This is a genomic window from Pseudomonas azotoformans, from assembly GCF_900103345.1.
Taxonomy (GTDB): Bacteria; Pseudomonadota; Gammaproteobacteria; order Pseudomonadales; family Pseudomonadaceae; genus Aquipseudomonas; species Aquipseudomonas azotoformans.
Genome location: NZ_LT629702.1, coordinates 1,263,787 through 1,379,129, shown reverse-complemented (window position 1 = coordinate 1,379,129; position 115,343 = coordinate 1,263,787). Strand labels below are relative to the sequence as shown.

General features: G+C 58.3%; 76 protein-coding genes and 6 pseudogenes (2 of these 82 only partly in view). 34 read left to right on the top strand and 48 right to left on the bottom strand.

From position 1 onward, the window contains the following. The 10 genes from BLR69_RS05725 to BLR69_RS05680 all read right to left on the bottom strand — a co-directional run. Positions 1–1,401, bottom strand: the 5' portion of a protein-coding gene (locus BLR69_RS05725; protein WP_071495670.1) for a polyurethane esterase. Its footprint begins 30 nt before the window's first position; the window shows 1,401 of its 1,431 coding nt (coding positions 1–1,401); it begins with the start codon at positions 1,399–1,401; its stop codon lies off the left edge, out of view. Between the two features lie 87 nt (positions 1,402–1,488). Then, positions 1,489–4,599 (bottom strand): autotransporter serine protease, encoded by a 3,111-nt coding sequence (locus BLR69_RS05720; protein ID WP_071495671.1) that lies wholly within the window; start codon positions 4,597–4,599, stop codon positions 1,489–1,491. A gap of 43 nt (positions 4,600–4,642) precedes the next feature. After that, a complete protein-coding gene (gene eprS, locus BLR69_RS05715; protein WP_071495672.1) occupies positions 4,643–7,600 on the bottom strand; it encodes an autotransporter serine peptidase EprS in 2,958 nt (985 codons plus the stop codon). A gap of 30 nt (positions 7,601–7,630) precedes the next feature. Beyond that, on the bottom strand, positions 7,631–8,965 hold the full coding sequence (locus tag BLR69_RS05710) for a TolC family outer membrane protein (protein ID WP_071495673.1): 1,335 nt from the start codon (positions 8,963–8,965) through the stop codon (positions 7,631–7,633). A 2-nt stretch (positions 8,966–8,967) separates the two neighbouring features. Beyond that, on the bottom strand, positions 8,968–10,281 hold the full coding sequence (locus BLR69_RS05705; RefSeq protein WP_071495674.1) for an HlyD family type I secretion periplasmic adaptor subunit: 1,314 nt from the start codon (positions 10,279–10,281) through the stop codon (positions 8,968–8,970). Then, positions 10,278–12,029 (bottom strand): type I secretion system permease/ATPase, encoded by a 1,752-nt coding sequence (locus BLR69_RS05700; protein WP_071495675.1) that lies wholly within the window; start codon positions 12,027–12,029, stop codon positions 10,278–10,280. The genes BLR69_RS05705 and BLR69_RS05700 overlap by 4 nt, the downstream gene beginning before the upstream one ends. A gap of 103 nt (positions 12,030–12,132) precedes the next feature. Continuing rightward, positions 12,133–12,501 carry a protease inhibitor Inh/omp19 family protein gene (locus tag BLR69_RS05695; protein ID WP_071495676.1) on the bottom strand — a complete coding sequence of 123 codons (369 nt, stop codon included), beginning with the start codon at positions 12,499–12,501 and terminating at the stop codon, positions 12,133–12,135. A 49-nt stretch (positions 12,502–12,550) separates the two neighbouring features. Beyond that, on the bottom strand, positions 12,551–13,984 hold the full coding sequence (locus BLR69_RS05690; RefSeq protein WP_071495677.1) for a serralysin family metalloprotease: 1,434 nt from the start codon (positions 13,982–13,984) through the stop codon (positions 12,551–12,553). 363 nt (positions 13,985–14,347) lie between these two features. Then, positions 14,348–15,454, bottom strand: a complete 1,107-nt coding sequence (locus BLR69_RS05685) for a DmpA family aminopeptidase (protein WP_071495678.1) — start codon at positions 15,452–15,454, stop codon at positions 14,348–14,350. A 9-nt stretch (positions 15,455–15,463) separates the two neighbouring features. After that, positions 15,464–16,828: an APC family permease gene (locus BLR69_RS05680; RefSeq protein WP_071495679.1), complete on the bottom strand. Its 1,365-nt coding sequence runs from the start codon at positions 16,826–16,828 to the stop codon at positions 15,464–15,466. 201 nt (positions 16,829–17,029) lie between these two features. Here BLR69_RS05680 and BLR69_RS05675 point away from each other — a divergent pair, with 201 nt between their 5' ends. After that, positions 17,030–17,815, top strand: a complete 786-nt coding sequence (locus BLR69_RS05675) for a helix-turn-helix transcriptional regulator (protein ID WP_071495680.1) — start codon at positions 17,030–17,032, stop codon at positions 17,813–17,815. 78 nt (positions 17,816–17,893) lie between these two features. On the opposite strand, the gene BLR69_RS05670 is transcribed toward BLR69_RS05675, so the two are convergent. From BLR69_RS05670 to BLR69_RS05650, 5 genes are all read right to left on the bottom strand, one after another. Continuing rightward, positions 17,894–18,310 carry a hypothetical protein gene (locus BLR69_RS05670; protein ID WP_071495681.1) on the bottom strand — a complete coding sequence of 139 codons (417 nt, stop codon included), beginning with the start codon at positions 18,308–18,310 and terminating at the stop codon, positions 17,894–17,896. A gap of 235 nt (positions 18,311–18,545) precedes the next feature. Further along, positions 18,546–19,625 carry a polyamine ABC transporter substrate-binding protein gene (locus BLR69_RS05665; RefSeq protein WP_071495682.1) on the bottom strand — a complete coding sequence of 360 codons (1,080 nt, stop codon included), beginning with the start codon at positions 19,623–19,625 and terminating at the stop codon, positions 18,546–18,548. 60 nt (positions 19,626–19,685) lie between these two features. Then, complete coding sequence (locus BLR69_RS05660; RefSeq protein WP_071495683.1) at positions 19,686–20,027, bottom strand: cupin domain-containing protein; 342 nt, start codon at positions 20,025–20,027, stop codon at positions 19,686–19,688. Positions 20,028–20,053: 26 nt separating this feature from the next. Beyond that, positions 20,054–21,460, bottom strand: a complete 1,407-nt coding sequence (locus tag BLR69_RS05655; protein WP_071495684.1) for an NAD(P)/FAD-dependent oxidoreductase — start codon at positions 21,458–21,460, stop codon at positions 20,054–20,056. Between the two features lie 49 nt (positions 21,461–21,509). Next, entirely contained in the window at positions 21,510–22,319 is an 810-nt protein-coding gene (locus BLR69_RS05650) for a helix-turn-helix transcriptional regulator (RefSeq protein WP_071495685.1), read from the bottom strand. Positions 22,320–22,576: 257 nt separating this feature from the next. Here BLR69_RS05650 and BLR69_RS05645 point away from each other — a divergent pair, with 257 nt between their 5' ends. Continuing rightward, on the top strand, positions 22,577–22,849 hold the full coding sequence (locus BLR69_RS05645; protein WP_071495686.1) for a DUF1652 domain-containing protein: 273 nt from the start codon (positions 22,577–22,579) through the stop codon (positions 22,847–22,849). An 11-nt stretch (positions 22,850–22,860) separates the two neighbouring features. Here the strand turns inward: BLR69_RS05645 and BLR69_RS05640 are convergent, their stop codons facing one another. Further along, the gene (locus BLR69_RS05640) at positions 22,861–25,308 is read right to left on the bottom strand and encodes a UvrD-helicase domain-containing protein (RefSeq protein ID WP_071495687.1); all 2,448 of its coding nucleotides are present in this window, start codon (positions 25,306–25,308) and stop codon (positions 22,861–22,863) included. A gap of 218 nt (positions 25,309–25,526) precedes the next feature. Between BLR69_RS05640 and BLR69_RS05635 the strand changes: the two genes are divergently transcribed. Then, positions 25,527–26,222: a pirin family protein gene (locus tag BLR69_RS05635; protein ID WP_071495688.1), complete on the top strand. Its 696-nt coding sequence runs from the start codon at positions 25,527–25,529 to the stop codon at positions 26,220–26,222. A 114-nt stretch (positions 26,223–26,336) separates the two neighbouring features. Here BLR69_RS05635 and pgm read toward each other — a convergent pair whose 3' ends face one another. From pgm to BLR69_RS05615, 4 genes are all read right to left on the bottom strand, one after another. After that, positions 26,337–27,980, bottom strand: a complete 1,644-nt coding sequence (gene pgm / locus BLR69_RS05630) for a phosphoglucomutase (alpha-D-glucose-1,6-bisphosphate-dependent) (RefSeq protein ID WP_071495689.1) — start codon at positions 27,978–27,980, stop codon at positions 26,337–26,339. Between the two features lie 105 nt (positions 27,981–28,085). Further along, positions 28,086–29,492 carry an aminotransferase-like domain-containing protein gene (locus BLR69_RS05625; RefSeq protein ID WP_071495690.1) on the bottom strand — a complete coding sequence of 469 codons (1,407 nt, stop codon included), beginning with the start codon at positions 29,490–29,492 and terminating at the stop codon, positions 28,086–28,088. Continuing rightward, positions 29,489–30,913, bottom strand: a complete 1,425-nt coding sequence (locus tag BLR69_RS05620) for a hypothetical protein (RefSeq protein WP_071495691.1) — start codon at positions 30,911–30,913, stop codon at positions 29,489–29,491. Before BLR69_RS05620 ends, BLR69_RS05625 begins: the two co-directional genes overlap by 4 nt. 705 nt (positions 30,914–31,618) lie before the next feature. Then, positions 31,619–32,641: a zinc-dependent alcohol dehydrogenase family protein gene (locus BLR69_RS05615; RefSeq protein WP_071495692.1), complete on the bottom strand. Its 1,023-nt coding sequence runs from the start codon at positions 32,639–32,641 to the stop codon at positions 31,619–31,621. A 247-nt stretch (positions 32,642–32,888) separates the two neighbouring features. On the opposite strand from BLR69_RS05615, the gene BLR69_RS05610 reads away from it, so the two are divergent. Continuing rightward, on the top strand, positions 32,889–33,803 hold the full coding sequence (locus BLR69_RS05610) for a LysR substrate-binding domain-containing protein (protein ID WP_003230110.1): 915 nt from the start codon (positions 32,889–32,891) through the stop codon (positions 33,801–33,803). 363 nt (positions 33,804–34,166) lie between these two features. Here the strand turns inward: BLR69_RS05610 and BLR69_RS05605 are convergent, their stop codons facing one another. Next, positions 34,167–35,102, bottom strand: a complete 936-nt coding sequence (locus BLR69_RS05605; RefSeq protein ID WP_071495693.1) for an AraC-like ligand-binding domain-containing protein — start codon at positions 35,100–35,102, stop codon at positions 34,167–34,169. A 559-nt stretch (positions 35,103–35,661) separates the two neighbouring features. On the opposite strand from BLR69_RS05605, the gene oxdA reads away from it, so the two are divergent. From oxdA to BLR69_RS05550, 12 genes and pseudogenes are all read left to right on the top strand, one after another. Then, on the top strand, positions 35,662–36,720 hold the full coding sequence (oxdA, locus tag BLR69_RS05600; RefSeq protein ID WP_071495694.1) for an aliphatic aldoxime dehydratase: 1,059 nt from the start codon (positions 35,662–35,664) through the stop codon (positions 36,718–36,720). 87 nt (positions 36,721–36,807) lie between these two features. Further along, complete coding sequence (locus tag BLR69_RS05595) at positions 36,808–37,674, top strand: transporter (RefSeq protein ID WP_071495695.1); 867 nt, start codon at positions 36,808–36,810, stop codon at positions 37,672–37,674. A gap of 123 nt (positions 37,675–37,797) precedes the next feature. Then, positions 37,798–38,322, top strand: coding sequence for a group I truncated hemoglobin (locus BLR69_RS05590; RefSeq protein WP_058426053.1), 525 nt, complete (start codon positions 37,798–37,800; stop codon positions 38,320–38,322). A gap of 234 nt (positions 38,323–38,556) precedes the next feature. Then, complete coding sequence (locus BLR69_RS05585) at positions 38,557–40,071, top strand: amidase (protein ID WP_071495696.1); 1,515 nt, start codon at positions 38,557–38,559, stop codon at positions 40,069–40,071. Positions 40,072–40,152: 81 nt separating this feature from the next. Further along, the gene (nthA, locus tag BLR69_RS05580) at positions 40,153–40,755 is read left to right on the top strand and encodes a nitrile hydratase subunit alpha (protein WP_071495697.1); all 603 of its coding nucleotides are present in this window, start codon (positions 40,153–40,155) and stop codon (positions 40,753–40,755) included. A gap of 41 nt (positions 40,756–40,796) precedes the next feature. Further along, complete coding sequence (gene nthB / locus BLR69_RS05575; protein WP_058426056.1) at positions 40,797–41,459, top strand: nitrile hydratase subunit beta; 663 nt, start codon at positions 40,797–40,799, stop codon at positions 41,457–41,459. Then, positions 41,456–42,700, top strand: a complete 1,245-nt coding sequence (locus BLR69_RS05570) for a GTP-binding protein (protein WP_134434913.1) — start codon at positions 41,456–41,458, stop codon at positions 42,698–42,700. Before nthB ends, BLR69_RS05570 begins: the two co-directional genes overlap by 4 nt. A 17-nt stretch (positions 42,701–42,717) precedes the next feature. Continuing rightward, a pseudogene (locus BLR69_RS31300) lies at positions 42,718–43,716 on the top strand (PAS domain-containing protein); the annotation flags it as partial. Beyond that, positions 43,717–44,001 (top strand): annotated as a pseudogene (locus BLR69_RS31470) (methyl-accepting chemotaxis protein); the annotation flags it as partial. It abuts the pseudogene before it with no gap. A gap of 77 nt (positions 44,002–44,078) precedes the next feature. Next, entirely contained in the window at positions 44,079–45,719 is a 1,641-nt protein-coding gene (locus BLR69_RS05560) for an AMP-binding protein (RefSeq protein ID WP_071495700.1), read from the top strand. Positions 45,720–45,741: 22 nt separating this feature from the next. Beyond that, positions 45,742–46,062: pseudogene (locus BLR69_RS05555) on the top strand (TetR/AcrR family transcriptional regulator); the annotation flags it as partial. A 591-nt stretch (positions 46,063–46,653) separates the two neighbouring features. After that, positions 46,654–47,637 (top strand): LLM class oxidoreductase, encoded by a 984-nt coding sequence (locus tag BLR69_RS05550; RefSeq protein WP_071495701.1) that lies wholly within the window; start codon positions 46,654–46,656, stop codon positions 47,635–47,637. Between the two features lie 38 nt (positions 47,638–47,675). On the opposite strand, the pseudogene BLR69_RS31075 reads toward BLR69_RS05550, so the two are convergent. From BLR69_RS31075 to BLR69_RS05520, 6 genes and pseudogenes are all read right to left on the bottom strand, one after another. Then, positions 47,676–47,858 (bottom strand): annotated as a pseudogene (locus BLR69_RS31075) (monovalent cation:proton antiporter-2 (CPA2) family protein); the annotation flags it as partial. A 194-nt stretch (positions 47,859–48,052) separates the two neighbouring features. Continuing rightward, positions 48,053–48,355 (bottom strand): putative quinol monooxygenase, encoded by a 303-nt coding sequence (locus BLR69_RS05540; protein WP_071495702.1) that lies wholly within the window; start codon positions 48,353–48,355, stop codon positions 48,053–48,055. Between the two features lie 226 nt (positions 48,356–48,581). Further along, complete coding sequence (locus BLR69_RS05535; RefSeq protein WP_071495703.1) at positions 48,582–49,682, bottom strand: low temperature requirement protein A; 1,101 nt, start codon at positions 49,680–49,682, stop codon at positions 48,582–48,584. 98 nt (positions 49,683–49,780) lie between these two features. Next, on the bottom strand, positions 49,781–50,320 hold the full coding sequence (locus BLR69_RS05530; protein ID WP_071495704.1) for a DsbA family protein: 540 nt from the start codon (positions 50,318–50,320) through the stop codon (positions 49,781–49,783). Positions 50,321–50,331: 11 nt separating this feature from the next. After that, positions 50,332–50,874: a redoxin domain-containing protein gene (locus tag BLR69_RS05525; protein WP_071495705.1), complete on the bottom strand. Its 543-nt coding sequence runs from the start codon at positions 50,872–50,874 to the stop codon at positions 50,332–50,334. Between the two features lie 514 nt (positions 50,875–51,388). Continuing rightward, the gene (locus BLR69_RS05520) at positions 51,389–53,629 is read right to left on the bottom strand and encodes a putative bifunctional diguanylate cyclase/phosphodiesterase (protein WP_071495706.1); all 2,241 of its coding nucleotides are present in this window, start codon (positions 53,627–53,629) and stop codon (positions 51,389–51,391) included. Between the two features lie 764 nt (positions 53,630–54,393). Between BLR69_RS05520 and BLR69_RS05515 the strand changes: the two genes are divergently transcribed. The 5 genes and pseudogenes from BLR69_RS05515 (at position 54,394) to BLR69_RS05495 (ending at position 59,814) form a co-directional block, all read left to right on the top strand. Then, the gene (locus BLR69_RS05515) at positions 54,394–54,954 is read left to right on the top strand and encodes an ATP phosphoribosyltransferase regulatory subunit (RefSeq protein ID WP_076955250.1); all 561 of its coding nucleotides are present in this window, start codon (positions 54,394–54,396) and stop codon (positions 54,952–54,954) included. 101 nt (positions 54,955–55,055) lie between these two features. Further along, positions 55,056–56,492: an IS1182 family transposase gene (locus BLR69_RS05510; protein WP_071495708.1), complete on the top strand. Its 1,437-nt coding sequence runs from the start codon at positions 55,056–55,058 to the stop codon at positions 56,490–56,492. A 679-nt stretch (positions 56,493–57,171) separates the two neighbouring features. Continuing rightward, a pseudogene (locus tag BLR69_RS30700) lies at positions 57,172–57,383 on the top strand (IS5/IS1182 family transposase); the annotation flags it as partial. Between the two features lie 260 nt (positions 57,384–57,643). Beyond that, complete coding sequence (locus BLR69_RS05500; protein WP_076955251.1) at positions 57,644–58,207, top strand: LysR substrate-binding domain-containing protein; 564 nt, start codon at positions 57,644–57,646, stop codon at positions 58,205–58,207. A 596-nt stretch (positions 58,208–58,803) separates the two neighbouring features. Beyond that, complete coding sequence (locus BLR69_RS05495) at positions 58,804–59,814, top strand: fimbrial protein (RefSeq protein ID WP_083365777.1); 1,011 nt, start codon at positions 58,804–58,806, stop codon at positions 59,812–59,814. A gap of 465 nt (positions 59,815–60,279) precedes the next feature. Here BLR69_RS05495 and BLR69_RS05490 read toward each other — a convergent pair. Then, positions 60,280–60,561 (bottom strand): annotated as a pseudogene (locus BLR69_RS05490) (transposase); the annotation flags it as partial. A gap of 723 nt (positions 60,562–61,284) precedes the next feature. Here BLR69_RS05490 and BLR69_RS05485 point away from each other — a divergent pair. Next, a complete protein-coding gene (locus tag BLR69_RS05485) occupies positions 61,285–62,139 on the top strand; it encodes a fimbrial protein (protein ID WP_166794301.1) in 855 nt (284 codons plus the stop codon). 559 nt (positions 62,140–62,698) lie between these two features. On the opposite strand, the gene BLR69_RS05480 is transcribed toward BLR69_RS05485, so the two are convergent. Together BLR69_RS05480 and BLR69_RS05475 are read right to left on the bottom strand one after the other, a co-directional pair. Further along, positions 62,699–63,799 carry a polyamine ABC transporter substrate-binding protein gene (locus BLR69_RS05480; RefSeq protein WP_071495712.1) on the bottom strand — a complete coding sequence of 367 codons (1,101 nt, stop codon included), beginning with the start codon at positions 63,797–63,799 and terminating at the stop codon, positions 62,699–62,701. A gap of 62 nt (positions 63,800–63,861) precedes the next feature. After that, positions 63,862–64,677, bottom strand: a complete 816-nt coding sequence (locus BLR69_RS05475; RefSeq protein WP_071495713.1) for a carbon-nitrogen hydrolase family protein — start codon at positions 64,675–64,677, stop codon at positions 63,862–63,864. A gap of 124 nt (positions 64,678–64,801) precedes the next feature. Here BLR69_RS05475 and BLR69_RS05470 point away from each other — a divergent pair, with 124 nt between their 5' ends. Then, positions 64,802–65,584, top strand: coding sequence for a helix-turn-helix transcriptional regulator (locus BLR69_RS05470; RefSeq protein WP_071495714.1), 783 nt, complete (start codon positions 64,802–64,804; stop codon positions 65,582–65,584). Between the two features lie 207 nt (positions 65,585–65,791). Here the strand turns inward: BLR69_RS05470 and BLR69_RS05465 are convergent, their stop codons facing one another. Together BLR69_RS05465 and BLR69_RS05460 are read right to left on the bottom strand one after the other, a co-directional pair. Then, positions 65,792–66,820 (bottom strand): fimbrial protein, encoded by a 1,029-nt coding sequence (locus tag BLR69_RS05465; RefSeq protein WP_134434914.1) that lies wholly within the window; start codon positions 66,818–66,820, stop codon positions 65,792–65,794. A 251-nt stretch (positions 66,821–67,071) separates the two neighbouring features. After that, entirely contained in the window at positions 67,072–68,175 is a 1,104-nt protein-coding gene (locus BLR69_RS05460; RefSeq protein ID WP_071495715.1) for a DmpA family aminopeptidase, read from the bottom strand. A 276-nt stretch (positions 68,176–68,451) separates the two neighbouring features. On the opposite strand from BLR69_RS05460, the gene BLR69_RS05455 reads away from it, so the two are divergent. The 7 genes from BLR69_RS05455 to BLR69_RS05425 all read left to right on the top strand — a co-directional run bounded on the left by BLR69_RS05455 (position 68,452) and on the right by BLR69_RS05425 (position 79,904). Then, entirely contained in the window at positions 68,452–70,104 is a 1,653-nt protein-coding gene (locus BLR69_RS05455) for a ShlB/FhaC/HecB family hemolysin secretion/activation protein (protein ID WP_166794303.1), read from the top strand. A 174-nt stretch (positions 70,105–70,278) separates the two neighbouring features. After that, positions 70,279–71,532, top strand: coding sequence for a filamentous hemagglutinin N-terminal domain-containing protein (locus BLR69_RS05450; RefSeq protein ID WP_071495717.1), 1,254 nt, complete (start codon positions 70,279–70,281; stop codon positions 71,530–71,532). A gap of 207 nt (positions 71,533–71,739) precedes the next feature. Further along, complete coding sequence (locus tag BLR69_RS05445; protein WP_071495718.1) at positions 71,740–72,957, top strand: MFS transporter; 1,218 nt, start codon at positions 71,740–71,742, stop codon at positions 72,955–72,957. Positions 72,958–73,019: 62 nt separating this feature from the next. Next, positions 73,020–74,147 carry an efflux RND transporter periplasmic adaptor subunit gene (locus BLR69_RS05440; RefSeq protein ID WP_071495719.1) on the top strand — a complete coding sequence of 376 codons (1,128 nt, stop codon included), beginning with the start codon at positions 73,020–73,022 and terminating at the stop codon, positions 74,145–74,147. 17 nt (positions 74,148–74,164) lie between these two features. After that, complete coding sequence (locus BLR69_RS05435) at positions 74,165–77,266, top strand: MexW/MexI family multidrug efflux RND transporter permease subunit (protein WP_071495720.1); 3,102 nt, start codon at positions 74,165–74,167, stop codon at positions 77,264–77,266. Between the two features lie 10 nt (positions 77,267–77,276). Then, a complete protein-coding gene (locus tag BLR69_RS05430; protein WP_071495721.1) occupies positions 77,277–78,710 on the top strand; it encodes an efflux transporter outer membrane subunit in 1,434 nt (477 codons plus the stop codon). A gap of 207 nt (positions 78,711–78,917) precedes the next feature. Beyond that, positions 78,918–79,904 (top strand): fimbrial protein, encoded by a 987-nt coding sequence (locus BLR69_RS05425; RefSeq protein ID WP_134434915.1) that lies wholly within the window; start codon positions 78,918–78,920, stop codon positions 79,902–79,904. A 72-nt stretch (positions 79,905–79,976) separates the two neighbouring features. Here BLR69_RS05425 and BLR69_RS05420 read toward each other — a convergent pair whose 3' ends face one another. Next, positions 79,977–83,204, bottom strand: coding sequence for a hybrid sensor histidine kinase/response regulator (locus tag BLR69_RS05420; RefSeq protein WP_083365772.1), 3,228 nt, complete (start codon positions 83,202–83,204; stop codon positions 79,977–79,979). A gap of 207 nt (positions 83,205–83,411) precedes the next feature. Here BLR69_RS05420 and BLR69_RS05415 point away from each other — a divergent pair, with 207 nt between their 5' ends. Both BLR69_RS05415 and BLR69_RS05410 read left to right on the top strand, forming a co-directional pair. After that, positions 83,412–84,266, top strand: coding sequence for an EAL domain-containing protein (locus tag BLR69_RS05415; RefSeq protein ID WP_071495724.1), 855 nt, complete (start codon positions 83,412–83,414; stop codon positions 84,264–84,266). A gap of 94 nt (positions 84,267–84,360) precedes the next feature. Next, positions 84,361–87,999, top strand: a complete 3,639-nt coding sequence (locus tag BLR69_RS05410) for a transporter substrate-binding domain-containing protein (protein WP_071495725.1) — start codon at positions 84,361–84,363, stop codon at positions 87,997–87,999. A gap of 1 nt (position 88,000) precedes the next feature. Here the strand turns inward: BLR69_RS05410 and BLR69_RS05405 are convergent, their stop codons facing one another. The 6 genes from BLR69_RS05405 to BLR69_RS05385 all read right to left on the bottom strand — a co-directional run bounded on the left by BLR69_RS05405 (position 88,001) and on the right by BLR69_RS05385 (position 95,164). After that, positions 88,001–88,630 carry a response regulator transcription factor gene (locus BLR69_RS05405; protein WP_071495726.1) on the bottom strand — a complete coding sequence of 210 codons (630 nt, stop codon included), beginning with the start codon at positions 88,628–88,630 and terminating at the stop codon, positions 88,001–88,003. Positions 88,631–88,752: 122 nt separating this feature from the next. Then, positions 88,753–89,022: a hypothetical protein gene (locus BLR69_RS30695; RefSeq protein WP_134434916.1), complete on the bottom strand. Its 270-nt coding sequence runs from the start codon at positions 89,020–89,022 to the stop codon at positions 88,753–88,755. 306 nt (positions 89,023–89,328) lie between these two features. After that, on the bottom strand, positions 89,329–91,833 hold the full coding sequence (locus BLR69_RS05400; protein WP_071495727.1) for a fimbria/pilus outer membrane usher protein: 2,505 nt from the start codon (positions 91,831–91,833) through the stop codon (positions 89,329–89,331). A gap of 81 nt (positions 91,834–91,914) precedes the next feature. Next, on the bottom strand, positions 91,915–92,637 hold the full coding sequence (locus tag BLR69_RS05395; protein ID WP_232000956.1) for a fimbrial biogenesis chaperone: 723 nt from the start codon (positions 92,635–92,637) through the stop codon (positions 91,915–91,917). A gap of 55 nt (positions 92,638–92,692) precedes the next feature. Continuing rightward, positions 92,693–93,283: a fimbrial protein gene (locus BLR69_RS05390; protein WP_071495729.1), complete on the bottom strand. Its 591-nt coding sequence runs from the start codon at positions 93,281–93,283 to the stop codon at positions 92,693–92,695. A 405-nt stretch (positions 93,284–93,688) separates the two neighbouring features. Beyond that, complete coding sequence (locus BLR69_RS05385; RefSeq protein ID WP_071495730.1) at positions 93,689–95,164, bottom strand: aldehyde dehydrogenase family protein; 1,476 nt, start codon at positions 95,162–95,164, stop codon at positions 93,689–93,691. 87 nt (positions 95,165–95,251) lie between these two features. On the opposite strand from BLR69_RS05385, the gene BLR69_RS05380 reads away from it, so the two are divergent. Then, on the top strand, positions 95,252–96,220 hold the full coding sequence (locus BLR69_RS05380; protein ID WP_071495731.1) for an AraC family transcriptional regulator: 969 nt from the start codon (positions 95,252–95,254) through the stop codon (positions 96,218–96,220). Here BLR69_RS05380 and BLR69_RS05375 read toward each other — a convergent pair. The 4 genes from BLR69_RS05375 to BLR69_RS05360 all read right to left on the bottom strand — a co-directional run bounded on the left by BLR69_RS05375 (position 96,161) and on the right by BLR69_RS05360 (position 100,494). Further along, positions 96,161–96,910, bottom strand: a complete 750-nt coding sequence (locus tag BLR69_RS05375; protein ID WP_071495732.1) for an SDR family NAD(P)-dependent oxidoreductase — start codon at positions 96,908–96,910, stop codon at positions 96,161–96,163. The two genes, BLR69_RS05380 and BLR69_RS05375, sit on opposite strands and share 60 nt — an antisense overlap. Before the next feature lie 110 nt (positions 96,911–97,020). Further along, positions 97,021–98,835 carry a Gldg family protein gene (locus BLR69_RS05370; RefSeq protein ID WP_071495733.1) on the bottom strand — a complete coding sequence of 605 codons (1,815 nt, stop codon included), beginning with the start codon at positions 98,833–98,835 and terminating at the stop codon, positions 97,021–97,023. Between the two features lie 4 nt (positions 98,836–98,839). Further along, complete coding sequence (locus BLR69_RS05365) at positions 98,840–99,574, bottom strand: heme exporter protein CcmB (protein WP_071495734.1); 735 nt, start codon at positions 99,572–99,574, stop codon at positions 98,840–98,842. After that, positions 99,571–100,494, bottom strand: coding sequence for an ABC transporter ATP-binding protein (locus BLR69_RS05360; protein WP_071495735.1), 924 nt, complete (start codon positions 100,492–100,494; stop codon positions 99,571–99,573). Before BLR69_RS05360 ends, BLR69_RS05365 begins: the two co-directional genes overlap by 4 nt. Before the next feature lie 237 nt (positions 100,495–100,731). Here BLR69_RS05360 and BLR69_RS05355 point away from each other — a divergent pair, with 237 nt between their 5' ends. Continuing rightward, positions 100,732–101,580, top strand: a complete 849-nt coding sequence (locus tag BLR69_RS05355) for a hypothetical protein (RefSeq protein ID WP_071495736.1) — start codon at positions 100,732–100,734, stop codon at positions 101,578–101,580. Positions 101,581–101,894: 314 nt separating this feature from the next. Here BLR69_RS05355 and BLR69_RS05350 read toward each other — a convergent pair whose 3' ends face one another. The 5 genes from BLR69_RS05350 to BLR69_RS05330 form a co-directional block, all read right to left on the bottom strand. Further along, complete coding sequence (locus tag BLR69_RS05350; protein ID WP_071495843.1) at positions 101,895–102,506, bottom strand: hypothetical protein; 612 nt, start codon at positions 102,504–102,506, stop codon at positions 101,895–101,897. Positions 102,507–102,627: 121 nt separating this feature from the next. Further along, positions 102,628–103,113, bottom strand: coding sequence for a hypothetical protein (locus BLR69_RS05345; protein WP_071495737.1), 486 nt, complete (start codon positions 103,111–103,113; stop codon positions 102,628–102,630). 306 nt (positions 103,114–103,419) lie between these two features. Then, positions 103,420–103,866 (bottom strand): hypothetical protein, encoded by a 447-nt coding sequence (locus tag BLR69_RS05340; RefSeq protein WP_071495738.1) that lies wholly within the window; start codon positions 103,864–103,866, stop codon positions 103,420–103,422. A 10-nt stretch (positions 103,867–103,876) separates the two neighbouring features. Beyond that, a complete protein-coding gene (locus BLR69_RS05335) occupies positions 103,877–114,211 on the bottom strand; it encodes a two-partner secretion domain-containing protein (RefSeq protein ID WP_083365771.1) in 10,335 nt (3,444 codons plus the stop codon). A gap of 33 nt (positions 114,212–114,244) precedes the next feature. Beyond that, positions 114,245–115,343, bottom strand: the 3' portion of a protein-coding gene (locus tag BLR69_RS05330; RefSeq protein ID WP_071495739.1) for a ShlB/FhaC/HecB family hemolysin secretion/activation protein. Its footprint extends 623 nt past the window's final position; the window shows 1,099 of its 1,722 coding nt (coding positions 624–1,722); its start codon lies beyond the right edge, outside the window; it ends in the stop codon at positions 114,245–114,247.

Here is a 115,343-nt window from a genome sequence, read left to right as displayed (position 1 = left end):
GCCGCCATGCCCGATGCCGACCAGGGTCACCGAGTCGGCGCCAAAGGTGAGCACCGTATCCGCGCCGACCACTTTTGCATGGTCACGCAGGTCGGTGCTGCCCTCCACGTCCTTGAACACCAGCTTGTCCGTGGGTTGATAGCCGATCACCCGATCGCTGCCGAAGTGGCCGCTGAACAGAAAGGTGTTGTGCCCACTGTTATCGCGGATCGTGTCATTGCCCCTCCCCCCCTCGATAAAGTCCGCACCCTTGCCGCCCTGGATCAGGTCATTGCCGTCGCTGCCGATGATGAAGGTATTGCCTTTGTGCGGTTCGGCATTACGGTTGAGGTCCTGCACCCAGGTGTTGGCCCGCGCCGGGTCGGACAGGTTGGCGACGATCACCGTGGAATCGCGGGTCATCTGCTCGTAGAAGCCCGATTCGAGGATACGCGTCATGCCATCGCCATAGCCGGTGGGCAGGTGCGAGATCCAGGTCGGCAGGTTGACGATGGAAAACGGCATCACATTCCATAGCGTCGACGCATAGTGGTCGTTGAAGCTGACGATATTGTCGGTGGTCGACTCATGGGGTTTGTCGTGCACGCCCAGGGACGACAGGTTGAAGGAAGAGCCATCCAGCGCCCGGAATACCGGGTCGTTTTCGTAGCCGATATTGAGCACCTTGTCGCCGGCACTCTGGGTCGGCGAGGCATAGGCCACGTAGTTGGCATCCTTGTAGAACCCGGCCCATTGGTTGTTGCTCAGGTCGGCCATGCTGTTGACGGCCAAGCCGCCCAGGCTATGCCCACTGACCACCACATCCTTGCCGCTCAGGCCATGGGCGCTGGCGTAGTCGGCGACATTCTTAAGCAAGCCGCCGAAGGCTTCGCCGGCGTAGTTCTTCGCGTAATCCTTTGGCCCCAGGGCTGCGAGCAAGTCGCTGACCAGGTCGCCGATGGAATCGCTGATCAAGGTTTCCCGTGGGCCGGAGGTGCCGCGAAAACCGATGCCGATTTCCAGCAGCTTGCCGGCGTCATCGTACTTGCCCAGCACCTCGACCTGGGCCGTGGTGTAGCCGGCCTTTTCGCCGAAGAACGTACCTCGCGCATCGACCTTGCCACCGTAGCCCAGGGCGCTGGCGCTGATCGGCGTCCAACCGGCCTTTTGCACTGCTTCCAGGGCGGCTTTTTCCGAATCCGGGTTCCACGGAATGCCGGGGATAACGCCTTGTGAATCGGTGCTGCCGAGCAACGCCCCGACCAGCGTGGCCGGTAGGCCCAGCCCCAGGCCGTTGTGCTGGTAACCCACGGCAAAGCCGTTATCCAGGTTGTGATAGGTGTACAACGTGATCGCCATCGCATCGGCGAACAACGCCTTGGAGCCCTCGGTGCCGAGGTTTTTATAGTCAAAGATACCCATGGGAAGTGCCTCTCTGTTGTTGGAGTTGTCGAGAAAGCCAAACCTGCGGGTGCCGGTGTGCCGGCGCCCGCAAAGGTCGCTAAACCATCAGAATGCCCAGTCCAGGCTCAAGCCCACGCCATGGACTTTTTCTTTGCTGGCCAGCAGGCCGTTGTAGTCAAGGTTCACTCGCGCCTCCTTGCTCAGCGCCAGGCTCACCCGCGCCCCGACCAGCGCCGCATCACGCACCACCGGCGCACTTTCCACCGCAAACGCCGGACCGCCCGAGGCAAACGCCAGGCGTTGCTCGGAGTCGCTGCTGCTGAGGTTGTGCTGCCAGCCCAGGGTGCCGGACACCGCCAGTTGCTGGTGGTCATTCACATTGAAGGTTTTCAAGGCACGCATACCCAAGGTGCTCAGCACCAGGTCACGGCTGTCGTCGCGACTTTTCAGCGCGGCCGCGTCACCTTTTTCGGTAACGCCATCGCTGTCCAGGTGCACGTAGGCCAGGTTGGCGAACGGCTCCAGGGCCAGCGGTTGCAGGTTGAGCCGGTAGGCCGCTTCGGTGAACACCTGGGTGCTGCGGGCATCAACCTTGGCCTTCTGCTTGCCTGAAACCTCGCCGTATTGCAGGTCACGTTTCACGTCTGCGCGGTGCCAGCTGTAGGCCGCACCGCCGCTCAGGCGCCAGGCGCCGATCTCATGCCCGGCATAGGCGCCGAAATGGTAGCTGTCGACCGAAGCACGGGAATGCGTGCCGCTGCCCATGTTGAGTGACGTGTCGCTGTAACCCGCGACCAGACCGATGCGTGTGGACTCGTCGAGTGCACCGTCGACCCCGGCGAGCATGCCGCCGATGGACGTGGTGTAGCCGGCCGTATCGCTGCGGCTGTCGGTCTTGCCCCAGGCGCCCAGGGCCTTCACCCACACGTTGCCACGGCTGTCGAGCGTCTCGCTGGGCGCGCCCATCTCGCCATTGCGCAAGCGCTCGCCCACGGCTTCACGCACATAGCGGCTGTCATTGACCAAGGCCGTTTCCAGGGCCGGGTAGATTTCCCCCGACAGCTGCTGGAAAGCTCCTTGCGCCGATGCCGCGTTCGGCGCCAACAGCAGGCTTTCATACACGGCGTTGCCCGCGCCCAATTGCTCAGCGGCGCCGGCCACGGCGCGCTGGTTGTCCGTGGCGCCCACGCTGGCAAAACTGTTGGCGTTACGCGCCACGTCCAGTTGCACGCCGTTGGCCGCGTAGTTCAGGTTGCCGCCAAGGAACAGGTAGTTGGGCAGCACCGCGCCAAAACTGCCGGTAATGCCACCGGCGGCTTGCAGGATGTTGTACTGGCGCCCGATCAGGCTTTGCGCCTGGGCACCGCTGAGCAGTGTCGGGCTGTTTTCCAGCGCGAGGGTCACCGTGCCGCCGTTCAAGGTGGCAGTGCCTCCCGCCACAATGCGATCGCTGTTGGTGGGCGACAGCTCCACGGCATAGGTCGACCCGGGCTCAAAGGTGACGTCCCCGGCTACGTTCAGCGTGCCGATGGAATTGCCCGGCGCTACGGTGCCGCCGTTTTTCGCCAACAGCGAACCGATGCGCCCGCTCCCGCCAACCACCCCGCTCTGGCTGACGGTGACGTTCGAAATGACCGAGCCGTTGATGGCCAGCAGGCCCTGGTTGACCAGCGTCGGGCCGCTGTAGGTGCTGGAGCCGGTGAGCACCAAGGTGCCAACACCTTGTTTGGTCAAGCCGCCGTGTCCGCCGATGTCATTGCTCCACACATCCAGCCCGCAATGCACATCGTTGCACAGCCGCTGCGTCGGCTTGCCGGCATCGACCACCGCACCCACGCCCGGCAAATCCGCGACAAACTGGCCGCTGCCATAGGCGCCGTCGATGCGAAACTCGGCCGGGATGTCCTCGGCCGTGACAAACATGCCCGGGCCATTGATCGCCTTGCCCAGGTTGATCATGCCCCAGCCGTACAGCGCGTCGATGCCCGGTGCGCCGAGGTCGGTGGCGGTGGTTTTGAGCAGCGTCGAGATCTGGTCGCCGCTCATGTACGCAAAACGCTGCATCAGCACGGCCGCGCTACCGGCCACATGGGGCGCAGCCATGGAGGTGCCGTTGAAGTTGGCGTAGTCGGTGGTGAGGTTGTCCAGGTTGGTGCCATTGATGACGGAACTGTAGATCCGGGTGCCGGGGGCCGACACGCAGAAGCTCGCCGCGTAGCCGCAACGCGAGGAAAACGTACTGATCACATACGGGTCGGCGCTGGCAGTGTCCGGGTTCTGTTGCAAGGCCGCGACGGACAGCCAGTTGGGCGCAATCTCGGGCACAAAGTACGCCAGCCCGGAAATCGCGTCCGGGTTGTTGCGGTTGTAGTCGTTGCCGGCGGCAAAGATCGTCAGCACGCCGCTGCGCGCCGCGTCGATCGCGCCCTGGTAGGCGCCCCCGGCGAGCGTACCGAGGATCGGCCGGATGTTATTGAACTGCGCCTGCGCTTCATTGACCGTGAAATTCGGGAACGCCGGGTCGCGTCCGCCCTGGGCGTATGGGTCGCCGATGCCGATGCCCCAACTGTTGTTGATGATCCGCGCGCCGCTGGCGACCAACGCGTCCCAACCGGCTTTGTACACTGCACCGTCGTTACCGAGGATGATGCCGTCTTCCGGGCCCGGGTCGCCGTTCTCGGCGCTGATGATTTGCGCATCGAAGGCCACGCCATGCATCGGCCCGCCATCGCGATTGCCCGCGGCGATACCGCCGACATGGGTGCCGTGGTTGCCCAGCTTGCCGTTGGAGCCCAGCGACGGCGTGCCGTCATAACGAAACGCATCGCCGGCCTTCACCGGGATATACGGGTCGGTGTACTGGCGGATGCCCTCAGTGACAATCGTCACCACTTTGCCGGGGCTGGCGAACTCCGGGTGCTGGGCGTACACCGGCTGGTCGAAGATCCCCAGCTTGACGCCCTTGCCGGTGTAGCCCGCGGCATACGCGGCGTCGGCATGTACGGCGCCCAGGCCCCAGTCGGCCTTGAATTCAGTGCTGCGCCAGCTGGCGGCGTCGCCCAGCTTGCCGGTTTCCACATAGGGTGCGGCCTGAGCGGTTCCCAGGCTTGCCAGGCAGCACAGCAACGCACCGTATGGCGCGCTGCGGGTGGCGTTGAGCGGGTAGCCCAAGGCGGTGTGGATGGCGGTTGTTAACCCTGACTTGCGTTTGTTCACGCTGACCTTCCTTAGTTTTCTTATTGGACGTGTGTAAGTCGCTTCAGAACTGCCAGTTGAGGCTCAGCCCCACCCCCTGGGTGTTCTCCCGTCCACCCAATTGGCCGTTGTAATCAAGGTTGACCCGCATGGCAGGGCTCAGCGCCAGGCTGGCCTGCACGCCGACCAGCGCGGCGTCGCGCAGCAACGGCGAACTGTCCACCGCAAATGACGGCCCACCGGCGACAAACGCCAGGTGTTCTGCGGATTCGACGGCGGTGAGGCTGTGTTGCCAGCCCAGCGAAGCGGAAAGCTGCAGTGGCTGGTGGTCGTTGAGGGCAATGGTTTTCAGTGCGCGCATGCCAAGCGTGCCGAGCACGGCGTCTCGCCGATCACGGCCACGCTCAAGGGCGGCGGCGTCGCCTTTTTCATGGAAGCCGTCACTGTCCAGGTGCACATAGGCCAGGTTGGCGAACGGCTCCAGGGCCAAGGGGTGCAGGTTGATCCGGTAGGCTGCTTCGGAGAACAGTTGCGCCGTGCGTGCCTCCAGCTTGGTTTTCTGTTTGCCGCTGACGGCGCCGTATTGCAGGTCGCGCTTCACGTCACCGCGATGCCAGCTGTAGGCGCCACCGGCACTGATGCGCCATTCATCCAGCTCGCGCCCGACATACGCACCGAGGTGATAACTGTCGATGGACGCCGAGGCCTGCGTGCCGCTGCCCATGTTCAATGAACTGTCGCTGTAACCTGCGACCAGGCCCACGCGGGTCTGCTCGTCCAGTGCACCATCGACCCCGCCCAGCAGGCCGCCGAGGGACGTGGTGGACCCCGCCGTTTCGTTGCGGCTGTCGCGCTTGCCCCAGGCACCGAGTGCCTTGAGCCACAGGTTGCTTTCAGCAGTGACCGGTATATTGCGCAAGCGCTCGCCCACGGCGTCGCGCACTTGCAGGCTGTCGTTGATCAGCAAGCTGCCGATCGCCGGGTAAATTTCACCGGACAGTTGCTGCAAGCCGTGTTGTGCGACCGCGAGCGAGTCCGACTGCAGGACGCTTTCATATACCGGGTTGCCCGCGCCCAATTGCTCGGCGGCGGTCGCCACATTGCGTTGGTTGCGGGTCGCGGCGACGCTGGCAAACGTGGCGGCGCTGCGGACCACGTCCAATTGCACGCCATTGGCGGCGTAACCCAGGGTGCCACCGAGGAACAGGTAGTCGGGCAACACCTGGCCAAATTGCCCCTGAATGCCACCCGCCGCCTGGAGGATGGTGTACTGGCGGCCGATCAGGCTCTGCACCTGTGCGCCGCTGAGCAGGCTCGGGCTGTTTTCCAACGCCAGGGTGACATTGCCGCCGCCCAGGATCGCCTTGCCGCCGGCGACGATGCGGTCGCTGCTGGTGGGCGTGAGCTCCACCGCATAGGTGGAGCCTGCGCCGAGGTTCACGTCACCCGCCACCTGTAAGGTGCCCACCGAATTGCCCGGTGCCACGCGGCCACCCTGGGTGACCGACAACGCGCCGATCCGTCCGGAACCGCCCAATGTACCGCTGTCATTGACGGTCACCGCAGACGTCAGTGAACCGTTGACTGCCAGCAGCCCGCCGTTGACGGTGGTCGCACCGCGATAGGTGCTGTCGCCGTCGAGTACCAGCGTGCCCGCGCCAGACTTGATCAGGCTGCCTTGATAAATCCGTGTCGCAGCCGCTTGGTCACGTGCTGTGCCGACCGCGTAATCGGTCTGGTCCTGCTGGCTGGCAGCGGCGCCCACCCCGTTTTGCCAGCCCTTGTCGATCAGGGTCTGTTGCCAGGCGCTGTGCTCGGCAGCGTCTTGCGCCTGGCGCTGCAGCAAGGCCTGGTCGGAAATGCCATTGCTCCAGACATCGCCCTGTCCGGCCGCGAGGCTCACGTTCATCGGCCCGAGTAACTGCCCCGGCCCGTGCATCGCCCGGCCCAGGTCCGGCACGCCCCACCCCACCGTCGTGTTGGGCGCCTGGGTGATCGAACCATCGAGCTGCGTGGCGGTGGTCAGAAGCACCTGCAACGCCTGTTCGTTGGTCATGTAGGGATAGCGTTCCATCACCAGCGCCAACGCACCCGTGGCATGCGGTGCCGACATCGAGGTGCCGGATTTCACGCCGTAGCCGCCGCCCGGAACGGTACTGTTGATCAGCGCGCCAGGCGTGGAAATGCACCAGTACTGGGCGATGCCACATTGGTTGTATTTCTGGTTATTGGCTTTATCCAGCCCCGACACCGCCAGCCAGTGCCCTTCCAGTTCCGGCTGGAAATACGGCAGCGCCGAACGCACGCTGGCATTCGCGTAACCGCTGTTGCCGGCACTGAAGACATTGATGACACCGGCCTTGGCCACATCCGCCGCCGCGTCCAGCCAGGTGCCCTGGTGGTAATGCTGGGCGTAGGCAGCGTGCAGGTCGCCCAGGGTCTGGTAGCTGACGTCCTTGGGTTGGCTGCCCCAACTGTTGTTGATCGCACGCACACCGGAATCCACCAGGGCGCTGTACACCGCCTTGAAGTACTTTGGGTCCGGGGTCGGGCCGAACAGGAAGCTGTCGCTGGCGTTGGTATTGCCCACGAAGACCTGCGCGTTATAGGCCAAGCCGTGCATACCGACGCCATCGCGGGCGGCGCCCAGGGTGCCGGTGACATGGGTGCCGTGGGAGTCATTGTTGAGGTTGAGTGCGCCGGTGGTGCTGAAGGGGCGGCCATCCACGTAACGGCCATTGGCGGTGACGGCGTGATAGCGATCCTTGGCGGCTTCCGGGTGGTCGGGATCGAAACCTGAGTCCAGCGCACCGATCTTCACCCCGCTGCCGGTGATGCCGGCGGCGTAGGCTTCATCCGCCTTCATGCGGCCCAGCCCCCAGTCGCTCTGGTACTCGGCGGAACGCCAACTGGCGGCGTTCCCCGGTTGACCGGCCTCGGTATAGGCCGCCTGCGCCGCAACGGACACCAGCAGCAGGGAACCGGCGGCAAGCGGTTTGAAACGGGGTAAGTCGCAGATCATTGAAACCCTCCTTGTTATTGTTATGGCGGCTTATTTCATCGGGCCGAACGCCTCATCCACTTTGGCCAAATCGGTATCGCGCAGGTTGCCCGCGTAGTAATGCAACTTGGTCCAGGCCATCAGGTAGTCATACCGTGCCTGGGCCAGATCGCGCCGGGTGCTGTAGAGCTGCTGCTCGGCGTTAAGCGCGTCGAGGTTGACCCGCTCGCCGCCGAGAATGCTTTGCCTGGTCGACACCACCAGCGCCTCAGCCGACACCAGGGCCTTCTGGTACGCGCGCAATTTGCTCACCCCCGACAGGCAGGCGCTGAACTGCCGGCGCAGTTCGATCAGGGTTTCGCGGGTCTTGCCCTCAAGCTCGTACTCGGCCTGCTCCATGGCGCGGCTGGCCTGGCGGGTGGAGGCCGAGATGCCGCCACCGGCATACAGCGGCAGGCTGACTTCGACGCCGATGGTGTTGGTGTCGTAGCGCTGGTTGTAGGTGTTGCCGCTGTCGGACTCCTGTTGACGCGAACTGGCATAGGCCGTGACCTTGGGCAGATGCCCGGCGCGGTTGCGCTCCACCTCATAACGCGCCACTTCCAGGGCCTGGCGCTGGGAGGCCAGCGAGGGGTTGTTGCTGATCGCCAGCTCATGCCAGGTGTCGTAGTTGGCCGGGGTCAGGGTGAACGCGGCAAAGCCCTGGTTGAGCGGCGCCAGGTCGTGGATGTCGACGCTCTGTACGCCGATCAAGGCGCCCAGTTCACGCAAGGACGCGTCCTGTTCATCCAGCGCCTGGATCTCTTCGGCGGTGGCCAGTTCATAGCGCGATTCGGCTTCCAGAATGTCGGTACGAGTGCCCTCGCCTTGCTGGAACAAATGCCGGTTCTGCTGGAACTGCTGTTCGAAGGCCTTCTTCTTGGCGCGGGCGATGTCGATCTGGTCCTGGGCGAACAAGGCCTGGGTGTAGTAGGTCAGCACCCGTACCAGCAGCGCCTGGCTCTTGTCACGAAAGCTTTCGTCGGCAAACAGCGCCTGGGCCACGCCCTTGCGGTAGTTGGCGTAGGCCTCGTAGTCGAACAGCGGTTGTTGCAGGCTGAAGGTGGAGCCGTAGCTGTTGTAGTTGCGGTCGTCGTGATAGTTGCCACCGCGCCCGTCCGGCAAGGTGGCCTGGGAGTTGTTGCGGCCTTTGTTGTAGTTGTACGACAGCTTGGGCAGCAGCCCGGCGCGGCCGATGGCGCGGTTTTCCAGGCCGGCGTCGCGCTCCTTGATGGCGCCGAGAAACACCGGATCGTTACGCAGGGCCTGCTCGTACACATCGAACGGCCCCATGGCCGCCTGGGCACTGGCGCAGGTCAACAGCAAGGCAATAAACACCGGTTTCATGTTCATTCCTCGGTCAACGCCGAGCCGGCGCGGTCGAGCAGCGGCTTGAACAGGTAATTGAGCAACGAACGCTCGCCGGTGCGCACGAACATCTCGGCGGGCATGCCCGGCTTGATCACCAGCCCGTGGAGTTTTTCCAAAGCCGCGTCGCTGACCGTGGTGCGCAGCACGTAGTAAGGCGCGCCGGTCTTTTCATCGAGCATCTGGTCGGCGGAAATCAGGCTGACCTCCCCCGGCACCCGGGGCGTACGGCTTTGGTTGAAGGCGGTGAACAGGATGTCCACCGGCAGGTGCGTGCCAACCTTGTCCACCAGGTGCACCGGCAGGTGCCCTTCCACTTCCAGGCGCGTACCCTGGGGCACGATTTCCAGCAGGGTTTCACCGGCGCGGACCACGGCGCCTTCGGTGTGCACGCTGAGATTGACCGCGATGCCATCCGCCGGGGCGTTGATTTCGCTGTGTTGCAGGTCGAACCCGGCCGAAGTGAGTTGCTGTTCCAGGGTCAGGCTGCGCAGTTGCGCATCCGCCAGCTGGCTGCGTACTTCTTTTTGATACTCCTCACTGTGTTGTTGCAGCTTGAGGCGCGACTCGAGAATGCCCTGCTCCACACGACCACTTTCGCCAGTGTTCTGCGCCAGGTCCTGTTGCACCTGGGACAACTGCCGCTGGTACTCCATCAGCCGGTTGCGCGGGATGTAGCCGTTGTCGGCCAGGGGTTGCAGGTTGCTCAGTTGGTCACGCAGGGATTGCGCCTGGGCGGTCAGGTCAGTGCGCGCACGGCGCATACCGCCCAGTTGTGCGCTCGCGCCCTCGATATTGGCGCGAATGCCGGCCTGCTCGCGGGCAAAGGCTTCGCGGCGGCTGCTGAACAACTGGCGCTGGCCTTCCAGCACCAACGCCAGGGCCGGGTCGGGATTGGCACTGAGTTCGGCGGGAAAGGCGATGCTGGCGAGGTTGTCGCGCTCGCTCTGCCAGCGCGCCACGCTGGCCCAGGCCATGCGGTATTGGGCTTGCAGGGACTGCACGTCGGCCTGGTGCTGGGTCTGGTCGAGACGGAACAGCGCCTGACCCTGTTTCACATGCTCGCCCTCCTTCACCAGGATCCGGCTGACGACGCCTGGGCTGAGGGTTTGCACGGCCTTGCGCTTGCCCGACACCACCACCGTACCCTGTACCGGAATGCCCTGGTCCAAGGGCGCGAGGCTGGCCCACAGGAAAAACCCGCCGGCGCCGACCACGGTCAGCAACCAACCCATGCGCGTGAAAAACCTGGCGTCGTGCTCTTTGAAGCGTGGTTCAACCGTGATGCTGCTCATGCGCCTGGATTCCTTGTGGCCTGGTACTGACGACTGAAACTCACGCCCGGTTTGTCCTTGGGCGTTTCCGGCTGGCCCGACAATGCGCGCAGCACCTCATGGCTCGGCCCGAACGCTTGCAAATGACCGTCGCTGAGCACCAGCAACTTGTCGGCCTGGGCCAGCGCCGACGAACGATGGGTCACCAGCACCACGCTGCTGCCCTGGGCTTTCATCTGCACGATGGCACTGGCCAGGGCGGCTTCGCCCACGGTATCGAGGTTGGAGTTGGGCTCATCCAGTACGATCAGACGCGGCCCGCCGTACAGGGCGCGGGCCAGGGCCACCCGTTGCTTCTGGCCGCCAGACAGGCCGCCGCCGTTGTCCCCCAGCACCGTGTCGTAGCCCTGGGGCAAACGCAGGATCAATTCGTGCACACCGGCCTGCTGCGCAGCACGCACCACCTGCTCGGGGTTGGCCTCGCGAAAGCGGGCGATGTTGTCGGCGATGCTGCCGCTGAACAGCTCGATGTCCTGGGGCAGGTAGCCGATGTGCGGACCAAGGTCGTCGCGGTCCCAGCGATGAATGTCGGCGCCATCCAGGCGCACGCTGCCCGCCAGTGTCGGCCATACGCCCACCAGCACACGGGCCAGGGTGGATTTGCCGGAGCCCGACGCCCCGAGTACACCGAGCACTTCGCCGGCGCCGAGGTTGAAGCTGACCTGGTGCAGGGTCGCCATACGCCGCCCGGGCGGGCCGGCGCTGACCTGTTCGAAGCTGACCTGGCCCTTGGGCGCCGGCAGCTTCATCTGCTCGACCTGCGGGGGGAACTCGCGCAGCAAGTCGTCCAGGCGCTGATAGGCCAGCTTGGCCGCACTCCATTGCTTCCACACCGCGATCAACTGGTCGATGGGGCTGAGCACCCGGCCCATCAGGATGGAGCCGGCGATCATCATCCCGGCGGTCATATCGCCCTTGATCACCAGCAACGCCCCCAGGCCGAGCACCAGCGATTGCAGGCACAGGCGCAGGGATTTGCTCAGGGAGGTGATCACCGAACCGGTGTCACTGGCCTTGTTCTGCAAGCCGAGAAACTGCGAATGCAGCGCAAACCAGCGGGTGCGCAGTGCGCCGAGCATGCCCATGGCCTGGATGGTCTCGGCATTGTGCAAGTGGCTGGTGGCCAGTTGCGTGGATTGCTGGGAGTAGCCGCTGGCTTCGCCCAAGGGCTTTTTGGTCAGGTATTCATTCAGGCATGCCAGGCCGATCAGCAGCACGGCGCCGGCCGTAGCGAGTACGCCCAACCAGACGTTGAACAGGAAAATTACAAACAGGTAGATGGGAAACCACGGCGCATCGAAAAATGCGAACAGCGCCGGCCCCGTGATGAATTGGCGGATGTGGGTCAAATCGCCCAGGGATTGTCCGGCGTGCCCCTGGCCGCGTTGCAGGTTGCGTTCGAATGCAGCCTTGTACACGCGCAAGTTGAAACGCCGCTCCAGTTGGCTGCCGATGCGGATCACGATAAAACTGCGGATTACCTCCAGCAGGCCAATAAAGGCAAAGAAGCCCACGACCATCAGCGTCAGCATCACCAGGGTGGTTTCATTCTGGGAGGACAGCACGCGGTCATACACTTGCAGCATATAAATCGACGGCACCAGCATCAGCAGGTTAATCAATGCCGTGAAACAGCCAATGCTGATCAAAATACTCTTGTACTCACCCAGCGCCTTGAATAACGGCGCGACGGCATGGGACTTTGCCATGGTGTCTGATCTTCCTTGAACCAAATTGCGCGCAATAGTTTCCCCAGCCCCGGTTAACGGAGCGGTCAACTAATGAAATCAAGTTATTTGCTTATAACGGCAACTAAGGTGTGCGTTGCAGTACAACTTCGAGGCCTGTTGGCGTGCGACCTTTATATTCGCCTTCTTTCTGCCGGTTGAGGTGAGTAATGCCACTGCCTTCGGCATTCATCAGCCAGATACCGTCCGGCGTTGGCGTCCAGGTCAGGGGTTTGTCGCCCAACCAGTTGGCGACACACGCCACATCGCCGCCCAAGGCATTGGCCTGCTCCAGCAGGTCCAGCGCGCAGACCTGGTCCTGCTGGTGCAACTGCCAATGCCCGGCCAACTGGGCGGAGGTTGGTAATACGAGACTGCTCGCCATTGCGTGGGCTCCTGCCGACACGAAGATCACCTGCAACACGCAGGCGATCACATTAATCATACGCTGCATCTTCACGCCCCATCCGTAAGGCGCGGCGCCGAAACGCCGCGCCCGTGCTTCACGCCACGATGTCGCTGACTGCCGCCTGGCCAACGGTGGTGACGAGGAAGTCCGCCACGCCGTGCCCGGAGAAGTCCACAGCCAGGGTGCCCAGGTTGGTACCTGCGGCGTAGGTGAGGACCGCATCGCCGGCATGCCCGGTGAAGGCATTGACGAAGGTCAGGCCTGCACCTTTGGTGATGCCGGACAGGTCGATCTTGTCGGACCCGGAAGTAAAGTCAAAGATCTTGTCCGCCGCACCCGGCTTGGAATCCGAGCTGGCACCGAACACAAAGGTGTCGTTGCCCGCGCCGCCCCACAGCTGGTCCGCCCCGCCGCCGCCGTAGATGATGTCGTTGCCGGCACCGCCCTTGATCACGTTGGCCGCGTTGTTGCCGATGATCAAATCGTTACCGGCACCGCCAAAGGCGTTCTCGACGGTCACGCCCTTGGCGATGGACACGTTGCCCACCAGGCCGCCCACGTCGGAGAACGAGGCTTCATTGAGGTTGATCTTCTGGTTCTGGGTGAAGCCGGAGAAGTCCAGGGTGTCGTTGCCACCACCGTCCCACACCGAGAACACCAGCTTGTCGGCATTGGAGGTGGCGCTGTAGAAGTCACGCCCGGTGTTGGAGTTGAAGCCGTAGGTGGTGTCGCCGGCACGGGTGTTGTAGTTGGCGCCGTAGAGCTTCTGGATCGCTGCGATGTCGTCGATCAGTGGAGCAGACGCGTACGCCTCGACCCCACCCTTGCTGAAGTTCTGGTTGGTGTTGCTCTCGCTCCAGTAGCTCATCAGGCTGTAGCCGCGCGTGTCCTGTCCATAGGTCGCGTCGTTGTAGGTCGGGTTGCCGTTCCCGGCGTTGTAGTCGCCAGGGTGGGCCAGGCCCAGGGTGTGGCCGATTTCGTGGGTCAGGGTCTGCCGGCCGTAGTTGTTCAGGTCCGGGGTCTTGTTCGGCGTGTAGCTGTTGTTGGTCAGGTACCACGACGTGCCGTCGTAGCCTGCGCCGGTGCCGGGCAGGTAGGCGAAGGCGGCCGCGCCGTCCTGGCCGCTGCTGTAGTTGCCGAAAGTCATGTGGCCGTCACCGCCGGTGGCTTTCTCGGTGAAGGTGACGTTGGCCACGTCCGCCCAGGATTGCATGGCCAGTACGGCCTGTGCTTTCTGCTGGGCGTTGAACTGGCTGAAACCCGCGATGCCATGTTTGTTCATGGTGCTCGAGGAGGCCGAGGTCAGGAAGGTGTAGGTCAGGTCGATCTTGCCGTTGCCGTCAAAGTCCCGGTACGCGGCACCGTCGCGCAGCAGCTGGGTGGCCGCCTGGTCAACGGAGTAGGAGGGTTTGCCATTGATCGTGAGGTTGCCGCCACGGTCATACAGATGGCTGAAGCTATCGATTTGCGAGTAAGCGGTGCTGGCTTGCGCCGCCGACACGATAGCCTTGTCTTTTACTTTTGACATAAACGTACTTCCTTGTTTGCAAGTGCATCAGTCTTTGATCGATAGGAACCCCGCGGGCGAGATCGTCCTATCACTCGCCTCTTTTGAAGGCGTAAGAAAACTGACACAACTTGAAATCTTTCGTCTACATCTTTTCCAGCACTAAAAAACCCCAGGCAAACACTCCGTGTAAGTTCCGCTCCCTGTTTATTGGGGAGTACCGCTGTTGTCCGACAAAAAACACCGCAATGGTATTTAAATATTAAATAGCACTAATGCCGCTCAAGTTGAGCGGCATTCGCTATTAATGGATCCAATATATTGCCACGGTGCCATTGGCAACATTAAACAGCCACTACTTATACTAATAAGTTAGTGTGTCCCCTATTTCCGGGACACACTCCAGCCGGTGTCGTGCAATGCCGCCAACAGCGTGTCGGCGTCCAGGCCCGGCACGCGCACACCTTGATCGGTGAGCATGGCCTCCCCGGCCAGCATCGCATTGATGATCGCCTCTTCCACGGCCTCCGCCGCCGCGCTGAACAGCGGCGAAATATGGTCGTTGTTGACCATCTGCAATGCACTGCTGAACGGCAGGCCCTTGCGCCCGTAATCCGCCGGCGGCAAATCCTGGTTACCCGTGGCAAAGGCCAGGAACAGGTCGCCGCTGGAATCCTCGGTGCCGCCACCGGTACGGGCGATGCCGATGGATGCTCGTTGTGCCAGGCGCTGGCACTGGTGCGGCAGCAACGGCGCGTCCGTGGCGATGATCACCACAATCGAACCCATACCCGGCGTGCCTTGCTCGGCGAACGGCGACGCAATGTCCATCAGGCGGCGCCCCACCGGGTAGCCATCCACCCGCAGTTCCTGGCGCTTGCCGTGGTTGGCCTGCACCAGCACGCCAACGGTCCAGCCGCCCTGCTCCGCCGGCAGGCGCCGCGAGGATGTACCGATGCCGCCCTTGAACTCGTGGCAGATCATCCCGGTGCCTCCGCCGACAGCGCCCTCCTGCACCGGGCCGGTTTCGGCGTTGTCCACGGCTTCGCGCACATGCTCGGGCCCCAAGTGCTGGCCCCAGATATCGTTGAGCAGGCCGTCATAGGTTTCCATCACCACCGGCATGCACCAATACACCGCCGGGTCCGCCAGGCGTTCGCGCTCCAGGGCAATCAGGCTGTCACGCACAATGCCGATGCTGTGGGTGTTGGTGATCGCCAGCGGCGTGGTCAGCAGCCCCGCTTCGCTGACCCATTCCAGGCCGGTGGCGTCACCGTTGCCATTGAGCACGTGGTACCCGGCAAAGCACGGTTGCAGGCGAGCCTCCCCCGCGCGCGGCTGGATCACGCTGACGCCGGTGCGCACCTGCTTGCCATCGATACGGGTCTTGAGCGTGCTGTGCCCGACCCGTACCCCCGGCACATCGGTGATGGCGTTCCACTCACCGGGCGTGCCCAGCCCCAACGTGATGCCCAATTGACGTGCGCGCATAACCACTCCTTACAATTTCTGGAAGACCGGACTCAACCGGCCACTGATGCAATACAGGATCACCGACAGGGCCAGCAGGCCGAGGATGATCAGGATGTCGCGGACCGAGGCCGCCACGATCAAGGTCATTAACAGATAGCCCGCACCCAGCACCGCCACCAACGCCGGCAGCGGCCACAACGGCATGCGGTAGGGATGCTCGCGGTCACGCAGCAGCACCCGGCTCATCAACGCACTCAGCGCCACCACCAGGTACACCAGCATGATCAGCAATACGCTGAACGAGGTCAGGTCGGCCAGGTTGGAGCTGAAACTCAGCAGCGCCGATGGGATCGCCAGGAACAGCGTAGCCAACCATGGCGAATCCCAGCGCGGGTGAATGCGCGTGAACAGCTTGTTGATGCCCGGTGTCCACAGCGCATCGCGCCCGCTGCTGAACACCACGCGACCGATCTGGATCACGATGGCGACAATGGCGTTGAACACCGACAGGAAGATCCCGGCGCTGACCAGGCGCGACAGGGTTTCATTGCCATGGCTGGTCAGCAGGTAGCCGATGGGGTCCGGGCTGCTGATCATCGCGCTCAGGGACGGCGCGCCGATCAACAGGGCGGTGATCGGCACCAACTCGATGATCACCACCAACCCCAGCGACCACAGCACCGCCTTGTGCACGCCTTTGCCGCCGCATTTCATGTCTTCGGCGAGCAACACCGCCGGGCCGTAGCCGTTGTAGGAAAACAGGCCGATGCCTACCGCGCCGATCACCAAGGCCCAGGGCGCCAGGTGCAATACGCCGTTTTCGACGATCTGCGGCTGGAACAGCACGCTGGCCGGTTGCACCGGGTTGCCGAAGCCGATCACCACGATCACCAGCAGCGCTGCGACTTCCAGCAACAGGCAGGTGCCGGTGATCCAGGCATTGAGCTTGATATTCAGGATGCCCAGGGCGTAGCTGCATACCACGATCACCAGGGCCACCGTCTGCGAATCAAACTGCGTGCCCAGGGCGTTATTCAGATACGTTGCCGCGCCCGTAGCCAGTACCGGTGGGATAAACAGCAACATCACCAGTACGGTCAGGAACGTCGCATAGCCCGCCATGCCGCCGAACACGCGCTTGGCGTATACATATTCGCCACCGGCGCTGTTGTGGGCACGGCCCAGTTCGGCGTAGCAAAACGCAAACATCAGCGCGAGCAGACCGGCCATCACGAACGCCAGGAACACTCCGCTGCCGGCCTGCTGGATGGCAAATGGTGCGATCACAAACACGGAACTGGCCGGCGTCACCGCTGATACGGTGATGGCGACCACATCGAACACGCTCAAGGTGGGTTTCAGCACGCCATCGGGCGTGGGGGAAATGCTCATATCGTTATCCTCTGTCGTTGTTCTTGGTATGAGGCAGAAACGAAAAATCTGATGCATCACGGGATATGTTTCCCGCTGAATGATGCTGACGTTAAAGCTTGAGGGCATGTCAGCCAATTCCCCTATTGGCGTACTCCCCTTGACGCCACCCGGCAAAAGCCGAACCCTTGGCCGATCTTTTTGCCAGCGGGAGCCTGTCACATGAGCCTGTTTCGCGAGGTTGGGATGCACGCCGGCCTGGGCCGCACCGTTGAGCACATCGGCACTGAGCGCTTCTGGAAGCAGTTGGTGCTGTTGCTGCACCAATGCCTGCCCTTCGATAACGCCCTGGCGATCTTCTATCCCTTGGAAGGGCCGCCCCAGGCCCTGGAAGAATACGACGCCCAGCCCAGCAGCAAGCCGGCGTCGATGCTGGTGTATCTCAACGGCTTGTATTTGCTCGACCCGTTCTTCCAGGCCTGTCGCGAGGGGTATGCCAGCGGCGTGTACCGCCTGGAGGAAGTGGCGCCGGATCATTTTCGCCAGAGTGAGTACTTCCTCAACTACTTCCACGACAACGTGCTGGAAGACGAGGTGCAGTTCATCCTGCAACTACCGGGCGCGGGGACCTTATCGCTGTCGCTGGGCATGCAACGGCGCTTCAGCTTTGAGGAGACCGGATTGATGACAACCGTGGCGGCCTGGGTATTGCCGTTGATGCAGCAGCATTGGCAGCAGAGTACCCAGCGTACGCCGGCGATGGGTAGCCAGATCCGGGACGCGCTGAGTCAATTCGGCTGTGGTGTGCTCTCGGACCGCGAACTGGAAATCGCTCGCCTGGTGCTGCGCGGGTTCTCGTCCAAGGCCATGGCCGAACGCCTGAACATCTCGCCGGACACGGTAAAGGTGCACCGTCGACACTTGTACGCCAAGCTGGATATCTCGTCACAACCGGAGCTGTTTTCTTTGTTTATCCAGTCGTTGGGGCATGATCTGGAGAATCCGTGAATGCCGGATATCACTACCCGGTAAAGAGCGGCGATCTGAAGTCGACTTCAGAAAACCGCCCTGTCGGTTTCAAGCCTTTCAACCCATTCCGAAGATAGAGTACACAACGTCTATCACATCACCCTGCGGGGTTTCAGCCTCCACACGTCCGCGAATCCACTCAATCGGACCGGAGCGAATAAACAGCACCTCGGCACTGACTGCAAGGCGGCCCGCAGTTGAGCCATGCGGGACGTAAATAACCCTCAAGACTTTGTCCGCTAATGTGTAAGTACCGCTTGGCGTGTCACGATCCTTAATCTCGACTTGGATGATTGCTGGCGCTAGCGGATCTGAACCTTCCATTCGGCCAAAAAATCGAATATTTCCACCTTGTTCATCGCGATAGACCGATGTCGCTATGAAAATACTCGGCACACCGCCATTGGTTACCGCACCCACCATGCTACCGAACGGGTTGATTTTCGGCAGGACGATATCAGGGACGTTTGGCATAAAAACTCCTTTTTCCATTTGATGACTAGTAGGCATCAGGAGCTTAAGTCATTTGTCCAAACATAAAACCTGTCAGAAATGACAGTCTAAGAAATCGGTTTTAATCGCTATAAACTCTATGGACCGCGCCTGCCGTGAAGAACGGGTCCATAGGCGGCCTGCCACACCTACCGAGGTGCTGGAATTAGGGCCGCTTCGCAGCCCAGCGCGGGACAAGCCCGCTCACCACGGAATTTCAGCGGCCGGTACGGACGGTGTTCCACACCCGCGTACGCACCCGGTCGATGTTCAGCGGCATCGCTTCCAGCGCAAACAATTTGCCCATCATTGCCGGGCTTGGGTACACCTTGGTATCGGCCTTGATCGCCGGGTCCACCAGGCTGTCGGCGGCCTGGTTGCCATTGGCGTAGTGCACGTAGTTGGTGATGCTGGCCATCACGTCCGGACGCAGCAGGTAGTTCATGAACGCGTAGCCGGCTTTTTCATCCGGCGCATCGGCGGGCATGGCGACCATATCGAACCAGATGGCGGCGCCTTCCTTGGGGATGTTGTAGCCGATGTTCACGCCGTTCTTGGCCTCTTTGGCGCGGCTTTCGGCTTGCAGGATGTCGCCGGAGAAGCCGACGGCCACGCAGATATCGCCATTGGCCAGGTCGGCGGTGTATTTCGAGGAGTGGAAGTACGCCACGTAAGGTCGCACTTTCATCAGCAGGTCTTCAGCCTTCTTGTAGTCCTCGGGTTTCTTGCTGTGGTGCGGCAAGCCCAGGTAGTTGAGCGCGGCCGGCAGCAATTCCGGGCCGTTGTCGAGGATCGCCACCCCGCATTTCTGCAGCTTGGCCATGTTTTCCGGTTTGAAGATCAGGTCCCAGGAATCCACCGGCGCGTTGTCGCCCAGTACGGCCTTGACCTTGTCGATGTTGTAGCCAATGCCGGTGCTGCCCCACAGGTACGGGAAACCATGGGCATTGCCCGGGTCGTTGTTTTCCAGGGCCTTGAGCAGCACCGGGTTGAGGTTCTTCCAGTTGGGCAACTGGCTCTTGTCGAGCTTTTTCAGGGCCCCGCCCTGGATCTGCCGGGCCATGAAATGGTTGGACGGGAACACCACGTCGTAGCCGGATTTACCGGTCATCAATTTGCCGTCGAGGGTTTCATTGCTGTCGTACACGTCGTAGGTGAAACCGATGCCGGTTTCTTTCTGGAAGTTCTTGGTGGTGTCCGGCGCGATGTAGTCCGACCAGTTGTAGATTTTCACCGTCTCGGCGGCCTGGCTGACAGAGGCCACCAACATCAAGGGCAACAGGGCAATGACTTTCATGGTTCGATTTCCTGGCGGTTTTAGGGCTGTTTTTATGGCAGGCGATCAAGGATCAAAGCGTTACAGGATCAATACATAGGTCTTGCGCACGGTCTCCTGGATATCCCAGATGCCAGTGCTGTTGGCCGGCAACATCAGTGCATCACCGGCTTGTATATGAACGACTTCACCGTTATCCGGGGTGAAGGTGCAGCGACCCTGGATAAAGTGGCAGAACTCCTGGGATTTGATCTGCCGACGCCAGCGGCCTGGGGTGCACTCCCAGATGCCGGTCTCGACGCCGTCGTTGCGCTCGACGCTCAGGGTTGACGCAACGGCGATGGGTTCGCCCAAGGGCACGGCGACGGGGGACGAGTCCGGCAGGTGGGCGTTCAGCGTGTCTTTGAATTGAGTGATGCTCATGGGCTTTTCCGTGTGGATGAAACGACTTAGTGCATGAAACCTTCCATGAACCCGGCCACGCCGGTCGCCAGCTTGCGGCGCCAAGGGGCGGTGTTGGGGTTGGCCAGTACCTGGTCTTCATGGACGAAACTGCGAATGATCGCGTTGTAGCCCAGCCAGCGGCAGGGTTCGGGTTCCCAGGGTTTGAGCGCGTCCAGGCCGCGTTCGCGGATGACCCAGGGCTGATAGGTCAACAACGTGTCGCGGCCCAGGATCAGGTCGGCCAGGGTGCGGCCGCCCAGGTTGGTCGCGCCAACACCCTCCCCGCCGTAACCGCCGGACAGCGCGATGCCGGTCTTGTGATCGCAGAGCATGTGCGGACGGAAATTGCGCGACATGCCCAGGTTGCCGCCCCAGGAATGGGTAATCCTGGCGTTCTTGAGCTGTGGGAACAGCTCGCCGAACAGGTAGCGACGCAGCTCCACTTCGCTGTCGGTCAAATCGAAGTTGTGGCGTAGCTTCCCGGCGAATTGATAACCGCCGCGCGCGCCGAACACCAGCCGGTTATCCGCCGAACGCTGACCGTAGGTGACCTGGCGACTGCTTTCGCCAAAGGCCTGGCCTTGGCTCAGGCCGATTTCATCCCAGGTGCTGGCGGGCAACGGCTCGGTGGCGACGATCAGGCTTTGCACCGGCAGTTGATAACGGCCCAGCGGCGGCAATGTAGTGGCATAGCCCTCCACCGCCGGCACCACCCAGGCCGCCCGTACACCGGCCTTTGCGGTACGCAGGCTGCCGGATTGCCAGTGGGTGACCGGGCTGTTTTCGTAGATCGTCACGCCCATGCTCTCGACCACCCGCGCAAGGCCGCGCACCAGTTTGGCAGGGTTGATGGTCGCGACATGGGGCGCATAAATACCGCCATAGGGCTTGGCGATGCGGATTTGTTCGGCCAGTTGCTGCGGGCCGAGCCAGCGGTAGTCGGCTTCAGTCAGGCCTTGGGCGTAGAGCTTGTCCAAATAGCGGCGCAGGCTGCCTTCCTGCTCCGGGTAACGGGCGGCGCAGTACAGTACACCGCCCTTGCGGTAGTCGCAGTCGATGCCTTCATGTGCCAGCACCTGGGCTACTTCGTCGGGGATGGCATGCAGAAGGTCAAACGAAGCGCGACGTTGTTCGGGGTTCAGGCCGGCGAGCAAGCGGTCCTCACCCAGCAGATTACCCATCAGCCAGCCGCCATTACGGCCAGAGGCGCCGAAACCGGCCGTTTGCGCTTCGATGATGGCGATTTTCAGCTCGGGAGCCTGGCGCTTCAGGTAATACGCGGTCCACAGCCCGGTGTAACCGGCGCCGATAATGGCCACGTTGACGTCCAGGTCATGCTCCAGTGTCGGCCGCGCTTGCAGCGGGTCGTCCAACTGGTCCATCCATAAACTGATGTTGCGCCATGCCGGCATGCCAGGTTCCCCTACCTCGTTTCGATAGGGTTGATCCTAGAGCGCCGTGTTATGGGCTGTCTTGCGCGCGTGCACGCACAGAAATTTGTTTGACGTAGGCCTTGGGCGACTGGCCCGTATGCTGACGGAACGCGCTGTAGAACGCCGACAACGAATTGAAACCGGCGGCAAACGCCAGGTCATCGACTTTGATCGGCGGCATGGCCTGATCCAGCGCGGCCAGTAAATGCTGAAGCCTTGCCTGGTTGACGTAGCGATAGAAGCTTTGCCCCAACACTTGGTTCAGCAGGTAGGAAATCTGATTGCGGCTGTAGCCACACTCCTTGGCCACCCGTTGCAGGTCCAGTTCCGGGTCCAGGTAAGGTTGCTTGCGCTCGAAATACTGCTGCAGGTCGTTGGCCATGTGCCCCAATTGCTGGGGCGACAGGCCCAGGCGGCTGACCGAGGGCCGTACGGCCTGGGCCGGCTGTTCGTGCACCAGGGACGCGTATTCGTTGACCCGCCAGATCAGCCCGTCGCGCACCGTAATGGCTTCGCTGGTGCGGAATGACACCAGCCCCTGGCCGCCACGCAGGGTGATGCGGTACTGGATGAACGCCGTGTCGCCGTCGGCGCGGATACGGTCGGAGTGTTCGATCGCTTCGTCAGCCTCACGGGGCATGCTCGCTTGCAGGTAATCGCGCAAGTCGGCGAAACCGACGACACGGTTCTGGAAAAAGTCGTGGTATTGGATGTCCGGGTGGTAGTAGGACATCACGCCTTCCAGGTCCCGGTGGCGCCAGCAGAGGTGATGGCGCAGCACCAACTCTCGCGTGGCGTGGGATTGCTGGCATTCATCGTCTGCAGCGATGTCGGGCATGGAAGGCTCTGCGGCGGGTAAACCTTGGAGAGTGCCGAATTTCTGCGAGCGCTTCAATGGCCAATTGGCACTTCTGACTAATGGCCTATTGCCCAATCACAAGTAGGACATGATCCACATCAACCTTATGGAAAACAACCGCCGAACGGGGCCGAAAAAGTCACCTTGCGGTGACGAACGAATGCTATTTTTAAGCTCTACAATGCCACGACCAGTGAAGGTCATGGCCCCCTGCCGCGAGCTAAAGGAAGCGCTCAATGAACAAGGTGGGCAACATGAACAAAGTGACGTTCCCCAACGCCTGCCAGCTGATGCGCTGGCATTTTCATCCGATGGGCTTCGAGGGCAGCATGGACGCGCCCGGCAGCATGATCGCCCGCCTGTTCGACCGCGTCAGCGGCGAGACGTTGATCGCCATCGCCGGCATCCCTTGTGCCACGGTGATGAATGCCGCGGATGTGGAGCGGATCATCGAGGCGGTGGAGGACGAGTTGGAGTCGTTTGTGCCGCCGCAGTCCCTGCGGGCCTGAGTGATCAGCGCCTAAAAGCGCTGATCATCAAAAAATGCTTTCCTGCCATCTACCCGCTCCGACGCCTTGGGCACATTCACCGCCTGGCCTTCGGGCTTTTCCACGTACCAGTAGCAATGACTCACCGCCCGGGTGATGCCCACATACGCCAGGCGCAAGATCTCGTCCTTCTGCGCGTTGTCGTACGGCTTGCTGTCCCCGTCCTTGCCCAGGCCCGCCATGCGGTACACCTGGTTTTTATACGGGGAATGGGTGACATGCTGGCAATCCCCAAGCAGGAATACCGCATCGGCCTGCAGCCCCTTGGCGCTGTGGTAGGTCAATTGTTTTAGCCTGCGGGCCAGTGGCGGCAAGCTAGAATCCACATTAACTACAGAATGAATATTCTGTTGAATCAGTAACTTATCGCTACTTTTTCGATAAAGCATTAACACTGATTCGCCGCGCTGGTAATGCTCCAGCAACTGCCGCCCCATTGCCGCATCGTCCCGCTCCAGCACCATCACCGGCACCAAAGCCTTGGGGGCCCCGCTGGCCTTGGCCTTCTTGCCGGGGATGGCGGGTGCGGCGCGCACGATATGCTCGGCCGCGTCGATGATGTGTTGGTGACTGCGGTAGTTCTCGCCCAGCATCACTCGGGTGGTGGCAGGCGATGGGAACTCCGTGTTGAATTCCATGAAGTACTTGGGCGAACTCCCACGCCAGCCGTAGATCGACTGCCAGTCATCTCCCACACACAACAGTGATGAATGCTGGGCGCCACGCCCGACGTGCATGGCCGGGCCACGGCTGCGGATCTCGCGCAGGCTGGCGCGGATCCACGAGACGATCTGGGGCGAAACGTCCTGGAACTCGTCGATCATCAGGTGCGACAGCGGCCGTAACAGTGGGTCGCTGAGCAGCTTGAGGTTTTCCGGGGTGTTCTCGCCGAACAGCGAGAACATGCGGTTGTAGGTCATGATCGGCGGCGACTGGTCCAGCAGGTGATCTTCCAGGGCCTTCCAGAAAATGCTCAGGGCTTCGAAGAAGAAGCGGTCCGGATCATCCTTGGCGAAGCTCATCTGCCCAACCGCAGTGGGCACATCCAGCCCAAGGTTCTCGATAAATCCGGCCGCCATCACGAAACTGTCCAGCAACGGCGCCGAAGCCAGCTCGCCTTGGACCTTGTAATCGAAGCCTGGCCCTGCAGCGGCATCACCGGCCAAGCTACTCAAAAGGCGCTTTGACGATTCGTAGCTATCCATCCATATCAATGGTTTACGACAGAAAGCTTGAAACAAGGTGCGCTTTACCGCCCATTCTGCGCGCACCGACAGTTTCGCGTTGGGCCGGCTGAGCTGGGCATTTTCCCGTGAGTCGAAGCCCAGTACGACCCAGGCGTCCAGTTCAGGGATATAGCCATGGCAGTGGAATTGCGCGCCATTGATCTCCACGGTCTGGCGACTGGGCTCGATGCCCTTGATCGGCCAGGCACCTGCGCGAAACCACAGGTCCTCGATCACATCACACAGCTCTTCATCACGCTTGGCTGCCAGTTCGGTCACCGCTACGCGCTTTTGCACGTCAGGATGATCACGCTCCAGTTCCTTGAGCTGCAGGCCATGGCGCGCCAGCGGCGCAATCAGGTCGCGAAAGCGTGGGTGCCGCCCGTGCAGGTGGTGATAACAGGCATTCATCTGCTGGCGCTGGGCATCGTTGATACGCAAGTCAAAGGGGTTGCTGTCGGCATCTTCAAAGCCCGAGCGGAGGTTTTCGAACGCTTGCAGGCGTTCAAAGCCCGGCAGGCTGCGCACCATCGGCAGAATGCGCGAATGAAAGGTACGCACCACGGCCTGCGCTTCTTTCATACCAAGGGGTTGGCCCCACAGGTTGAGAATTTCCATGAGCTTGTTGATGAAGTCTTTGCGCGACTCGCGGGTAAAGGTCACCACCGTCATGGAGCTCAGCTCAAAGCCCAGGTAATGGGTAAGCAACAGGATACGCAGCACCAGCGAGGTGGATTTACCCGCACCAGCCCCGGCAATCACCGAGGTTGAAGGTGTATCGCTGAAAATCATCTTCCATTGCGCCGCGCTGGGCTGGGCATGGGCCGGTAGCAATCGCGCGACATCGGCCTTGATGCGCTTCTTCAACTCGGCGGTGAGTGGCAGGCGCCAATCATCGAACAGGCTGTCGTCCACGCTCGGCGCACGGTGCTCATCGGGGCGGAAGTCACGAATCAGCAGGACCTGCCGGCCTTCCTCGATGCCATCGGCCTTGCCTTCGCGGTAACCGTACTCCACGCCCGCCTCGTGCCCACTGCGAAAACCGTCGGCCTGCCCGTGCAACCAGGAAAACCGATGCTGGGCGCGCAAGCGGGTCAGGCCATGGCCAAATAGGCGCGCGGCCAAGCGTTTCAATAGCGGCATTTCAGCCAAGGGGCGCAGTTCGGGAGGAAGATCAGGCTTTTGTTGCGACACGCGGACTCCTGCGTTGAGCTGGGTTGTGACAAGTGCGCCATGGTCGCTGGAATCGACGCTCAGTTCCAGCCAATTGCTTTGCGGTCATGCAGTTAGGCGATGAACTGAAAGTCCAAACCCCACTAAACAATCTATGAAATCGATAGGAATCAGGCATTTTTTACGCTTTTTATCGATCATGGGATGCAGGATCATAGGGCCATCCACAGGAGACGATCATGCTTGAACTTCGACCTTTCAATTCCCTGGGCGGCGCCCACCATGGCTGGCTTGACGCCCATCACCACTTTTCATTCGCCGAGTACCACGACCCCAAGCGTATGCACTGGGGCAACCTGCGGGTGTGGAACGACGACATCATCGCGCCCGGCACCGGCTTCCCGCAGCACCCGCACCGCGACATGGAGATCATCACTTATGTTCGTGAAGGTGCAATCAGCCATGCCGACAACCTCGGCAACAAAGGCCGCACCGAGGCCGGTGATGTACAGGTGATGAGCGCGGGCACCGGGATCGCTCACAGCGAGTACAACCTGGAAGATGCGCCGACGAAGATTTTCCAGATCTGGATTATTCCGAATGAAGCCGGTTTGCCGCCTTCGTGGGGCGCCAAGCCGTTTCCGAAAGGCGACCGCGAGGGGTTTGTGACACTGGCCAGTGGCAAGGCCGGGGACAATGAAAGCCTGCGTATTCGTGCGGATGCGCGACTGGTGGCAGCGAACCTGAAAGCCGGGGAAACTGTCGAGTACCGGCTGGACGGTGGGCGTCGTGCGTATCTAGTGCCGGCGACGGGCGTGATTGAAGTCAATGGCTTGCGTGCACAAGCGCGAGACGGTGTTGCGGTAGAGAATGAACAGGTTTTGCGGGTAACCGCGATCGAGGACAGCGAAATCGTCCTGGTAGACCTGGCCTGACCTCAATCAACTGTGGGAGGGGGCTTGCCCCCGATGGATGTGTTTCAGAAAAAGAGATGCAAACTGACACGCCGCTATCGGGGGCAAGCCCCCTCCCACATTGATATTGCAGCGTTAGTCGGAGATGGCGCCGTCCACCAACACCTGCGCCTCTTCCACCAACTGCTTGAGGTGATCGTCACCGACAAAGCTCTCGGCGTAGATCTTGTAGATATCCTCGGTGCCCGATGGCCGTGCGGCAAACCAGCCGTTTTCGGTCATCACTTTCAAGCCGCCGATCGCCTGGTTATTGCCCGGCGCGTGGCTGAGGATCTGCTGGATGCGTTCGCCGGCCAGCTCGGTCGAGGTCACCTGATCGGGCGACAGCTTGCCCAGCAAGGCTTTCTGCGCCGGCGTGGCCTTGGCGTCCACGCGAATCGCAAACGGCTCACCCAGGGCATCGGTCAGGCCACGGTAGATCTGGCTCGGGTCCTGGCCTTTGCGCGAGGTCATTTCCGCTGCCAGCAACGCCGGGATCAGGCCATCCTTGTCGGTACTCCAGACCGTGCCGTCCTTGCGCAGGAACGAGGCGCCCGCGCTCTCTTCGCCGCCAAAGCCCAGCGAGCCTTCGAACAGGCCATCGGCAAACCACTTGAAGCCGACCGGCACTTCGTACAAGCGACGGCCGATGCGGGCCGCCACGCGATCGATCAAGCCGCTGCTGACCACGGTCTTGCCCACCGCCGCGTCTGCGCGCCAGTCAGGACGGTTCTGGAACAGGTAGTCGATGGACACGGCCAGGTAGTTGTTCGGCGCCAGCAGGCCGCCGGACGGGGTGACGATGCCGTGACGGTCATGGTCCGGGTCGCAGGCGAAGGCCACGTCGAACCGTTCCTTGAGACCGATCAGGCCTTGCATGGCGTAGCTGGAGGAAGGGTCCATGCGAATCTGGCCGTCCCAGTCGACGCTCATGAAGCGGAACGTTGCGTCAACTTCGGTGTTCACTACGTCGAGGTTCAGGCGGTAGTGCTCGGCAATCGCCGACCAGTAGCGCACCCCTGCTCCGCCCAGCGGGTCTACGCCCAGGCGCAGGTCGGCGCTGCGGATGGCGTCCATGTCGATCACGTTGACAAGATCGGCCACGTAGCTGTTGAGGTAATCGTGGCGATGAGTGGTATCCGCCTTGAGTGCCTGCGCATGGGTAATGCGCTTGACCCCGGCCAGTTTATTGGCCAGCAGTTCATTGGCCTTGGCTTCGATCCACTTGGTCACGTGGGTGTCGGCCGGGCCGCCGTTGGGCGGGTTGTACTTGTAGCCGCCACTCTGTGGCGGGTTGTGCGACGGCGTGATGACGATGCCGTCAGCCAGCCCGCTGGTGCGACCACGGTTGTAGCAGATGATGGCGTGGGAAATGGCCGGGGTCGGTGTGTACTCATCACCTTCGGCCAACATCACGTGCACGCCGTTGGCAGCCAGCACTTCCAGGGCACTGGCACCGGCAGGCGTCGACAATGCATGGGTGTCCAGGCCGACAAACAGCGGGCCGTTGATGCCCTGGGCTTCGCGATACAGGCAGATCGCCTGGCTGATGGCGAGCACATGCCACTCGTTGAAGCTCAGTTCGAACGAGCTGCCGCGGTGCCCGGACGTACCGAACGCCACGCGCTGAGTGGAGATTGCTGCATCAGGCTGGCCAGTGTAATAGGCCGTAACCAGTCGCGGGATATCCACCAGCAACTGGGCTGGCGCCGGCTTGCCCGCAAAAGGACTGATTGTCATGCATAAACCTCGGAAAGAAGGATTCGGAAAAAATGGCAGTTTACTGAGAGTTGGACTGCCGCGCGACGGTATCGATCCTACAACAGCAAGAGAAACTTCACGCAATCATCCCACTTGAGCCTGACGCAGGGCCTCGCTTATGGCAGCCAAGGCGATCTCTAGGTTGGGCTGCCCATGAAAGGTATGGCTCACGCGCAAGTGCTGATGATGCAGGCCGCTGACACTGAACAGCTCACCCGGTGCAATCACGACCTGCTGGGCAAGCAGGCGCTTGAAGACCTGGCGCATGTCGACGGCCTGGGTGGAGCCCAGCCAGAACGCCGCCCCGGCAGCCGGCATGCGATAACTCACCTGCTGCCCCAGATGCTGCTCAAGGCGCCCACTCATTTCAGCCGCTTGCCCCTGCAATAAATGGCGTAACGCCCGCAAGTGCGGGTCTATTCGCCCGCTCTGATAAAGTCGGGCGATGGCACGCTGGCGGATTGACGATAAGCGGAATGAGCGCAGCAAAAACTGGCGCTGTAGTTCACTGCTCATGCGCCGAGACAACAGATAGCCGTAGGGCGCTTCCGATCCGAGTACTTTCTCGAACGAAGAAAATACCATCAGCCGTTCTGGGTTCACCCACTCGCGCAGGGCCGCCTGGGGCTCCTTGAAACCCAGCTCGCCAAAGGTGTCGTTTTCCAGTAGCCAGCAACCGTACCGGTCCAGCATCTGTGCCACGCTGAGACGGTCGTGGGCAGGCAGGGCATTGCCGGATGGCAGGCTGACCTTTGACGACAGCAATACCAGGTGCACCGGTTCATCGCGCAACAGTTGATCGAGGGTCGCCAGGTCCAGGCGCCCCTCAGGGGTCCAGGGCAACTCGATGATGCGCACCGCGCAATCCTGGAAAAGGCGCAAAATCAGCCAGTCACAGGGGGATTCAACAATCACCGTGGTCCCCCGCAGCCCCAGCACCTCAATCAGGATATCCAGCACCCCGCGCAGGTCGGCACCGATGTAGATGTCGTCGGCGTGCCAGCAACGCGTGGGCGACGAGGTGTACCGCGCCGCCAGTGCCGCACGCAGTTCCCATACGCCACACGGCTGTGACCAGGGTTGCAGATGACGCGGGTACTGGCGCACCAGCTCACGCTCCAGGCGCAACAGGGTCCCATCCAGCGAAGCCAGCAACGCCGGCTCATCGCCGCTGAACACCGCCATGCATGGGCTGCGCGCCGCCGCGTAGAGACGATCGAGCAGATCGCCGCTGGCCCCTGCCACGGTGGTCGCCGAAAGCGGCCAGGCGTAATAACCCGACTTGGCCACCGAGTAGACCCTGCCCTCCTTCTCAAGCAGCGAATAGGCGTATTGGATCGTCGAGATCGATACGTTCAGGCGCCCCGCCAATTGCCGCAGTGATGGCAGCTTTACACGGGTATCGGTGCTGACTTCATTGATCAGGTTGATCATGTAGCGGTAGACCGCCTGATACGCGAAGTCCGCTTGTCGCTCGCCACGTAGCGTCATCGGCCGGACAATTGGCAGGTCGGGATATTGCCATGGGCAATGACACCTGCGCTGCGCGATTTGCCACTCTCGTTGGGTACCGGACGTTTGCGGTAGAGATGCTGTAACAAGGACATCGGCAGGCCACTGGTGTCGGTGACCCACTGTTGCAACATATCGGCCGATTGCTTGCCCTGGAGGACCTTGTGCAGCTCAGGCAAGGCCACCAGCATGCCAGGGTGGCACTGGCGCAAATAGCTTTCCAGGCGCGCGCCATGGTGGATAAACGGAGAGAACAGCAGGCACACCAGCTGTATTTCATCCAGCCCGAAGAATCGCTGTGCATCGCTACTCGGCAGCGCTGCCTCTTCATGGCTGCCGAACTGGGCCATTAATTCCTCGGGAAGCTGTTGGTGACGCATGAACTGAGAAGCCTGGCGGATAAAACCTTGTACCCCCTCTTCATACTCGAGGTCTCGCAGGTTTTGAGCCTGTAACCCACGCAGGTGCGCCATCATCAGGGGGTTGGAGTAACTGGGATGGCTGAAATGAAAGCCCAGTGGATCAGGCGAAAAAGCCATGAATTCGGTCAGTATGGGTGATACTCGCGTATCTATGTCCTCCAGCAGGTCGGCGATGCCGATGTAGGCCAGGTGACGATAGCCAGCCTTGCAGGGGTTGGCACTTGCGACATAATGCTCGCCGTAGACCTCGCGGTAATAGCCCGCGCTCCATTCGTCCATGCGCGCGAACAACCCTGTTAGCGACAGCGGCCAGGTGCTGGCGATCGGAACGCCGGCGCTCTGGGCGGTTTTCTTCAGCCAGGCCAGAAACTGGCCTTGCTTGCGCGGGGAATCGCCACTGACCAGAGCATGCACCCCGCCATTCCAAGTGGTCACACGCTGGTAGAAATTCCCAAGTGCCAGATAGGTGTCGCTGCACAAGGTGGCCCGGCAATCACCGGAGCTCAGGTGGCCGATCATCAGCATGTTGCGCTGGCTGATTTCTCGCCCCACAGCAGAGACCGGCCGTTGATGGTTGAAGGGCAGCACTTCCTGATTCTCCACCATCAGCAGTTCAACCCTCGGATCATCGTGCAGGAACAAGCGCCCGTAACCCTGATTGAGACTGTCGAGCCTGCTCTCGGTCATACCCGAATGGCGCAACGTCGCCACCCGCAGCTTGAAGGTTCGTGGCGCGCGCCCGGCGATGGTCAACTGTGCGGCACGTAGCAATGCCAGGGTGCAGCTGCTGACTTCACCCCCACCGTGGGCCATCAACACCTTGTACTCTCCCACCTGTTCCATGCCACCTGCGGCCACGACAATTCGCTGGACCAACAACTGAAGCGCTGTTCGCTCTGCACGATTAAAGTGCCCGACCAAACGCTGCAGAACTTGCTGGTAAACATAATTCATAGCCTGTTCGTGAATAGTACTCATCATTCTACTACCTGAGTTGAAATGTCAGTTTCGAACAACTACTGAGCGTAGTTGCCCGATCTATTACGCGCATGGATAGTTCCGCATCACTTCGTGCAACGCCAAATAAACAGTAGCACCGCGCAACAAAACGATACGGACACTCCCGGATATAGTCCAAGCCCTGAACCCCTCCACCCTTTGATTTAACTGGGCTAAAACAAGGTCAGGCTGGAAGCCCTAGGAATATTCCGACAATCGCCTACGCACTTTTAACCAAGCATTCAAAGACGTATCCGACACATTAAATGACCCACTTTCCCATTTATTGGATTGTGGATCGTCATGGATATAACGACTTCCCTGTTTCCACACGAATGCTGCGATTGTTGCCTGGGGCACTCGCGATTGCAGTGTTTGATATTCAATCATTGCTCAGTCCTTGAGATGAATGTGAAGGCGCAATTATCAGCGCTGGAATAATGATTAATAGATACAGAACCCGGCCGAAAACCAGTGCAGATAAATCACCAGCGCCTGCTTTAATTACACGCACACAAAGACGCCGCGCTGGATTTCAGGGCGGCGTCAAAGAGAAAGGCCGGATTCATGGGCTAAAGCGCCAGCTGGATACCTGACGGGCTGTGCAGGTTCAGCCTTGTCAAATGGCGCATTTGCCTCATGCGGCGGGTGGTAGGAAGGCTGGTTTAAGAATCTTCCTACGCCCTAAACAGCTTCAACCTGCAACGCAACGCGTTCGCGGCACGGGCATTCGTCCATGTAGCGGTGCGCTTCCACGAACTGGCTGAAGGGAAACACCGTGGTCTTCAGCGGCACCAACACGCGGTCGGCGGTCAGTTGGTTGATATCCCGCAAGGCGCGCTGCAAGGCCACCTGGTCCTGGATGATGCCCAGTTCGGGTTTGCCGGTGAAGTTACCAATGCAGTGCACAAAGAACTGAATGTTCTTCTGGAACGCCGCACACGCCGGGAATGGCGTCTGGTTACCGCCTTGCAAGCCATACAGCACCAGGCTGCCACGCGGTGCCAGCACATCGCCGAGCAACGACATCTGCGGGCCGCCCAAGCCATCGAACACCACGTCGACACCGCGGTTGTCGGTGAATTTGTTGATTTGCATGAGCAGGTCCTGCTCTTCGGTGACGATGACCTTTTCCGCACCAAGGGACAACAGGTACTCACGCTCCGCGCTGTCCTTGGTCGCGGCAATCACCCGCACACCCAGGGCCTTGCCCAGTTGCACAAAGGACGGGCCGGCACAATGACTGGCATCCGTCACCAGGGCAAACTGCCCAGGCTTGACCCGGGCCAGATCCACATAAGCAAAATACGCAATCAACAGCGGCGTGTAGTGCACACTGGCTTCGATCGGGCTCAAGACATCCGGATAGCGGGTCAAGGCCGAACGGGGCAGGACGATCTGCTCGCCATACACCGGGTAATCATTGGGGCTTTCCGCCGGAAAGCTGGCGACTTTGTCGCCCACGGCCAAATCATCCACGCCGTCGCCGACGGCGACCACCACCCCGGCCATCTCATGGCCAAGGCCGGACGGCAAGCGTGCGTGGGAAGACGCCAGGTTCTGGCGCCACAGAATGTCATACCAGCTGATGCCGATCGCTTCGACACGCACCTGCACTTCGCCCGGTGCGGGCTGCGCGGCTGCATGCTCTTCGCATTTGAGCACCTCGGCCGGACCAAACTTGTGAAAACGGATCGTGCGGGACATCGCAAACCTCGTCAAAGTAACCTCTAATGCCATGAACTCTATCTGGGCTTTCCGGGTAAGACCACCGGTCGCCATTAATAGTCAACATGCCTATCATTGATTCCGCATCTGCGGAATAGACCTCAAGTATCGTAGGAAAACTCAATTTTCCTGTGCAGAGTAACAGCCTTTCCCCGTAAGATTCATGCCGGTCATTGTTTACATGTGGCCGCTCTCGTCAAGTTTGCTGACTCTTCCAGGACACAAGATGAACCGTAACGACCTGCGTCGTGTCGACCTTAACCTCTTGATCGTATTCGAAACCTTGATGCATGAGCGCAGCGTGACCCGCGCTGCCGAGAAACTGTTCCTTGGCCAGCCGGCCATCAGTGCGGCGTTGTCACGCCTGCGTGGGCTGTTTGATGATCCGCTGTTTGTGCGCACCGGTCGCAGCATGGAGCCGTCGGCCCGGGCGGTGGAAATCTTCGCCCTGCTCTCCCCGGCCCTGGACTCGATTTCCACCGCCGTCAGCCGTGCCGCCGAGTTCGACCCGGCCACCAGCACGGCGGTATTCCGCATCGGCCTGTCCGACGACGTTGAATTCGCCCTGCTGCCCCAACTGCTCAAACGCCTGCGCGCCGAAGCCCCCGGCATCGTGCTGGTGGTGCGCCGCGTCAACTATATCCTGATGCCGGGCCTGCTGGCCTCCGGCGAAATCTCCATCGGCGTCAGCTACACCGCCGACCTCCCGGCCAACGCCAAGCGCAAAGTGCTGCGCCGCAGCCTGCCGAAACTGCTGCGTGCCGACAGCGTGCCAGGCTCCTTGAGCCTGGACGACTTCTGCTCGCGCCCCCACGCGCTGGTGTCGTTTGCCGGCGACCTGAGTGGGTTTATTGACGAAGAACTGGAGAAGCTCGACCGCAAACGTCACGTGGTCTTGGCGGTGCCGCAGTTCAACGGGCTGGGGACGTTGTTGGCGGGTACTGACATCCTGGCGACCGTGCCGGATTATGCGGCAGAGGCATTGACGTCGGCGGGTGGATTGCGGGCGGAGGATCCGCCGTTGCCGGTGCGTTCGTTTGAACTGCATATGGCGTGGCGCGGGTCGCAGGATAACGACCCGGGAGAGCGGTGGTTGCGGTCGCGGATTCAGATGTTTTTTGGCGACCCTGAGAGTCTTTAGGCGTAGCCGGGCAGGCTGTTTATCTGATCATTTCTGCCTTTCCACAAACCATGGAGCTCCATTCACTTCCAGTGGATTGCCACACCAGGGGCATATCCGAGGGTATGCATGGATAGTTTGAAAAGGATGCCCCCAATGGCCTGCCAAGTACTGCGTCGGATCCTAGACTGAGCAGAATAGAGGCCAAGGTAGCCGCAGCAGCATGCATGCGCCTGCGGAAAAGGGTACCGACGGCATCCAGCAAGCCAGGGCAGAACCGGCAATGAAGAATGTGAGAAGGAAGGAGAATTACATTTCGGGTACTTCGGCATGCCCATCCCCATGAACGCCCATCTTCACGTCGACTTTATAAACCCGGTAGTTTCAATTGCGCCGTAAAAGCGTATTCGGCGCCACACCAAACGCCTTGCGAAACGCATGGCTGAAATGCGAGAAGTCAGAAAACCCGAAGTCCAGCGCGGCCTGCGAGACACTGCGCACCTGGCCACGCTCGATCGCTTCCCGGCTGGCATTCAGCCGTTCTCTCCAGATCTCTGCCGCAGGGGTTTTCTGGTAGCGCGCAAAGGCACGCGTAACGGTGCGGGTAGACACATTGTGGGCTTGGGCGATGACCTCGATCGACAGGTCCGGCTCGGCCAGATGGCGTTGGATGTACTGCATGATGCGGCCGTAGAGGTCCAGCTCCTGGTGAACGGCCTTCAGGTCCTGAAGTTCCAGGCTGATCACCAGCAGGTCGAGCAACGCCTCTGAATAACGACTGGAGATGCCTTCATCCTGGAATGCAGCAGGCGTATTGGCCGCGTGGCGCAGCATTTCACGCAAGGGGATCACGCCAGGCCGTCGATCATCGAGGACCATCGCGGTGTAATCCGCAATACGCGGCAGGCGTTCACTGAGCAGGGCTCGCGGGATGCGCACCAGGTGGTTTTCGGTACCACCGAGGCTGAATCGGAACGCTTGCGTTGCGTCATAAAGAAACAAATTACCGGTTGCCAGGCTGGCTTTCCTGCCGCCCTGTTCAATCTGGCCATGACCGTTTCGGGCAAACCCCAACCATAAATCGTCGGCCGGACCGCTGCGCAGATGCTGCTCGGAACGCTCCCAGTAATGCAGTGGCGATGACAGCGAACAGATGTCCAGAGCGCCTAACGCATTGACCGCGAGCGCGCCATCGAAACTGCTCTGGGACAGGGGTTTGCTGTCGGCCGCCAGGCAATGGCGACAGACCACTTCTTTCCAGTATTCAAAGCGACGGGGTGCGGCGACAGCGAGGGTCGAATACTGAGTACTTGGATTCATGACACTGACCTCGGTACAGCAATGCAGTAAGAGCTGGAAAAGGTGTTACCGGCTTTTCAGCGCTAGCAATTAACAGGCCAGGCGCCTTCACGGGCGCAGGTGAGTGATCGACACGCGTCTGTCACCGACATTGTCTCCCCTCGCCCGTATGCCGGGTGACGACCTCGCCCTACCCATTAAGAGGCACGGCCCCGTGTGTTTACAGCGGTGGTGCACCAACCTCGATCATGCCCGCGCGCGCCTGCTTACGCTGTCTTTTCCAACCAAACGGTTGTCTCGACGAACCAAGCGGCTGCTCGTCGTCACGCCTAATTTCCACCTCACAGCAACTCAACCCCCGCTGATGAGGCTCGCCATGCATCGACCCTGTTCACCCCCCTTGGCTGACACCTCCTGGCTCCTGCAGAGGCGCGACCTCGTGCCTGAAGAGTCGGCGTATTGGTTGATCGAGTGGGGGGCGATGAAGCTGCTGCACCGACGACAGGCCGCCAAGCGCGGCCAGCCGCCCAAGTACTGATGCCCAACCGTAGGCCTGAACCAAAATAACGAGGAGCTCAACATGGAATCTGCAATCGACACACATCTCAAATGCCCGCGCACCCTGTCTCGCCGCGTGCCCGATGAGTACCAGCCGCCCTTTGCAATGTGGGTGGCACGCGCCGACGAGCATTTGGAACAGGTGGTGATGGCTTACTTCGGCGTGCAGTATCGCGGCGAAGCGCAGCGCGCAGCCGCGCTGCAGGCGATGCGTCATATCGTCGAAAGTTTCAGCCTGGCCGATGGCCCGCAGACTCATGACTTGACCCACCACACCGACAACAGCGGCTTCGATAACCTGATTGTGGTCGGCTACTGGAAAGACCCGGCGGCTCACTGCCGCTGGCTGCGCTCGGCGCCGGTCAACGCCTGGTGGGCATCAGAGGACAGGCTCAACGACGGCCTTGGCTATTTTCGCGAGATCAGCGCACCACGCGCCGAGCAATTCGAGACGCTGTACGCCTTCCAGGACAACCTACCCGGTGTCGGCGCGGTCATGGATCGCATCAGCGGCGAAATCGAAGAGCACGGTTATTGGGGCTCGATGCGCGACCGCTTCCCCATCTCGCAGACGGACTGGATGAAGCCGACGAGCGAGCTGCAAGTGATCGCCGGTGACCCGGCCAAAGGTGGGCGCGTGGTGGTGCTGGGGCATGACAACCTCACGCTGATCCGTTCCGGCCAGGACTGGGCGGATGCCGAGGCTGAAGAGCGCTCGCTGTACCTCGACGAAATCCTGCCGACCTTGCAGGACGGCATGGACTTCCTGCGAGACAACGGCCAACCGCTGGGCTGCTACAGCAACCGGTTCGTGCGCAATATCGACCTGGACGGCAACTTTCTCGACGTCAGCTACAACATCGGTCACTGGCGCTCGGTGGAGAAACTCGAACGCTGGGCCGAATCCCACCCGACCCACCTGCGTATTTTCGTGACCTTCTTTCGCGTGGCCGCGGGCTTGAAGAAGTTGCGGCTGTACCACGAAGTATCGGTATCGGACGCCAAGAGCCAGATCTTCGGGTACATCAACTGCCACCCGCAGACCGGCATGTTGCGCGACGCGCAAGTATCGCCCGCCTGACGCCAGCCCTGACTCCACTTTTAGCCCTGCGCTTTGCCTGACTGGCGATAGCGGGGCTCTTTTTGCCCGCAAAAAGGATCCTCGACCATGAAACAGTTTCGTTACCTGTCGCTTGCAGCCCTCCTCCCCAGCCTTTGCGCCCACGCTGTCGAGGTAGCCCCTGGCGACTACGAGCAGTTACCCGCTGATGCAACGCTTGGCCTGCTCTACTACCAGCACTCCACCACGAAGAGTGCCTACGCCCAAGGCCACAAAATCAGTTCCGATTTCGACCTGACTTCCGACGTCGGCATTCTGCGACTGCTGCACGTCTACCAGCTAAGCGAGCGACTCACCGTCTCGCCACAACTCCTGTTGCCCTTCGGCCATGTCTCAAGCGGCGGTGACGCTTCCGCCTTGGGCAACACCAGTGGCGTGGGCGACCTCATTCTCACCGCGCCGCTCAAATACACGCTAAACGATGCCAAAGACGTCCTCGGCGCCACTGCTTACCTCTACGTGCCTAGCGGCAACTACGATAAGAACGACGCGCTCAACCTGGGCGAGAACCGCTGGAAGGTTGACCTCCAGGCGGCCTACATCAAGCACTTCTCGGAAAAGTGGGCCGTCGACCTCGTAGGCGATGCCATTTGGTATGGCGACAACAACGACTTCGGCGCCAACTCCGCCCGCAGGGAGCAGGACGTTTCCTACGAAACCCAGTTGATGGGCCGCTACATGCCTGACCCGACCACCGCGCTGGCCATTGGCTTTGGCCACAACTGGGGCGGTGAAACCCAGGTCGCGGGTGTCAACCAGGACGACAAGATGCAGACCACCAACTTTCGCGTCACCGCCACCAAGTTCGTCACCGCCAAGGACCAGCTTCAGCTGCAACTGGGCCGCGACCTGTCCGTGGAGAACGGGCCAAAGGAAAACTTTCGCATGAACCTGCGTTACGCACGGGTTTTCTGACCCCTGTCCGCCTGGATCAAACGGTTGTCCTCACCAGCCAAGCGTGTGCGCGAGAGCAGATCTAACGTGTACCCGTCAGCCGTAGCCAATGAGATTGTCCCCACTGAAACGGAGAAATCACACATGACCGACCAACAACCCGCCCTGGAACAACAGCCCTCCCTCTACACGCGACTCGGGGGCTACGACGTTATCTATCAGTTCGCCGGCGCCGTCTTGAGAAAAACAATGGGCCACCCTGCCATCGGGCACATCTGGGCCCATATGTCCGAATCAACGTTCCAGAAAGAACACATCAATTTTGTCGATTTCCTCTCTGAGCACTGGGGCGGAAGCGCCAAATACCGGGGGCGGGATATGGTCACCGCACATCGGGGCATGGGGCTTACCGAGGTGCACTGGCAAGCCGTGCTCGATTGTCTCGAGGAGTGCTACAACGACTACGACCTGGCGGCGAACCTGCGCAAAGAGGTCAATGACTTTCTCATCAAGTTCAAGCCGGCGGTGATAGGTAGCCCCTCCTATCGGGACGTCGTACTCGCCCACCCTGAAATGGACCCCGCCAAGGGCATGAAAAGCGTCGGCGTTATCTGGCCCAAACACGAGAAGTCATCTGCGCAAGACGCAACGCCTGAACCCCAGAAATAAGCCGTTTGGATCTTCAGGGCATACGCCCTGCTGCCGGGGTTCGCCCTGGCAGCTGAAGCTCACGGGACACACCCGTCCCTTTCAACCAAATGGCTGTCTTGCTCAACCAAGCGCCGTTCGATCACCAGAGATAGCTTAGTCACAGATCCCAGTCACGCGGACACCTTTGCAGGACCTCGCCGCGAGACATGTGCACAGACATTTGCCAGCCCACTTCAGGAAACAGGACGTCTCATGGCCATCATCCGCCCGACTGTCGAACAACTGCAGGACCTCGCCACCAGCCTGCACATACAGCTGACACGCGAACAAGCCAGCGAATATCTGGCGCTCATGCAACCCAGTTTCGATGCGTACGACCTGGTCGATGATCTGCCCGATTTCACACCGCTGGTGCGCTACGAGCGCAGCGCGGGCTATCGCCCCTCGCACACTGAAAACACGCTCAACGCCTGGTACTACAAGACGGAAGTGATGGGCGCCAGTTCAGGCACGCTGGCGGGCAAGACCGTCGCTCTCAAAGACAACATCGCCCTGGCCGGCGTCCCGATGATGAACGGCGCCGCGCCACTGGAGGGGTTTGTCCCTTCGTTCGACGCCACCGTGGTCACGCGTTTGCTCGATGCCGGCGCGACCATCCTAGGCAAAGCCACCTGCGAGCACTACTGCCTCTCGGGGGGCAGCCACACCTCTGACCCAGCCCCAGTGCACAACCCTCATCGTCACGGTTACGCCGCTGGCGGTTCCTCATCGGGCAGCGCTGCCCTGGTCGCCGCCGGCGAGGTGGACATCGCCGTAGGCGGCGACCAAGGTGGCTCCATCCGCATCCCGTCGGCTTTCTGCGGAACCTACGGAATGAAGCCAACCCATGGCCTGGTGCCCTACACCGGCATCATGGCGATTGAAGCGACCATCGATCACGTCGGCCCGATTACCGCCAACGTGCGCGACAACGCGTTGATGCTGCAGGCCATGGCCGGTTCCGATGGCCTCGACCCACGCCAGGCAGAGCCGCAGGTCGATGACTATGGCAGCTACCTGGGGCGGGGCGTGAGCGGGCTCAGAATCGGCGTCGTGCAGGAAGGGTTCGCGCTGGCCAATCAAGACCCACGCGTGGCGGACAAGGTGCGCGAGGCCATCGCCCATCTCGAGGCCTTGGGCGCGCAGGTCGAGCCGGTGTCCATTCCCGAACACAACCTGGCGGGATCGCTGTGGCACCCCATCGGCTGCGAAGGTCTGACCATGCAGATGATGCATGGCAACGGCGCCGGTTTTAACTGGAAAGGCCTGTACGACATCGGCCTGCTGGACAAACAAGCCGGCTGGCGCGAACAGGCCGACCAATTGTCCGCGTCTCTCAAGCTCTGCATGTTCGTCGGCCAATACGGCCTGACGCACTACCACGGGCGTTACTACGCCAAGGCCCAGAACCTGGCGCGCTTTGCCCGGCAAGGCTATGACAAGGCATTGCACTCCTATGACCTGCTGGTGATGCCGACCACCCCCATCACGGCCCAACCGCACCCGCCAGCGCACTGCTCGATCACCGAATACGTGGCGCGTGCCCTGGAAATGATCGGCAACACCGCGCCTCAGGACATCACCGGACATCCCGCCATGTCGATTCCGTGCGGCTCGGTGGACGGCATGCCCGTCGGCTTGATGCTGATCGCCAGGCACTACGCTGAAGGCACGATCTACCAGGCGGCGGCGGCGTTCGAAGCCGCGGTGGACTGGCGCACGCTCTAAGTTTCAACCCTGCAAAACAATAAGAACGACCGGCACGTTTCAATCACTCCACAACCGCGTTGACTGATAGGAGATACCTCAATGAGTCCATCTACGCCCACTTCTGCGAGCACCTCGACACCCGGCGAAAGAGCCTGGGCATTGTTTCAAGTCCTCAAGAGCAAGGAGCTCATCCCACAGGGTTACGTCGAGCAGCTCACGCAATTGATGGAGCACGGCTGGAGCCCGGAAAACGGCGCCCGCGTGGTCGCCAAGGCCTGGGTCGATCCGCAGTTCCGGGCGCTGTTGCTCAAGGACGGCACCGCCGCCTGCGCCCAGTTTGGCTACACCGGCCCGCAGGGCGAATACATCGTCGCCCTGGAAGACACGCCCCAGCTGAAAAACGTGATTGTCTGCAGCCTGTGTTCATGCACCAACTGGCCTGTGCTCGGCCTGCCGCCGGAGTGGTACAAGGGCTTCGAGTTCCGCGCGCGCCTGGTCCGAGAGGGCCGCACCGTCCTGCGCGAGCTGGGCACCGAGCTGCCGAACGACATGGTGGTCAAGGTCTGGGACACCAGCGCCGAAAGCCGCTACCTGGTGCTGCCGGTACGGCCTGAAGGCACCGAGCACATGAGCGAGGAGCAGCTTCAGGCCCTAGTGACCAAAGACGTGCTGATCGGCGTCGCCCTGCCCCGCGTTGATTGAGACAAGCAACGCCCCATCGTTCAATTACCGGAGTTTCAATTATGGATGGTTTCCACGATCTCGGCGGTTTCCAAGGCTTTGGCAAAGTCCCTCACACCATCAATAGCCTGGACTATAAGAAGGTCTTCAAGCAGGACTGGGAGCACCTGGCCTACAGCTTGATGTTTATCGGTGTCGATCAGCTGAAGAAGTTCAGCGTGGACGAAGTGCGTCACGCTGTCGAACGCCTGGATGTTCGCCAACATGTCGGCACCCAATACTACGAACGCTATGTCATCGCGACCGCTACCCTGCTGGTCGAAACCGGCGTGCTCACCCAGGCCGAGCTGGACCAGGCGCTGGGTAGCCACTTCAAGCTGGCGAACCCGGCACATGCTGAAGGCCGTGCCGCGATCACCGGGCGAGCACCGTTTGAGGTCGGCGATCGGGTGGTGGTGCGCGACGAATATGTGGCGGGACATATCCGCATGCCGGCCTACGTACGCGGCAAGCAGGGCGTGGTGTTGCATCGCACCTCGGAAAAATGGCCTTTCCCGGATGCCATCGGTCACGGCGATACCAGCGCGGCGCATCAGCCGACCTACCACGTCGAGTTCCACAGCAAAGACCTGTGGGGCGACGCGGCAGATGAAGGTTTCGTGGTGGTCGACCTGTTCGAAAGCTACCTGGACCCGGCCGAGGGCCGTCCAGCGGTGAACGTGTGATGGACGGCGCCCAGGCGGGCCGACTGCCGGTGACCGTGCTTTCCGGCTTCCTCGGCGCCGGCAAGACCACCCTGCTCAACCACATCCTGCGCAATCGCGAGGGCCTGAGAGTCGCGGTCATCGTCAACGACATGAGCGAGATCAACATCGATGCCGCAGAGGTGCAGCGCGATGTATCGCTGCACCGTGGCCGCGATGAGTTGATCGAGATGAGCAATGGCTGTATCTGCTGCACGCTGCGCGCCGATCTGCTCGAACAGATCAGCGCGCTGGCGCGTCAACAGCGCTTCGACTACCTGCTTATCGAATCCACCGGGATCTCGGAGCCGATGCCGGTCGCGGAGACGTTCGCCTTCCTTGACGCCGAGGGCTTCAGCCTCAGCGAACTGGCGCGGCTCGATACCTTGGTGACTTTGGTCGACGGCAGCTGTTTTCAAGCATTGCTGGAGTCACCGGACAGCGTCGCCCGCGACGATGCCCAGGTAGACGCGCCCAGACGCCCGCTGGCGGACCTGCTGATTGAGCAGGTGGAGTACGCCAACGTGATCCTCGTCAACAAACTGGACCTGATCGACGAGCCGGCCTATCAGGCTGTGCGGGCGATCCTTGCGGGCCTCAACCCGACCGCACGGATCCTGCCGATGACCCAGGGCAACGTCAGGTTGGCCAGCATCCTCGATACCCGTCTGTTCGATCTACCCAGCCTTGCGGCAGCGCCGGGCTGGATGCGCAAGCTGGAGCCTGACAGCGCAACGGCGTCCGAGTCGGACACCTACGGTGTGACCTCCTGGGTGTACCGCGAGCGCGCACCGTTTCACCCCCAGCGCTTGCTCGACTTTCTCAAGCGCCCCTGGAGCAACGGGCGCCTGTTGCGCAGCAAAGGTTACTTCTGGCTTGCCAGCCGACACCTGGAAACCGGCTTGCTGGTGCACAGCGGCAAGCAATTCCAGTGGGACTATGTGGGGCATTGGTGGAGCTTCATAGCGCCGTCGCAATGGCCAAAGGACGAATACCGCTTGCAAGGCATCATGGCCAAGTGGGACGGCGTGGTCGGCGACTGTCGGCAGGAGCTGGTCTTTATCGGCCAGGACCTCGATACACAGGCGTTGCAGCGCGAACTCGACCATTGCCTGCTCAGCCCCGAGGAAATCGCCGCGGGCCCGGCGGCCTGGCCCGCCCTGCCGGGGGCGACGGCCTTTGACACCCGTGCCTTGTCGGCCAGCCCGACGGCTTCCATTTAACCGAGCTAGAGGTGTTTATGCTTTTTTTCAGCCGCACCGCCCGCTGGGTCTTGGCGCCGCTCGCCGACAGGTTGGAGCAACCTGACCAGGCCAGCGCGCCCGTGTCGTCGAATAATCCATTACTGCGCCGCCTGCTGACCGGCGTCGACCACCTGCTGCAGGAGCGGCAAACCCTGAAGGCCCAGGCACGTGCGCTGGCTGCGCAAGTCGCCCAATTGGAAGCACACCTGGCCGATCGTAACCAACAGACGCGCCAACATGAGGCGTACTGGGACCTGGTCAGCCAAGGCGCGGATGAACTGTTCTGGGCACTGGAACTGCAGGGCACCCCAGCCCCCGCGCCGACCTCTGCCATGCAGTGGGCGGGACCGACGTCGATCCAGGTCCAGGGGGTTGATCAACTGAGCCGATGGAGCGACCAGTTGCACCCGGCAGACCAGCCAGTGCATCTGGATGCGCTCACCCGGCATCTGGCCGATCGCAGTGGGCGCACGCCGTTTGCGTTGGACGTGCGCATGAAGCCTGTCGGCGACGGCGACTATCGCTGGTGCCGGGTCAGCGGTGTAGCGCGACGTGACGCACAAGGCATGGCACTGGCCATTGGCGGCAGCGTGCGTGATATCCACGAGCAGTACCAGCATCACGAGGCCCTTGAGTTGGCGGCCACCCGCTTCGATATATCTCGGGAGATGCTGCATGACGGGCTGTGGGATATCGAGGTGGTGGCCGGCGACCCGGCGAACCCGAAGAACACCATCTGGTGGTCGTCACAAATGCGCCGGCTGCTGGGCTGCAACACCGTCGAGGAGTTCCCCAACACCCTGGAAAGCTGGACCTCGCGCCTGCACCCCGAGGACAGCGCGCGGGCCATTGCGGCGTTTGTCGCCCATGTTGAAGACCGTAGCGGCAAGACCCCTTTCGACGTTGACTATCGCCTGAAACACCAGAACGGCACTTACCGCTGGTTTCGTGGCCGCGGGCAAACCCGCCGTGCGCAGGACGGCTCCCCGCAGCGGGTGGTCGGCGCGATCACCGATATCCACGCCCGCCATGAAGAAAGCACGATGCGCGAGGCGCAGGCACAACAGCATCGGGTGATGCAGGACACCCTCAACAAGCTCACGCAGATTGTCGCCACCATCCAGGGCATTGCCAGCCAGACCAACCTGCTGGCGTTGAACGCCGCCATCGAGGCGGCGCGCGCCGGCGATGCCGGGCGCGGGTTTGCGGTGGTCGCCGATGAAGTGCGCAAACTCGCCACCCGTACCAGCCAGGCAACCCAGCAAGCGGCCGAGATGATGCACAACTGATCAGATGAACATCCCACGCGGCAGGCGTGGACACACAACCTATTCCAACAATAACAATCGGGTGCGTTATGCGCGATTACACCTCAGCAGTGAACTCTTTCGACTTTCTACAATTGGCCGCCCGGGATTTGCACGGCGAGCTGAATGCCTTGAATGCCTGTATCGAATGTTGCGACCGGCACGCCGAGGGCGATGCCGTCGCGTTGTATTGCGAAACGCGGGATGACCGCGCCACGCGCCACACCTTCCGCGAACTACAGGACCACGCGGCGCGCTTCGGCAATTTCCTGCGCGAGCAAGGCGTCCAACCGGGAGATCGTGTCGCGGGCCTGATGCCGCGCACGGTTGAATTGTTGATCGTCATTCTGGGGACCTGGCGTATCGGCGCGGTCTACCAGCCGCTCTTTACCGCCTTCGGTCCCAAGGCCATTGAGCAGCGGTTGGGTTGCTCGAAGGCACGCTGGATCGTGACCGATGCCCTCAACCGCCCCAAGCTGGATGATGTCAGCGACTGCCCGCCCATCATCGTGGCCGACGGTGCCCCGGCGCATCCGAGCGATTACGACTTCTGGCGTACGCTGGATCAGTACCCGACGCAATGCACACCGCAATTGCTGGACGCCGGTGCACCGTTTTTGCTGATGTGCACCTCCGGAACCACGGGGCCGGCCAAGCCGCTGGAGGTGCCCTTGAGCGCCCTCCTGGCCTTCAAGGGCTACATGCGTGAAGCGATCGATCTGCGCGAAGACGACCGTTTCTGGAACCTGGCCGACCCGGGTTGGGCCTATGGCCTGTATTACGCGGTCACCGGCCCGTTGGCGTGCGGCCACGCCACGCTGTTCTATGACGGCGCTTTCTCGGTGGACACCACCTGCCGGATCATCAAAAAATACGCGATCAGCAACCTGGCCGGCTCGCCTACGGCCTATCGCTTGCTGATCGCGGCGGGCGCGGAGTTCGCCGGCGCGGCGCGAGGTCAGTTGCGTGTGGTCAGCAGCGCCGGCGAGCCGCTCAACCCACAAGTCATCCGTTGGTTTGCCGAACAAGCCGGCGTGGTCATCCATGATCATTACGGTCAGACCGAAATCGGCATGGTGCTGTGCAATCACCATGGGTTGCAGCACCCTGTTCGTGAGGGCTCGGCCGGTTACGCGATGCCGGGCCATCGAATTGTCGTGCTCGATCATCAGCACCGGGAACTGCCGGCCGGCCAGCCTGGCGTGTTGGCGGTGGACCGCGAGCGCTCGCCCCTGTGCTGGTTCAGTGGATACTTCGGCATGCCGACCCAGGCGTTTGTCGGCCGTTATTACTTGAGCGGCGATATCGTTGAGCTCAATGACGACGGCAGTATCAGCTTCGTCGGCCGCAACGACGACGTGATCACCACCTCGGGCTATCGCGTCGGGCCGTTTGATGTGGAGAGTGCTCTCATCGAACACCCGGCCGTGGTTGAGGCTGCCGTCATCGGCAAACCCGACCCGCAACGTACGGAGCTGATCATGGCGTTTATCGTGTTGAACCGTGAGTACCTGCCCAGCGCCGAGTTGGCTGAGGTGCTGCGCCTGCATGTCCGACAGCGCCTGGCCGCACATGCGTACCCCCGGGAAATCGAATTCGTCGAGCAACTGCCCAAGACCCCCAGCGGCAAGTTGCAGCGATTCATCCTGCGCAACCAGGAAATCGCCAAGCAGCAGGTACTCGCCACATGACCCGGCGGTGGAGGCTGGCGTGCTGAGCCGCTCGGAGTTCCAGCGCCGGGCGCTGGAGGTGTTCAAGGAGCGCAGTTTCAGCCCGGTCAGCATGCTTGAACTGGCGGCGCACGTTGGAATTAGCCCGAGAGCGATTTATCAACATGTACAGAGCAAAGAGGCAATGCTATTTGAATGGCTGATGGAGCTGTATCACGCGTTGTTGTCGCACGTTGACCTGATCAAAACGCGAAGATTGACGCCTGCGCAACGCGTGACAAAACTGATCGAAGGCCATCTCCAATTGCATGAACACATTACCGGGCACTTCAAGCTAGCGGTCATGGACGCCAATTGCCTGGGCGGCAAGATCTGAAATCCATCCGAATCCATCTTGGTCTCTGTCAGGAATCGCCACTCGCGATCGCTCGCAAACCTGATGCAACCGGGGGCAAAACTGGGGGCATATTTGAACTTTTTCTGCCTGAAAATATTGTTCTAGAGCCTAGTCAAAATTTTCTTCGGAAGCTCTGTCAACATGGAGCAGCTATGACTGACAGCTCTCGGCCAATAGCGGCCGTTCTGGAATGGTAGGAAACGACCGATAACTGTCTTCGATACGCAACTTTCGCCCGGAAGCGGCTCGATTGTAAGAATATGGCGGAGAGCTGCAAAACCGCCTACGCTTATAGAATGATTCCTCGAACGCCTTGCCCATCTGGTGGTATAGAGCCGAGAGATCTGACTTCCTTTGACCGTCCGCTTAACACCCACCCGGGCCAACCCTCGCCTATCGCCAGCAACTGGCCCCTGAGTCCGGTCCACACGACCAGCAGTACGGCGCAACGGGTAAAAGCCAGACCCAGTCCCCCCACCTGCCGTTCAAACGCGACCGATGCCGCAGCACCTCAGGAAACGGGGGCGCTGTTCACGTTCTGCCATGAGGTCAATCCGTATGTATCGGCCGAGCACGATTCCTTACCAGCAGCATCGAGGGTTCAGCCGAACCTTCACTCAGGGGCATTTGAGCCTTGGATTGTTCTTTCCCATGGAGGCCTTCGACGGGGACACTCCGAGCATGCTCAACCAGGTCACACTGGCTAAACAAGCCGAGGCGCTGGGCTTCTGCGCGCTCTGGTTTCGCGACGTGCCGCTTCGCGACCCTGGCTTCGGGGATGTCGGCCAAGTCTTCGACCCCTGGGTTTACCTGGGTTATATGGCCGCCCATACCTCGGAGATTGCACTTGGCACCGCCTCCATCGCCATCCCGCTGCACCATCCCCTGCACACGGCCAAGGCGTCAGCCAGCGTCGATCAGTTGAGCACTGGTCGCTTGATTCTGGGGGTTGCTTCGGGAGATCGGCCAGTGGAGTTTTCGGCGTTTGGCGTCGATCCCGAAAGGCGTGGAGAGATCTTTCGAGAACACTACGAAGTGATTCGCCGTGCCCACAGTACCAGTTTTGAGCCCATCCACTGGAGCACTGGTGAAATGCAAGGCGCAGACCTGATTCCGAAACCTACCACCCAATTCATTCCAATGCTCGTGACCGGCAACAGTCGCCAGTCACTGGATTGGATCGCGCGTGAGAGCAACGGATGGATCAACTATCCACGCATTCCGAACATGCAGCGGCTGGTCGTGGAAGATTGGCGACTGGAGGTCACGAAACAATGTGGTTCTGTGTATAAGCCCTTTACTCAGTCGCTGTACATCGATCTCGATGAGAATCCGTCCACGCCACCCACACGTATCCATTTGGGTTTCAGACTGGGACGTTACCATCTACGGTTTTTGCTGGAGTCGCTTGAGGAAATCGGCGTGGACCACGTCATTCTCAATCTCAAATATGGCAAGCGCCCTGCGGCGGAGGTTATCGAGGAATTGGGTACGCACATCGTTGCGCAGTTCGGAGTGCAGCCGCGTCCGGCAGCGCATTGAACATCGGTCACTGCTACGCCGACGAATGCTCACTTGACGAAACCATAAAGTGTTACGGCGCGGATGACCTCCGGATCTACATCAATGATGGAGATCTTCGCGCCATGAGCGACCGGTGCCCGGCAAGCAATCTACCCTACCCAGCCTAAACCCGTGATGAGCACATTGCCTTGCAGATTCTGTGCGGCTTCCACGCCGTCCATGGACACGATTTGCGCGCGTATCCTTTCACTTATACCGAGCGCGCGAGCATGGCATGAATCCTGGACACGGCACTTTAGCCATGACATTTATCTTCAATACAGGTGTTTTGATTGATCACCGCCCGGAACAGCAGCAGGCCCAGGCTATCCTGATTTTCACAAAATACATCGTGGGCCTCCCAGTACTGACTGGAGCTTCCTATTGGGTTTGCTTAGCCGGGTACCTTGGCCGCAAGGACGTCAACCTTCTCGATTGATGGCGGTTCGGCAAACAGCTCGGCAGCGTTTGCCATAAGCGCCGCCGCGACCTTGCCCGAAAGATGAGCCTGCCGGCCCGCTTCATCCGGGAATGCGTCAAAGATGCCAAAGGTAGACGGCCCCAAGCGGATTCCAAACCAGGCTGTAGTGGCTGGCTCCTCCTCCACTAAAGGAAGGCCGCTCAAGAGAAAGCGCTCCACCTCTTTCTCTTTCCCAGGTTTTGCTTCCAGACGAACGAACAACGCTACTTTGACCATGACGTGGCTCCTGTTGTAACGATGCGGCTGGTGCTATCTGGTCGCAATAGCTAAAAGGGGCATCCGACTATTAACTATGGTCGACGACACCAGGATTACAAACCCAAAGAGACCAAGGGTAGCGTCGCATGTCGCTCGGACACTGAGAATGACGTAGTGGGCAGCGCGCAAGCCGCAGACCAGCCGCTTGATCACTTTTCCCGAGCTGTGGCCTGATAATAAAGACTCAACGATATCTGAAATTCAGGAGAACATAACAGATCATGGTTATTGTCAGGCCGACCAATATGTACTCGACACGCGGTAGAAATATAACTAACCCACCTAAAGAAAACACGATCAAGGTGTTTTGCAGTATGTATTTCCTTATTCTACTCACGGCTATGAAATAGCCATATTGCTTACCTAGGAAAAACAAGGCCATGCCGGTGATCGACATAATCTGAAAATCGCGTATCGCAATGTCGTTCAGGATCGCATGCCTAATCAAATTTGCCAGAAGTGCTAGCCCCATAAAAAGAAAAAGGTGCGAGTAGATTAAGGCGTGCCCATTCATACTGCTTTGATGTTTGTTCAATAGGTAAAAACTATCAAAATAGATCCACCAGATACTGCAAATCATGATAAATCCGGTGATGGCCGCCATCACATTATAATAACCCCATTGAATGTTAGATAAGCCTCCGGAAAGGCTAATAATTGACTCCCCCAATAAGATTAGGGTGAGTAGGCCTATGCGCTCAACCAAGTGTTCTGTGTGTGCTGGCAACGGTTTTAGTTTAGTCCAGAAAAATACAGGAAACAGAATATCAAGAACAATCCCAATATAAGCAACAAGGTAACGCAAGGGCGGGTCAAAAATAACGGATGAAAGGCTAATAACTGCGCTAACTAATAGGGCGAAGCCAAGCCTTGAGGAAAGTTCGCCGCGAGAATCGAGTTTACTAATGGACGAAATGTACATAACACTGATGATCGCACGTATACCAAAATAGCAGGCAATAATAAGCGGGTAGTTCACTTCCAGGTCTTCCCCGATCCGTGCCGACAGCACAATGAGCAGGAGCATTATGAATAATGTTGCCAAACGGTGAAGATTGCTGTCTGTATCAAACCTGTTGGAGTAAATCGTGTGACTGGACCAGATCCACCACAACGGTACAAAAAGCAGTAAGAATGTCCATAGTTGCTTATGTTCAAAGTGGCCTTCATGAACATGTCCGAGAGTGTGCGTAACCTGGCCTATCGTAACAACGAAAGTCAGGTCAAAAAACAACTCCAACCATGTGGCATGTCGATTTTCTTCATAATACTTCAAAGATTTCATTAGTTGCCGGCTCCGTGTCCACCTCTTTACTGTAGAAGGAAGCTAACGCTGGTTTGCCCTCGGCTCTGATGTGGGTGATGCCAGGCCGATTTGACTATCTAGCGATTTCGTCCGCGCACTAACAGAAGCTCAATCATCTGACTCATCTCGTTGAACTCTGGGACCCCGTCATAGCGAAGCCCGTCAAAGTAAAACGCCGGAGTACCGTTCACGCCGCTGCGTACACCGCCATTGAAGTCGGATTGTATTTTGGGGAGGTAAGTGTCCTCTCGCACGGCAACGTCAAGTTCTTCGCTGGAAAGGCCGTGCTTTAGAACAATGGCGCGATACAGCGGCAGACCCAATCGATCCTGATTTTCATACAATTCGTCGTGAGCCTCCCAGAAGAACCCTCGACTCCCGGCATACTCCGCGGTGACCGCTGCACCCAGCGCATGCGGGTGAGCGGTGGTCAGAGGAAAGTTACGGAACACGAACAGCAAATCATCGCGAAAATGCTGCTGCAGATTCTTGACCATCCAATACGCTTCACCGCAATAGGGACATTCATAGTCGCCAAATTCCACCAAGGTGACCTTGGCATGCGCACTTCCCTGACGATGGTCGTTGGCACTTACCGGGACTTTGAGAGTGGCCATGTAATCACCTGTTAATTTTTGATTGGCGTGCTTTGTGGCGAATTCGCCAGAGCATCCAGCGCATCCAGAATGCCGTCCGCCCCAGGGTTGATTGCCATTGGTGAGACGTAGCTCCAGGCGACCACCCCCTCCTTGTCAATCACGAACAGTGCCCTCTTACAAACTCCGAGCTGGGATTCGTACGCTCCATACTGTCGTGCCACCGCCCCTTTGGGCTCGAAATCGGCCAGCAGGCTGAAGTGAAAATTCCGATCTTTGGCAAAGGCCTGATGACACCAGGCGCTGTCAACCGAGATACCCAGTAGCGCCGCACCGTATTCTCTGAATGTGGGTAGCAACTGGTTGTACAAGGTCAGTTGGTCACCACACACCGAAGTCCAGTCAGCGGGATAAAACGCCAGTATCACGGGGTTTCCCTTTAGCTCACGCAGCGACAACTGTTGATCAGGGGTTGCGTGAAGAGTGAAGTCGGGCGCGACAGTACCGGCCGGCAGCGGACCCTGAACCAGGTCGCCATTGGTTTTTTGTGCATCATCGAACTCTAAAGTGTTCATTGCTTGAACCTTGATAGATGGGTGGTTGGGACGTGCTCAGTGGGATGCGACGTGCCTGGCGGGATAACTTCATCCACCATCAAGGGGTTCAAAAAAAGACAACGCTGCCTCGATCTCAGCCTGAGCCTGAGTGATTTCGGCAGCGAAACGTTCACGTTCCGCATCAAGGAACACAAGAAGATCCGCCGTGTAATCGCGGAATTGGATTAGGCCAGGTTGGCAGGGGAATGGTCAGATTCGCTCTGGCTCACCAATGACTATAGTCGTTGATGACGCTTGCCGTAGTAGCTGAACGAATTTTCGGTACCCTCCAGTGCCAACAACAGTCACGCGCTTAATGCGTCCACGGCCAGGCGTGTTGAGCAGAGCTTGGGTCTAAAGCGCTCAGTTTCCCAAACGCTTCTGGACCCGGCAAAAGATCTGAAGCGCTCAACAGGAACGCTCCAGGACCTAAGTGGCAACTGAAGTGTGGTTCAGGGCAACCGGACTCGTTCGAATCTGAAGATTCGCCTTTTCAAACTTCGGAATAGACAAGATCGGGCGTCAGGGACCGGGACGCGCGAAGGCTTAGGAAGGCTTCGAGGTCAGCATAGGGCATCGGTTTAGCAAAGTAATACCCCTGAAAAACATCGCAGCGACCGCCCTTGAGAAAGTCCACTTGAGACTTGGTTTCCACACCTTCGGCGACCACCGTCAGGCTGAGGTGATGGGCCATGGAAATAATGCCTTGGGTGATCGCGGCATCGTGATGGTCGGAAGCGATATCCCGGATGAAAGAACGGTCAATCTTGATTTTGTCGATGGGTAAGCGCTTGAGGTAGCTGAGGCTGGAATAACCGGTGCCGAAATCATCGAGCGCAATGCGTACACCTAGAGCCTTGAGCTGGTGCAACGTGTCGATCGCCTGCTCAACGTTATGCAACAGGAGCGACTCGGTAATCTCCAGTTCCAACTGCCCGGCGCTAAGTTCGTACCTGTTTAGCACTGCCTGTATACACTCGACGAACTGCCCACGCTGGAAATGCATCGGCGAAATATTCACGGCCATCGAGATGCCTGTGATGCCCTGCTCGCCCAGTTGACGCAACTGCGCGCAGGCCGTATCGAGTACCCAAAGGCTCAGCGGGATGATCTGACCACTGTCTTCAGCCACTGTTACAAACACCGCTGGTGAGATAAATCCCTTTTCCGGATGCTCCCAGCGCAGCAAGGCTTCGATCCCGACCACCTGCCCCGTGCGTGCGTCTATCTGCGGTTGATAATGCAGCTGGAAGGATTGAGTTTCGATAGCCTTTTGCAAGTCATTGCGCAGGCTCGCGTGCTCGCAAAAACGTTGATTGAGGTCGCTGGTGTACCACTGAAAGTTGTTGCGCCCTTCCTGCTTGGCTTTGTACATGGCCATGTCCGCCTGCTGAATCAGTTGCATCGGCTGCTCGATGTAACCATCGCTCAGGGTGATGCCGACGCTTGCACTCACATGCAGGTCAATACCCTGGATGCAGTAGGGTCTGGCAATGCTCGCCATCAGGCGCTCGGCTACGGGTACAACGTCCTCGTCACGCAGCAGGTCAGGCAGGAGCACAATGAATTCGTCACCGCCCATGCGCACGATGGTGTCACCGGGACGAACTTGCTGGGTCATACGTTGCGCCACTTCGATCAGCACCTGATCGCCAAAGAAATGCCCGATCGAATCGTTGATGGATTTGAATCCATCCAGATCAATGCACATCACCGCGAGCCGCCGATTACGCCGACGACTGATGTGGCAATCCAGAACCAGTCGCTCTTCAAGCGAAACACGGTTAAGCAAACCGGTAAGCCGGTCATGGCTGGCGTTGAAGCTCAATTCGCGTTCGAAATGTTTCTGCGCGCTGATATCCCGGGCAATGCCGAATACTCCGACGATTTCTCCGTTGACCATGATGGGCAGGTTGGAGATATCCATGGTCAACAGTTGCTCACTTTCGTCGCGAAGCTGTGCCTCGAAGCGCTGAGGCGCTCCGGCACGGGCTGCGCAAAAATGCTGACTAACCCGTTGCAGATCCTCATCGAGAACCAGATGGGAAAAGTGATGACCAATGAAATTGACGGCCGTGTGCGGTTTCAGCTTCAGGCCTGCAGGATTGACGCTCTGGATGTTGCCGGCCAGATCGAGGGCGAACACCGGGTTGGGGTTATAGGTGAACAATGAACGAAAACGTTGTTCGCTCTCCTCCAATCGCCGACCGTCACGCTCATGACGGATCGCAATGACGGCCAGTTGCGCGGCAAAAACCAGTTGTTGAATCTGCGCCTCGTCCGGCGCATGGATGCTCTTTTGGTACAGGGCAAATGTCCCCAACACCGTTCCTTGATGGGAGAGCAAGGGGACAGACCAGCAGGAATGCAGGTTATGCCCCAGCGCCAAGCTGCGGAAACGGTCCCAGTTCGGGTCCCGGGCGATGTCTTCAGTGACCACAAGCTCGCGCCGGAACGCCGCGGTGCCGCAGGTCCCTTCCTGCGGACCAATGGCCATGCCATCTATCGCCTCGCTGTACTCGGTCGGCAGGCCGGGTGCCGCGCCGTTAAGCAAGTGTTTGCCCTCGGCATCCGCCAGCAAGATAGAGCAGTAGGTTTCGGGAGTCTGTGTGTCGAGCATCTGGCAGATGGCGCAGAGTACATCGCCCAGATGCTGATCGGTCGCAATCATGCCGAGAATGTCACGTTGCGATTGGTGGAAGGTCTTGCTCTGAAAACTTGGACGAGGATTCATGGTGATTCCTGAAGACTCTCGATTCGTCCGGTCTTCAGAGAGCCAGAAACAGTAGCGGGCCGATCACTGTCCACTTGTGCGTCGGATATACAGTCTATAGAGCGTCGCCCCGTTAAAAACAGACTCAGATCTAACAAAAAAAGCAGGATCACATTGTTGCCGTCTGGCTGACTTCGCTGTCTCGACTTTTGGAAATCCGCCCTTTTACGGACGTTCACGACACCGCAGGTGGCCACATCGAACGCTGCGATTTTCAAGCCTGATTGTTCACCCGTGGCTACGGCGTGGGCGATGCCAAGACGACGCCGCACCCTAGCGATTTCGTCCGCGCCCTACAGACCGCTCTACTGGAGTCCCGTCATACTCCCTATGGCCGAAAGCAGTCATTTGTGGACGGCAGCTATCGGCCCAGGCTGTGTGAAAACGGCTTCGGTGGGACGCGTCGCCGGTTTGTCAAAAAATGCGGTGGCTTGTAGGCGCTCCCGCTTTTGTGCAAGGATTCGCTATGACTCAATTTATTCCAAGCAATCGCCATCATCATCACGGACCTCGCTCAGGGTGCCGCGGTTGCGTACGCTCATCGATTAATCAGAGTTCGAAACATCGATTCTGACCACTCAGTGAACCAAACCAAGGCGCCAATGGCGCCTTTTTTATTGCCTGTAATTTGGAGATTATGAAAATGACTATGCTTCGTGGAACTCGAATAGTGACTGGGAAAGAAGCTGCAATCATGCGTGAGATAGAAGGCCGTTTTCGGAGCTATCTTCATCAATGCCGGGGCTGAAGAGGCCATAGTTCCTGCGCTATGGGGCCAGGACACTTTTATTGAGAAAACCGGCGGGAGTGAAATTATCGGACAAATGTGGGCCTTCAATGACAAGGCCGGACGTCCTTGTTGCCTCATCCCAGAAGCAACCGCGCTCTTTCAGGAGCGCAACGATGTGCTTCTCGGGTCACGAGAAGAAGCGATGTTTTTCTATGTGGCGCGATGTTACCGGTATGAACGACCCCAAGCTGGTCGTTATCGCGAATTCACTCAACTGGGACTCGAAATTCTTAGTCCCACACCAGCACAGGCTTTGGCGCGTAGCCAAACAATTTGCACTGGCTTTCTTGATTCGCTGGGACTGGAATATGAACTCAGTCTCGCAGTGAAGCGTGGACTAAGTTATTACCTTGAGGGGAATGGCTTCGAGGTGCGTTGTCCCGTATTGGGCGCACAACAACAAGTTGTCGGCGGCGGTGCCTATCGAGAAGGAGCTGGGTTCGGCATCGGACTTGACCGGTTGGTGCTGGCCTCAGGAATGACTCGGAGTCTGTGATCTTTAAGGCGCCTCCACCAGGAGGCGCTTTCAAACCAGACAGGGTGAAATGGTCTTGGCTTGTCTAAACTTCTTTCGTCGAGATCGTAGCGGGGGCGATCATGAAGCGATTTATTGAAGGTGAGGCTCGGACGCAAGTCACCTTGCTGCCGGAGTGTCTGGACGATTACGTAGCCGAAGAAAACTCAGTCCGAGTGGTCGACGTTTTCGTCGATGAACTCGACCTGGGCGCACTTGGTTTTGGGGGCGTCGATCCTGCCGCAACGGGTCGTCCGGCCTACCACCCAGCGGTGTTGCTGAAGATCTATATCTACGGCTATCTCAATCGGATTCAGTCCAGCCGCCGACTTGAGCGTGAGGCCGAGCGCAACGTCGAGTTGATGTGGCTAACGGGGCGTTTGGCTCCGGACTTCAAAACCATTGCCGACTTTCGCAAAGACAACGGCAAAGCCATTCGCAGCGTATGCCGCCAGTTCGTAGTTCTTTGCCGCAACCTCAATCTCTTCTCTCAGTCGATCATCGCCATCGACGGCAGCAAATTCAAAGCCGTCAATAGTCGCGACCGCAACTTCACTCAGGGCAAGGTGAAGGCACGCATGCAGCAGATTGAGCAGAGCATTGATCGCTATCTGGCGGCGATGGATTCGGCGGATCGGGCCACGCCCGAAGTGGCCGAGGCCAAAGCAGAGCGGCTTAAAGAAAAGATAGAAACACTGAAAAAGCAGATGCAGAAACTCAAGGAAATCGAGGCGCAGCTCCACGAAAGTCTAGACCAGCAGATCTCCCTCACAGACCCAGATGCACGCTCAATGGCCACGAGCGGCCGAGGCACCGGAACCGTTGGCTACAACGTACAAACAGCTGTCGATGACAAACACCATCTGATCATTGCCCATGAGGTGACCAAAGTGGGTAATGATCGTGGGCAACTGAGCAATATGGCGAACCAGGCGCGTGAAGAAATCGAGGCTGAATCGCTGACAGTGGTGGCCGACCGAGGCTATTACAAAGGTCTGGAAATCCTTGCTTGCGAGCAAGCCGGCATCACTACCTACGTACCGAAACCCCTCACATCTGGCAGCAAAGCCGAAGGCAGATTCGGCAAGCAGGATTTCATTTATCTGATTGCGTCGGACGAGTATCGATGCCCTGCGGGACAGTTTCTAACCAGGCGGCATTCGTCGATGGAAGACGGCATGTTATTGCATTGTTACTACTTCTCGGGCTGCCAGTCCTGCTCAATGCAAAAGCAATGTACGACGGGTAAGGAGCGCCGGGTGAAGCGCTGGGAACATGAGGCGGTAGTCGACGCGATGCAGGTTCGGCTAGAACATGATCCAGCGATGATGAGGGTTCGTCGACAGACCGTTGAGCATCCTTTTGGAACGCTCAAATATTGGATGGGAGCCACCCACTTCCTGACCAAAACACTTCCGCGGGTAAGTACCGAAATGAGCCTTCACGTGCTCGCCTACAACCTCAAACGAATGATGAGCATCTTCGGCGTCGCAGGACTGCTTGAGGCGATCAGGGCGTGAATCCAGCCGCTTGCTCGCCGGTGAGTAGCCGTTTGGGCCGCTGACGCGGCCCAAACGGCATTACGAACGTCTATGTAGCTGACTAAGGTAATTCGCACTTCCGCCCACTGATTCCACAGGCAACCCTCGCGACTCACTGTTTTCGACGCATTTAGCGCGTTTTCACACAGCCTGGGTCGTTTTCTGCCCATCGCGACAGGCCGCAAACGACCCCAAGCTGACTGTGGCGATAGGTGGAAATCGGCCCTGAACAGACATTCAACAGCGGACATCATTGGGCTAGCTATGAAGCACCTCATAGGTCAATCCAGCCTCAAAATATGAAGCTCTCCATTCGAGAGATCCTGCATGTGACTCGCACAGCAAGCGAACGATACATCCAGCCTCATCCATCGAAATCGCTTCCACCTCCGCGATATCTCCAGGAGCCGCCTCCCGGGGGTTCAGCCAATCAGAGAGCACTACCTTTGTTTGGTCAACCTCGATCAGCTTTATGATATTGCCTTTGGAAAGTGTCATTACGGCTCGCCTAAACTTGTGCCGGTATCTGGATGCGATTTTGACGCAGGTTACTGATTTATCTGACCCATTTACAGCCTCTGGAATCCCAAGCAAGGTCATGATTGCCGAGTATTCGAATGGGTCAATGACTTCCGGCGGCTTGGGTCAAAATCGCATCAGCGCCAACATCGAGAGCACCAAGACGTGATCGATCGGGTTGAAGCGCAGTTCGACATCAAGCCGCAACGCCTCATCGGCGATACCGAGTACGGTACAGCGCCGATGTTGGCCTGGATGGTGGAGGAAAAGGACATAGAACCTCACGTGCCGATGCGGGACAAAACCGAGGCCAAACAATCCAACGTAATGTGGAGATCCACTGATAGCCATCCGAATCCAACTGGATCTCTGTCAGAAAATCGCCAGTCGCGATCGCTCGCACGCCCGGTTCAAGTGGGGGCAACATTGGGGGCATATTTGAAGTTTTTCTGCCTGAAAATACCGTCCTAGAGCCCAGTCAAAATGTTTTTTGGCGACCCTGAGAGTCTTTAGGCGTCGTCTGGCAGGCTGTTCGGATGATCATTTCTGCCTGTCCACAAAGCATGTAGTTCAATTCACTTCCAGTGGATTGCTACATTGGAAGGGCATATTTGACGTCATGCTATGGATGGTTTGAAAACGACGGCGGCGTAGAACTTGAGCCGGCAATACAAGACGTATTACATTTTGTATGTCGAGCCGATCATCCACTTGCTCAGAAGGAGAAAATCGAGTGGTCTGATATTGCTTCATTTGACGTAGTTGCATTAGCGCAAGGATCAGGTATACGCAGGCTGATAGATAGGCAATTCCCCACAGGCGGAGTTATTGCACACTTCACGTACGAAGTAGCCAGAACCCCTTTAACCCTGGAAATATTGGAACAAAACGACTGCGTTTCGGTTCTACCCGCTCTGGCACTTACTTATCCTGACTCCGCGAAAAAATCCCACTACAGACCCATACGTGCCCGAGTAACAATAAGAGATATTGGGTTTATATTGCCAAGCAGCCCTCTTTCAGCGACGGCTCAGGCGCTCAAAACAACTTTAAAACAATTCCTTAAAGCACAACCAGAACAAAGATTTTCGGGTGTTATCTTTTTCTCAGAATTACGCCATAGCGCAAGTGCTTTCTCACTTGACTCACAAACCGGCATCCACACTGGACCGTGACCTTAAAGGCCTCGATGAACCACTCGATAACTTTGGCTTATAAAAAGCATGGACTGGCGGGTACCGCAGGGGCTGAGCACTCACAACACCTTTCCGGAGGCTGTACAAAAAATATACCGCCCACCGCATGTGCCTATGTCGAACCCTTTGGTCAAGTCAACCATATCAATCATGGTTATCGAATTACTGACGCAAACGATTGAGACGCTCGATAGGTCCCGTTTTTAGCGGCACGCCTAACCAAAGGGCAATCGGCATCGGATCTCATCGGCAACGAATTCAATTGTTTTTTTGACGCATAGAGATTTTTCCTTCTGGGCGTAGGATTTTTCTGATTCCCAGTAGAGCGCCAATTGATCATGATTTCAAAGGAGTCAATTGACGATCAGACGATGCGAGTTTTCTCAGCTCATTAGAAATGCTCGAATTATCCGACATCAACAGTCAATTACACACCCCACCCGTTACTTGTAGTTTCAGCGCTCAATGAAAAAACGGCTGGATATACAGATAGATGCCGGACGAAAAGTGTCATACTTTTAATATCAACCACCACATCAAACCTAAATACTCAATCTGCAAAGGTTCCTTGAGCCATGAATAGCACTCCCCAAATTGGAAAAATATCAGCATCCCACACAACACTAAATCCTCTTGCATTTAAGTGGCATATCGTAGCTCTAATTTTAATAACCCCCACCCCGTCGCTCGCAATGTGCAACTTCAAGACCTCTAACACCACAACACAGATCATGAGCGTCAGCCTACCCAAAACAATTAATCTTCCTAGAGATATCCCTTTGGGTACGACATTATTCGAATCCGCAGCATTCCAACATACTGATGCTACCGAATTCTATTGCGGAACTACGGTACCCTGGGGAATACAAAGCAATTTGGGAAGCACGACCACCGGGTCGGACAAGTTTCCTATAGGCAACACTGGCATATCCTGGCAGTATATTTACGCCAAGGTCCCTATGACAGCATTTGGCAGTTCAACCTTACCCTTTAATGGAATAGGCTATACGCTTAGTCCAAATGCATCGGCTATACGGTTTATAAAGACCGGCAACATAGCGAACGGGGCCACTATTCCAGCTGGCGATGCTGGTAGCTTGACTGCAGAGACGCTGAAGTTAGCGACCTTTCGACTTATCAACAACACAGTCTTTGTTCCGAGCTCGTGCGAGACTCCTAATATCAATGTAAACATGGGCCAACATCGACTGGAGGATATTCCTAGGGATGGTTCCCCGTCGAAAAAAGCCATCTCTTTCAATCTTAAACTTAATAATTGCCCAGCGGGCATCAAGAACGTCAGTTATACCCTCACCCCTCTTGCATCGTCCCCCTCAAAGAGTGATGGTCAAGGCATTATAAGTCTTAACGTAAACTCAACAGCGAAAGGTATTGGCCTACAACTCACTGACAGCAATCTAACCCCCATCGCACTGAACAAAGCCAAATTATTTAGTGAGTATTCAAGTACAGGCGGAAACTTCACAATTCCTTTGAACGCGCGCTACATCCAAACCGCTAAGGGATCGGACGTAAGCCCTGGCACAGCGAATGCCGAAATCACATTCACCATGAGCTACCAGTGATTGGCGGCTGCAGGCTCACTGCCGGAGCCATTAGCCCTCCGGCCAGGCCTGACTGAGATCACCCCTCACGTCCGTATGGGCAGCTTCTTGAGCGCTTGCGACATAGCCACCGCACATTGAAGCAACTCAGCCACGCGAAGAAGGCATAGCTGGTGGAACGTTTTGCGTCGCCCGACTCCAACCAGAAAATGTGCATCAGAGGAACACGGGCGACTAAAACTGCTCACTGAGCACGTATTGACGAACCGCAACCCGATCATGGAGTTGCGCTGACGTGATACCGCCGGGATTCTCGTGCAAACGTCCCGAAAACGTGGGCGATCTCCCATGTCGGGCTTTTAGGGATGCTCCGATCAACTCGCCGTGTGCCGGCGGTCAGTCGCAACTTTCTCGAAGTGACCCGCTATTTGCTGAGAAGCGAACAGTGCATCGGGTATTGAGGGCGTTTTTGTCCGGCTTTCGGTGTTAACTGCGCAATTCACCCATACCCATCAGTTGTTTTCGAGCCATCCACAGGTTCGACAGGGCGAACAGTGCGGTCAACTGGGCCGGGCTTTTCATCAGCCCACCAAAGCGTACCTTCACATAACCGAACCGCCGTTTGATCAGCCGAAAAGGATGCTCGACCTTGGCCCGCGTCTGAGTTTTGTAGTACTCGATCTTGCGTTTGGCCTTGTACAGCAGACTGCGTTTATTCAACTTGGAATAGGTGCCGCGGCGAGCCGCGATTTGCCAGATCAATTTACGATAAAACAATCCCTTAAAGCACAATCAGAACAAAGACTTTCAGGTGTCATCTTTCCCCCCCGAATAACGCCGTAGCGCAAGCACCTTCTCACTTGACTCACAAACCGGCATCGAACCGTTTGGTCAAATCAACCATATCAAGCATAGTTATCGAATTGCTGACGCAAACGATTGAGACGCTCGATAGGTCCCGTTTTTTAGCGACACGCCTAACCAAAGGGCAATGGGCATCGAATCTCATCGGCAACGAATTCAATTGTTTTTTGACGCATAGAGATTTTTCCTTCTGGATGCAGGATTTATCTGATTCACAGTAGAGCGCCAATTGATCATGATTTCAAAGGAGTCAATCGACGATCAGATGATTCGGGTTTTCTCAGCTCATTATAAATACTCGAATTATCCGACATCAACAGTCAACTACACACCCCAACCGTTATTTGTAGTTTCAGCGCTCAATGAAAAAATGACCGAATATACAGATAGATGCCAGACGAAAAGCGTCATACTTTTAATATCAACCACTACATCAAACCTAAACACTTAATCTACAAAGATTCCTTGAGCCATGAATAGCACTCCCCAAATTGGAAAAATGTCAGCATCCCACACAACACTAAACCCTCTTGCATTTAAGTGGCATGTCGTAGCTCTAATTTTAATAATCCCCACCCCTCGCTCGCAATGTGCAATTTCAAGACCTCTAACGCCACAACACAGATCATGAGCGTCAGCCTACCCAAAACAATTAATCTTCCTAGAGATATTCCTTTGGGTACTACATTATTTGAATCCGCAGCGTTCCAACATACTGATGCTACCGAATTCCAATGCGGAACTACGGCACCCTGGGGAGCACAAAGCAATTTGGGAAGCGCGACGACCGGGTCGGACAAGTTCCCTATAGGCAACACTGGCATATCCTGGCAGTATATTTACGCCAAGGCTCCTATGAAAGCACTTGGCAGTTCAAGCTTACCCGTTAATGGAACAGGCTATACGATTAAGGCAGAGCCATCGGCTATACGGTTTGTAAAAACCGGCAACATAGCGAGCGGGGCCACTATTCCAGCTGGCGATGCTGGTAGCTTGACTGCAGATACGCTGAAGTTAGCAACCTTTCGACTTATCAACAACACAGTCTTTGTTCCGAGCTCGTGCGAGACTCCTAACATCAATGTAAACATGGGCCAACATCGACTGGAGGACATTCCCATGGATGGTTCTCCGTCGAAAAAAGCCATCTCTTTCAATCTTAAACTTAATAATTGCCCAGCGGGCATCAAAAACGTCAGTTATACCCTCACCCCTCTTGCATCGTCCCCCTCAAAGAGTGATGGTCAAGGCATTATAAGTCTTAACCTAAACTCAACAGCGAAAGGTATTGGCCTGCAACTCACTGACAGCAATCTAACCCCCATCGCACTGAACAAATCCAAATTATTTAGTGAGTATTCAAGTACAGGCGGAAACTTCACAATTCCTTTGAACGCGCGCTACATCCAAACCGCTAAGGGGTCGGACGTAAGCCCTGGCACAGCGAATGCCGAAATCACATTCACCATGAGCTACCAGTGATTGGCGGCTGCAGGCTCACTGCTGGAGCCGTTAGCCCTCCGGCCAGACCTGACTGAGATCACCCATCACGGCCGTATGGGCAGCTCCTTGAGCGCTTGCGAAATAGCCTACGCACACTGAAGCAACTCAGCCACGCGAAGAAGGCATATCTGGTGGAACGTTTTGCGTCGCACGACTCCAACCAGAAAATGTGAATCAGAGAAGCTACCAACGACCAACTCCCTTGCGGACAAGTTGCAATCTCTCGCTTCGCAGGCCAACTAAGTCAAACCTGCCTGTACTGAGGGCATCGGCGAGGCAGAAGCTCTGGGACCCTCATGAAGGAGCCAATCAGTTGCGATCAAGTCTGGTGACAAGACGCTCCACAATATCCACGACAAAGGGCCATGACCATCAGGGTATTGTCAGGATTTTATCCCTCAGCCACAAAACCTTCAGCGCCAACAAGATACGGTTACTCTACAAGTTTCACACCACACATTTGTTCGGGCTGCTCGACGCAGCCCAACGCGCAGGTCACCTGTAATTTCCCACTGCCTTGCGTGCCTCTAAAGCCCCATCACGTTCCGCTTTTAACCTTGCTCCATATCCGCGTACGTACGCGCTCCAGCTTCAGCGGTAGCGGCTCCAACGGAAACAACGTATCCAGAACAGCCTTTGAAGGATAAACCCCTGCATTGTCACGAACCTTGGCATCAACGAGGCTCCTGGCATCCTTATTCGCGTTGGCATAACTGAGGTAGTTGGACGACTCGGCAATCACTGCCGGACGCAGCATGTAATCGATAAATGCCAGTCCCTGTTGCGGGTTCGGTGCATCGCTGAGCAATACCAGACTTTCGACCCACACCGGCGCGCCCTCCTTGGGAATGCTGTATTGAATCTGGCGGCCATTGCCAGCCGCGTCAGCGGCTTTCTTGGCATCCATCACGCCGCCAGCCCACCCCACCACCGCGCAGATGTTGCCGTTGGCCAGATCGGTGATAAAGCGCGACGAGTCGAAGTAACGGATATGCGGGCGAAGCTTGAGCAGCAACGCCTGGGCCTTCAGGTAATCGTCCGGGTTCTGGCTGTTGTAGGGCAGGCCGAGGTAATGCAAGGCAATGGGAATAATCTCGCCCGGTGCATCCAACATCGCCACTCCGCAGTCACCCAACTTGGCGAGATTTTCCTCTTTGAAAATCAGGTCCCAGGAGTCGACTGGCGCCGTGCTGCCCAACAGCGTTTTGACTTTCTCCACGTCATAGCCGATGCCCGTGGTGCCCCACAGGTAAGGAACGGCGAAGCGGTTGCCGGGATCGTTGCTCTGGAGTTTGGCCAGGATGTCCGGGTCGAGGTGGGACAGGTTCGGCAGCTGAGAGCGATCCAACGCTTTGAGCACGCCGGCCTTGATCAGGTTCGGCAACAGATCTCCCGTGGCCACCACCACGTCGTAACCGCTGCGCCCGGCCATGAGCTTGCTCTGCATGACCTCACTGTTATCGAACACATCGTAGGCGGACTGGATGCCGGTTTGCGCCTGAAAGTTTTTCAAGGTATCGGGGGCGATGAAGTCGTACCAGTTATAGATATTGACCTTCGGTTCTTCAGCATGGACGCAGACTGCAACGCTGCTGACGAACAAAGCGAGGAACCATGGCGCGCATCGTGTACCAAGCATCGAGATCTCCTGGGCAAGCGGTCACGCCTGCCAATTGATTATTTTTATGGTGTTGGAATGAATCAGCTGATCAACCACTCGCGGCGCCCGTCGGCATGCTCCACACGCTCGCCAGCCATCAGCAGGCGCCGATCGTTGAGGTAGTGATAGTCCGCTCGGGCGGCTGCGATTTGTGCCAGGTCCAGCGTGATGACTTGCCGGGCCTCGTCGCGCTCGGCCTCCAGCAATACACGGCCAAATGGGTCGACAACGGCACTGCCTCCGGCAAACACCAGGCCGTCGTCGCCCTCGCCGGCTCGGTTGACCATTACGGCGAACACCTGGTTTTCCTGTGCCCGGGCCATGATCGCAGTGCGATGCACAGGGCCATACGGGTCCATATTGCCGTTGGTGACGATGATCAGTTCGGCTCCCAACTGAGCCAAAGCCCGGGCGGTTTCCGGCAGCTCGATGTCGTAGCAGATCAGGATGCCAACCCGCACTCCTTTCCACAGGGTGGTGACGAAACGGTCGCCCGGGCGGATGTCGCCGCGTTCGGAAGGCCACAAATGGGTCTTGCGATAACACAACGAGATACCTTCAGGGGTGACCAAAACCGAGGTGTTGTAGAACACGCCTGCGTCGTTCTCGACCAGTCCGATGATCACCGAGACATTGCGTTGGCACACGGCTTGTTGGATAGCCCGCAGCGATGGGCCTTCCAGGGTTTCAGCTACCCTAGCCAATTGCTCGCCACCGACGAAGCCCATCAAGTGGGTTTCAGGAAACACCAGCAGGTCGGTATCTGCATCGCAGTGGGCGATGGCATCCAAGGCGCGTCTCAGGTTATAAGCGGTATCGCCATCGCGGCCGGCTAACTGCATGAGTTCAATCTTCATCGTTGATCCTTGCGCAAGGTTGAGTCCACGCGGGTACTGCATGAACGTGGGCTAGAAACGAGTATGGGCTGCGTCTGCATGGCAAAAAATCACTTCGATGGGGTACCCCCGAATGGGTAGTGAAATGAATCTGACGTTGCAGGATGTGGCCTGGCATGGCTCGGTCGGAAAGCTGATCGAGACCCTCGACCGTCCAACGTTCTGGACCTCCATGGCGCGCTTGCTCAACCGGTATGTACCGATGGACAACTGGGTCGTGCTGATCTTCAGCGCCGGCCGGCCACAGCTACTGGCGGAGTCTCCAGGCGAGGACGGCGGCCCCGACTCGCTGTTCCAGGACTACCTCAGGGGGTTGTACCTGCTTGACCCCTTTTACCTGGCCAACCGGGAAGCACCGGCCAGCGGGCTGTTTCAACTGGACGACGTTGCCCCCGAATGCTTTGAACAGACCGACTACTATCAACGCTACTTTCGCCTCAACGTGGTTGCCGACGAGGTGCACATCAACGTGCAACTCGATCCGGAGCGTACGCTCAGCCTATCCCTGGGCAGCCGCAGCCGTTTCACGCAGCAACAGATCGCGTTGCTGGGGCTGATTCAACCTTGGGTCGCGGCCCTCATGCGTCAACGCTGCCTGTACGAACAGGGCTTGAAGAACGCGCCGGAACCGGTGGCGGACTGGCAGGAGCGCCTGAACGCCCCGACGCTGAACATCAGCTCGACATTGTCGACGCGCGAAGCGGAGGTGGCCCAGTTGATGCTCAGCGGCTGCTCGAACAAAGAGATCGCACGCAAGCTGGCGATCTCTGCCGAGACCGTGAAAGTGCACCGCCGGCACCTCTATAACAAGTTGGGCATCAAGTCGCAGTCCGAGTTGTTTTTGCTGTTCCTGCAAGCTCAGGAGTGACGCACAAGGCTGAACTGTGAGCGTCAGATCGACTTTTGGGCCAGGGCGTGAAGTAATCTCCACGATGTGTCACCGGACGTGCACGCAAACAGGGCCAGGCATGTCAGGCGCTCTGTAATCGACTCCGCTCACACGCCTACGATACAGCAGCAACTAAAAAGCACTCCAACACGCCTCGCGAGGCAATATTGAGTAAAAACCTCTCGCCTACTGATAAGACAACGTTATCGCAGCGCCCGCTCTAACAATTCCAGGAGTTACCACTGATTTAGTTCGAACGTACCTCACGGTTAACAGCTTGCTTATTATACTCTGTGAATTCGATACACTTCCCAATGGTTTTCTGGCCGTCAATGAGTCTGAGGGAGAAAACGTCAACGGCATATTGTTATCAAGTATCTGCAACCCTAAACCCGCAGCAGCACTGGGCAGCTTTTCCAAACTTAAAACAGAGGTAGTATTGGCAACGTTATTTACATCCGTGAGCGTATAATTGACTTGATAATCAGCAAATGCATCCTCGCACACAGAGACTATCGTAAAAGATGTATCACCACTTGTGCTATTTATCGACTGGATTCTCGACACATCGACGTTTGGCAACTTCACAATCGCAGGCATACTGAGTTTGCAGGTTTTATTCTTCACCTCAATGGCCGTACCCGATACCGAAAGAGCCGTTGCCGCCTGCCTCGCTGTAGGAGATCCCTGCCACTGTGAATACAGTTCAGGAAGCCCCGTAAATTTTAATGATCCCGACGATAGAGCTGTATAGGCAACCAACTGAACGCGCGCACGCATACCGATATAGTAATCCTGAGTGGTAATTGTCAGCGACCTCAATTGAATAGGTTTATTTCTCACTAAAGGGAAGTACGTACCATTGACACTTGCCTCAGCAATAACACCAACACCAGGGGTAGCGGTCCTGAAAATATCATACGATACTCCATTAAACAGAATCGTTTTTCCGACAGGCTCAGCGACCGACTCTGCGTAAATAACCACCCCGCCCCCTGAGCTATCAGGCGAACACTTAATCGCCAGGGAGCTCACAACTTCACTCCACCCTGACGAGATAAATTGGCCTTGCTCAAGTCCACCGACATAGTTGATAGTCGCCGGCAGATTGACAGCAACAGTCGCTCCGGGCATCGAGCTCACACACGCAACAGCAAGCGCTTCAACAGAGCACAGACAAAGCAAAAACCCGACGCCTAAAACACTCGCTTTCAAAACCACACCTATTTGCCTTTACCAAAGAGAACACAACCACGCAGCCGTGAATACTCGCTCCATACACATCAAAAAAATTGATGCTCCGAAAACATATTCAACTATAAAGCCGACATTTCACTTCAGCTATAGCCATTAACCACCTGAATCATCAGATACTTCACGAACGAAGTGCGATATTTCTTACTTCTAAACACTTTACAGTGCCGTCATTTCATAGAGGTGACGAGTATTTTCACCCTCGCGCATTATCATGGCTTAGGTGCCCAGCCGACTTTCTCCATAGCCGTCAGTAACTGATCAGGCGTCAAGGCAAGGGCTTGTTTGCCTCGCCCCTGCAGATTTTCGGCAGCCAGCATTGCATTGAGGATCGCCTCTTCGACCGCATCCGCCGCTGCCACGAACAGGGCGGAAATGTAGTCGTTGTTGACCATCTGCAACGCCGTAGTAGCCGCGCCGGGATGCCCCAGGTTAGCGATTGGCAAGCCGGTGTTGCCCACAGAAAACGCGATGAAAATATCGCCACTGTCGTCTTCGGTGCCGCCCCCCACACGCGCCAATCCAATGCTTGCCCGCTGGGCCAACCGCGTGCATTGGTGAGGCAGCAAGGGTGCATCAGTGGCAATCGTGATCACGATGGACCCCATTCCCGGCACCCCCACATTCACGTCGCCGGCATAGGGCGAAGGCACATCCTTGAGTACCGTACCCGCGGGGTAGCCCGCCACACGCAGTGCGTCGCGTACGCCGTAGTTGGCCTGAACCAGCGCACCGACCGTCCAGCCACCTTCCTCGGCGCTCAACACCCGCGACGAGGTGCCAATCCCGCCTTTGAATTCATGGCAGATCATGCCCGTGCCGCCGCCCACGCAGCCTTCCTGAACCGGGCCGCTCTTAGTGTCACGCAGTGCAGCCTGTACATGCTCGGCAGTGACATGTTGGTCCCAGATATCACTCAAGATGCCGTCGTAGGTTTCGAGCACCACCGGCATGCACCAATAGGTGTGCTGCTTGCCCATTTCCCGTTCGGCAGCGACCAGCGCGTCGCGCACCACGCCGACGCTATGAGTATTGGTATAGGCAATCGGCGTGGTCAGTAAACCCGCCTCACGAATCCACTCCAACCCCGTGGCATCCCCGTTGCCATTCAAGATATGCACGCCGGCAAAGCACGGCTCCAGATGCGCGGCGACCGCACGCGGCTCGATGATGGTCACCCCGGTGTGCACGGAGCTGCCTGCCTGTTCGGCGTTCAGCGTGTGGTGGCCGACACGGACACCAGGTACGTCGGTGATGGCGTTGAAGGTGCCCGGTTTACCGGTGCCGATCACAATGCCAAGATCTCGTAAGCGCATGTTTTAACTCTCAATAATCGAGTGAAGAACGTGCTTGAAGTCTAGGCCTGCACAGCGTGCGTGACGATAACCTCCTTTGTGTACCCTTGAGGCGTTAGGTGCTTCGTAGGATTTATCCTCATGGCTGTGCGACCTCTTCCCCTGAAATATCCGTAACTTCCTAAACCCCAGAAGTTTCGTCTTATTTTTTGCTGTGCCCTGCGTTCTTAGCATAGGTGGATGAAGTCAACGCCCGGAACACTCGGCCTCCCCACCTCCCTCGCCACGACCTTGTACGTGGCGACGCTATACCTGTGTGCAACCGTTCAACTCGCGCGCGCCGCCAGCCCCATCGACACCGTCACCAGCGCGCAGCGCCTGCAAGACCAGCAGCTCAAAAGCTTGCAAGCCAAGGCGCTCGGACCTTCAGGCGCGCTTTCCGCAACGCCATTGCCCTCAGCCAATCCATTGGAGTTGCCAGAAGAATCGCCCTGTTTTGTCATCCGTAGCGTGGACTGGAAAGGCGCAGATGATTTCAACTGGCTCGAACGTGCCCCCGCAATCGTAGGGCGTTGCGTGGGCGGCGAAGGCTTGACGGTCTATCGCCGCTGGGTGGCGGCGCAACTGATGGCGCGCGGGTACATCACCACCCAGGTGCTGATACCGGCGCAAGACCTGAGTACCGGCCAGTTGAGCGTCCACCTCATTCCAGGGCAGATGGGCGAGATCCATCAGCAACCTGAATCGCTCGGCTGGCCTGGCCTGGTTTTTCCAGCAGCCAAAGGCCAACTGCTGAATGTGCGCGACCTGGACCAGGCGCTGGAAAATGTGCGACGCCTGCCGGGTCAGGCAGGAACGACGCTGAATGTGGTTCCGGGTGCGGGACTGGGCGAAAGCGACGTGATCATTCAGCAACCACCACAGACGCGCCGGGTATTTGGCTTGCTGACTGCCGATAACGCAGGTATCGACGCCACGGGACGCCACCAGTTGGGCGCCATCGTCGCCATTGACTCCCCGGCCGGGCTTTACGATCAGTTGCTGGTGACCTACAGCACCGACACAGACTTCAGCAACCACACTCACGGCTCTTCCGCCAAGAGCCTGTCCTGGAACGTGCCCATGGGCTATGGCCTGCTCTCCGTCGGTGCCAGCGAATGGAATAGCAAGCAAGCGCTATTCAAGGATGCCGGTGGACGCAGTATTGCGTTCAGCTCGCGAACCCGACGCGTCGATGCCGGCTTCGACTACGTGGTGAGTCGTTCCAATCGCAGCAAAAGTGTATTCAATGCGCGATTGGTTCAGCGTGAAGATCGCTCGTGGGTGGCCTCGACCGAACTCCTGCAGTTACGTCGGCAGATCACCAGCTATGAGCTTGGCCTGACCCACCGCGCCAACCTGGGGCTCGGCAAGTTCACGGCGCAAGTGGCAATGCGCAGCTCCCTGCCCGGCCTGAGCAAGTACCCGGGAGCGGTCTACGAGCAGCAGGACTGGAGCGGCCGCTATCACCTGTTTACTGCCAGGGCGGCGTTCGAGATCCCGTTTGAGCTGGGCGCGATGCACCTGGGTTACCACAACGCGCTGGTCTACCAATACGCCCCGGTTCCGGTGCCGTCGACCGAATACATGCAAATCGGCGGCCGCTATACCGTGCGCGGATTTGATGGCAACACCACCCTGGCCGGACCGACGGGCTGGACACTGCGCAACGAACTCGCTGCCGCCATCTTCAGTGGCAGCCAGGCGTATACCGCACTGGATGCCGGTGCCGTGTCCCCCATAGGCGGGCAGCGGCACGGACAACAGCAACTGGTCGGTGCAGCCATCGGCATGCGCGGCAGCGTCGGTCGCTTTGGTTATGACCTGGCACTGGGCACACCGATCAAGGCCACGGACGACATCCTCGCCGCTACGCCCACCCTCGACTTCTCAGTGAGCAGCCGCTTTTAGGCTACCCCGTTCCCTCCCATGGATGGGAGCTCCAGTGCCACCCAGTGCACTGACCCGGCGCCCGCGGCCACCGTTGCGGGACGCCTTTTTTCTCCAACTATCGAGGTCTGTATGAACCCAATGATCAAACCCTCCAGGCGCCCATCAACACGTACTTTGCTGGCCCTCGCATTAATGGGCAGCCTGCCTGTGCTGCAACAAAACGCACAAGCGCAACCAGGCCTGACGCTGGACGCGGGTGCTACGCACAACGCCATGCTGTCGCAGATCAACGACACGCCGGTGGTCAACATCGCCGCGCCGAACGGCGCAGGTGTTTCCCACAACCGGTTCACCGAGTTCAATGTCGGGGCTGCCGGGTTGATCCTCAACAACAGCACCACCGGTGCCCAAACCACCCTGGGCGGGGCCATTGGCGGTAACAGCCTGCTCAATGGGACATCTGCCGGCGTGATTCTCAATGAAGTCACCGGTAAAACCGCTTCGAGTATCAATGGGCTGATCGAGGTTGCAGGGCCCAGTGCCCGCGTGATCATCGCCAACCCCAACGGCATCACCGCCAGCGGCGCCGGCTTCATCAACGCCAACCGGGTGTCCCTGGTCGCGGGCACGGCCGTGCTGGATGCCAACGGCCAAGTCGCCAGGTTGCAGACTGACCACGGCCGTATTCGCGTAGAAGGTGCTGGCCTGGATGCGTCCGGCGCCAATGAAGTCGACCTGGTTTCCCGTACCCTGCAGATCAATGCACAGCTGCAAGCCAAGAAGCTCAACGCCGTGGCATTGAAGGGTGAAGTTGATGCGGCTGACCCTACTACTGTGCTCAAGCGCCTTGGCGCTGATGGAACAGCGGATATCGCGATTGACGTCGCTCAACTGGGCAGCATGCACGCGGACTCGATTCGCTTGCTCGGCCAGTCCGCCGGCGTGGGCGTGAACGTGGAAGGCAAGGTCAATGCCCTGACCGGCAACTTGAAGGTCACCGCCGACGGCAAAGTCCAGATTGCGTCTACCGGTGTGCTGGAGGCCAAGCAGGCACTGGCGATATCGGGCGACATCAGTAATAAAGGCGTGCTGCGCAATGGCGGCTCCTTGAGCCTGGTCGGCAACCTGGACACCCAGGGCCCGATTCGCTTGGGCGGCAATACCGGCGTGAGTGGCAAACTGCAGCCTGGCAGCATTATCACTGGCGGCACTTCGGGCAACGCCACGGTCGGCCAGAATGGTATTGGCATCGTGATCAATCGCCCGGCCGCTTCGTATCCTTCTTATCCTGCTTACCCTGTCGCGCCGGTCGCACCCGTCGCCTGGAACAAGCCGGTAGCGAGCTATCCGGCATTCAACTGGAGCGCTTATCCAGCCTTCGCCTTTAACAGTGCGGCAGGCGTAAAACAACCTGCCCGTGTACTGCCACAACCTCGCTACTGGTAAACCGATCCAACCGGGCGGCGTGGTTCACACCCGCCCGGTCATCCCTCCCGCTGATCGCAATCCCTGGACGATGACAAATGAAGCCTGGGGTTTCGGGCATGGTGTCCGTAGCGCCCCTCCGTATCATTTGTCAGTGGGCACAGCCCCCATACGACGCCACTGAAAACCCATCTTCGACAAAGCCCTGAGCACTGGGCAGGGAGACTCATGTCCGCCAAAAGCACACAGCACGGATCAACAGGTCTGTTGCTTTTCCTCGCGCTGTCATTGGTCGTTGCGCTGATGAACAGCAGTGCGCCCACGCCACTCTACCCCCTGTACAAAGAGCATCTGCAACTCAGTTCAGTCGACTTGACGTACATCTTCGGTGCCTACGGCATTGGCGTGTTGGCCGCCCTGATTGTCTTGGCGGGTGTCGCCGGGCGCATCAAGGAGCAACGCTTTTTACTGGTGCCGGCCATCGCGCTGGTGATGTTCGGCGCCTGGCTCTGTGCCCTGTGCGACTCCCTTTTAGCACTGTGTGTAGCGCGCATGATCGCCGGGCTCGGCGCCGGCATCATGACCACCAGCGTCAATGTCTCGCTCGTCAGGTTCGGCCCCCGGGATAACGGTAAATTGGCAGCGACTCTGGCCACCCTGGCGATGATCACCGGGCTCGCACTCGGCCCGATTCTCAGCGGCGTGGCGCTACAACTGGACCTGAACCCGGCGAGCCTGCCCTTCTGGCTGATCATGGCCGCCATTGCCGGCACGGGTGCCGGTGCGTTGGCGCTGTGGCCGAGGAACGGGTCGCTACCCTCCCTCGATCATCCCCACGCAAGCTCAAGCCTGCGAGAAGGCCTGCGCGGTATCGGCCGCCCCTTTCACCTGTGCGCGTGGTCGGTGTTCTTCAGTTGGTCGCTGGCCGCATGCATCTTCGTGATGGGCCCCGGTGCTGCCGAGCAGCAATTGGGCCTGGGTGATCGCGGCCTGTTCGGCTATTGCATGGCGGTGTATCTGCTGATCGCCGGCGCCAGCCAGTTGCTCTGCCGACGGCTCGAAGCCCCCCGCGCATTGCGCTCCGGGCTGATCGCGCAATGTGCAGCGCTGTTATTGCTGCTGGCAGCATTCAATGCCCACTCGCTGATCCTGGCCGGATTCGGCCTGGGGGTGGCGGGCTATGCCTATGGGGCGATTTTCGTGGGCAGCGCAAGGCTGATCAACCAGCTTGCGCCCGCGCACTGCCACGCCAAGTTGGTGGCGTATTTCTACACCACGATCTACCTGTTCAACGCCGTCCCCATTCCGCTGGGGCTGCTGGTGGACTCGATGGGCCTGGCCTGCGGCGTGCTGATCGCGCTGACCGTCTTCCTGGTGATCGGTGCCGTGCTGGTACTGCTTGCCGCAAAAGCCCGACTTCCCCATGCCCACCCACTGCCCGGTTAAGTGCTCCCCCGTCGGACCCCATCGGGTTCTTACCTTGATTTCCCACCTCAGTAGCAAGAATCATGAATAGAAAACTCAAAGTATGCGCTGCGGGTGCCGCAGTGCTGATCATCGGCGGCGCAGCTGCGCTGTATCTGTATACCAACGCCACCCGCTCGGCAGGCGCGACCTCCGCCGCAGTGGCACCGGCCATCCAGGTGGCGGTTGCAACGGCTACGCAAACCGATATGCCCGACAGGCTGGCGGGGATCGGCGAACTGGAAGCCACCCGCCAAGTCATGGTCACCGCCGAGAGCAGTGGCCTTGTGCGAACCCTCCAGTTTCAACCCGGTGAGCACGTGAAAGCCGGACAAACCCTGGTGCAGCTCAACGATGCGCCGGAGCAAGGCGAGCTAGCCAGGCTGCAAGCCCAGGCCGCCAATGCCAAGGCCCAACTGCAGCGCTCCCGTCGCCTGCTGCCCCAGCAAGCGGCCACACAGGAAGAGTTGGACCAAGTGCAATCCACCTACGCTCAGGTGCTCGCCGACATCGTGAGGATCAAGGCGTTGATCGATCAAAAACGCATCAAGGCGCCTTTCACCGGGGTGCTGGGCGTACGCAAAGTCAACCTTGGCCAGTTCGTAACAGCCGGCGACCCATTGGTTTCGCTGACGGACCTGCAAACCCTCTACGCCAATATCACCGTCCCCGAACGAGCGCTGGCCCAACTCAAACCCGGACAGGTGCTGACAGTCCAGGTCGATGCTCATCCTGGGCAGTTGTTCAAAGGGCTGGTCAGCACTATCGAGCCACGCATCGACCCAAGCACCCGGACCGTGTTGGTGCAAGCCACATTGCCCAACCCGGGCAACCTGCTGACGCCGGGTATGTACGCCCGCGGGGAAGTGCACTTGCCAGACCGGCATGACGTCATCAGCGTGCCGGAAACGGCCGTGAGCTACAGCGCCTACGGCGACTTCGTGTACGTGGTGCAAGGCGATCCCACCCAATTGACGAGCACGGTGCGCCAGGTCTACGTGAAAACCGGCGAACGCTCGGCGGGCCGGGTGGTTTTGCTTGAGGGCGTGCAGCCCAATGATCGTGTGGTCACTTCTGGCCAATTGCGCCTGCGTAGCGGTGCCTCGGTGCGCATCGCGTCGAGGGACACCGTAGGACTCGAACCGGCGCCCGAGCCGGCATCGAGCCGCTGATACCTAAGGATTCCCAGATGAAATTCACTGATCTATTCGTTCGGCGCCCAGTGTTGGCGCTGGTGGTCAGCACCCTGATTTTATTGATGGGGTTGCTGGCGCTCAAAAACCTGCCGATTCGCCAGTACCCCCTGACCGAAAGCTCAACACTGACGATCACCACCCAATACCCCGGCGCCTCGCCGCAATTGATGCAAGGCTTCATCACCCAGGCCCTCGCCCAATCCGTCGCGACGGTGGAAGACGTCGACTACATGACGTCGACCTCGACCCAGGGCAAAAGCGTGATCACCGTACGGATGAAGCTCAATACCGACTCCAATAAAGCCATGACCCAGGTAATGGCCAAGGTCAACGAGGTCAAGTACCGGTTGCCGGCACAGGCCTATGACCCGGTGATTGTGAAGTCATCCGGCGAAGCAACATCAGTCGCCTATGTCGGCTTCTCCAGCCCTACCCTGTCGACGGCTGCGCTTTCTGACTATGTGCAACGGGTGGTTCAGCCTCAGCTCTCGTCCATTGAAGGGGTCGGCAGTATCGACCTCAATGGCGGCCAGAAAATGGCCATGCGTATCTGGCTGGATGCTAACCGTATGGCTGCCCACGGCGTTTCCGGCAGCGATGTGGCTCAGGCCCTGTTGAATAACAACGTGCAGGCTGCCCCTGGCCAGGCCAAAGGTTTGTATGTGGTTTCCGATATCCAGGTGAACACCGATCTGGTCAACGTCGCGGAGTTTCGCGAGATGGTGATCAAATCGACAGCGGTGGGTGTCGTGCATCTGAGCGACATAGCCACGGTGGAACTCGGTGCGGCATCTACCGACACCAGCGCCACCATGGACGGGGTGCAAGCCGTGTTCTTTGGCTTGAATGCGGCGCCGAATGCCAACCCCTTGGTGATCGTCAAACAGCTCAACGAACTGCTGCCGGGCATCCGGGCCAATTTGCCGCCGGATGTGAAAGTGGCTGTGCCGTTCGAACTGGCGCGCTTTATCAGCGCATCGATCGATGAGGTCGTCGGCACACTGGGCGAAGCCATTGCCATTGTGGTGTTGGTGATTTTCCTCAGCCTGGGCTCGGCGCGTGCCGTGATCATCCCGGTGGTCACCATACCGCTGTCCATGCTCGGTGCGGCGGCCTTCATGTCGCTATTCGGGTTCAGCATCAACTTGTTGACCTTGCTGGCGATGGTGTTGGCTATCGGCTTGGTCGTGGATGACGCGATCATCGTCGTAGAGAACGTGCACCGCCATATCGAAGAAGGCAAGTCACCTACTTACGCGGCGCTGCTGGGTGCCCGCGAGGTGGCCGCCCCGGTGATCGCCATGACCCTGACACTGGCGGCGGTGTATGCGCCCATCGGCTTGATGGGCGGGCTGACAGGTTCGCTGTTCAAGGAGTTCGCCTTCACCCTGGCAGGTTCGGTCGTGGTCTCGGGCATCATCGCGCTGACCTTGTCACCGGTGATGAGTTCTCTACTGCTCAACAGCCAGATGAACGAAGGCTGGATGGCGCGTAAGGCCGAAGGTTTCTTCCAGCGCCTGGGACAGGGTTATGGCCGGGTGCTGGACGTGTCGCTGCATCACCGCTGGATCACTTGCTCCATTGCGGTCGTCGTACTGGTCAGTGTGCCGTGGCTGTACAGCCGCGCCCAAACCGAGCTGGCGCCTACTGAGGACCAGTCCACCGTGTTGACCGCAATCAAGTCGCCGCAGAATGCGAACATCGACTACGTCGAGAAATTCGGCAAGCAATGGAACGAGGTCATGGTGACCCTGCCCGAGCAAAGCAACCTATGGCTGATCAATGGCAGCAATGGGGTCTCCAACAGCATTGGCGGGGTTAACTTTGTCGACTGGGAACAGCGTGAACGCAACGCCGACCAGATCCAGGGCGACATGCAGAACCGCGCCAACGGCATAGAAGGCAGCAACGTGTTTGCCTTTCAATTGCCTTCGCTGCCCGGCTCTACCGGCGGCCTGCCAGTACAGATGGTGATCAAGAGTGCTGCGGACTACAGCGTGGTCTATGAGGCCATGGAAGCCCTGAAAGACGCCGCACGTAAAAGCGGTTTGTTCATGGTGGTCGACAGTGACCTGGACTACAACAACTCGGTGATCAAGATCAATGTCGACCGTACCAAGGCCAACAGCCTGGGTGTGACCATGAAAGACCTGGGTGACACCCTGGCGGTGCTGGTGGGTGAAAACTACGTCAACCGGTTTGCCATGGATGGGCGCTCGTATGACGTGATCCCGCAGAGCCTGCGTGGCGAGCGCCTGACGCCGGAGGCACTGGCACGTTTTTATGTGAGCAGCGCCAGCGGAGGCCAGGTGCCCCTGTCCAATCTGGTCAGCGTATCGACGGGTGTCGAACCCAATCAACTGACCCAGTTCAACCAGCTCAACTCGGCGATCTTCCAGGCAATCCCCACCCCCGGGGTCGCCATGGGGGATGCCGTCACGTTTCTGGAGGCCCAAGCCAAACAACTGCCTCCTGGTTTCAGCTACGACTGGCTCTCGGATGCGCGGCAGTACCACCAGGAAAGTGGTGCATTGGTCATGGCGTTCCTGTTCGCGATCATCGTGATTTACCTGGTGCTCGCTGCCCAGTACGAAAGCCTGCGCGACCCGTTGATCATCCTGATCAGCGTGCCAATGTCGATTTGCGGAGCATTGATTCCACTCGCGCTGGGCATGGCCACCATCAATATCTACACGCAAATCGGCCTCGTGACGCTTATTGGCCTGATCAGCAAGCACGGCATTCTGATGGTGGAATTCGCCAATGAGATGCAAGTCAGGCAAGGGCTGGATCGTCGCGACGCGATCTTGCACTCCGCCAAAATGCGCCTGCGGCCGATCTTGATGACCACGGCGGCCATGGTCGCCGGCCTGGTTCCCTTGTTGTTCGCAAGCGGTGCCGGTGCCCACAGCCGTTACGACCTCGGGCTGGTGATTGTGGTGGGCATGCTGGTAGGCACCCTCTTCACCTTGCTGGTGCTGCCGACCATGTATTCGTTCATCGCCGTCGACCACCGTACGGCGGCCATTACCCCCCGTGCCCGTGAACTCGCCGCAGCAGATGCTGCCGATGCCGCTGCGCCCCATAAGGTGTAAGGAGTTTCCCATGTCATTGATCAACACCTTCGTGATGCGTCCGCTTGCCCTCTTGCTCTGCTCAACCTGGATGGCCGGATGCGCCGTGGGGCCCGACTACCAGCCACGTCAGGCACAAGCGGTACACCTCACTCAACAACCTGACGCAATGCTGTATTCCAATGCCCGCCTGCAGCAGGACTGGTGGCGCCAGTTCCAGGACCCACAACTGGATGCGCTGATCGACCAGGCATTGGCACACAACCATGACCTGCGCATTACCCAGGCCAGGTTACTGGAGGCGCGTGCGGTACTGGACCAGCGCCAGCTTGACCGGCTGCCGACGATCACCGCCGGCGGGGCTTATACCCGCAGCCTCTCCCAGGCCAACCCTGGTCCGACCGGCGAGCGCAACCTGGCCAAAACCTATCAGGCCGGCCTGGACGCGCAATGGGAGTTGGACCTGTTCGGCAGGTTGCAGCGGCTATCCGAATCAGCCACTGCGCGTGCCGAGGCGGTTGAGGCCGACCTGGCACAAACGCGCATCGTCGTGGTATCGGAAGTCGCCAGACACTACTTCCTGATGCGTGGCGCTCAACAACAACTCGCGGTCGCCCGCGCCAACCTGATCAATCAAGACAAGACGGTCGGTCTGGTGCAAGGCCGAGTGGACGCCGGACGCGGCACGGCAGACGAACTGGCCAGTGCCCGAGCCGAGCGCGCGCGTGTGCAGGCCACCCTGCCTGGCCTGGAAACCCGCCGACAACTGAGCCTCTATCGACTGGCGGTACTCCTGGGGCAACAGCCAAGCGCGCTGCAACCGCTGACCGACCTGCAACCACTGCCGGCCTTGATCATGCAACTGCCCATCGGCCGCATCAGCGATGTGCTGCGCCAGCGGCCTGACGTTGCCAGTGCCGAGCGCATGCTGGCCGCCTCGAACGCGGATATCGGCGCGGTGACCGCAGAACTCTACCCAAGGATCGACCTCGGCGGGTTCCTTGGCTTCATCGCATTGCGTGGAGGTGATCTAGGAGACAGCGGCAGCCGTGCCTTCAGCGTGATGCCTTCCGTGAGCTGGCCGGCGCTGCACCTGGCCAGTGTCAAGGCGCGGCAGCGAGAAGCACAGGCACGCGAGACAGGCAGCCAAGCACGCTATGAACAAGTCGTGCTGACTGCCATCGAAGAAACCGAAGGAGCACTCACTGCTTATAGCCAATCGCAGCGACAGGTGCGCAGCCTGGCTGAAGCGGCGGCTCAAAGTGAGCGAGCCGCTCGCTTGGCGCATATTCGTTATGAAGCGGGGAACGCGGCTTATCTGGTAGAACTGGGGGCGCAACGTACGTTGCTGAGTGCTCAGGATGCGCTGACGGTGGCCGAAACGGCTTCATACTTGAATGTGGTGCAGCTGTATAAGGCGTTGGGGGGCGGATGGCGGAAGGCTGAAGCCATGAGTTCGAACTGATAACACACGATGCCGCTCTGATCAGGGCGGCATCTGCTCGCAGTGGAGCAAATAATGTCCTGTTACATCTAAACTCCTCTCCCTGGGAGTAGCGCTACAAACGCTGCATCATGTCGAATTTTCCTACAGCCAAACTTGAAACCTCTTACACACATATTCACTGGTCTCAATCATCCTATATCAAAGCTATGGGAGCAGCCGAGAGTGATGCGTGTAATTATCTTGATATTGTTGCTGATATCACAACAAGCGCTAGCTGATGCGACCTATGCACCAGCAAACTCCAGTATTTCACTCCCCCCAACGCTAAACCTATCGGGCAACGTCACGATAGGCCAAACCATTTGGAAATCAACACCTGTCGCAACAACAATGAAAGCATCAAGTTATGACGGCCAATCAACGCTTTACACCAGCATTAACAACAGCACGCTGATAATGGGCAAAGATGTTTACGCCACTAACCTGAAAGGTGTTGGAATCCGGTGGTGGGCTTCGTGGACATCGGACAGTTTCCTAAACCTTACCAACCCCCTCACGAACGCTATGAGTAGCCCTGGGGCAAAATTCTCCACGCCGACCACAGGGAAAGAGTACATACAAGTCATTTGGTTTGAACTTGTTAAAACCGGACCGATCCAGGCAGGGCGGCTAGCGATTTCAAACTCTGTTGAACTGGTATTCAGTTGCCCCTGCAGCAACCGATGGAACGTGACGGTCACGGGCTCCAGCTCTGTAGCACAAGCGCCAACCTGCAGCTTATCTGCCCCTGTACCGCAGGTGCCTCTGGGCAGGATGTCGACGACGGCTTTCAACGGAATCGGTAGCCGTTCCAGCCCAATCCTGTTTGCAATCAACCTGACATGCACCGGAGGGGACCCAGGTATCGGTATCGGTTCATACATCACACTGACGGATGCCTCAAATCCTGGAAATGTATCAGGCGTATTGTCGCTCGATTCAAAGTCGACAGCGTCAGGCATTGGCATTCAAATAACCAACGAAAGCGGTATCGTGAAGTTTGGTCCAGACTCCGGCGCAGCAGGAAACACGAACCAATGGAAAGCCGGCAATATACAGCCGGGAATGACCGCCTTCAGAATTCCGTTACGTGCAAGCTACATACAAACTGGAGCGAAAGTGACCCCCGGCAAAGCGACTGGCCAGGTCAGTTTCACATTCAGTTTTCACTGATGAAAACGGCACGTCATGCTCATCAAGCGCTTGAACCCAACCCCAGACAGATCCGTGACCATGTTTATGGTCTCATGAGCCGGCAATGGCCTCTTCAACGCGCTGGATAAACGCTGCAATACCTTTTCTTGTACGGATATAACCATCCCGCATAACAGCAGCCTCCAACTCGCGGGCCACCCGAATCAGGTCTTTAGCCTTCCCTACAGCCAGTGCACCACGGACACGATGAAGCAACCGAACCACCTCCTGACGGTCCTCCTCGGCCGCCAAAAATTTCAGCGCGGCCAGATCTTGAGCAATGGTTTGGAGGAACAACTCAAGCATACGCTCCGGCACATGAATCTCATCGCTCGAGCGCCTCGTGTCGAATGTCTGGAAAACAGCGGGATCAAGCACACTGCGCAAACACAAATACAGACCTTGAATATCCATCGGTTTGGATAGCCAACTGTTCATGCCTGCGCGAATGCAACGTTCGCCCTCCTCTCGCAGTGCATTGGCGGTCACGCCAATCACTGGGATATCCACATCACGCTGGCGCAACGTCTCCACCAACCGGTAACCGTCCATGACCGGCATGTTCACGTCGGTCAGCAGCACATCGTAGGATTGCAGCTCCAGCTGAAGCAGGGCTTGAGCACCATCGGCCACGACATCCACTGTGCAGCCGATACGCTCCAGTTGCTCCTTCATCAGTGCTTGGTTGACCGGGTTGTCTTCGGCCACTAACACCGCCAGACCGAGATGCATGCGTACCGCCGGGGTTTCTTCCTGCGCCAACGCCACGGGCTCACCGCCGATCACTGCCGTCAGGGCCTGGCAGATACCCGAAACGCTGGTTTGGTTCACCACTACGTCCTGTCCGATAAACCGGGGCACACAACTAAAATCATGTTGTGCAAAGACGTTAATGGCACCGGAAAAAGTCCCGGACAACCGTTCAGGCATCACCTGCAAAATGGCATCGGGTTTTACACGCGACTCGTCGCCCATGATGCACGTCTGTCCACCATAGTACTCAAGCCAGGCGCACAGGTTGTCAGTCAGGGCCTCATAGGGCGTGTGAACGTCAATGCATTTACCATCGAGCCCAGGCAAGGAGGGGCGGGTCATTTCCAAGACGTCGAGCGTCACCTCAAACACGAATTCGCTGCCTTCACCCAGCCGACTCTCGACGGTCATTTGCCCCTGCATCAGCTGGCTGAGATGGGCACAAATGGAGAGTCCCAGGCCGGCACCCGCGACAGTATGCGGCGTGTTGTCCGCCTGATAGAAGCGCTCGAACAGATGAGCCTGAACCGCCTCGGTCATGCCGGGACCGGTATCGATCACCTTCCATTGCAGCTTCGCCTCATGGCCTGCACCAATAAACGCAAGGTATACGGCGACATGGCCAGCCTGGGTAAACTTGATCGCATTGTTAAGCAAATTGCCGACGATCTGCTGGATACGCAAACGATCTCCTTGCACCAGTGCCGGCACACGAGGATCAACACAACAGTAAAGCGCGAGCCCTTTACCCGCGGCCATCGCCGAGAAACCACGCACGGTTTCTTCGAGCATTTCGAGTGGTGCAAAAGCGACTGACTCCAACACCAACTGGCCCGCCTCGATCTTTGACAGGTCCAGCACATCGCTGATCAAGTGCAGCAACAACACTGACGAGCTGTCGATGGTACGCAGGTAACCGCTTTGACGTTCGTCCAGCGACGTCAAGCCGAGCAGCTCAAGGGTGCCCAAGACACCGTACAACGGCGTGCGCAACTCATGACTCAGGGTGGCGACGAAATGACTCTTTTGCTCATTCGCCGCGTCCGCCGCCTGGCGGGCCCTGAGTAACGAGGCGGCGGCTTCGCGGTGAGTCGAAATATCCGTGAAGGTACAGAGCAACACACTCTCGCCCAGATACTCAGTAGGGGAATAGCGCACATGCAAGGCGCGTGCACCCACCATCATGCAGCCCTCACCCGCTAACGGGCGCCCCTGCTCGAACAACAGCCAATGTTCCATCAACGTCTCGAAACCAGCGGGGTCGCCCAGCCACTCCAGATACAAGCTGTTTTGCGTCACAGCCTCGATGCAGGGCCCTTTGACCACGCATAACGCCAGCGGTACCGTCTGTAGCAAAGAGTGATTGAAATCGTGGTTGACCAACAATTCACGAAAGTCATTGCTCGCCGGCACCACAATGCGACGTCGATACCAACGGCTGACCCACCAGCCAGAGACGGCACACAGCAGCAACAGCCCCAGGAGACCGAGCATTTGCCAGCGCGCATCCAGTAATAACTGCTGGTAGGAGATTCGATACAACGCCTGCCAAGTACCAAACTCGCCCGCGCTGCGCTTGATAAGCAGCCCGGATGAGGTCAGATGAAAGCCATTCTCGTACTGGTAGATCTGCTGCGAACGCTCATCGCCCACCACCCGCGTGCCATCCGGCGCGAGAATGTCCAGGGCGTCGAACTGGGGCAAATCAAAATACAGCTTTTCTATTCTCACCCCTTGGGTCATGAACTCGTCCCAATTGAGCAGTGTGGCGGCAACCAGCTCTCTGGGCGGTCCTCCCGGCGCCCAGTGATCGGCCTCTACACGACCCGAAACATAACCGAGGATCTGTCGCACGCTCTTGTGACCCATGAAGTGCTGGGCAGGCCGCCAGCGTACGATCAGGTCGCTGCTTCGTGCAGGGAGTTTTTGTACAGCCTGCTTGACCGAAGCCAGCACCTGGGAAAAGCTCGCTTGCTCAGGCTGCGTATTGAGCGTGTCGACCTCGATTGACGGAACAGCGATGTCAAAGTCGCTTCGCGGATCAATCAGGAACATCTGCGGTGGTTTGAACGTAGTGCCACTCCAGAAGTCGCCATGCACGTTGGCCAGCGCATTCGCCAGTTGCAGTTGTTGGCTCAGAACCCCGCTGTCCGTATCAGCGATCTGGATGGGCAGCGCCGCCGAAAAGGTTGTGTGAAACTGCGAGGATTGCCCCTTATAGACACGCAGGCCGCCTTGAGTCCGGTGATCAACGACATACGCCACGGGGTTGAACATTGGGTTGTATTCGAGCTGGCTGCTGGCCTTGATCACGCGCAGCAGGAAGATTTCGTGATCGTACGCACGTCCGACCAAACGCATGAAGTGATAGTCAACCTTGAGCACTTCCCCGCGAATAACCTTGTAGGTCACCCAGTAACCCGTCACCGCAAAGAACACCACCAGCAGCAACGTGATCAGCAAGCCGAAACTCAGGCGCACTGAGACTTTTTCAAGCTTGCCAACGGTCGATTGCCTATAGCGCATCTGCAATCTCGCCTGCTCGGATCATAGGTAGATCAAGTCCTTGAATACTTCGTAGGCACCGACTGGGCAGTGCAAATACCCCAAAGAGTCTATAGGTTTTTCAGTCGCAAGTAAGATTAGTCCTACGATGCAACTAGAAATCGCTGACGTACGTAGTTCATTTCAACCTTCAGAATTGACCCACAGTCATTCCCAGCAGGGCATTGTATGAACTCCTTTGCGTTGATAACACCCAACCTGGGTCAGGTCTTACGCCCTGCACAGGAACAACAACCTGACGAGAGCGCTTTGCGCCGAGGCTTGTCAGAAGGCGAGTTTGTCGCCTTCTATCAACCCCAGCTTTCGTTGAAAAAAAATACAGTGATCGGGGTGGAGGCACTCGCACGCTGGAGGCACCCACAACAAGGGCTGCTCACGCCCGGTTACTTTCTGGAAGCCATCGAACACCATGGCCTGCTGGATGAATTATTCTTGCGCCTGTTCGAGCAGGGGCTGGTCATGCGCCGCAACCTGGCGTGCTTGAACCTGCCGTTGAATATGTCCTTCAACCTGCATCCGGCCCAACTGAACAATCCGATGCTGGTCGAGGCGATCAAAGTGCTTTTGCGAGCCAACGAATGCTCTGGTCACTCTATTACCTTCGAGATAACCGAAGCAGGCATACTCGATCATACCCATGTAGTCACCCATAACCTGTCGCAACTGAGGACGTTAGGCTGTGGCTTGTCCATGGACGATTTTGGAACGGGATACTCTTCGTTGGAGCGACTTTGCGCGCTCCCCTTCAGCGAGTTGAAACTGGATGCCAGCTTCGTGCACAAACTCGACACCCATGCGTCCTGCGAAACCATCATCACCCACACCGTCGCCCTGGCAGATGCCCTGGGCCTTTCGCTAGTGATCGAGGGTGTAGAAACGCTGGCACAACTCAATCGCCTGAAGGCCAAGGGCTGTTCGATTATCCAGGGTTACGTCATCGCACCGCCAATGGCCGATAACGCCCTACTGCCCTTCCTCCTCGACCAGCTTTCAATTCCCCGGGTCGTACTGACTTCCGTTTAAGCGCCCCACCCTTCTCGCTCTTCATCCCAAACAGACTGGCCATGCCCATGGCCGGTCTGGTCGTTTTCGTTTTTTGCAGTCAGGTAGCCGGTTCATGTTCAGTCCCTCCTCACTTTGTGTCTTCTTCACCCTTCTGCTGCCGACATTGGCCGGCGCTGCACAGACCGAAGTGCCCATGTCTCTGCAACCGCTGCACCTGCTCAGCCAAATGAGCGAGGCCCCCCAGAAGCTGGATTTACCGGAACGGGATTGGGCCTGGTTGCGCCAGCGACGCACCTTGACCCTGGGCGTGGTCGCACCTTTTACGCTGCCATTCGACATGATCTACAGCAATGGCGATTACGAAGGGATCAGCGCCGATGTGATGACTATGATCAAACAGCAGCTGGGGGTGAATGTGAAGGTCATCCGGTACGAAAGTCGTGCCGACGCCATGACCGCCTTGAGGGGTGGCGAAATTGATCTGATCAGCCGCTCCAGTGACTACGACCGCGAGTCATCCAATACCGTGGTCACCCGCCCTTATAGCATCAACGCCCCGTCGCTCTACCGACGCTTGGATGAAGAGGGTCCGATTCCTTTCGACCTCAAGGGACTCACGGTGGCCGTCTCGAAGGACTATCTTCCGTACTCAGAGTTGGTTGAGCGATATCCGCAGGCGCAATTCTTTATTTACAACAGCACAACCCAAGCCATGGCCGCGGTGGCGTTTCAGAAAATCGATATCTTCCTGGGGGATTCGGTTTCCAGTCATTACCTGATTAACCATAGCTTCTTCGGATACCTGAAATTCCTGCGCTTCATCAAAATGGATTCGGGCGGTTATGGTTTTCTGCTACGGGACGATGATCAGCGACTGCTGGGCATCCTAAATGCCTCACTCAGTTCCTTCGGCCCGCTGCGCATGAACTACGTAGTCAAACGCTGGACGGGAGGAGGCACAGTGATGCCTGACGATAACGTGCAGTTGTCCGAACAGGAAAAGCATTGGCTCACCAAGCATCCGGTAGCACGCTTCATGATCAACGATGATATGGCACCCTCAGGTTTTTTCGGTGCCAATGGGCATTTCAACGGCGTGATATCCGACCTCTTTGAAATCATCACGCAGCGCACTGGACTGCAGTTCGAGATACAACGCACCGACAGTTTCAACAGCATTCAAGAAGCCCTGCGTGACGGTGATATCGACATGGCGGTACTGACGCCCAGCCCTGAGCGCTTGAGCCATTTCCGTTTCAGCCACCCTTTCGCAACCAGTTCATTTGCGCTGGTTATCTCTACCGCCGAGTCAGGTCGTGAGCGCTCAAGCCTCTCTGCCCTCGGCGGTAAACGCCTGGCCATTACCAAAGGACATGTATTGATCGACACCATCCGGCATGATTACCCCGATATTCACCTGCTGACACCGCCCAATAACCTCGACGCGATGAGCATGGTAGTCAATGGGGAAGCAGATGCCGCGCTGATGACCTTATCCATGGCGCGTTACTACACTGCGCGCTTGTATGAAAAACAACTGCGCGTGGCCGGTATCGTCGACTCCCGGGACGCTACCGCCAACTTCGCCATGCGTCGGGGCGATACGGAGCTGCAGTCCATCCTCGACAAGGCATTGCTCAGCATCCCGCCCGATGAGCTCAACGCGATCACCATTCGCTGGCGCGCCAATGCGGCCATGAGCGGCCAGACCTGGCGTGACTACAAGCGCGTGATCCTGGAGATCGTCTGCTGCGCTTTGCTGATGCTGCTGATCTCGATCCTCAGGATCATCCAGTTGCGACGCCAAATCCGCCGCCGAGTAGCGGCGGAGAAAGCACTGAACGACCAACTGGAGTTCCTGCAAACCCTCAACCATGCCATGCCGGTTCCCGTGTACGTACGCGACCGTGAGGGGCACCTGCTGTCCTGCAGCCGCAGCTACGAGCACGTCATGAAGCTGTGTCAATCGCAGGTGCTGGGCAAAACGGCGCTGGAGATGACAAATGACACACTGGTACTCGCACCCTCGCTTCATCAGAGCTACCTGCAGGCGATGGAGGACGGTGTGGCCATCGAACAGCAACTGGAAATCACCGTTGCGGGGCAGTTGCATGTCATTGAGCATTGGATTCAACCTTTTCGCGACTCCACCGGCGCCATCACCGGGGTGATCTGTGGCTGGCAGGACGTATCCCAGCACTATCAGCTCATCGAGCAATTGCAGCATGCGAAAGATCAGGCCGACGAGGCCAACCGCGCAAAAACCCAATTCCTGGCGACCATGAGTCATGAAATTCGCACCCCCATGAGTGCGGTGATCGGCACCCTGGAACTGGCGCTCAAACGTGCCGACCATGGCGTGCTGGACCGGCAGAATATCGATATCGCCTACACCTCCGCCAAGAACCTTCTGGAGCTGCTGGGCAATACCCTGGACATTGTGCGTATCGAATCCGGCCGCCTGAGTTTCTCGCCGCGAAGGGCCAACCTCAAGAACCTGGTGGAAATGGTCGCTCGCGTATTTGAAGGCCTGGCCAGGAAAAAGAACCTGGCGCTGATCCTGGAAGTCGATGCCGGCACCACCCTGGACGTGTCAATCGACCCTCTGCGCTTCAAGCAGATACTCTCCAACCTGGTCAGCAATGCGATCAAGTTCACCGAACGGGGCCGCGTGACCATCCGGCTTATGTGTCGCGTGGTGGAGAACGGGCAAATGCTGGATATGCACTTGCAGGTTCAGGACAGTGGCATCGGGATCAGTGACGAAGACCGCAGGCTTCTGTTCCGACCCTTTGCGCAGGTCACTCAGTCGGATTTGTCCGTGCACGGCGGCAGCGGCCTGGGGTTGGTCGTGTCGCGCTCCCTGTGTGAAATGATGGGCGGCCGGCTGGACCTGGTCAGCGCGCCTGGGCAAGGCACCACGGTGAACGTCACCCTCAAGCTCAAGCTACTGCCAACGTTGCCGGAGCAGCACACCCCAACGCCCCTGCCCTCTGAAACGCCCCCCAGTTGGGCCATGCGCGTGCTGATCGCCGATGACAACATATTGAACCGACAGATGTTACGCGCCCAGTTGGAGTACCTCGGTTGCGCAGTCATCGAGACCACCAATGGCCTGGAAGCCCTGGAGACGTGGCGACAGCACCCGATCGACTGGTTGATCACCGATTACCATATGCCGATCATGGACGGCGTTGAACTGACATTGGCCATCCGTCAGGAAGAGCAACGTCGCAATGCAGGGCACTTGACGATCCTGGGGCTCACGGCCGACGCCCAGCAGGAGGAAATGGATCGGTGCTTGAACGCGGGGATGGGTGATTGCCTGATCAAGCCCGTCGGCCTGGCAATCCTGGAGCAGCGGCTTGCTGCTCTGCCATCGCCTGGCGGCGCTGAGCGGGCGGCTATGAAACGCACGCAGCAACATCCAATCTTCAACATGGACTTGCTCAAGCCCATCACCGGAGGCAACCCAGTGATCGTCGAGCAACTGCGGGCAGAACTCAAACGCAGCAATCAGCGTGATTTGGAAGAATTGCGCCTGCTGGCCGAAACGCGGAATGACGCAGAGCTCTCAAAGTTATCCCACAGAATGCGCGGCAGCGCTGCGTTGATGCACAACGACTACCTGCGTGAGAGATGCCGGGAGCTGGAGCGCTGCTGCGAGTATGAGCATGACGCCGTGCCGGCGCTGATTCAGGAGATCGAGAGGGAATTGTTGCGGATTCGGTGCATGCTGGAGACGCAATGAATCACGCCAAACCGTTGCGCTTGGCCAACTCGCCGAGCGCAATCAGGTTCTCTACACTCAACTTGCGCTGCAAGCGAATTTTGTAAGTGCTGACGGTCTTGTGGTTGATCATTAGTTCATCGGCAATTGCCTGGTTGCCCATGCCTCGCGCCAACAGCTTCAACACAGTAATTTCACGGTCAGACAGTTGAGCGATCAGCATGCTCTCTTCACTGGCAGCTTGAGTGTTGTCACGCAACTGGTGAATAGTGTTTGCCGGGAAATAACTGTAGCCCGATAGCACCGCCTTTACGGCCCCCACCAGTTCATCCAGATTGTCGTCCTTGCACACAAAACCTGCGGCTCCCGCCTGCAGTGAGCGCATGGCAAAATTTCGTGTGTCGCCGGAGGTCAGGATCAGGACCCGGGTGGAAATACCAATGGCCTTCAGGTGCGCGATGACCGAGAGGCCATCCATTTTTGGAATACTCAGATCGAGGACGATCAGATCCGGAAGCAATTTGCGAATGACCTCGACCGCATCCACCCCATTATCGACCTCAGCGACAATCGAATGCCCTTCACGCTCGAGCATGACGCGCACAGCCATACGCATCAGGGGGTGATCGTCGACGATGACTATATTGCCCATGGGGACATACTCCGGATGTTTGGAAAAGTAAATGATTCACTCAGAGGCGGGCAAAACTAACGCCTGGACGTTAACACAGCTAACGTTACTGCCTCCTACAGTAATCGGAGTCTAAACAGACTTTACTCATAAACCAAATTAACGAAGACACCCGCCTTGATCATGCCAGGTGTCATTTTGGCAGCGGTGCGTTTGTAGCGTACCGTCAGTTGCTTGGTCAGGTTTCCACCGCCAGTGCCGACCCTGCCTATTTTATTCAAATTTGATCCGGTCAACTGCGGACGGAACTGGACTGGGTTGAGCCCATTCAAAACCTGAATAGCCAGTCCGCTGGCATTGCCTTGGCTGGCAGCAGACACGCCGTTCGAACTGGTATTGTTGGCACTTGGCAATTTCACTTCGCCAGGTGACGCTAGGCTGCAGGATTTGGTTTTTGCGACTTTTGAATACCCCGACGTCGACGATTGCTCACAACATGCCAACCTGTAGACATCACAGTTCCAACAGCAGCGTCACCTTGAATAGTCATTGTGGCCGGCAAAGCCATCTTTAACTTTGCCGGCGCACCACAAGTGATGGTGCCCGCCCAGCAATTAACACGGAACAATAAAAAGCAAAACACGACATACAACCTCGTGAGATCACCGCCGCATGAATTCCACCAGTGCTAATCTGCCTTACTCACAATTCAAATCACTTTATTTTTTTGGAGTGCAGGACGCCGTATACTTCTCATACATCAGCTCTTTGTTTGCCTCTGGAACAACATAATCCACATGGCAACTACCGCTTCCCCACTTCACGTCAAAGCTCCCCTTGTCGCCCACACCAAACACCAACAGTCTGGATGCACCGTCAAGGGTACCGAGTAGCCGACCATCGGCTCCGAACGCTTGCGCACCAAACGGAACTTTCTGACCGTCACTCATGTGTAATTCGAACTGTATTCTGCGTCCGGATTCAGCCTGAAACTTTGTTTTTACGACTGCGCCACGGGTCGGAATGACTTGTCGAGATGTCTCCTCAAACTCAAGATCAGTGCCAAAGGTCGAGGTTTCCAGATTGATCCAGTTATAGCGATACGGCTGCGCATATGGCACAACCGCATAGCCTTTTCTGTCGGTGCGCACCGCATTGGATGAGTCAACGCCAATACCTTTGGTACCAGGCACTTCAATCAACGCGAACGTTTCGCCAACAGGCTGGCCGAGGGTGACCCCCCCACTGTGAACAACCACTGAACCGGAGGCCCCGACATCCAGATGCTTGTTGTCACGACCTTGCCCATAGTTGCCGCTGACTTTTGCCGTAGGCGTATCCCAGTTCAAACCCACGTTGCCGGAACTGCCGCCGATCTTGCTATGGCTGCCTTGCGCCGAGTAATTGAGCGTGTTTGCGTCGTTCAAGTTGCCAGAGACACCGGTCTGAACCGAAGAATCACCCTGGTTTGACGCGGTGACGCTGGAGTACAGGCGCTGTGATCGACGCGTGTCGCCAAACGGGATGCTGAACGACGCAGTCATCTGGTTATCGACGCGCTGGTTACTGCCCTGCCCTTCCGTACGGGATACCGCGAAGCTGTAGCTGACGTCCGAATAACTCCCGTTGTAACCGAACTGCCAGCGACGGGTGCTGCCTTCACGATTCCAGTAACTGGTCTCGCCCATGCTCAAAAACAACGAACCACGACTGGCGAGCGACTGGTTGACGTTAACGTCGAATCGACTTTTCTGTCGCCCGTAGTAAGGCGTGCTGATCTGATCCTGCTCATCAACGTGCTGGCTGAAGGTTCGGTAGGATTCGGTCGAGTAGCGATAGCCGACCATTGTAAACGTGGTATCGGTTTCGCTGAGCGTCTTCGAGTACAGAAAGCGCGCACTCTGACCCACGTTCTTACGGCCCGAACGTTCCTCGGAACTGCTGTTGGTGACGTCGAAAGACACACCGCCCCACGGCGAGTTCACGCCCACACCCAGGTTGAGGGCCTTATAGGCCTGTGCGGCGATGAGACCGCCGTAGCCTGTGAAGTTGTCCGTGACCCCGTACACCAGCGTGCCCTGGGTAAACTTGGGCGCGGGCTTGCCCTCGGTCGTGTACTGCCCGGCCACCAGGTTGTAGCGCACGCTGCCACGACGGGTCATGACGGGCAGGTAGGAGTAGGCCTGCGTATAAGTACGCTCGCGCCCGTCCGCTTCGATGATCTTGATGGTCAAGTCACCGTTGGAACCACTGGGGAAGATATCGCCGATCTCAAACGCACCCGCAGGCACCGTCGCCGAATAAATGACGTAGTTGTTCTGGCTGATCTCTACAGTCGCATTTGTCTCGGCAATACCACGCACAACGGGCGCAAAGCCAACTTCGTCATCGGTCAACATACCCAGTTCGGAGGAGAGTTGCGCGCCCTTGAAACGTACACTGTCGAAGATTTCACCCTGACTGTACAACTCACCCGCCGCGAGCTTGCCTTTCAGGCTGACAACGTCGCGCTCGACATAACTGCGGTTGCTGGTGAACTTGTCACGCGTGCCCGTTGAGCCGGAAATAGACGAGTCATTGCGAAAACGCCAGGCACCGATATTGAAACCATTGCGCAGGCCAATATAACGGTAGTCGTTGGTATACCCTTGGTTAACGTTGCGACTGAAGTTGGTCTGATAGTTAGAGTAAAACGCCGTAATACCGTGATCCCACAATGACGGATCAACGTACCCACGGGAGTGACGCTTGATATATGCCTGAGGCATGCTGATTTGCAGCGCCAACGCGCTCACATCAAATTCAGCTGCTGCGCCAGGGACGATCGAATCCAGAGCGACAGGTGATGTGTCCTCGCTTTTGGCTGCGATCAGGTTTTCCCGCTCAAGGCGTGCAATATCGACGCCAACGGCCTTGAGCAAGCCCAAAGGAATAACCGGCTTAACCTCGCCATCTTTCCCACTGGCTGCAAATTCAATATTCTGACGCAGCATCAATTGCTGGTTAAGGTAGATATCGACATTGTATCGACCAGGGGCAACCGAACTTCCCTGTTCGAAATACTTCAATTCTACCGGCGCACCTTGCTTATTTAGAAACGCGCCATTGAACTCGACCGCATGCGCCGTCACAGGAAGCGTCGCACCCATCGCTATCAAGCTGGACGACCCTATACTCCCGAGAAGCGTAATAGCATGCTGCCCTCTTGATCGAAACACCCACATATCATCCAGCCTCACAACTTAGATATCCACTGGCACTGACGTTTACCTCTCAGCCGCCAACGCTCAAATGGCTCGCAAACATCAATTAGCAGTCGCCTCTCCCGTGTAATTATTGGGTGCGCCATAGTCATTGATGGTTACGTAGTCGACGCGGGATACCCCTTGAGCAGGTAGGGCGCTAGCAACATCGATCAAAAATTTTGAAGTTTCACCAGGCGCGACCATTTTGGCGCTTACCGGATATCGCTTGCCGGCCTGCGTTATAGAAACCTCACCAAACGAGACATAGAATGGAGATTGATTACTCGCTACCAGCCAAGACTTTCCACCCTCGTTAATCATTTTCCACTTCAACTGCTTGGAGGATTCTTCCACGGAACCCGACAGCCCTTCGGGCCGATAAAAAATCTTGATGCGTTGACGGATCGCAATTTGCAGCGTGTTGTCTGTTTCGGACTTTTGCGGTATTTCCTGAACACTTAACCAAAACACTGACTCTTTACCCGACGGCAAACCTTTGCCCGCATAAAAGACACGCAAGCTTTGTTGTTTCTTACCGGCAAGGCGACTCAGTGCTGGCGTCAATGCAAACGGCACATCCTGTTCAGGAAAGGCCGGATCGGGCTCGATCCACGACTGCACCATGATATCTTTTTCACCATCATTCTTAACCATGATGGAGGTTTCCTTGAGCTTTTCCTGGTACACAATTCGTGTGCCGCCCAATGTAATACCCGCACTGGCAATTCCACTCGACAGCAACACTATCCCTGCCAATAGAAACCTGGAGACTGACTTAATCATATCGTTCCCATGCATAAAACCAGAGAAGCACTTTCATGCTTCTCTGGTTAGAGATTTATTCGTACGTCAGGGTAAACGGCAGTTCGCCATTAGCTGTACCAGCCTTCATTACATCGCCGTTGGCTACATAGGCGGCACGCAAGTTCAGGTTGGCGGCATATTTAAAGTCAGGATCGGTACCGGTCTTGATCAGAGGCGCGTCAAACGAACCGTTACCACTCAGATTAATGAGGGTGTTGCCGGCGCTGTACATGCCAATACCAACGCCCGTTGCTGTACCAGTCGTTTTCAGCAGGTTATTATTTTTCAGGTCAACGCCCGAGCCGGAGTTCGGGTCAAACTGGACTTTTACAGTCGTCAAACCGGTACCGGTGCCACCACAATCAAGATTGATGTTAATGGCGGTGCCAGCAACAATCCCAGCAGGCGCACCACCCAGGGAGTCCATACTCACTTTACCCATTTTTACATCAATAACTTGTTTCCCTTTAGCACCCGTTACGCTAGTGCCGGCGCCTGAAGTGGCACTGCAAGAGGCTGCGGTGATTTCCCCGGTGAAGTTAATGGTGCCGTCTGCCGCCATCGCAGAAGTTGCGAACAGGCCAACGATGGAGGACGCGAGAATAAGTCGGAATGGAATAGACACGGAGGTATACCTTCTAGTTTGGCAGTAAAAATAGATAGCGTTGCTCTCTAAATGAGAGTTCACGAATTCTACTTTTCTTAAAACTACCGCCAACCGCCGCAATCCCTACGCAGCAATAGACATATCGCTGGACTGCGTAGGACTAGTCCTACAGCACAAAGAAACGTACACCCGCTGCCACACCACGGGCACAGAGATTCCAATCAGGGTTTTTTAACGCATTTCAATGCTGGTAGAAGGGCTTGTTAACCAATAGAAGATCCGTATGGCCAGGCAACCTTTCGAACGGAAGGCTGGAATAACTGCAGACGACTTCGGCACTCAAAATACCGATCGAGGCGAGTTGATATGGCGATGCGCCGCAAGCATCCAGCGCACGCCCTTATCAATTGACGCCTAAAAACATCAATGCTCCGCGAACCAGGCTGCCGGTACCTGCGTTTGAACAGTAATCGTCTTGACCTGAGTGTAAGCATTCAGCGTTTCCCGGCAAAACTCCCGCCCAATCCCACTGTTTTTATACCCTCCGAACGCCGTGCCGTCGGTAATATTCGAATAGCGATTGATCCATACCGAACCGGCTTCCAAGCGCGCGGCGGTTTCCATGGCATGCCTGAGGTTGCTGGTGTAAATGCCGGACGCCAAGCCATATTCGGTGTCGTTCGCCTGCGCAATCATCGTTTCGTAATCGTCCCAAACAATCAACGACAACACCGGCCCGAAAATCTCCTCCTGACAAATGCGCATGTCATTTCTCGCCAGCAGTAGCGTCGGCTGAACAAAGTAACCATGTTCGCAACCAGGCACGGTGACGCGCCCTCCACCCGCAAGCAATTCGGCGCCCTCCTCCAGGCCCAGGTTGATATAGTCCAACACGCGCTGCCCCTGCCGGGCATTGACCAGGCAACTGACCCGAGAGCGTTCATCCAGCGGGGAGCCAACGCTGACGCGCTTGAACGCCGCAATCAGTTTCTCCTGGAATGCCGAAGCGATATCTGCATGGACGAACAAGCGCGTGCCGGCTAGACACGACTGACCATTGTTATGGATGGCAGCAAACGTGGCATTGTCCACCACGGCATCGATATCCTCGATATCCGCAAATACGATGTTCGCGCTCTTGCCCCCCAATTCCAGCGTCGAGGGAATCAGGCGCCGGGCTGCGACACCGGCTACGGTCCTGCCGACTTCGGTACTGCCGGTGAACGACAGCTTTCTGACCAATGGGTGCTCGCTCAGTGCTGCGCCCGCTACCTCCCCCAAGCCCGTCACCATATTGACGACACCTGCCGGGAAGATTTTATTGATCAACACACCCAGTTCAAGCGTCGACAGGGACGCATTTTCATCAGGTTTCAACACCACCGTATTGCCTGCCACCAACGCCGGCGCAAGCTTGAATGCGGCCATGATCGCCGGCGCGTTCCAAGGGATGATCTGCCCGCACACACCCAGCGGTTCGCGCTTGGCAATTGCGTAGCCGCCATCAATCTCACGGGCGGAGTCTTCATGCGCCATGATCACCGAGGCGAAATAGCGGTAGTGGCGAACAGCGGTCATGTAATCCTTGCGCACTTCGCTGATGCAACGGCCCACATCATGAGCATCGATAAGGGCCAGGCGCTCGCTGTGCGCCTCGATTTCATCGGCCAGCAGGTTGACCAGGCGAGCGCGCATTTGTTGACCGAGGGCACGCCACGCCGGCAAAGCTTGGTGCGCTGCTTTTACCGCGCGATCAACGTCGGCTTCGAGGCAATAGCGGATGTAAGCCAGATGGCGGCCGGTGGCGGGGTCGACCGCTGCAAATGAGTGGTCCTTGTCGCTGGTTTCAAATACGCCATTGATCAGTGGACCATAAAATTTATTGAGCGTGACTTGCATAGTAAACCTCGTCATAAAACCCGAAATCTGGATTATCTCTGGTATAAACTGCTTTCAACGTTATTTATCGTCCAAAAAAGGTGGGGTATGGATCCTCTTTCCGATGTCCTTTCATTATTGAGAATTCGTAATTACCACTCGGCCTCGCTGACGCTGGGCGGTAACTGGGCGTTCAACTTTCCGGCAAGGGAAGGCATCAAGTTCACCGCGCTCGTCAAAGGCAGTTGCTGGCTGCAGGTGCATGGTGAATCCCAACCCCAGCAACTCCAGCAAGGCGACTGCTTTCTGATGACGCGCGGCATGCCGTTCACGCTCTTCAGTGACTTGTCCCAACCCGTCATGGATTCGGACGGCCATTTCCAAACGCTTGCGCCCGACGAGTTGGCGCTGAGCTACGGTGGTGACGACACCCAACTGGTGGGCGGCCGCTTTGACTTCACCGGTATCCCGACTCAACTGCTGCTCAGCACACTGCCCTCACTGGTGCATGTGCAAGGCAATGAGCCCCAGGCCTTGATCCTGCGCTGGGCACTGGAGCGCTTTACCTCGGAGTTGCAGCAGAAGCGCCCAGGCCGATCGCTGATGAATGAACACTTGGCCCACATCATGTTGGTCGAAGTCCTCCGCGCGCATCTTTCGACACTCGACAGCAACGGTATCGGTTGGTTTTTCGGCCTGGCCGACCGCAACCTCAGCGCTGCCCTGAGCGCGATGCATGCTCAACCCGCCCAGCGCTGGACCGTCCAGGAACTGGCGCGACTGGCAACCATGTCGCGTTCGGCGTTCGCATTGCGCTTCAAGCAAGTGGTCGGTGCAGCGCCAATGGAATACCTCACCTATTGGCGCATGTTGCTGGCAAGTGACCGCCTGAAAAACTCCGATGACTCGGTCTCCACCATCGCATTTTCACTGGGCTACGAGTCGGAGAGCGCGTTCAGCACAGCGTTCAAGCGCGTCATGTCGCAATCACCGCGTCATTACCTGCGCGAGCACGCATCAATGGAGGCCGCCGCCGATCACCAGGGTTTCACCGGTGATCCAGCTCGCGTCGGGTGACGCCAGGAAGGCGACAGCGGGAGCGATATCCTCCGGCTGGCCGATGCGGCCCAACGGCGTAATGGCTTCGATCTTCTGACGAAACGCATCTTCGAAAAAGCCGCTGGCATGCACGCCTTCGGTTACGACCAACCCTGGGTTGACCGAGTTGACGCGAATATTTTTCGGCCCCAGCTCATTGGCAAGGGTTCTGGTGATCGCGTCGACAGCACCTTTTGAAGCGGTGTAGACCGTAGAGTTGGCCGGTGTGAAGGAGGTCACGCTGGAGCTGATATTGACGATGCTGCCACCGACAGGGTTGAACACTTCAACGGCCGCCTGGGTGCACTGGATCAAGGCCAGCACATTGAGGTTGAACTGGCGGTGGAACTCTTGCTCGGTGATGTCGGCCAACGGGTTGGTCGAATAGACCCCGGCATTATTCACCAGGATGTCGAGATGACCATGCTCATGCACAATCGTCTTGAACAGCGCCTTGAGGTCCACGCTGTTCGAGACGTCGGCCTGCACGGCATAGGCTCTGGCACCGGTTTGCACAATCTCTGACACCACCCGGTCGGCATCGATGCGACTGTTTGCGTAGTTGACGATCACGGTGGCGCCATCCTGGGCCAATTGCTTGGCGATTGCGGCACCGATCCCCTTCGAGGCACCGGTGACCAACGCAATCTTCTTATGCAGCTTTTTCATCTCTATTTCCTTTCCCAACGGATTCCAACAAACATTGAATCCAGCTTAGGAGCATCGACCAGAGGCGTTAATAGCCGGCACTCCAAGAAAGTTTCGCGATCGTCCAGCCTTCAGCGAGTGCGCCTGCGCCAAAGCCAAGCACCCACAAACACGAGGGAGAGCAGCAGCGGGACCAGCACAATATTGAACAACTTGACTTGAGTGCCCAAGCGTTCGACCTGGACAGTGAGCTGTCGGGCAACCTGACGCATCTCCTGCTCGATGGCGACTTTTTCTGAGCGAAACTGCGCCTGGGTAGCTTGCTGCTCCGCCTTCAACGGTGCGTTGTTTTGCTGGCCAGCCGCCAGTGTGCTCAGGCGTCCTTCGGTTTCATCCAGCTTGGCTTGCAGGTCACGGCTCATCTCGCGAAAGTGCTCGCCCGCCTGTTGCTGCAACCGTTCAACCACACTGAAGTTACGGCTGTAGCGGCCACGGGAACGTAGACTGATCAATGCATCCGACCCCGAGAGACTATCCAGTGCGTTGAGCACCAACACGCTGTTGTCGGCCCAAGGCACGCTGACCTCGCCGCGGCCTTGAGGCTCGGTCCACAGGTTGTCACTGAGCATATCGGTATCAGCCACAACCACGACGTTGATGTGTTCCGCCCCGGTAATCGCCCCAGGCGGATCTGGGAAAGCCGAGCTTGCCGGACCTTGCAGGCGCGCCGCGATCAAGTAGCGCTCACCGTCGGCCTTGAAAGCATTGGCCAGTTCATCCGGGTGTTCGAGATGATCAAGGCGCGCTGTCTTGTACAGCATGGCCTGATCCGAGCTGTGCAGAAGCGGTGTCAGGGTGGTGGTTGCGCCTGGCAAAGCGCTCAACACGCCGGCAGTGGTCAGGTTGAGACTACCTAGGCCAGCAGTGATCACATCTTGCTGATTCATGGCTTCGGGCGATAGGCCTAACGCCGTAGGCTGCCAGATCGGCTCGGCGCTATGCACCAGCGACACGTACTGTCCGTAGCGACCGTCACCCAGCACATCACCTGGCATCAATTTGATACCCCACGCCTTGAACAACGGTGCGAGGTCCGAGGACTTGTCCTTGCTCGGGATACCAAAATAGTACTCCCCACGATCCTGCTCACTGTAGGGGTCGACAAACACCAGCAGCCGCCCGCCACGCAGCACGAATTGGTCGATTCCGCGCAACGTTGCCGTGGACAAGCGCTTTGGATGCACCAGCATCAACACCTTGAGTTCGCCGGGAATGCTGTCGACATCCTGAGTCAGTTCATGCACGTCAAACAGCTTGTCGATCTCGGTGTAAATCCGCCAAGGCAGTCGCTTGCGCCCCGCCTCTGCATTGAAGCCCCCCGACAGTGGCAATGAAGACATCAGCCCGATGACCGGCCGCTCGGCACGCGACAGGCTATGCACTAACCGGCTGATGTCGTACTCCAGGAACCCTTGTTGTTCCAGCGCAAAAAAAGCGATGCTGGCGTGATGGTCCGCTGCATCGGCGATGGCGAGCCCAAAGTAGACCGGCGTCCCGCCTTTGCCGATAGGCGCGGCTTTCAGGCCCAACTCCTGGGCACGCGTTTCGTCCGCCGAAAACGGCGCCGGGTCGATAATGTGTAGACGCAACATCCCATTCGAGGCACGTTGGTATTCACGCAGCAGGGTTTCGATCCGCACGCCATAACTGCGCATGACGGGCAAGTCTCGGGCGGCCTGATTGGAAAAGTAAAAGTACAGGTCGGTGGGTTTGGCCACCTCCTGGATAATCTGCCGGGTGCCGGAACTGAGGGTATAGAGTTGCTGTTCGGTCAGATCCAGACGCAAGGTTGGCAATCGCGGCGCCAACTCAAAATTCGCCGCGACAAAGCCACCAACAATGATCGCCATTCGCAGGCATGTACGGGTCAAAGGGTTGAAAAACATGGCCTCACACCGCCTTCTTCAATTCGACCACCATGACCGTCAGTGCCAACCAGACAATGATCTGGCTAATGAAATACAGAAGGTCCTGGGGCTCGACCACGCCGCGGCACAGCCCTTCGAAGTGTGCGATAAAACTCAACGATGCAAGCCCGTCCAGCCAGGCCACGGCTACCCAGCCGCGAAATACATCCAGCACCACCGCAGACCCACAGGCGGTAAAGATCAAACAAACCGCCATGGCCATGAGGAAGGCCACCAGCGCATTTTTGGTCAAGGCCGACATGCACCCGCCAATGGCCAGGCAAGCTCCTGCCAGCAGCCAGCTCGCCAGGTACCCACAAAGGATCACACCATTGTCGGGTTCCCCCAGATAGTTGACCGTCAACACCAACGGAAACGTCAACACAAGCGCAAGGCCACTGATCAGCCACGCCGCGAAGAATTTCGCGAGTACAGCGTCAGTCGCGCTGATGGCCATGCACATCAGCAACTCAATCGAACCGGTCTGGCGTTCCAGCGACCACATGCGCATGGCCAGCGCCGGCAACAGCACCACGTAGAGCCAGGGCAGGTAATCGAAGAACGGTGCCAGGTCGGCCTGGTTGCGCTGGTAGAAGTCGCCCAGGTAAAAAGTGCTGACACCGCTGAGAATCAACAACAGCAGGATGAACACATACGCGACTGGCGTAATGAAATAGCTGTAGACCTCGCGCTTGAATAACGGCCAACGCGCGCTCATGACCGCGACTCCCGGGTCAACAGGCGAAAAACTTCGCCGAGCGACCCCCGCTCGACCTCCTGACGAGGCACGTTCCAGCCACGCTTGAGAATCATCGAGTTGATCCCCGGCAATATGGTCGAACCCGGCCGCGCCAGGACGCGCACACTATAGGGCTCCGGGCCGGCCTCGATACCCGCAACGCCAGGGAGCATTGCCAACGTCATTACGTCCAAAGGCTGTGTGGCATACAACATCACAGCCTGGTGATAACGTGAGCGGCTTTCCAGCTCGTCAGGCGTGCTGTCTGCCAGAAGGCGCCCCTTGTCCATGACCAACACACGGCCACACAATGCCGTGACCTCCTCCATGATGTGGGTAGAAATGATCACGATTTTGTCACGGGCCATCTCTTGGATTTGCGCGCGCACTCGGTACTTCTGATTGGGATCAAGCCCATCGGTGGGCTCATCCAGAATCAGGATTTTCGGATCATGAAGCATCGCCTGCGCCAAGCCGATTCGGCGGCGAAAACCTTTGGAGAGAATATCGATGGTCTGGCCGCGCACCTCGATCAACTCGAACTGTTCGAGCATGGACGCGACGCGCAGCTTTTTATCTCGACCGCGATAACCACGCATTTCAGCAATGAAACTCAAGAACCCCGATACGGACATTTCGTTGTAGCAGGCCCCGGTTTCGGGCAGGTATCCCATCAGCCGCTGCGCATGGCGGGGCTGGCGACGGATATCAAAACCGCACAATTTGGCAGTACCCGAACTGGGTGACATAAAACCGGTGAGCATACGCAGGGTCGTGGACTTGCCGGCACCGTTGGGCCCAAGGAGCCCCAGCACCTCACCTGATACGGCCTGGAAAGACAGGTCGGCGACCGCAAGGGAACTGCCAAACCGCTTGGATAAATGGGTTATCTCAATCATGAACGTCGGACCACCTGCTGAAGCACATTGAAGCGCCTTTAGGTGCGCTCGCTGTTTCGCGCCGCACCATAACCGCAGGTTGCACACCATGAAACAGCAGCCACGGCGAATCCGATTCGTCCTTGCCGCGTGTCGAATTATCTATGGGTAAGTGCGGATTATCTGACAAAACCTCGTGAGCGGCCTGCGTATTCTGGACGCTGAAAAATGCCCCAGTCTCACTGAGCCGGATACCCCATGCTATTGCGAACACTTGAAATACCCGATGACCAAGGTCAATCACTGAATGCCGTGCTGCTTTGCGGGTTTATTGCGAACACAAGCGGCCAGCAGTTCCTGGTCTACAGCCTGAACGAGAAGGTTGCTGATGATCTGATCAAGATCTACCTGGCACCGATGGAAGGTGAAGGCCTTGAGCGAAGCATGTGCAGCGCGTCCTCCGAGGATATGATGACTGCAACCGCTGCACTCAAACGCATCATCCACGACGCCTGCAGCCCACAGGCAAGGCAAACCGACAATAGTTACTCGGTGCTGGACCTGACTGACACACACATCCACTGCACCCGCGCAAACCTCCATCACAGCCTGAAAGTCAGTGAACACTGGCTGATGAAACTGCTGGTGTTCAATCCCGATGCGAAGCAGGACATCGAGAGGTCAGCAACTCCGGCAGACGCTCATGCGCATCCCCAGGAATACTCTTCACCCACTACGCCGTTGAGCTCACCCTCCGAGTCTCAGCCTTCCGTGCCTTACAGGGTTATCTCCCACACGCCCACCGCACAGGAAGCTCTCTCTCACGATGTCATCGAGCACGCACCAGCAGTCGAGCAAGAACCCACTCACTCGCAGAAAATCGAAACCAACCTCAAATCACTGATTGCAAGCGTGACCCAGCATAAGGAGACACTGCTGAGTAAATTCGTGATGCTTGATGAGCGCATGCGTGAACTCAAACAACGGGAAGAGGACATGGCTGTGCGCGAACGCTCATTCGACAGGCGCGAAGAGGAACTGATCGCCGGCATGAATGCGCTGAAAATGGCGGAAGAGCAGCTTAACTCACTGATGAAGGATGGTTGAATACGTCACAAGACTGCCAATGGATGAGCAACATACACATTCAGCTGGCGCTGAATGTGTATGTTGCTCATCCAGTATACGAAGGCGCACTGAATACCAGCCACGGCCACCCAGGTCCGCGTCGGCAATCGCCGTTCGCGATCGCTCGTACGCCCGGTGTGAATGGGGGCATAACTGGGGGCATAATTCGAGTTTTTTAAGCTGAAACTACTATCGTAGAGCCCAGTCAAAATGTTTTTTGGCGACCCGGACAGTCTCTGAAAGCGGTGAAAGAAATTCAAACGCTGTGCACGCTTGCAAGCGCGTTGAAAATATCACCCATCGGGAAACTCCACATAGGCAATCACCTTGCCATACGGTGCGCTCGCCATGCCTACGGGGACTGTCATTGCGGTGTGTCCCGGCACGGGCGCATTCACGGTTAACACCGTCGCGCCTGGGGTCTGATTATCAGCGGCAACCACCAGAAAATACTTGCCATCGGCTGGCGCGACGCCGGTCCACTCGACCGTGAGGGGATTTTGTCCTGCCAGGTGATCGGCAACCACGTTGCCCTGTGTATCAACCACCGCCAGTCGTGGTTTGAGTATGGTTTTCGAAAAGCCGAAGCACAGGTTATTGCACATCGAGATGACATTGATGACGTAGGTTTGGCCCTTGCGCAGTTGGAAGTCGAAAACCCGGTAATGACCAAGCGACTGCCCAACATCAAGACGCGGGTCGGTTGCACCGATCGCCCATCTCTCTGGAAACAAACCACGGTTAATCGGCAGCGGTGTCGAATGAGCCTGCTGGACAGCTTGCTCGAAGGAGTGTGCGACACCGAGGACAGGCGAATTCGATTGTTCCTGATGTGCGGTACTTGGGCTGTTAGTACAGCCCGTCGCCAATAAAAACAGAACGGCCGAAAACAGATGCTTGAACATCATCGGCTCAACGCCTCAGGGACTAAGTACACCGACTAAACGCCAAGCATAGTTCTTGACGTTTGACGGGAGTCGCGTACGACCACTGCAACCCGACCGCAGGGCCCTGACGTTCATTAAATCAAACACTGGAAAGCTTCCACAGTATCGCGTAAGGCAACTCATCATCAGCGATGTCAGGCGACCGAAAATAATAAACAGCCGATGCGCTTTCCAAGCCCTTATGAACAAATGCACCGTCAGACATAACACGATAAGAGGCGTACTCCATAACCCTGTCAGAACCAAGAGCGCCAAGCGCCTCTTTTATCTGACGGTAGGTCGCACCCGCCCCAACTGGAAGTAATTCAGCCGGCGGTTGGCATACAGCCAGGTCATCATTTTCAACATCCCTGTAGTAGGCCCTTCGAAAGGCTGCCTCACTGCTGGCCCAGTAGAGGGATAGCAAACTCAGTTTTTCCTCCCCCTCAACAGGAAAGGCGTCAGCTAAAAAGTATTGATTATCTGAAATCTTGTACGCGCCGTCGTCCATGGCGAGCACGCGTTGTTCCCGTAGATCAACGACGCTCCCCAACTTCGACTTGCACAGCGACGACCACTCTTTCATGTTATCTGCCTCTAGCCTATTGCGGCCATTTGAATATCCGGCCTTCGACCCTGCCAGCCTTGAGTGCACTCTCCGTGGCTGCTTTGGCCGTTCCCTCAGGCATATTCTTTACGGAGTGTATGATCTCTGATTGCCAGGCCTGTAACTTTGAATCTGGTGACGCTTTCCCAGTCCCGGAAATGGGCGTGTGCCTGGATTCAATAGCTTGATTCCAGCATCGAGCCTCCCCAATTGCTCCGTTCAACTCAGAGTATGGGCTGCGCACCCGTTATATTGGGGTTTTTAGAGACAGTGGTTTTTGCACCATCAACTGACCCAGGAAATGTGATCCTCATCTAAATAATATAGTCCCTCAAGCCTTCCTGAAATTTCAGGCAGCTCGAGAAGACATTCTGAAACATATGAAAAAGGAAGTCCGTTCCTTAGCTGTTGAGCGCTTGCAGAGTAGTCTGCCCAAGACGGCTCAACCATCCCATTCCAGAATGTAACAAAGGAGCCGTCTTCAAGAAGAATGACAGGCTTTAAGCACTCAACTTCCCCACCGCCATCCCAGTACAGATAGCCTAAGTAACTAGAACCATCCCCCCCAACAAAACTAGCACGAACGATTACTTGAGCGTCAGTACAGGTTTCCTTATCAAGGAGAGGGCGGACTGTCAGCTCATCTTCCGCAGACTCATCCATAGGAAAGTACCAAACACCAAAGCAAGCAAGATCATTAATATCCAAGTCGTATATCTGTTTATCAGTCATGCTTGCATACCTATTTAATCAAATGCTTGATCGAGTCATACAATTCGGGCCGCCCTATATCGCCATAGGCTTTCTGTAACCCCGAGCTTATTTGCCCAGGAGTGTACGTAGCCGGCTTACCACCTACCATGGGAGGCAAGTACTTACTGATCGCTTTATGCATGGCATCAGGATTTATCTTTCCCGTATGAGAGTACTGGGTAATTAGAGTCGCTGGGTGATCCAGCATATCATTTTTCGTATACCCCAGCATCTTCCCCAAATATTGAGGCAAGGTGTGATGCGCCTGGAATCCTTTGTTTAATCCCTGCAGCTCTCGATAAGTAGGACTAATTACGTCAGGTACACTCTGGCCTGGCGCTTTTGCTCCACCACCTTTTGCCGCATTGATTGCCGCAACGGTGACGACTACGCCGGCGACAAACGCAGCAGCGCGCTCCGGCGTGATGCCGAACTTCTGAACCAGGACATCAGCAACGGCCTCTGCAGAGTGCCCTGCGGTGACGCCTGCCAAGTCATTCTGGAAGCCATAGTTCTCCGCAATCAGCATATTGAGGGCTTTCGCCACGGCAGGTGATGCACCGTCAGCCATGCTCTTGAATCGAGCTGTATCCGCCTCGGCTTTCGCGACGAGCATGGACACACCCGCGCACGTCTTTGGATCGTTGCCGCAGGCAATCAGGGCCTGGGCGGTCTGCTCCATGCTCAGCTTGTGATATTTCGCATACCCGTCTTCAGCACATTGTGTGTCATTACCGCAGCCAAGAAGCTCCTTGGAGGCCCGCTCCAGGTCCGAATGGCTTAGATAGTTGTACTGTGTGGCGTTAGCGGTGATGTTGGCGGCGATCTCGGGATCGCCTCCGGTGACCACGGCCGCCAGAACGCCCATCAGTTGCGACATGGCCAACAAGTTGACCTGCGCCTGCTGGCTGCCGGGTAGATTCGGGTCGTAGTTTTTCGGCAGCACCAGGTCGGCGAGGTATTGCACCAAGGCTTCATTGGCACCGCCGGCCAAGGCGCCTGTCTGGAAATCACCCCCCATCGCCATCGACTTCAAGCCACCCAACAGCGCGTGTGCCGCGATCTTGGTAGGGCTGCCGTCAACCAGGCTGGTATTACCGATCTGGTTGGCAGCCACGGCCCCGGCGATATTGATCACTGAACCCAGCAGATTATTGGCGAAGTTATCGCCCAGGCTGCCGCCGTTGACCGCTGTCTGGACGACCGTTTCGGCGGCAGTCTTGAGCACGACTTGCCCTACGCTGTTCCAGTCAAACCCCAGGGTGGTCGGGTTATACCCCAGAGAGTTGCCGATTCCGCCCATGAAGCCAGAGACGACATAGCCTTTCATGGCGTCTTTGCTGGTGATGTCTTTGAAGGTGCCGGCAAGGTTGCCCTTGTTGCTGATCACGCTATTGGCAGCGTTATTCATCACGGCGGCCAGTACGGCATCGGCGAACCCGCCGGCAAACGTACCGGCGCCAGCCCCCACCATGCCGGCTCCCAACCCGGCACCACCGGTCACAACGGCCAGCGCGATCGCCAACACAACCTGCGCCGCCGGGCCCAGGCCCGAGTGGGAATACTTGAAGCTGGTGTGGATTTCTTCGACGCGACGCCAGTCCACATCGCCGCGTTTCTCAGCCTCCGCCAACCACGCCAATTGCGGGTCAGCCGCAACCATGGTGTCGATCACCTGGTGAACGGTCTGCTGGTCGACATGCTTGATGTCGATTTTCAAGCCATCAACGGCCTTGATGACCAACTCGCCTTGCGCCTTCATCTGGGTCTGGCGCAGGGTTTCGTCGGTCTGGCCTTTGCCGGACATGGAGGTCCAGGCCATGCTGTCCTTGCTCTTCTGGTGACTCTCCTGATGCAGGTCTTTCACGGCCTCGAATGTCACCGAGCCGTCGCTGGTGATCGTCAGGTCCTTGCCACTCTCAAGCTTTGCAGCCTGATAGCGTTGATCTGCGCCACTGTCCAGGGTGAGGTTGGCGCCGGTTTTGATTTCGGTACCCAAGTGGGTCACGTCAGTGACTTCATCACGCTGAGTCTTGCTACTGCCAAAGCCGCCTTTTTTGCTCATGTCGTACAGCGAGTAACTGCTGTTCTGAGCGGCGAGTACATTCAGTGCATTACCGGCGCGGATATACGCATCGTTGCCGGCACTGACCTTGGCTGCAATCAATGTCAAATCGGTGCCTGCCACGGCAATCAGGTCGCCGCCTGCGCTCAGCTCCGCACGTTGCTGGTCGACCTCGTCCGATTGGGTCGTGGTTTTGGTCTTGCCTTTTTTCCCTTTCGAATACTCATGCTCCTCGTTGGCCGCCGCAGCCACGGTCAAGTTCTCACCGGCCGAGACACTCAAGTCTTTCTCGGCGCTGACCCGACTGGCGACGACGGATACATCGCGTCGCGCATCAATGGTCAGGTCCCCGCCGGCCTCTACCGCCGAGGCATGTTGAACAATTGTCTGCTCGGTACCGCTGACCCGACGGCGCTGATAAGCGTAATCGTCCTGCTCGACCTGACTGGCAATAACGATATCGCGCCCCGCGGCCACAGAGGCATTGCCTCCGGCCTTCAAGGTGCTGCCGACGTTCACCACGTCACGCATGGCACTGAGTGACAAGGTGTCGGTTGCTTCAAAACGCGAGCCTGCACTGACCACGTCGTCACGCAGTTGGTAGCCCTCGCCCTCACGCTTGAAGGTAGTGACCGTGCGCTCATTGACGATGTCGCCGGTCAATGCGGTAGCCGTGATATCACGCCCCGTCACGATCCCGCCACGGGTGTTGCGGATCGAGTCTGAAGCGAGCATTTCCAGGCGATTGCCCGCCTGCATCAGCCCGTTGTTCTCGATATTGTTACCCGTCAGGCTGAGGTTGTTCGTGGCGCGCAGCGTGCCGCTGTTGTGCAGGTCGCCACCACTGATCAAATTGACATCCTGGCCCTGGATCAGCGCGCCGTTGGGCGCCAGACGATTGTTGGCATGCGCGAGATACAACACGGGGGTCAACACTTTCTGCCCGTTGACCTCGGCCTCCTCCATCCACACGATGTCGTGGGTCAGCGCGGCCACCTGCTCTGCGGTCAAGGAAACACCCAACTGCAGGCTCAACGAATCCTTATAGGCAATGGCGTTGTCCATCAGGTATCGATAGAGCGCGTCGTCGCTGGTGATGCCATCGATATAGCGCTGGCCGGTGCGCGCCACGACGGCGTCGCGAATCAGACGCTGCTCGTAAAGACCGTCACCCAAGCGTCGGTTGGTTTCATCGGGGGTCACCCCCAATTTATCGAGCAGATAATCGGAACTCATGAACTGCTTGAGATCGGTGAGCGCCGGATTGGTCTCGATCATGTACTTATGACGGTTATCGACCGCCAGCCTCTCAGGCAGGCCTTGTACCCGGGTGATCGAGGGCGCGCGCGCGTCCAGGGCTGACGCCCCTTGCCCGCTGACCGAACCGGCGGCCGGTTGACCGTCCACACTGAAGCCACGTTCTTTCACTGCGCTGTAGTCAAGCGCCCGCTCACGGTCGCGCGATGCAATCTGGCGGCCGTCGACACTCAACTGCGTGTTGGCCGTAACACCGCTCCCGGCAACACCCGCACTGCCTTGCTGACCGCTCAGGCGAAACAGGCCGTTTTGCCCGGCAGGCAAGTTAAAGCCCGGCAAGGTCACCGGATTGACTTGGCGCTGAGCCAAGTCAGGTGGCAATTGCGTGGTAATGGCCGGTTTTACCGTGGAGGCAAACACATCGGAGTTGGTATTGTGGTTTTGCGATGGTGTGTTGATACCCGCCGCATTCGGGCGAATCACGCTGTTGTCGATTTTCTGGGTGGCGTTGACGGTCACCAGGCCTGCGGCCTGGATTACGGCTTGCGCGATCACACTGCCGGTTGTCGGCACCACATAGGTGCTGGTTTCATAGAAGTTGCCGACGCCCGCCATGACCTGGGCCATGTTTATCTCGCCCGGTCGATAAGCCCCTGAGTTGGGGTTATTGACCGTATTGAACTGGCTCTGGCGGTTCATGAAGGTGCTGTAGATGCCCCGGTCGCGGGTGTACAGGCCCGAATTCAGATGACGCTCTTCGCCACCGGCAGCTCCGCGGTTGGTGAGCACGGACGTATTGATCAGAATGTTTTTGGCCGCAGATATCGAGCTGTAGAGGTTGTCGACAGTCTGGCTGCCGACGGTCAGGTCGCCGCCTGCGTTGATAAATGCCGACGCCGAGCTGCCGGTGATGACATCTTCATACCTCTCCACCGAGGTGAAATACAGCTCGCAGCCTTTGCCTTTGCAGCCGTCGTTCGAATAGATGTTGATGTTGCCCGACACCAGTTTCTTTTCAGTACTGAACTGGTCGCGGCGGTTACTCAGGGTGTCCGCCAGCAAGCGCATGTCGCCAGCGCTTTCCACGCTGCCGGAAACGTTTTCAACCAGGCTGCTGCGCCCGCCGGCATCGTCCCGGGCAATGTCCAGGCCGCCTAGGCTATAGATATCACCGAAGCGGTTGCTGACGTCATTGACCCGCAGGGTCATGTCGCTGCCGCTGAAGATCAACCCCTTGTCATTGAGCACGTGGGTGGCGTTGAGGCGAACCTTTTCCGCGCCGCCCAAGGTGCCGTAGTTGTTCAGCGTGGTTGCGTTGACCGTCATGTCACCGAGGGCGGTCAGGCGCCCACGGTTATTCAGGGTGGTGCTGTTGATCTGGGTGAGCCCGCCACCTGCAATGCGCCCGTTATCGCCCAGGTCCAGGCGTGCGCTGGTCAGGGTCATGGCGCCCACACTGCTGACGCGTCCGTTGCCGCTGTAGCCACCGGTAAGCGTCAGATTCAGGGTGCCATCGCTCGCCAGCAACCCTTCGTTGGTCCAGGTATCCCCCGAACCGGTCAGGCTTTGCGAACCCAGCAACTGCCCGCTGGCGGTTTGGGTGAACTGGCCGATCTCAAGGTTCAGGCGCCCGGCCTGGAGCACGCTGCTGTTGGTCCAGCTCGCCGCCTTGATATCCAGTTGGCCGTTAGTGATAAAGCTGCCGCCGGCACGGGTGACCTGATCGGAAGTCAGATCGAATTTGCCATTGCCGCTATGCACGAAACGCCCACCATTGTTGTCCAGCGCTCCGGCTCGCAGGCTCAGGTGTTCATTGGCACTTTCCAGCGTACCGAAGCGGTTATCGAACAGGCCCGTAGTGCTGATCTCCGTGGTACCCCCACGGCCCACGGCCCGCAGGTTCCCGCCGACGTTGTTGATAGCCTGCGTGGCAAGGCGCAGCGTTTCATCGCTTTCTATCAGGCCAAAGCGGTTGCTCAGCGTGCCCGTCAGCCCGAAATCGATGACCCGCGCCCCGACCTTGCCACCGTTACCGGCAGCCGAGCCTTGGTTATCAAAATCCTGGGCAGTCACCTTGAGTAGCGTGTCGGCGTATACGCCGCCGCCCTGGTTGTTCAACGAAGTGGTGACAATCCGGTTTTCACCGCCGAGGGCAGACAGATGGCCCATCTGGTTGAGCAATCCGCCCTTGGCCTCGATATTCAGAGACTGCGCTTGGGTGATACCTCCGGCATTGTCAAACAAGCCCGTGACCAGTTTGGCCCATCCCTTGGCGCTGTTGAGAACACCGCCGGCGCCGTTGGCGATACTCGCGGTGTCCAGATCCAGGTTGCCACTGCTGCTGTCGACTCGCCCGCCCTGGTTGTTCAAGGCGCCGCTCAGCCGAAGCTGGTTATCGGCCTGGCTTTGCAGCGCCCCCTGTTGGTTGTTGAGATGACGGGCCGCCAGGTCGATTCGCCCTTTCTGGCTGAAGATCAAACCATCCTGCTGGTTATTGATGTCACCGGCCAACAGTTTGACGACCAGGTCTTTCTGACTGGCCAACGTGCCTTTGTCGCGGTTGTCCAGGTCGCCTTGCACCAGGGTCAGGTCAAGCCGGTCCTGACTCACCAATTGCCCACCGCGGTTATCCAGGCTGGCGGCATTCAGCAACAGTGCGCCGCCACTGGCCAGGCGGGCGTTGTTGGCATTGATCAGCGCGCCGCTGAGTGTACCTTCGAGTGTGCCGGCACTGGTCAGTTGCCCGCCGGTGTTATCCAGGCCCTGGCCGACCAACGTGAGGGTACCGGCGTTGATCTGACCGCCACGGTTAAGGATTGCACTCTGGGCGTTGTTGAAATCCGCATGCCCGGCGGCCGAGATCAACCCGCCGCTGCTGTTGTCCAGAAGGCCAGCCACCGCGAGGGAGACATCGCCTTGGCCCGAGATGACGCCTTGGGCATTGTTCAGGCTGGCTGCACGGATAGTCTGATTGCCCTCACTGACCAGAGCGCCCCCGCCGTGGTTATCCAGGACGCCGCTGAGGCCGGTTTGCAAGGTGCCATTTTTGCTCGACAAGGTGCCCTGGCTGCTGTTGTCCAGGCCGCCGCCGGTCACCACCAGCCCCTTCCAACCCGACAGCAGTCCCTTGTCTGCGTTGACGATGGACTGTGCATCCAGATGCAATTGATCGCTGCTGAGAATGACCCCTCGATCACCGTTATCAATGCGTCGGGCCTTCACGACGAAGGCGGTCTGGCTGGAGATTTCACCCTGGCCGCGGTTGGTCAGTTCGCTCAGGCCAGCAAAGGTCAACGGCCCCTTGGCGCTGATCAGACCGCCCGTGTTGTCCAGGTTGCCGCCTTGCAGGTCTACGGCCACCGTGCGCTCGCCGATCAAACGGCCCTGACGCTGGATGAGTTGCCCGACAGTCAGTTGCAAGTCACCTTTGGCGGAGACTTCACCCCCCTGGCTCGAGTCAAGCGTGTGACCATCGAGGATGAGGTCACCCTGGCTGCTGATCAAGCCGCCACGGTTGTCCACATCCAAGGTGGTCAGGAGCAAATGCCCATCACTGGCCAACTGACCGCCCTGTTGGTTATCCAGCGTGCCCGTGGTAAGCGTGTGCCGGTCTGCCGCCCACAGGCTGCCTTTGTTGCTGTTATTCAGCGAGCCGGCAGTAGTGGTGAGCAGCGTCGCTGCCGTGATCCGGCCTTGATTGCTATTGTTGAGCAAGCCGGTAACGTCCAAGTCCAGCGCCCCACGGCTGGCCAACGCGCCACCGCCGCTGTTGTCGAGGCTGTCGGCCTGTACCTGCAACTGGGTGCGTGCAGAAAGGACACCTTCGACACTGTTGTCCAGTGCCTTGGCTATCCGCAGTTCAAGACGGTCGCCACTGACAATTTTGCCGCCGCGGTTGTTCGCTGAATCAGCCGCTATCATGAACGCTTGCTTGCTGGAAATTTCACCGCCCAGGCTGTTGTCGACGTGGCTCAGGTTGCGCAGCAGCAACTGCCCCGGTGTGGCAATCAAGCCATGGTCTCGGTTGATCAACACACCCTGGCTCAGGTCCAGGTCAATGTTGCTTTGGCTGACCAGTTCGCCGCGATCGTGTTGGTCCAACCCCGTCAGCGTGGCCTTGATGGTGGACTTGGCAAAGACCGAGCCTTGCTGGCTATTGTCCAGTTGACCGGCGTTGAGGGTGATACCTGCGTCGCTGCTGATGCTGCCCTGTTGGCTGTTATCAAGCGTGGTGCTGCGCAGATCAATTTGCTGTTTGGCGCTGATGACACCGGCCTGGCTGTTGTTCAAAGCCATGCTGTCGAGACTGACGCTGCCATCGGCCAAGACCTTGCCGGCCTGATTGTTCAGCGTACCTTGGGTGGTGACCACCAACGCGGTCGCGGCGGACAAAACGCCGCCCTGGCTATTATCCAGCGCGTGCGCCTTCACGGCTAACGTGCCTTCACTGATTAGCGCGCCCTGCCCCTGGTTGAGCACGTCACCGGACAAGGTGATGTCCACATCTTTCTGGCTGGTAAGGCGCCCGCCCAGGCTGTTGTCCAGGCTGCCTCCGTTGAGTGTCAGTTTTTCCCGCCCGGCCAACAGCCCCTTGTTCTGATTGAGCAGGCGTTGCACCGTCAGGTTCAGGCCCGCATCGCCAATCACCTTGCCAGCACCGTTATTGAGTTGATCGGCCACCAGCAACACGTTGGCCTGGCTGGAGATCTCGCCTTGCTGGTTCAAGATGACTTGATGATCAAGGCTCACACCGCCCGTGGCGGCCACCAATCCGCCGTTGCGGTTATCCAGTTGCTGGCCCCTCAGGGTCAAGGCGCCCTCACTGATCAGCTCGCCGCTTTGTTGATTGAGTACGCCAATTGTCGCTTGTACATCACCCTTGGCGCTGATGCGTCCTGCGCCGTTTTCGACCTGACCGGCACTCAGGTTCAGTTGGCCGTCGCTGCGCAGTTTGCCGCCGTTGCGGTTATCCACGCTGAGCACGTCGATACGGGCATCGGCCTGGCTGCTGACAAGCCCTTTCTGACGGTTGTCCAAGCTGCCGCCGGTCAAGGTCAGTGCGCCATCGGCAATCACCAGGCCACCCTGGTTGGTCAGCGTATCCCCGTGCAGTGTCAGCGCCGCCTTGCTCGACACAAGCCCGGCCTGGTCATTGTTCAGTTGGCCAACCCGCACAAGTTGATCGGCTTCACTGACCAGGTTGCCTTCGTTGTGGTTGTCCAGCAGCCCGCTAACGGTTGCCGTCAAGCTGCCTTGGCTGGAGATGGAGCCTTTGTCGCTGTTATCGAGGCTGCCCGCCTGCACTGTCAGCAGGCTGGTAGCGGAAAAGATTCCCAGGCGGTTATCGATTGCGCCGGTTGCAGTCACCTGGAGGTTGCTACCCAGCAATTTGCCTGAGCGGTTATCCAGGGTCGTGGCACTTATCGTGGTCTGGGTGGCGGAAATTTCGCCGTTGCGGTTGCTCAACGTTCCTGCGGTGACTTGGGCCTGTTGTTGGCTGGCAACCAGGCCGTTGTCGTTACTCAGTTGTCCCGCACTGAGCGTCAAGTCCTTGAGGCCGACGACCCGACCCGTCTGGTTCTGCAGCGCGCCCGCAACCTCAAGTTCGGCGTGGTTATCACTGTGCAGCAACCCCTTGGCGCTATTGTCCACGCCGCTGGCATTCACTTTGAGCGAATCACTGCCTAATACACGGCCACTGCGGTTATCGAGCTGATCGGCGCTGACGATGGTCTGTACGCCGCTCAGTGTTGCGCTCTGGTTATCCATCGCCTTCTCGGCGGTGACCTTCAGCGTACGACTCGCAACTACGCTGCCGGCATTGGTCACATTTTGAGCTGTCAGCGCGATGTCACCTTGGGCATTGCGGCTGTTATCGGCGTTGACGCCGGCTTCGATAATCCCGCTGTTGGTCAGCCGCCCCCCAGCGACCAGGGTGATGCCGTCCCTGGCTGCCAGCGTCTGCCGGCTGGTCAGTGCACCTTGGGTTTCAACCGACACTGCGGATCCCGCGTAGACCGCACCTTTGGCCTCTACACTGGCAGCCTTGACGGTGACGGCGCTGCCGGCGGATGTCTGCCCCAGTATCACGTTGCCGCCGGCATCGATCTGGATATCGCCCCCGGCCACCATGTCGCCTGACAGCCGTACACCGACTCCGGCCTCGGTGCCGACCAGCTTGACCGCCCCCACGTACATGCCGCCCAGCGCCGATGAGTCAATCGCCAGGTCAGGCGCTGCACTGCCGTCAGCCACCCGCGCAGTGGCGGTCAGGCTGTGCGCATCCACATCGTTGCGACCGGCCACGATGGTGAGTTTTTTCGCCTGGATCTGCGCGTTGATAGTGGTAGCACGCGTGATGATTTCGAACTGATCGACGTTACTGGCGTTCAGGCCGGCACCGTCAATGGCGACACTGCCTCCGTCAACCTGGTAGCGGTTGATCTGGCCATTCTCAATGACGGCTTTACCGGTGGTCAGCGTGGCCTGTGGGGTATTGATAAAACCGCAGCCGTTACAGCTGATGCCGTAGGGGTTGGCCACAATCACATGGGCTGACTGCCCCGCCACTTCGGTGTAGCCGCGCAATTGGCTGGGGCTACCACCGTTGACTTCGTTGAGGATCACTCTGGCAGCCGTACCATTGAGGTTCTGGTTGCCGAGTATGATCCCGCCCAACTGGGTGGCCTGGGTGCGATCAGTTGCATTGTTAAGGATCACGCCCTGTTGCCCGACGTTGTAATCCTTGAACTGGTTATGCGACAGCCCGCTGCCATTGGGTGCCGCGATATTGACGATCGGCACGCCATTCGCCGCCCGGTCCAGGCTGGTGCCGGGCGCGCTGACCACTATGCCGTCCGCCTGGGCCAGCAACGGTTGCCAGAACATCGCGTTGGCCAGCACCAGCGCCAAGCCGCGCTTGGGCAATCCGAAAAAGTTGGAACGGTTTCTCAGGGTTGCAGAAGGTTGGCGCGCAAGGAAGGCGAACTGGCGAACGTCCATGTCATGTCCCGATGCCCAAGGGGCGGTAAAGATTTAAAGAAAGAAATCCATACGGAAATAGATCGGTGCTTCACGTTCAGTGATCGGCCCCGGTCGTTCCAAAGAGTGCGCAAAGGTCACCGTGGCGGCGACGTTCGGACCACGCGCGAACAGCTCCACCGAATTACTGGTCATGCGCCCGTGCTGTTCAGCGGTGTAACGTCCATGGCTGATCACGCCCTGGTCGTAACCGAGGCTGGTGCCGTATTCGTTGAATGCTGGCTGCAGCCACGCCCAGGTCACCGGGCGGGCCCAGCGCAGGTCGTTGCGCCAGTAGCCGCCGCTGTCGCCGGCCAGGCTTTGGTCCTTGTAACCGCGAATCGACGACTGGCCGCCCAGGCTCACGCGTTGCGGGCTGAACAGCACATCTTCGCTGCGCTGGCCGGTCATCAAGCTACTGAAACTGAATGACTCGCCCCACAGCTTGAAGGGGTACAGGTAGCTCACCGTCGCGGTGTATTTGCGGTAGCGCGCATCCGCCTGGCCGGGCCGTGGGTTGTGGTTGGCCTGGGCGTCGAAAGCGCCAATGCCGTCCTGCATGCCCAGGTCGATGTTGAGGAATGAACCGCCAATGCGCCGGCCGTGGTTGATGCCAAATTGCGCTTCGCTGAGGCGGTGGCTGCTCAGGGCGAGCTTGCTGTCTTCGATGAAGTTGTTGGTGCGCAGGTAGGCCACGCCGGTACTGAGGGAGGTCTTGCTCAGGGCGTCGCGGTGGACGACGCGTTCCAGGCGCAGTTGATGGTTCTGGGTGTCGCCGGACTGCTTGAAGCTGAAGCCACTGGCCTGGGCCTGGGAACGGTACTCGGTTTCGCTGTAGCTGTAATTGAGGTTCCACCAGCCGAAGGGCAGGTTGTAGTTGAGCATCGAGTTGCGTGAGGTTTTCTGATGATCGCTGACGGCGTCGTGTGCGCCACGCAGGGAGAGTTGGTCGGCCAGGCCCAACGGATTGTCCCAGTCCAGACTGACGCCCCACTGCTGTTCGCCAGTGGCACGCTGGCCGCCGTTGTGGCGTGACAGACCAACACGCCAAGGCTTTTTCGGGGTGTTTTTCACCAGTACTTCGCTGCCGCCAACTTCCTTGCCCGGTGCCAGT

What these genes read in the sequence shown, in the direction of transcription:
- eprS (WP_071495672.1), bottom strand. Translation starts at nt 7,600, where the DNA reads ATGATCTGCGACTTACCCCGTTTCAAACCGCTTGCCGCCGGTTCCCTG.
- BLR69_RS05710 (WP_071495673.1), bottom strand. Translation starts at nt 8,965, where the DNA reads ATGAAACCGGTGTTTATTGCCTTGCTGTTGACCTGCGCCAGTGCCCAG.
- BLR69_RS05705 (WP_071495674.1), bottom strand. Translation starts at nt 10,281, where the DNA reads ATGAGCAGCATCACGGTTGAACCACGCTTCAAAGAGCACGACGCCAGG.
- BLR69_RS05700 (WP_071495675.1), bottom strand. Translation starts at nt 12,029, where the DNA reads ATGGCAAAGTCCCATGCCGTCGCGCCGTTATTCAAGGCGCTGGGTGAG.
- BLR69_RS05695 (WP_071495676.1), bottom strand. Translation starts at nt 12,501, where the DNA reads ATGCAGCGTATGATTAATGTGATCGCCTGCGTGTTGCAGGTGATCTTC.
- BLR69_RS05690 (WP_071495677.1), bottom strand. Translation starts at nt 13,984, where the DNA reads ATGTCAAAAGTAAAAGACAAGGCTATCGTGTCGGCGGCGCAAGCCAGC.
- BLR69_RS05685 (WP_071495678.1), bottom strand. Translation starts at nt 15,454, where the DNA reads ATGCGCGCACGTCAATTGGGCATCACGTTGGGGCTGGGCACGCCCGGT.
- BLR69_RS05680 (WP_071495679.1), bottom strand. Translation starts at nt 16,828, where the DNA reads ATGAGCATTTCCCCCACGCCCGATGGCGTGCTGAAACCCACCTTGAGC.
- BLR69_RS05675 (WP_071495680.1), top strand. Translation starts at nt 17,030, where the DNA reads ATGAGCCTGTTTCGCGAGGTTGGGATGCACGCCGGCCTGGGCCGCACC.
- BLR69_RS05670 (WP_071495681.1), bottom strand. Translation starts at nt 18,310, where the DNA reads ATGCCAAACGTCCCTGATATCGTCCTGCCGAAAATCAACCCGTTCGGT.
- BLR69_RS05665 (WP_071495682.1), bottom strand. Translation starts at nt 19,625, where the DNA reads ATGAAAGTCATTGCCCTGTTGCCCTTGATGTTGGTGGCCTCTGTCAGC.
- BLR69_RS05660 (WP_071495683.1), bottom strand. Translation starts at nt 20,027, where the DNA reads ATGAGCATCACTCAATTCAAAGACACGCTGAACGCCCACCTGCCGGAC.
- BLR69_RS05655 (WP_071495684.1), bottom strand. Translation starts at nt 21,460, where the DNA reads ATGCCGGCATGGCGCAACATCAGTTTATGGATGGACCAGTTGGACGAC.
- BLR69_RS05650 (WP_071495685.1), bottom strand. Translation starts at nt 22,319, where the DNA reads ATGCCCGACATCGCTGCAGACGATGAATGCCAGCAATCCCACGCCACG.
- BLR69_RS05645 (WP_071495686.1), top strand. Translation starts at nt 22,577, where the DNA reads ATGAACAAGGTGGGCAACATGAACAAAGTGACGTTCCCCAACGCCTGC.
- BLR69_RS05635 (WP_071495688.1), top strand. Translation starts at nt 25,527, where the DNA reads ATGCTTGAACTTCGACCTTTCAATTCCCTGGGCGGCGCCCACCATGGC.
- pgm (WP_071495689.1), bottom strand. Translation starts at nt 27,980, where the DNA reads ATGACAATCAGTCCTTTTGCGGGCAAGCCGGCGCCAGCCCAGTTGCTG.
- BLR69_RS05625 (WP_071495690.1), bottom strand. Translation starts at nt 29,492, where the DNA reads ATGACGCTACGTGGCGAGCGACAAGCGGACTTCGCGTATCAGGCGGTC.
- BLR69_RS05620 (WP_071495691.1), bottom strand. Translation starts at nt 30,913, where the DNA reads ATGAGTACTATTCACGAACAGGCTATGAATTATGTTTACCAGCAAGTT.
- BLR69_RS05615 (WP_071495692.1), bottom strand. Translation starts at nt 32,641, where the DNA reads ATGTCCCGCACGATCCGTTTTCACAAGTTTGGTCCGGCCGAGGTGCTC.
- BLR69_RS05610 (WP_003230110.1), top strand. Translation starts at nt 32,889, where the DNA reads ATGAACCGTAACGACCTGCGTCGTGTCGACCTTAACCTCTTGATCGTA.
- BLR69_RS05605 (WP_071495693.1), bottom strand. Translation starts at nt 35,102, where the DNA reads ATGAATCCAAGTACTCAGTATTCGACCCTCGCTGTCGCCGCACCCCGT.
- oxdA (WP_071495694.1), top strand. Translation starts at nt 35,662, where the DNA reads ATGGAATCTGCAATCGACACACATCTCAAATGCCCGCGCACCCTGTCT.
- BLR69_RS05595 (WP_071495695.1), top strand. Translation starts at nt 36,808, where the DNA reads ATGAAACAGTTTCGTTACCTGTCGCTTGCAGCCCTCCTCCCCAGCCTT.
- BLR69_RS05590 (WP_058426053.1), top strand. Translation starts at nt 37,798, where the DNA reads ATGACCGACCAACAACCCGCCCTGGAACAACAGCCCTCCCTCTACACG.
- BLR69_RS05585 (WP_071495696.1), top strand. Translation starts at nt 38,557, where the DNA reads ATGGCCATCATCCGCCCGACTGTCGAACAACTGCAGGACCTCGCCACC.
- nthA (WP_071495697.1), top strand. Translation starts at nt 40,153, where the DNA reads ATGAGTCCATCTACGCCCACTTCTGCGAGCACCTCGACACCCGGCGAA.
- nthB (WP_058426056.1), top strand. Translation starts at nt 40,797, where the DNA reads ATGGATGGTTTCCACGATCTCGGCGGTTTCCAAGGCTTTGGCAAAGTC.
- BLR69_RS05560 (WP_071495700.1), top strand. Translation starts at nt 44,079, where the DNA reads ATGCGCGATTACACCTCAGCAGTGAACTCTTTCGACTTTCTACAATTG.
- BLR69_RS05550 (WP_071495701.1), top strand. Translation starts at nt 46,654, where the DNA reads ATGTATCGGCCGAGCACGATTCCTTACCAGCAGCATCGAGGGTTCAGC.
- BLR69_RS05540 (WP_071495702.1), bottom strand. Translation starts at nt 48,355, where the DNA reads ATGGTCAAAGTAGCGTTGTTCGTTCGTCTGGAAGCAAAACCTGGGAAA.
- BLR69_RS05535 (WP_071495703.1), bottom strand. Translation starts at nt 49,682, where the DNA reads ATGAAATCTTTGAAGTATTATGAAGAAAATCGACATGCCACATGGTTG.
- BLR69_RS05530 (WP_071495704.1), bottom strand. Translation starts at nt 50,320, where the DNA reads ATGGCCACTCTCAAAGTCCCGGTAAGTGCCAACGACCATCGTCAGGGA.
- BLR69_RS05525 (WP_071495705.1), bottom strand. Translation starts at nt 50,874, where the DNA reads ATGAACACTTTAGAGTTCGATGATGCACAAAAAACCAATGGCGACCTG.
- BLR69_RS05520 (WP_071495706.1), bottom strand. Translation starts at nt 53,629, where the DNA reads ATGAATCCTCGTCCAAGTTTTCAGAGCAAGACCTTCCACCAATCGCAA.
- BLR69_RS05510 (WP_071495708.1), top strand. Translation starts at nt 55,056, where the DNA reads ATGAAGCGATTTATTGAAGGTGAGGCTCGGACGCAAGTCACCTTGCTG.
- BLR69_RS05495 (WP_083365777.1), top strand. Translation starts at nt 58,804, where the DNA reads ATGAATAGCACTCCCCAAATTGGAAAAATATCAGCATCCCACACAACA.
- BLR69_RS05485 (WP_166794301.1), top strand. Translation starts at nt 61,285, where the DNA reads ATGAGCGTCAGCCTACCCAAAACAATTAATCTTCCTAGAGATATTCCT.
- BLR69_RS05480 (WP_071495712.1), bottom strand. Translation starts at nt 63,799, where the DNA reads ATGCTTGGTACACGATGCGCGCCATGGTTCCTCGCTTTGTTCGTCAGC.
- BLR69_RS05475 (WP_071495713.1), bottom strand. Translation starts at nt 64,677, where the DNA reads ATGAAGATTGAACTCATGCAGTTAGCCGGCCGCGATGGCGATACCGCT.
- BLR69_RS05470 (WP_071495714.1), top strand. Translation starts at nt 64,802, where the DNA reads ATGAATCTGACGTTGCAGGATGTGGCCTGGCATGGCTCGGTCGGAAAG.
- BLR69_RS05460 (WP_071495715.1), bottom strand. Translation starts at nt 68,175, where the DNA reads ATGCGCTTACGAGATCTTGGCATTGTGATCGGCACCGGTAAACCGGGC.
- BLR69_RS05450 (WP_071495717.1), top strand. Translation starts at nt 70,279, where the DNA reads ATGGGCAGCCTGCCTGTGCTGCAACAAAACGCACAAGCGCAACCAGGC.
- BLR69_RS05445 (WP_071495718.1), top strand. Translation starts at nt 71,740, where the DNA reads ATGTCCGCCAAAAGCACACAGCACGGATCAACAGGTCTGTTGCTTTTC.
- BLR69_RS05440 (WP_071495719.1), top strand. Translation starts at nt 73,020, where the DNA reads ATGAATAGAAAACTCAAAGTATGCGCTGCGGGTGCCGCAGTGCTGATC.
- BLR69_RS05435 (WP_071495720.1), top strand. Translation starts at nt 74,165, where the DNA reads ATGAAATTCACTGATCTATTCGTTCGGCGCCCAGTGTTGGCGCTGGTG.
- BLR69_RS05430 (WP_071495721.1), top strand. Translation starts at nt 77,277, where the DNA reads ATGTCATTGATCAACACCTTCGTGATGCGTCCGCTTGCCCTCTTGCTC.
- BLR69_RS05425 (WP_134434915.1), top strand. Translation starts at nt 78,918, where the DNA reads ATGCGTGTAATTATCTTGATATTGTTGCTGATATCACAACAAGCGCTA.
- BLR69_RS05420 (WP_083365772.1), bottom strand. Translation starts at nt 83,204, where the DNA reads ATGCGCTATAGGCAATCGACCGTTGGCAAGCTTGAAAAAGTCTCAGTG.
- BLR69_RS05415 (WP_071495724.1), top strand. Translation starts at nt 83,412, where the DNA reads ATGAACTCCTTTGCGTTGATAACACCCAACCTGGGTCAGGTCTTACGC.
- BLR69_RS05410 (WP_071495725.1), top strand. Translation starts at nt 84,361, where the DNA reads ATGTTCAGTCCCTCCTCACTTTGTGTCTTCTTCACCCTTCTGCTGCCG.
- BLR69_RS05405 (WP_071495726.1), bottom strand. Translation starts at nt 88,630, where the DNA reads ATGGGCAATATAGTCATCGTCGACGATCACCCCCTGATGCGTATGGCT.
- BLR69_RS05400 (WP_071495727.1), bottom strand. Translation starts at nt 91,833, where the DNA reads ATGTGGGTGTTTCGATCAAGAGGGCAGCATGCTATTACGCTTCTCGGG.
- BLR69_RS05395 (WP_232000956.1), bottom strand. Translation starts at nt 92,637, where the DNA reads ATGATTAAGTCAGTCTCCAGGTTTCTATTGGCAGGGATAGTGTTGCTG.
- BLR69_RS05385 (WP_071495730.1), bottom strand. Translation starts at nt 95,164, where the DNA reads ATGCAAGTCACGCTCAATAAATTTTATGGTCCACTGATCAATGGCGTA.
- BLR69_RS05380 (WP_071495731.1), top strand. Translation starts at nt 95,252, where the DNA reads ATGGATCCTCTTTCCGATGTCCTTTCATTATTGAGAATTCGTAATTAC.
- BLR69_RS05375 (WP_071495732.1), bottom strand. Translation starts at nt 96,910, where the DNA reads ATGAAAAAGCTGCATAAGAAGATTGCGTTGGTCACCGGTGCCTCGAAG.
- BLR69_RS05370 (WP_071495733.1), bottom strand. Translation starts at nt 98,835, where the DNA reads ATGTTTTTCAACCCTTTGACCCGTACATGCCTGCGAATGGCGATCATT.
- BLR69_RS05365 (WP_071495734.1), bottom strand. Translation starts at nt 99,574, where the DNA reads ATGAGCGCGCGTTGGCCGTTATTCAAGCGCGAGGTCTACAGCTATTTC.
- BLR69_RS05360 (WP_071495735.1), bottom strand. Translation starts at nt 100,494, where the DNA reads ATGATTGAGATAACCCATTTATCCAAGCGGTTTGGCAGTTCCCTTGCG.
- BLR69_RS05355 (WP_071495736.1), top strand. Translation starts at nt 100,732, where the DNA reads ATGCTATTGCGAACACTTGAAATACCCGATGACCAAGGTCAATCACTG.
- BLR69_RS05350 (WP_071495843.1), bottom strand. Translation starts at nt 102,506, where the DNA reads ATGTTCAAGCATCTGTTTTCGGCCGTTCTGTTTTTATTGGCGACGGGC.
- BLR69_RS05345 (WP_071495737.1), bottom strand. Translation starts at nt 103,113, where the DNA reads ATGAAAGAGTGGTCGTCGCTGTGCAAGTCGAAGTTGGGGAGCGTCGTT.
- BLR69_RS05340 (WP_071495738.1), bottom strand. Translation starts at nt 103,866, where the DNA reads ATGACTGATAAACAGATATACGACTTGGATATTAATGATCTTGCTTGC.
- BLR69_RS05335 (WP_083365771.1), bottom strand. Translation starts at nt 114,211, where the DNA reads ATGGACGTTCGCCAGTTCGCCTTCCTTGCGCGCCAACCTTCTGCAACC.